The organism is Chitinophaga sp. G7 BAM 1005, assembly GCF_057126945.1.
In genome coordinates, this window is record NZ_CP181478.1 from 5,071,749 (window position 1) to 5,187,091 (window position 115,343).

The following is a 115,343-nucleotide window of genomic DNA, read 5'->3' on the forward strand; positions in this document are numbered from 1 at the left end:
TTAAATAGGGGTAATCAATCCTGTTTAGCGATTAACTGCAGTAAAATATCTTCCTGTTTGCCGGTAACGTCCGCACCTAATGTAGCGGTGGCGATATAGCCAACCTGGTCGCTGCCTATTACTTTGGCAGTACTGAAATCGTCGCCCTGCAACAAGCTTACCCTTAATTTATAACCGTTGTCGTCCTCATACTTCCTTACCCTGAAAGAAATATCCAGCACTCTTTTATCAAAATTTGTTAATGGTTCACCGGGCTTATAATCGTTTTGAACGAGGTAATAATCCGGTTGCGGCAGTTCATTGCTGTTTTGCCGGAGGGGCTTTGTTAACACAGGCAGTTCATCGGCGGTGGCGGCCCACATCTGGTAGATGTAAGTAATAAAATAAATGCCGGTCATTTCTATCCTTATCCAGATTTTTCCGCCATCAGGGTCATAGGCTACCTTTTTCATGATATACAGATTAGGACCTAAAAATAGATATTTAAAATTTATAACTATATCCAGAAATATTTCCTGTCTTTCTTTTCCGCTGCTGACATAGGGCTGTCATGCCCGCCTGCTACTTTTACATCAGACAATAAAAATTTCATCCTAAAACAATCCATATGAGCAACACAAACATTTTAAGAGGATTCGCCACACTGACCATTTACGCAGCAGACCATGAAGCCGCAAAAAAATGGTACACGACGTTAACCGGTATTCCTCCTTACTTTGAAAAGCCGGGCTATGCAGAATTCCGCCTGGGCGACTATCAGAACGAACTGGGTATTATCGACAGCAAATATGCGCCAAAATCAGCTGGCAGCGGGCCTGGCGGCGCTGTTATTTACTGGCATGTAGATGATATCCGGGCCGGGTTGGAAGATAGGCCCGCAGCAGCTATTGCTGTAATGCAATCACAGCGCTGTCTTTCGTAAAGCGGGTGTCTTTTACAGCGCCGGTGCCATTGAACCGGTACTGCACACCAACAATACCGGAAGGCGGATTGGAGATAGTAAGCGCAGCGGCGGCACTGTCGTTCACAAAAAACTGCATATGCCTGTCTTTTGCCACCACGCGGAGTTTTACCCATTTTGTCAGGTCGGCGCCAAATTTTGAGAGGTCGGCATTCCGGCTGTTGAGGACAGCGCCGGCGGCAAACAGGGAGAGATCCCCTACACATCCGGGGGCGCACAGCGGGATGGAGATCAGGTCATTTTTGCACAGGATCAGCAGCTGTACCCGCTGACAGGCAGCGGTGCCCTGCTGAAAATCGCTTTTCAGCGTAGTTTCAAAAGTAAAGTGATCCGTTTTTATATCGCCGAGGGGTTGTACATTATAGAAGCGCAACGCGGGAGGAACGGGTTGCAGCGGAACATGATACGCCGACAACAATGCTTCATTCACTTCTATTCCGTTCCCTTTTGCTACTTCGCTTTTCCGGAAATACAGCGGCGTACCCGGCTCCTGTTCTATCATGGCGAGCCAGCCACCGGAGCCGATCATCAGGTCGTGTTCTTTTACGATCTGTTTATCCACCATTAATTTAGCCTTGAAATAACCCGGCTCATAATAAATAGCCGTGTATGTTTTTTCTTTTGCAGATACCGGTATTTTCCTGCGGATATCCCAGGTTTGCGCAATGAAAACCGAATCGTTCCCTGCTGCGGCGGCGTCATAGCTGAAAATAACAGAATTGGGTACGCCGTCTGCTATTACTTTATTGGAGCTGAAGGAAAAAGCAGCTGTATCAAGCGGTTTTCCCGGTTTGGTATTGGATAACAGTAAGGCGGCATATACGAGGATTCCCAGCGGTATCAGGGCCAGCAACCAGTAAGTCCATTTACTACGTTTCCGCGGCGTTGCGGCGGGCAAATGGACGGCGCCGCCGTTGCCTGTTGTATTACCTGATACTACCTGCCCGGTGGATATGATATCGTCAACTGGTAAAGACCCGGTCGTTTCATCACCAGCTGCCACAGAAGTAATTTCCCTCTCCTCCGGCAACAAGGTAACGAGGCGTTTGAACTCCCGCCAGTCGGCATACCCGGCAAACTGCGCCAGGGTGTTCAGCGTGGTGGTGGCGGGCATATTGGTGTACTTCAGTTTTCCCCACAGCCGTTTCAGGGTGGTAACACTCAATATTACCCCGGTGGCATCTTCTATGGCCGCACTTAGTTTTTCAAAATCATAGCTGGTCCATTCGCTGGCGTCGCCCCGGTTTAACCGGGCTTCTGCCAGCTCAAGGCACTTTCGTATGTAATTAATCTCAAAACTATTATTCATTCCCTGGTAGTCTATTACAAGCTTGCACGGATTTGCACACACTTGATGCGCCAATGATTAGCCCTGAAATTAGTTATTATTCAGATTTGCTGCAGCATTTAAAATTAAAAATACTGGTCATGACAAAAATCCGCACTGTGTGCTTATTCCTATTGCTTCCATTATGCGTTGCAGCACAAAAAAAGAAACCCAGCCAACAGGATGTTATCAAGGTACCGTTAGAAGCCGGGCACTGGGCATTTCAACCCGGCACCGTGGAGTTTATCACCTATAAATCGGCGCCGGCCATGAAGCTGTTGAACCGCAACGACACCGTGGTGCTGAAAGATCTCGACTTTACCAACGGCACCATTGAATACGATGTACAAGCCACCTCTCCTTTTACATCCTTCTATTTCAGGCGTATGAGCCGGAAAGAGAATGAATGTTTCTATTTCCGTATGCCCTCTTCCGGAAAAGGAGACGCCGTACAGTATGCGCCGCACATCGATGGTATTAACCTCTGGGATATGCTGGATCAGTACCAGTCGGCGGCCTGGTTTTCCAAAGACGACTGGAACCACGTAAAGCTGGTTATTTCCGGCAAACAAATGCGCGTGTATGTAAACGATACCTCCCGGCCGGTGCTGGAGGTACCGCAACTGGAAGGCAACACCTGGCATGGCGGCCTGGCATTCGACGGACAGGCGATCATCGCCAACCTGGTGGTAAAACCGGATCAAACGGAGGGTTTGCCTCCCGGTGAAGGTATCGACATCACCAACAATGATGCCTCCTACCTCCGCACCTGGCAAATTTCCCAGCCAATGAAAACCCCGGAGAAAATTGATTTCAGTATGGCGTGGATCCCCGGAAAAGATACCCCCTGGGAAACCATCCGGGCAGAAAGACGGGGGCTGATCAATGTAACCCGCAAATTTGGCGGCGTTGAAAACCGCGCCCGTCGCATCGTGTGGCTGAAAACAAATATCCGTTCCGCCGTAGCACAAACCCGGCAGCTACACCTGGGCTTCAGCGATGAAGTATGGGTGTTTGTGAACGATAAATTTGTGTACGTAGACAAAAACCTCTACTCCTATCCCCTGATGAAGCAACCGGATGGCCGTTGCTCCGTGGATAATGCGTCCTTCCCCCTCCCGTTGGTAGCCGGCGACAATGAAATATTGATTGCCCTGGCCAACGATTTTTATGGCTGGGGAATAATGGCTAAACTGGATAAGTTCGAAAATATGACCTTCGGCAAATAACCACTCCTTCCGCCAGGCAGCCCCCGTGCGGGCTGCCTGGATTTACCGGGATTACCGCGTTCCCCATCTCCCCCGGAAAAAAATACCCGGAAAACACCGCTCTAAAAATATCATGCAGAAATAAGTACTTAAATAGTGGAAGTTTATTTTGTTTCCAATAACTTTAGGTACCATGAAACAGACATTGGCAGATACTGAGCTGACCGGGCCGGTACAGCAAATGAAATATGCTACCACAGACCCCGATGGCAAATATTACGGGTATGAACTCTCCTTTTTTGATGAAAAAGGATTATTGCTCAAATGGGAAGATTATACCGCAGGCCATCAACTGGATAAAACCCTCGCTTATACTTTTGATGACCAGGGAAACCTGCTGGAAAAAGCATTGACCTCCGCAGCCAAGGGACCTATCTACAAAAACAGTTATTTTGAAAACGGCGCACTGAAAGAATGCATCGAATACTATGGGGAAGATACCTTCTACACCCGGTATGATGAAGCAGGTAATGTGCTGGAGCAACTGGAAAACAACGATCCCCTGCCAGTGGAAGAAGACCCCTACAACGAGCAATGGGAAACCAATACCAGCACGGATGACGATGGTTGCCGGATAGAAATTACCCGCTACTATTCTTTTGATGCGTTGATGGAAATCACCAAAAGCAGGTATAACAGCCGGCAACAATTACTGGAAGAATACAAATTCCAGGACGCCGACGGTTTGGCCGGTAACCATGCAGTAGAAACCACCATTTGCCAGTACAATGAACACGGACATCTGACCGCGAAAATATCCGACAGGAATACTGCCACCGGTACCGTGGAAAGAACGGTGCACCGGTATGAATTTACCTACGACCTTCATCATAACTGGATAGAAAAAGTAGAAATCATGAACAACAGGGTAACGGATTATAAAGACAAAGTCCGTTTTATCCGCCGGAGAGAGATTTTATACGCTCCATAAAATTTGCGCACATGCTATCTAACCGTCACCAGATCTTTATGGAAGTGGCCCATCAGAAAAGCTTTTCAAAGGCCAGCCAGGCATTGTTTATTTCACAACCGGCAGTAAGCACACATATCAAAGGGTTGGAAGAACAGTATAAAACCAAATTATTTGAAAGAAAAGGTTTGCAGATAGAACTGACAGAAGCCGGTCAGCTGCTGTATAGCCGCCTGCTTACGGTACGCCATATACAACAGGAAACCGAGTTCGATATTTCCGTGATCCACGACCAGCAGCAGGCCACCGGCATGCTTAACCTGGGCGCCAGCACCACCGCAGCGCTATATATATTACCCAAAGTAATGTCGGCCTTTCACCGCGAATACCCGCTGGTAGATATCTCCCTGCTTAACCGGAACAGTGAAATTGTATTGCAGGCACTGCTCGACAAAGAAATTAATATAGGCGTTACCGAAGAAAAAGGACAACTGAGCAATATTACCTACCAGCCTTTCCTGAAAGACCAGATAGTTGCCGTATGCAGCCACGACAACCCCCTGGCCCGCAAAAAGAACTACCCGCTGAAAGAAATCCTGCAAATGCCGGTAGCCATCCGGGAACGCGGCAGCGGCACCCTCGAGGCGCTCAAAAAAGGGCTGCAGAAAAGTAAGATCCGGCTCAACGACCTGAAAATAAAAGTTCGCCTGGGAGGCACTGAAGCCCTGAAAAACTTCCTACTGGAATCCGGCTGCGTAGGATTCCTGTCTACCCGCTCCATCGCTAAAGAGCTGCAACACGGCGAATTAACCATCCTTTCCTTCGAAGGCCTGCGGATAGAACGTAGTTTTTATTTCATTCAACGCAAAGGTGAAACCAGCGATCTCAACAAACGCTTCATCAAAATGGCCAGATCCATTTATAATTATTAATTATAGGTCATAATATTTTCATATAGCCAGGATTATAAGCTATGGGCTACATTTGAGCCGTACAAAATAACCTGTTGATATGAACATGCTTTTTTATTACGACGAACTGTACAAAGCGGCTGTAGAAAGAATCAACAAGCTGGTAGATATTTCTGTTACCCAGAAGAATGCGTTAATCCAGCGGCTGAAAAGCCAGGCGCCATTTCTCGCCACCACCACCGAAGATATAGACCTGGTTGCCCAAAGAATGATGAATTCCCTGGGAATGGTATTATGTCCGGATGCTGCGGCAGATTTTGCAGGAGGCAGCAAGCTCCTCGAAATGGAGATGCTGAATAACGGTGAATAACCTCCTGCCTCCCGAACGAAATATTACTGTACCGGCGGAAAAGGCTCCGCCATTCCCCGCTCAAAAGGTGTGAACGGTTCTCCTGCGGCCACACGTGCCGGCCAGTTTGGATTGGCGAGTGCTGCCTTTCCAAGCGAAATAAGATCCGCATGTCCTTCCGTTAATGCCCTTCCGGCCACGGTCAGTTCTTCCATGCCGCCGTTGGCAATCACCGGCCGTTGAACAATGCGTTTAGCCATGCCCGTAAGTGTTTCCCCATGTGCATAGGCGCCCAGTTTTTCCCAGGTGCTGCCTTCCCCTGAAATATGGATATAATCCGGCGATACCTTTCTTACTTCTTCCAGTAGTGCTGCTGCCGTAACAGCACCATCCGGCCAGCGATAGGTGAAGTTGTTCACTTTGCCTTCCGAAAGGCGCAGCCCGATAATAAAATGCGGAGGCACTGCCTGCCTGATGGCAGTGATGATTTCTGCGATAATACGGAAGCGGTTCCCCACAGATCCACCGTATTCGTCCTCCCGCAGATTGGTGTACTCCGTTAAAAACTGGTCGGGCAAGTAGCCATTGGCGGCATGCACTTCTATGCCATCAAATCCGGCGGCCACGGCATTGGCAGCAGCCGCGGCATATCCTGCCACTGCGGTGGTAATGTCAGCGGGCGTCATTGCAGCGGGAACAGGAAAGGGGCCGTCGCCGCCGCCGTAGGAGCGCAGCTTACGACCCAGCGGCGTTACCACGGAAGGCGCCAGCGTATGCGATAAATGCTGCGATAACGCGCCGGCATGCATCAGCTGCGCAATGAATAAGCTGCCGCGTGCTTTTACTTGCGCTCCCAGCTCCCGCCAGCCGGCTACCTGATGTGGCGTTACCAACCCCGGCTGATGCGGATACGCCTGGCTGGCTACCGCATCAGTATATAATCCTTCGGTGATGATGATTCCAAAACCGCCGGAGGCAAAACGTTCGTAATAAGCATGCATAGCTGCAGTAGGAATGCCCTGCAATGTAGCGCTGGCACGACTCATAGGCGCCAGCACCACCCTGTTCTTTACAGATTGCTGCGCCAGCGTAACGGGCGCCAATACCGGGTGTGTAATCATATATAAAACTTTAGCGCAAAGTTGTGCACTCTGCCCCTCCAAAACAATAACAAATGGTAAGAAATCTATAACGGCTCCTTTGCTATTTTACCACGTAAACGGCTCAGTGATTCGGGGGTAATACCCAGGTACGCCGCCACCTGGTGCTGGGGCAGGCGTGTTTCAAGAAAAGGATACCGGCTCACAAACCCGCGGTACCGCTCTATGGCCGGCTTCTGCAGCGACAGGATACGTCGTTGCAACGCTATGTAACCCCGCTGGGAAATAATGCGGTAATACCGTTCCACTGCCGGAACATCGTTAAACAGCTGCTCCAGTTGCTGCCGGGTGATACGCAGCACCTCCCCTCCCTCCAGCACGTCAATATTAAACAGGGATGGCTGACCGGACAGCAGGCTGTCCAGATCCGTGATCCACCAGCCTTCCACGCTGAACTGCAGCACATTTTCCTTCCCAGTGGCATCTTTCTCATACTGGCGGCAACAACCTTTCAGGATAAAAAATTCGTAGCGGCAAACATCGCCCTCCCGCAGCAGGAACTGGCGGCGGCGGATGCGCACGGATTCAAAATGGCCTGGAATACGTTTAATATCAGCATCGCGCAGCGGTACATGTTGGAGAATACTATCTGTCAGCAATTTCATGCCCCTGAAAATAATAGTTATTCTTCAAAGATAGCCCTATGCAGGAACCCTTCAAAGATTAATCTTTTTGCGGTCCCATCTTCCCGAAAAAATACTGGAAACTGATCATTACATAACGTTGTAAAGCATTTACCTGTTTTGTTTCTGTATAAGTAGCCGTTGTGATGTTAGAGATACTGGTGTTATTATTAAAAAGATCATTCACCCTGCACTTCAGTTTCATCTGTTCTTTCCTGCCAAAGCTATAGGCCACCGCGCTGTTACAAACAAAGTAACGGCGTTGGTCCGGCGCCGTTACCTGCGAATTATAATGGTATGCCATGTCGCCGGACAGCTCCAGCCGTTTAACGGGGATCAGCTCCCACTGCATGTTAAAGCGTTGCGTGTTATAATTAACATTATCAATGCCGGGCAGGGAATAAACGGTGTTATTCATATCTATATTTACAGCAGGCGATATGGTCAGCCACTCTTTATAAGCAATGGAAAAATAAACACCGGCGCCCGCAGTCCACCCGTTGGAGATATTTTCCTCACCGCCCACCAGGCCAATGCTTCTGTTTCTATCCATGCTGATATTAAGACCATTGTTAAATGTCCAGTCGTTGATTTTTTTCCGGAGATTGATACTTCCATGTACCATCATTCTCCACGTACCATTCACATTCTGAAAGGTACTGGTTTGCCTGCCCAGGGAATCATAACGCTGATCCACCACAATTTCATTACGGGCAAGGGACCCATTGCCACTAAGATTGAAACTAAACCCTGTAACCGGCTGATAAACGAAAAACATCAGCGACAGATTTTGAGTGAAAGTACCTTTCAGCAAAGGGTTGCCGACCTTCATGAACAAGGGGTTGGTGTTATCCACTACGGGCGACAACTGCTCTGCCGAAGGGGCGGAAGAAGAAATAGAATAGTTGGTGAACAACCGTCCGTATTTACTGACGGAATAATTTAGCTGCAGGTTGGGCGCAAATTGCTGCTGATGGATCTTAATCACAGAGTCAAGCCACAGCAGCCGGTTTTCCTGTTGCAGGATCCGCATACCGGTGTTCAGCGCTATACTAAGACGATCGCTTTTCCAGGCCAGCTGCACAGAAGGCGTATGGGTAAAACTCGAATTTTTATTACTGCTGGATAACGCGCTATCCCGCATACCATATTTACCGGACACGGGATCTTCTTCCAATACTTCCCGGAGCTGTTTGTTGTAAGTGGTACCCAGCGTGTAGTCCAGTGCCAGCACAAAGCCATGCCCGATAGCCGCCGACAGGTTAAATGTAAAATTATTATTAAAGCTGTTTTCCCTGGAGCTGATATACTGGTTTACAGAATCGCGTTGACTGATGCTATTGTTGGTATAAAAATTATTGACTACATTATTATATTCAGTTTCTTTTTTACTACCGGCATCAAACCTCCAGGTGGTGTTGAGGTTGAGCCTGCGGTTACGGCTGGTTTTGTTGAAGTTTATTTCACTGCCGCCGTTGCGCGTATGTGCTTCACCGTTATTCCGTGAAGAGAGCGTATTCAGCAGGTCACCGGTAGGCGTTTCCGATAAGGAATGCGTTTGCAATGTGTTGCTGTTTTTCCCGATAGCCGCGTTGGTCCTGAATGTCCAGGTGGTCAGCGAATCCTTTTCATAAACAAAACTGGTATACAGCTGATGCTGGCTATTCCTGCTTATTTCTTCATTGGTACTTTGGTTGCGGAAACTGTTATCCGGCAATAAATTGAGCCGGTCGGTGGTGGCTGTTTTTATATTTTTGGTATTATTATAGCTGTAGTTGCCGTCCAATGTGAGCTTTCTACCGGGTTTTGTGTTGATGTTGATGCTGCTGTTTTTGTATTCCGGCAAGCCTCCTTCTCCGCCACCACCCGTGCCAGCGACAGGTATCGCTGTTATACCGCCCGGTTGATCAGCAACATTCTTTGCAGCCGCCATCACACTGATGCTTGTAGGATTACGCATAGAGCTGATCATACCATCTGCAAGATAACGGTCACGACTACCCGCACCGGCAGTTATGTTTCCTACGATGCCGGTGTTTTTATCTTTTTTAAGTACGAGATTTACGGTCACGTCTTCCGCCGGGGCTTTCACTGCAAGGGAGCGTTGGGAGGCGAGGTCTTTGGTAGTGGTTACTTCTATCTTATCAATAATTTCCGCGGGCAGGTATTTGGTAGCGGCCTCTTTATTATCTCCAAAAAACTCCCTGCCATCTACTTTTATTCTTGTGACTGATTTTCCGTTTACGGTAATACTGCCATCATTGCCTATCACTACGCCGGGGAGTTTTTTCAGCAGCTGCAATACGCTGGCATTTGCAGCCAGTTTTATGGCCGAAGCATCAAATTCCAGGGTGTCGTTGCGAAGCGTAAAAGGCGGTTTGGCAACGGTTACCTCTACTGTTTTGAGTCCTATAATTTTGGGGCGCGTGGTATCGGCAGATGATACCGGCAGGCTGTCCGTAGTCCGCCCCTGCGCAAATGCGCAGGGAACGGTTACGAAACATCCGGCAAGGAAAAATGCGATCCCTGCGGCGTATAATGTTTTCACGTTTGTTTAGTTACTTTCCGGTACCAGTATGGCGCGGATATAATTAGCATTGTTAAAATATTTCACGGCGGTTTCCTGTAAAGTTTCCGGCGTAATTTTCTGTAGCCGGTTCTTAATATCCGGCTGTTGTAAAGGTTCCTGGTTCAGGAACGTGGAAGCGATATAATTCAGCCAGAATCCGTTTTCTTTAAACGCCCGTTCCACGCTGCTTTTATAGCCGGCCTTATATTTCACCACATCATCTTCTGCCACGCCTGTTGTTTTCAGTTTCATGATTTCACTGTTAACGCTGAGGATCAGGGTTTCCACATTGCGCGGATCGCAGATAAAATTAATGCCAAACATATATTCACCGGAAGGTACTTTGCGGGTATTGGCATTTACATTAACGCTGTATACGCCTGCTTCCTGTTCACGGAGCCGTTCTGTAAGACGGATATTAAGCACCCCTGCCAGTGCTTTCATCTGGTCGCTGGTAGTCATATCATATGGAAATGAACCGCTGAAAGCAAGGGTAACAATTGCCTGCGGCTCTTTACCGGCTACTACTTTTTTCACTACCCTGCCCTGCGGATAATTCAGCTGAAGATCCTTTACATCTTCCTGCTTATGTAGAGCCGGCAATGATCCAAGGTATTTGACCAGTAATGGCTTGATGCTATCCGTGTTAAAGTTCCCTACAAAGGTGAAGGTAAAGCCGGCGGCATCTGCAAACCGGTTTTTATAAATGGCCAGCGCCTGATCTGCATCGAGCAGGTTCAGTTGTTGCTCCGGCAGCTGCATTTTACGGAAGTGGTAATTTGCCATTACAGCGTTGAGGGTGTCGCTGTATAGTTGTCGCGGCGCCTTGTTGGCATTGGCATACGACAACCGCGCCTGTTCAATCATATTGCTGAACATCACCGGGTCTTTACGCGGACTGGTGAAGTACAGGTATACCAGTTGCAGTGCGGTTTCCAGGTCTTCATCGGCAGCACCGCCGGTGATGCCTTCTGATGTTTCGCTGATGAATGGCGATACCGACACATTCTTCCCGGTGAGTAATTTGCGTAATTCCGCCTGGGTCATATCTGATACGCCGCTGGCGCTAACGAGTGAAGCAGCGATGCTGGCGTTATAAAAATCCGCGTCACTAACCTGTGACAAGCCTCCGCGACTGAAACCATTAAATAAGATTTCATCTTTTTTAAAGGTGGTTGGTTTCAGCAGCACTTTAAGCCCATTGCTGAGTTCCAGTGAAGTAATACCCAGGTCTTTGATCACTTTCTCACTGGTGATAGTACCGGGTTGCGGCGCGCTGTCGAGCAACGTGGTGCGCAATACTTTTTTATCTTCATAGGGAGCGATGGGCGCGGCGGCAGCTTCGTTCATCCATTGCAGCACCGTGGCTTCCGAAGGAAGGGAGTCTTTCTGTTTGTCGTTGGCTACGAGGATAAGATCACGGTCGGTATCCTTAAAGTAGGATTGTGTAACGGCATTAAAACCTTTCAACGTGAGTGTGTCGGTAATGTCCTTGTACAAGGCAGTTTCATATGCGCTGCCCGGACTGGCTTCCCCCTCCAGGAAGTGTTTTACATATTCCCTTACGTATGATTCCGAAGGGGTTTTATCCCGCTCCCTGTAGCTCAGGGAAACGTTGCTGAGGAATGATGTTTTTGCCCGTTGCAATTCTCCTTCGGTGAAGCCATATTTCTTTACCCGTTGCAGTTCTGTCCACCAGGCTTTGATGCCTTTCTCTGTTTCGCCGGGTTTAAGCACTACCCTGCCGCTAAGGCCGCCGAGATTGGCCATCATTTTGCCGAATCCTGCGCCGCCACTGAGGAAGGGCGCATTCTTCTGGCGGGCCACTTCATTCATGCGATCGCTGACCATGCTGTTAAACAGGGATTGGATGAGGGTATTGCTGAAATCTGTTTTTGTTTTAATGGTGGTTCCCGGCTGTTTGATGGCGAGTTCCAGGCGGGTGGTGGCTATTTCCGGATCTGTTACTGCCAGGAACTGGTTTTTGCCGGTGAGCGCGATGGTGGTGTATTTACGTTCTTTCGGCTGTGCGGGTGAGCGCAGGTCGGCAAACATGCTGCGGATAGACTTCTCTATCTGCGCCACATTTACATCGCCCACTACGATCAGTGCCTGCAGGTCGGGCCGGTACCAGTCTTTATAAAAAGTACGGATCTGTTCATGCTTAAAGTTTTTCAGTACTTCTTCCGTGCCTATCGGCAAACGGGAGGCGTACAACGACTGGTTCACCGACAATGGCATTACTTTGTCCTGTATGCGTTGCGCTGAGCCGAGGCGTTGTCTTTTCTCTTCCAGTATTACACCTCTTTCATTATCTATTTCTTCATCACTGAGGGTAAGTTCCTGCGCCCAGTCGCGCATGATTTGCATAGCATTACGGAAAACGGTTTTATCTTCCACAGATACCGGCAGCTGGTATACTGTTTCATCGAAACCGGTGTAAGCGTTAAGGTCGGCGCCAAAGCGTACCCCTGATTTCTGGAGATAATTTACCAGTTCATTTTTGGGATAGTGGGTAGTGCCGTTAAACGCCATGTGCTCCAGGAAGTGCGCCAGGCCGCGTTGTTCGTTTGTTTCCAGGATAGACCCGGCTTTGTTCACCAGGTACATTACCGCTCTTTTTTCCGGCGTAGTATTTTTCCGGATATAATAGGTAAACCCGTTGGGGAGTTTACCTATCGTTACTTCCGGGTCCATTGGAACTGTTTCACCGGTTTGTTGTGCATGGGCTATGCTGCCGGTAAAGGCAGACAATAGCATCCCCCACGCTGCAATTTTGCAACAAAATTTTATCATGATAACCGTTATTTTTAAAAGATGATTATGGCATCCACCAGATTTTGCTGGTGAAGATGTCGATAGGACCCTGCGCCAGCAGGTTCTCCTTATTCTGTACCATTTCTGATACCGGGTAAGGACACCGGATAGGCATGGAATTACCTACCCTGGCCGGGTCGTAAGACAATGGAATTTCCGGAAACCTGCCATTGCGGCGATAGTCTACCCATGCTTCAAAAGGTTCAATACCGTTAAAGGCCATGTATTTCTGGAACATCAGCAGTTTGTATTTATCCGGTGCGGCAGCCCAGCTTACCTTTGGATTGGCGGCAGCTGTTTCTGCATTATACCAGGTATTGAAAGCATCATCCGACAGGGAAGGCACCGTGGTGTTGCCGCCTACATTGAGCCAGCGGAATGATTCCTTTACGGCATCTGTATAGGCTGTTTCGGGATCACCGGGCAACCATCCGCGCTGAATGGCTTCTGCCTGGAGGAACATGCTTTCGATGCTGGTGATGATCCAGCAGGGCATGTCATAGCCTTTTATGATACCGGTTGACAAAGGCGATACGGGTGTACGGAAAGTGCGTACGCCGCCTACCTGCGAAACGTATTCTGTGCGGTTGTAAGGGAACTGTTGTTCATCTACCGGCAAACCGAATTTATTACCCCTGTATTCCTGCGGACCGGGTTGTATAAATGGTTCCGGCGCATTGGCAGGCAATGGCACGCGGGCAGGTGAGTAAAAGAAACCAAGACGGGGGTCATGATTTTCTTTCAGCATATTCATGGCCGTTACATTTGCGGAAGCGATCTGCCAGTTAGGTACCATTTTTTCACCGGCTGCGGTATAATAGCGGGCATATACATCATACTGTGAATATTTTGCATAATAATTGGATGGCTTCTGATCGGTAAAACCGGGATTCATATCCGCATTTTCTCCACTGTTTAAAAAGCCGGAACCTTGTGCTACAATCTTCGCTATTTCTCCTTTGATATAATTCTCTCTTCCGGCTTTATTAGCCTGGTGTACCAGCAAGCGCAGCTTCAGGGTGTTGATAAACTTAAACCACTTTTGTTTGTCGCCATGAAACATAATATCCGCAATGGATATACGGAGCGCCTTATCCTGCGGAGCGTCCCTGATCAGGATAACAGAGCTGTCCAGTTGTGTCATCAGGTCTTCATAAATAAACTCTCCGCTGTCATACTTTGGCTTGCGGATGCTGGTATTATTGGCCTCGCTGTAAGGCATACTGTTACTGTTATCCACCGCGCGGCTCCATTGCAATGCCCTGATCACTTTGGCGATACCGATGTAATAGGGTTGGTTATGCAACCTGGCATTGGCTTCCCAGAGCAGGATAGCCGGGTCGGGGGAGCTGGTGCCAAAAAAATTATCGCTCAGCTGGTAATAGGTAAGCACGGTGGCTCCGGAAGAATATTCCGCGAATGTCCAGTATCCCATCCACTGTGCTTCTATTTCATTGTCTACACCGGACATACTTTTGTACAACATATCCGGCAGCATCAGATCCGGTGTGGCATTATTTTCTGTGAGCTGCATCGGGTTGTAGTTAATGTCGATCCAGCCCTTCTTACATCCGGCGATGAGTGTGGCGGCAGTTAGTAAGGCTCCCGCTAAAATGTGATATCGTTTGCGCATCAGTTTAATTTTTTTGTTGTTAGAAACTCACAGTAGTAATCACCCCATATTGTGCAACACCCGGAACGGTAGAAACACCGGAAGCAGATCCCGAAAGGTTGTCGGGGATAGTCCGGTAGCCTCTGTCGCCAGGACCTTTGATCAGCTGCGGATCACCTGATTTATTTGCTTTTGCATAGAAGTTGAACACATTTCGGCCGTATACACTTAAGTTGAGTTTCTTGATAGTTTTTGTTTTAAAGAAGCGTTCGTAACCTATCACCACTTCCCTTATTTTGAAGAAGCTGGCTTTGGTGAGATAGTTGGCGGAGGCATTGGTAAAGTGGCTGTATAATTCCTGATTAGCATTCTTCGTATATACACTGGTGTTAGCCACATACTTACCGGTTCCATCATCATAAGATGAGTTTGGATAAATAAAAGGCTTCCGGTCGTTATACGTAGTAAGTACGCTGAATCCGTACTGCACATCATATTCCATCAGTTCAGAGTAGTGCATGGCGCCGGTATTGAATTCTCCCATTACCGCTAAGTTGAATCCCTTAAAGCCGAAGTTCAAACTCATTCCACCGGAATACTTCGGTAAGGTACGACCACCGTAAATGGGTTTGTTCACATCCACATCCGGCATACCGGTTTCTTTATCTACGATCACCCTGCCTTCTGCATCTCTTTTTAAATCATACACCTGGTATTCAAAGGCGCGTTGGCCGGTGCGGGCTACTACACCGTACATGCTGCCATAGTAGGGTGTTTTCAGTGGGAACAATCCATCATAGGCATCGCTGATGGAGATGACCTTATTATCGTTCATGGCTATACGTACATCAGCACTGAGGGTAAAGCCGCTTCTTGTTTTAATGATGGGATCAAATTTCAGATCTGTTTCCCAGCCGTAGTTGCGCATCACGCCCAGGTTATCTACGGTGCTGCCGCCACTTAACCAGGGGATCTTTACTTTCATGATCACCCCGTTATTACGTTGTGTGTACCAGGTAAAATCTGCTGATACGCGGTTTTTCCATAAGCTTATACCAACGCCATATTCCTGGCTAAGGATCTTTTCCGGTTTCAGGTATGGGTTAGGATTACCGTCCATGTATTCATAGGCAATGATGCCTTCATCTGAAGTGCCCGGATAAGGAAAACTATTAGAATAAGCCATCTGTAATGTCCTTTCAGACTGATAAGGCTCAATATTCATATTGGCCGTGGTATTGACCGCTGCGCGTACCTGCAAACGGGATAGCCAGGTATAATTTTTCAGGGAGGAAATTACTTCATTCAGGATCACCGAAGTATTACCGCCTATATACAGATCTTTACCCCTACCTACTTTTGCACGTTTGGAATCCCAGTCATTACGCGCCATCAGCTCCACAAATACTTTGTCTTTATAACCAATACCAGCAGTACCAAAGAAGGAGTAATTGCGGGTGAGCAACGATGCTTCGCTCCCGAAAGGCTGGTCGCGGGAAAAGGCCAGGTTAAATACCGGTATGATGGGATTACCGGTACCCATTAATTTCTTGTAATAATTTTCTTTTACAGAACTTCCTAATGTGGTACGGAAGTTAAAATCGCCGGCACGGTTTAAGGCTGTTATCAGCAGGTCGTTGTTAAGGGTAGTAATAACGCGGGATTCCTCGCTCATTTGTGTAAGCCGGTCGCGGAAGCGGTTATAGCCACCATTTATTTTTGCAAAGTCAGAAAAGTTCTGCGGCTGTAAGACGGATCTTTCATAAAATCCGTTATATACAATACTCGGTTTATCCGTTACCGTTAGCCAGGGCAATACTTTTCCTGTCAGGACCAAACCCGCTACCACCGCATTATCTGTCCCTTTCTTCCTGCGGTCTGCTGCAGCCTGGTAGGGGCTCATCACATCATTGTCATTCCAGTAATGGTTGATGTCTGACCACTTATCATTTTCATAATCCTTATAACTAAGGATAGGGATAAAAGTGGGTGTGCTCAGCATATCAGTGAACTCAGGTCCTTTATCGGTATTGGTGCGGGAGTAGTTCAGGTTCAACTGTACATTCAGTTTGCCCAGTTTACGTCCGGCGCTGAAGAAAAGGTTGACAGCATCCTGTTTATCGCCTGGTACCATACCCGTTTGATTCACGGCACTCAGGCCGAGATAAAAATCGGAGATGGCATCTGATTGCGAAATAGACAGGTTATTTTGTACGGTACGGCCTACATGGAAGAAGCGTCTTGCGTCTTTTTTATCAGAGTAGGTCACCATCTGGTAGTCGCCGTTTTCATCGGCTCTTCCGATCGGTACCAGGCGGCCATCGTAGGCGGGCCCCCAGCCGTTTTTATCCAGGCTGCTGTAAATACCGTTTCCTTTGTCATCTACCAGTCCGCTGCCGGTGCCGAAGCGTCGTTGTTTACTCTTATCGTTCCGGAAATCGAGGCGGGAAAAGTTTACGCTGTTGCGGAAGTTAATAGCCGGTTTACCCTTTTGTCCTTTTTTGGTGGTGATGACGATCACGCCATTCACCCCTTCCGGTCCGTACAAGGCCGTACCATTGGCGCCTTTCAGCACGGTTACGTTTTCAATATCAGCAGGGTTGATGTTATTGATAAAGTCCATGATCATGGCGGCGGAGCCGTTGTCGGAGCCAAAAGATAAGGGGGTACCATTCAGGATAAACAGCGGCTGGTTATTACTGGTGGTACTAAAAGAGCGGATGCCGCGGATCAGTACCCGCATCTGCGGGTTCATGTCGGCACTCTGTATAGCAATATTTAAACCGGACACTTTACCAGCCAATCCCTGGAGCAGGTTGCCGGAATTGGCGCGGTTGATATCTGCCCCGCTCACTTTGGCTACACTATAACCTACTTCTTTGGAACTTTTTTCTATCCCAAAAGCCGTTACTACGGTTTCATCCAGTTTAGATACTGCCGGATTCATCAGTACCGTGAGGACGGGCTGATTAGGGATGATCTTTATTTCCTGTGTTTCATATTGCAGGGAGGTGATGATCAGCACATTGCCGGGTTCTGCATTCAGTACAAAGTTGCCCTGCGGATCTGTAATAGCGCCCCTGTTTTTTCCTTTTATTTTTACAGATGCCGATGCAATGGGCTCTTTATTCACCGCATTCAGTACGGTTCCCCTCACTTCTATAAAAGCACTTACCACAAAAGGTAATTTGCCTTCCAGTGGCGGCGGTTTTACCGCGAGCGTGATCACTTTATCCGTGATAGTATAATTCAATGGCTGGTCTTTAAAGGCCGTTGCCAGGAAAGCCGCCAATGGCATCTCTTCTGCCGCTACCGTTACCGGTTTTGCCGTTTTCAGCAATTCGCTGTTGTAGAAAACTACATAGCCTGTTTGCTGCTCGATAGCAGTAAAAATTTTCTTCAGGGAAAGATCCTTTCCCGAAAGTGTAACACTTTGTGAAAAAGTTGACGCATGCACACTTAGAAAAGTAATGGTCAGCAGTAAAAAGGTAAGCCTCATTACGAAGAAGATTTTGGTAATGTAACGATGCCTCCACCATGACAGGTGGCCACAATAAGCATTTTTTTGCATAAATTGCATTTGGTTTGGTTGATAATAGATTCTCTTACGGAAAATTTAAAACGACTGAACTACCAACCGGAAGTGGGTCCAAGCACTTCCGGTTTTCGTTTTTTATGATTGGTTTATTTAGGTTGTATGATGAGTTTTCCTCCAGGCTCCAGCCTGAAGTGAATGCCGGCATCAGTCAATATCTTGAGTAATTGCGTCAGGCTTACGTTCCGTACTATTTTACCACCGAACACCACATCCGGTACTTCCTGGTCGTACACTACCTCGATGTTATACCACCTGGCCAGTTGCCGCATTACCTCCCGCAGGTGTTGTCCTTCAAAATTAAACAGGCCGCTGCGCCAGGCCATTACCGCGCTGGTATCCACTCCGTTCACCACCTGCGGCGTTTGCGTACCTGCCGCTAAAACAGCCTGCTGTCCTGGCTGCAATACCACCGCCTGCGCCGCGCTGAAGCGGATACGCCCTTCCAGCAAGGTAGAGCGGATGGCCCCTTCATCGGGGTAGGCGTTTATGTTAAAGTGAGTGCCCAGTACATCAATATAGCTTTCCTGTTTGCTGATCTTTACCCGGAAGGGTTTGTGCGGGTCCTTCGCTACTTCAAAGTAGGCTTCCCCGCTCACTTCCACCAGTCGTTCCCGGCTGGTAAAAGCAGTAGGATAGCTGAGCGAAGAGGCGGCGTTCAGCCATACTTTGGTACCATCGGGCAGTACTACCTGGAACTGGCCGCCACGTGGCGTTGTAAGTACGTTGATACCGGCGGCCTCCCCGTTGGAGGAAGGCGCATAATTCAGCTGGCCGTTTACCTGCTGGGCGGTGGTATTGCCCAGCTGTATTTGCCGTTTGGCAACGCTGTCGAGTGCAATTACGGAGCCATCGGCCAGTTTCAGTACAGCTTTACTGCTGCCTGGCGCCACGTCGTATTTCGCGGCCAGTTGCTGTTTGCCGGTTTGCTGCTGCCAGCGGAAAATACCGGTGCCAATGAGTAGCAGCAGGGATGCCGCTGCTGCCCACCAGGCATACTGCCGGGGAATCAGGCGGCGCGGTGGTTTATCTGTTGCTTTTGATGGAGTGGCTTGTATAATATGCGCGTACATTTCCGGCAGGGGCGCGTCCTGTCCGAATGCCGAGTGGTCAGTGTCGGCAAGCGCCGCCAGCAGGCTTTCCAGCCGGGCAGTGTTGCGCTCATCCAGGAGCATTACCCGCCATTGCCGGAACTCTTCCGGTGTCATGGTATCGTCCGTATACTTGCGGAACAGTTCATCAAATTCCTTGTCGGCAGGTTGCATGCATTTAAATAATAATGGTTGATGTTGTTATTACCCTTTGCTACTATTAGACGTAAATACATCCGGTGGGTAATGCATACTTTCTTAAAAAAAAGCAGAAAATAATGGCGTCAGGTACAAAAGAGCCACCAGTACTATTTCCGGGAAGTTTTCTTCCAGGTATTTACGGATAATGGCCAATGCCCGCACCAGATGACTTTTGGAGGTAATGGGTGAAATATTCATGCGTTGTGCAATTTCCGTATGGGTTAATCCCTGGAAACGACTCAGCATAAAAGCGGTTTTTAATTGAGGGGAAAGTTGGTCTACTGCCTGTAAAATGGCTCCTTCCAGTTGTTTCAGCGCCAGTTGTTCTTCTACGGAAGGCGCTGTATCTGTAAAAAAGCTGGTCAGGTATGCTTCATTTTCCGGAGCCGCTACTTTTTTCCGCAGGTAATCCATTGCCAGATTGCGGGTAATGGCGTTGAGCCAGGGTCTGAATTGCTGTACAGTAAGCAGTTGTGTTCTTTTCACCCATATTTTTACAAAAACTTCCTGGGTAAGGTCCTGTGCTATCTCCGGTGATTTCATCAGGCGCAGGGCAAGGCCGTACACATGCCTGGCATAATGTTCATAAAGTATACTGAATGCCTCCTGATCGGCGTCGGCTACCCGCTGGAGCAATTCCTTCTCATCTTCTAACTGGTGCATTCCATAAAAATCTAGGCGCGGAGAGATCGGTGTTTTGATTGATATCGTAAAAATAGAAAAAAGCCGTCATTCGTTCTTCTTTTTATTTACAGATATCTTTTCTCAGCGCTTCTCCGTCTTTCACACCGTGTGTATTGAACTCAATAGTTTCCACGCGTGTGCCACCCGGATAATGGAGGCGGATTTCATAGTCGGTATCTTTTTCCAGTGTCAGGTTAATTTCCCTGCCGGCCTCCCCGATAAAGCACCAGCCGATTTGCCGTTGTTTGTTATAGATATAAATACATGCGGCTGTTAATGACGGGCACACGGTACCGGTGAATGGGATCACGAGTCCCGGCGGTAATTGGGTAAGCGTATAGGTGGAGGGTGTGGTAATGGAATAAATATCATCACTTCCTTTGCCACCCGTGCGGTTGGAGGCAAAGTAGGTATTTCCATTGGCAGCGGCTACAAAATAAAAATCGTCGCCCGCGGAATTGGTGGGATAGCGGAGGTTTTCCGGTGTGCTCCATTGGGTTTTGCTACCAGCGGTATGGAAAATGTCGAAACCGCCCATGCCGGTCCATCCTTTACTGGAAAAGTACAGGCCGCCATCGGGGGCTATGGTTGGAAACTCCTCTTCTTCTAAAGTATTAATACCCGCACCGCAATTTACCGGTGCGCCCCATTTGCCATCGCCTTGTTTTTCGCTGTACCAGATGTCTGTAGCTCCCTGTCCGCCTGGCATGTTGGCCGCAAAATAAAGGGTGTTGCCATCATTGCTGAGGGCGGCATGTCCCAGGGAATATTCATCGGGTTTATTATAGGGGAATGCAGTTAGTTCGCCCCATTTACCATTTGCATCTTTTTGCGCGGAGAATAATTCCAGGCGGCGGTAGCCGTACTTTACTTTATCTTCCTTTACGGCAGGAATGCGGCGGTCCGCGTTTGTCATGGTTACATAGGCCGTGCGGTAATCTTTATCAAAAACGGCGGGGCCTACATGGTATTTCGACCAGTTAAATGCCGGGGAAAAATCTTTGACGTATACATTGCCATAGTTGGCGGTATCTCCTATATAAAGGCCCTGAAAATCGGTGCGGGTGCGGCCATATACATTCCTGTTAAAATGGCTGCCATTTTCGAGCTGGTTGCGGTATAGCGAGTCGGACACGAATACGATACCGCCGGGATAATAAGTAGCGCCCCAGTCGGAACCAATGGTATTAAGCCGTTCCACATTACGGATGGCAACAGGCGTGGGTGTTTGTATCCATTCCTGTGCGGCATCGCAGCCGGCGATCCGGTTTTTCACCTGTTCGGGGCTACCGGTTTGTGCATATTGTGTGTAGGCTGCTTTTGCTTCATTGTATTTACCTAAACTTTTGAGCATATCGCCGTAGTATAAACGGGCATCAGCGGGGGCATCGGGGCGGGTCAGCAATTTGGCGTACCAATCGGCGGCGGCGGCATATTCATTGATATGCCGGTAGGAATCTGCCAGGCGTTCCAACACAAGGTTTTTTGTTTTGTCTTTTTTCTTTGCGGCAATCCTTTCATACAGGGAAGCTGCTTTTGCGTAATCGTATTTGGCGTAGTAAACAGCAGCCTGTTGGTCGAGCGGCAATTGTTCCTGTGCCTGTAAAAACTGTACCGATAAGATGAGTAGAATTATACCAGCATATTTTTTCATAGTGTATATTTAAATGAATACCCTGCATTAGAAATATCTCGGACTGATCACCCTGGCTTTCTTGCCGGGGAATAAAAAGCCAATGGATATTTCATGTGATCCGCTCTGGAAAGAAGACATTTTGCTAACGGTAAGATCATACGCATATCCCAACCTGAATTGATTGGTGATATTAAACTGTACCAGTGCGCTGGCGGCGTCCAGTTGCTCCAGGTTCTTATCCAGTGCGGGTTTACTCCAGATCTTCACCCCGGTGCGGTAAGAGCCGCCAACCCAAAGGCGGTCGGCTATAAAGAATAAAGCAGTGAGGTCTACATTGGTAGGTCCTTTAAAGTCTTCTTTTACGAGGATAGATGGTTTGAACTTTACGGTTTCAGACAGGTCGAACATCATGCCGGCGTTTACATACAGGTGTTGTGTTTTACGGATGGTTTTATACTGGTATCCTTTCCAGTAATAACGGGAGGCATCTGTATAAAGGGAAAAGAGATCCATTACGGAGGCGCCTGCGTAAAATTTCGAGGTGAAGTAATAGATTCCGAACCGTGCATCGGGTACCCAGGTGGATGCCCTGCCCATAGGAATGGTAGGATCATTATCATCGTTGTACACAAGGGCGTTACCGTCGATAGCATATTGCGTAATCCCTGCTCCTACTCCCAGGCATAAACGTTTATCGCCGTCTTCATTCAGCGGAATACGGTAGGAGTACATTCCATAAATGGAGGTAGCGTCCTGGGGGCCGAGTTTATCATACATTACCTGCAGCCCTAATCCTACGCGGTTATCGCGGGAGGCGTTCAGGGCGCCGTCTACAGATACGCCGCCGGTTTGGGGACCACCGGGGAAATTAACCCATTGCTTTCTGTAAATGGCATTTGCAAACAGATCTTCTTTGTAACCTGCGTAGGCCGGGTTTACACTCAACATATTAAAAACATATTGGCTGAACTGTAGATTCTGCTGCGCCTGTACTGATAGCGGCTTATACAGCAACCCGGAAAACGTTAACAACAGCATTAACTTTGATTTCATGTTTATGCTCATACGAGATCCTTTAAGATGTCAATAAGTAATGATTACCGAAGTAATTTGACCTCCCCGTTAAATCCCTGTCCAGTTTGTGCTGTACATCATTTCAGTATGTAGAAGTAAATACTTTTATTGAGGTCCTATCACGAAACAATCGTTTTACCATTTCTGTCCGGGTACAATAAACTCGATGATCTGATTCACATTGCGTGGTGGTAGCAGGATACAGTGCAGCCAAAGGATATGTCAATGTTAGAACCGAACAGACAAAAGGGGTTGGACGTGCAACGGGCACGCTTTTTCCCATAGAATATGAGCTACAAATCAGTTTTTGAAAACGGTTGTGAAGGATACCCTCCATTATCTACATACATCAATAGCAACCAGAAGGGTATCTCCCAGCCTCTATCAACAATAAAAATGGTAAAAGGTTTACTGAATTTTATCATTTGCAGCAGAATAACATATGTGACAACATAGGAATCCTATCTACACGGGGTTACAGCAGGTACAACAGCATCGCTGTAATAGCGCCAAACAAGGTATTGCCGAAGTTCACCGTATCATTACCGATGATGTGTTTGCGTTCCAGTGTGGCGCCCAGCAGGGAGTCTGCCAGGTTACCGGCAATACCGGCAATGGCCACAAACCATACGGTTTCGTCCATACCAAAGCAGATACCGTAAAGTAAAGCGAGGATGCCTGCGCCCGCTGCGCCCAGCAGGGTGCCTTCCAGGCTAACCACCCCATCCAGCCCCCTGGCCTCTTTTTTAAAAGTGAGGATATTATAAAAGTTGCGGCCGTATACCATGCCCAGTTCGGACGACAGCGTATCGGCAGTAGCCGCGGCCAGGCTGGCGGCCAGCATCATCCGGTACATATCGTCGATATCAGGGTTTATGAGCGCCAGCAACGCCATGATAGCGGCAACGCCGCCATTGGCAAACACCTGACCGGCCGTGCGCTGTTCAGGGGGGTTTTCTCCCGGAAAAACTTTCAGGTACTTCTTATGTGAGGTAGCGGTTATGCCCATGATAAAAAATGCGCCGAGCAATAACAGTCCGCCGTAGCCGGTTCCTGCGGCTACCAGCAGGGCTACTGCCGCTGCCATCACGCCACCGCCCGGGGTGAGCTTACGTTTTTTCACACACAGTACCGCGATGGCGATAATCGCCACCAGTATAATAATCAGTTCGAAGAAAGAAGATAGTTGCATAACAAGCCGCAAAACTATACAAATATCCCGTTCCTGATTTTTTAAATGTAAAGGGCGGTCTTTTCTTTTATAAAGGCATGATGTGCGCTCCAGCTATCCCATACCGCCTGTGCCCATTTTTTCATGGCGGCGTATAGTTCCTCCTCGGTAGTGGCTTTGAGTACATCCTGTACGGTGAGGGCGCCGGTGGTGGCGGGCGGCTCCAGCTTCTCCCAGGATTGCTTCGGGATGATACTGTGCACATGCTGTACCTGCCGCCCGGTATAATTCTTTTCCAGTGCAAGATACAACCCCATCAACGCGTAGGCGGTGATGATATTGCGGCTCACGCCACCGGCATGCTGGGCGCCGTAGGCATCTACAGACAGCTGATGATGGAAATCCGGATGTTGAAAAGCAAAGGTACGGTCGGCGAGCTGATTGAAGAGATCCAGGCATTCTCCGGATGCATTATATCTTTCGGAGGGGGCTAATTGCTGGTACGCAAGATGTAGTTTACAGCCCGGGCAAATGATATTGTTTTCTGTCATGTGCTGCTGAAATTAAATGCTGGTGTAAATACTAAAAATAAGGATTTTACACCAGCATTCTTTCAGTGGTTGTTATTTCGCATACCAATCGCGCAGTCGTACTTCTATTCCTTTATTACCCGCGTCTACCAGGCTTTTGAACTTATTCACATCGGCGAGTCCGCCTTTACCGCGGTAGTGATAAGGGTATACTATTTTGGGTGCAAAGGCCAGTACGGCATCTGCCGCTTCGGTTACATCCATTGTGTATGGCAGGTTCATGCAAACAAAGGCTACATCAATATTTTTCAGCGCCCTCATTTCCGGAATTCCCTGGGTATCGCCGGAGATATAGACAGATTTACCCCCTACTTTCAGCACATATCCGTTACCTCTTCCTTTGGTATGCATAGCGGTGGCGCTTTCCGGGAGGTTGTACATGGGAATGGCGTTGACGGAAATCCCTTCCACGGTTTTGGATTCCCCGTTTTTCAGGGTGATAACCTGGCTGGCTGGGATCCCTTCCAGTTTCGCTGTTACAACTGCCGGGGCAATAATAATTGTATGGGCCGTTTTAACAGTATTGATGGTAGCCGGATCAAAGTGATCGCCATGAATATCGGTTACCAGGATGATATCCGGCGCCGCCAGTCCTTTGTGTGGCTCCGCACCACCGGCAGGGTCCACATAAATGGTTTTGCCTGCCACCGACAACAGGAGGTCGGCATGGTTAATGGGCTGGATAGTAAGATTGCCTTTGGAGGTGGAGATCACATCCGGTGTAACTCTCTGCGCAATGGCATTGCCGGCGGCCAAAAGTACCAGGAGTGCAAGGAAACAGTTTCTCATAATTGCTGATTAATGTGATCGTAAAGTTAAACAATTCCTGCGCTGCGTCCTTTTAAAAATACTACTTTCGTGCTCTTTGCAAAGCACTTAAACAGATGGGATTCCGGCTTATATTTCTTTTACTGGTTATTTTCTCCCCCCGCATACAGGCACAACCGGACAGCAGCCTGCCCGTTGTGGCAGACAGCAGCCGTCCGGCTATTAAAGCCAGCGATACCTTAATACGGTACCGTATAAACGGTGTTTACCTGGGCAGTATCTGGCAGGACCTGAAATATACGGTAGCGCGGCCGGCCCACTGGGGAAAAAGAGATTACATCCGGCTGGGCGTGGTAACCGGCGTAACCGGCATCCTGCTGGGAGGGGACTATGGCGTGAAACAGTTTTTTGTACGCCACCAGTCGAATTTTGTTACCAGCGTAACAGACCAGATAGAACCCTTTGGCAATGCCTATTCCCCGTATCTTGTAGCCGGCATGTATGTAGTGGGAGTAATTGCAAAAGACCGCAACCTGGAACATGGCGGACTAATGGCTGCCAAATCGCTGATCATTTCCACCGCCATTTACGCCACCCTTAAAAGTATTGTGAGACGCGGGCGCCCTACCTATTACGATTCCCCGTTTAGCTTCAATGCTCCCTTCAGCAAAGATAAACAGCATACCTCATTCCCATCAGGACATAGCCTCACCGTGATGACAGTAGCCACCGCTTTTGCGGAACTCTACGGAAAAGATCATCCCTGGGTGCCGTGGGTATCCTATGGCATTGCCGGCCTTACCGGCGCCACCCGCCTGTATGAAAACCGGCACTGGAGCAGCGATGTATGGGTAGGCCTGGCCCTGGGACATTTTGTAACCAAAAGCGTTTTCCGGCATCACCGGGAACTGGAGCATAAAAAGGCCATGCAGCTCATGATGGCGCCCTGATCTGAAACCTGCAGGAATTAGAAATAAATAACTAATTTAGCAGCGCCTATAACACTATGTCATATATGAGTATTCCCTGCTTCCGGCTCGCTGCGCGGATTTGTATTGTTTGCCTTTCCTGTTTTATTTATTTCACCCCTGCTGTGAGCGCACAGTTAAACGTATTCAGTCCCGCAAGTCCGGACGAACGCCTGCTAACCAGCCTGGAACAACAGTTTGAAGCCGGTTACAAAGCGAGGCTGGCCGCCTTCCCATCCAAATACAAAAAAGAATTCCAGGCTGTTTACGACCAGCGCTGGGAAAATATCAAATCCAAATTCGACAAAAAAGAGATCTATACGGCCACCGGCGCCAAACAATATCTTGATAAGTTATTACAGGAAATTGTACAGGCAAACCCGTTATTACAACATCAAAAAATACACTGCTACTTTTCAAGATCGGCTGTTCCCAATGCCAGCTATATCGGCGAAGGCATTATCCTGTTTAACATGGGCCTGTTTAAGCAACTGGAAAATGAGAGCCAGGCAGCTTTTGTACTGTGTCATGAACTGGCGCATTACTACCTGCAGCATAGTGAAAACAGCATTGCCCGTTATGTAAATACCATGAACGGGAAAGATATGCAACAGCAGCTGCGTAAGATCAAAGCCACCGAATACGGCAAGCGGGAGCAACTGGAAAAACTGATCAAGGGGGTTACGTTTAACAGCCGCCGGCACAGCCGGGATCATGAATCCCAGGCCGATTCTATGGGGCTGGCATTCCTGCAACGCACCCGCTTCAGCGTGAATGGCGCCTTAACCGTAATGGCCCTGCTGGATACGGTAGACGTAGATACGATGAATACTGCCGCCAGGTTACAGCAGCTGTTCAACGCCAAAGCGTATCCCTTCCGCAAAAGATGGACAGCCAAACGGGAAGGACTACTTGGCGGACATGCGCAATTGGAAAAAGACCGGGAGATGGAAGATTCTCTTAAAACACATCCTGATTGCAAACAACGCATAAAGCTGCTTGAAGCAATGGCAGGCGCTGGTCAAAGGAACAATACTGCGCCGAATATTATTGACAAAGCCACTTTTGATTCCCTGCAGCATGCTTTTAAATATGAAGTGATCAGTTATGCATTTGAAAATGACCAGTATTCGAGAAGCTTATATTATGCGATTTCCCTGTTACAGGAATATCCCGATGATCCTTTCCTGGTAACACATATCGGTAAGGTGCTGAACAGTTGCTATGATGCACAGAAAGCGCATACCCTGGGAAAACTCACCGACCTGCCGTCGCCCGTTTACACCGATAATTACAATGTGCTGCTGCAGATGATCCAAAACCTGCACCTGGATGAATACCCGGCCGTCAGCTTTTATTACCTGGAAGCATATCAGCCGAAACTGAATACCTATACCGCTTTTATGCGGGAGTTTAATAAATCGCGTCAGTTAATCCAATAATAAAAATTAACGCCCTAATACCTAAACATCATGTACAAAAAAATGTTCGCAGTTGTACTGCTCTTTCTCTCTGGCTGGTCTGCATTGCAGGCGCAGGGTAAGCTTTCTATCGACAATGTGTATTCCGCTTATTTGCGTAACAGCGGTACCATTATGGAGAAGCAACAGATCAAAGGATACTTCTTTTTTTATCTGAGTGATAAAGTAGATAGAAAAACAAATGAATATACTTTGCAGATCCTGGACGAGAATCTCAATAAAGTAAAGGATATCAAGTTCGAGGATAACAAAAAGGTGAATCTCCTGGAAGCCGCATACAATGGTAACAGTCTCTCTTTTCTTTTCCAGGATGAAAAGGAAAGAAAACTCACGATGAAGATATATTCTATGCAAGGTAAGCTGCTCCGTACTTATATCAATGAATACAGCCGCAAAACAGAGGAGTTCATGAAGATGTATAACAAAGACCGCGCAGATAATGAAGCTACCAACCGGCATGTATTTGATGTGGGAGAAAAAGGGTTTGTGTCTGTAATGCCTGTGAAAGACGGAAAAGATTATACCTATGAAATGGATTTCTACGGATCTCAGAAAAAAGCTTACTGGAAATACATCCCGGATGACAAGAACCGGTATGCCCAGGCAGAATACCTGGGTAATACCGATAGTCTCATTATCCTGCAGGTACTGAGCAGAAGACGCCTGATCGGTAATGCCGTGACAGCGCACCTGGTAGGTATCAACTTTATTACTAAAAAAGTGGCATTTGATCTTGAGGGAGAGGAAGATGAATACCGCATACTCCCTTCCAGCATCAAACGTAAAAGCGATGGCACCTTCCTGGTAATGGGGCCTTATTGCGACAAGGGCGAAAACCCGGTAAAAGCTGCCAGTAAAGGGCTTGCTGTTTATGAAATGAATACAGCAGGAAAAATTCTCTCCAGAAAATACAACAGCTGGGAAACTGATTTTGCCAAATACCTTCACACTTCCGGGAAAGGAAAAATAGATGAAATAGGTTATCTCTGTATTCATAACCTCATTCTTTCAGCGGATGGTAAACTAACGGTAGTAGGTGAAGGCTATAAAAGGCAGGTTAGCGCCGGCGGCACAGCTCTGAAGGCATTAAGCATTGCAGCGGGAGTTGATGCATTTAATGCCACAAAAATCACCATCACCGATATGGTGGTCATGACATTTGATGAACATTTTAATGTAACCGGCGCCCAGATATTTAATAAAACAAATAATGCCGCCACTACCCCGCCAGGTATAGATTATGTAAGTCAGCATATGATTGCACTGGCGCTCAAAAGCACAGGCGCTTTTGATTATGATTTTACTACCGGTGATGAAGATAACGAAGCGTTCTCCATCTGTTACAGTGATTATGAAAGAACCGGTGAATACAAAGGACAAACTTTCAATACCATCCACTATAACGGCAGTAAATTCACGCAGGATAAGATCAAGTTAAAATCCAAAGCCAGCCAGCTGAAAATATTCCCGGCAAAGCCTGGCTCTGTGATGATCCTGGAATATTTCAAGAAAGAAAAGCGTATTGATGTGCACCTGGAAAAGATCAGTTAATAATACATTCATCTTAATAAAAAAGCAGCAAAGAAAACCTTCGCTGCTTTTTTATTTTTAGCAAGATCCATTTCGCTGAATTGTTTGGCAAATACCGGCACCTGCTTTATCTTCCTGTAAATTTTTAGTTCTCATGAAAAAAATTGCAGCAGTTCTTCTATCAGTATTTGCTTACAGCGTTTGTTTTGCCCAGGAAGATGGAACATGGATTGAGCCCAGCAAAGAAAGCCAGGCTTATCACGAATACCGCCTCAAAATAAGCAGGCCTCCGGATGGGTTGGAAAAAGTGCTGGCCCTGATTGCCAAGGCCGGTCATGATGAAGACGAGAACACTCCTCTGTCCCAAAAAGATTACATGGCGTTATCCATGCGGGAAAAGCTTACTTATCACCTGATCCATGCAGAATCGTATAGCCAGAACTGTGATGCCATGCCACCGGTTCCGGATGAGCATAAAAAGATTTTCGCGCAATTGCCGGACGCTTTCGGGGAATACAGCTGGAGCCAGCGTCAGCAGAATTTCATGACGGCTAACCGCGATTCCGCCATCGCGTTAATGAGCGCTTCCATCCAGCGCAGCAGCCGGATTGGCGTTAATTATAAAAAGGCGATCATTGACATCAATGGCCGGGAAATGATTCCTTTGCTGATCAGCACCTATAACAGGGATCATAAAGATCATGATATACTCACCCTGCTGATGGTATTGATGAAGAATAATGAATATGCGCCGTTCCTCTCCTCTGTTTCCTACAAAAAGCTGTACGCCAATGAAGGAACCAGTTACCAGGCATTCTTAAATTTCAATACTGCCAATGAAGCGTTGATCATTGAGCGGGCTACTGCATTTTACAATGGGCTTCCTAAAAAAAGTTAGTACCGCGTTGCTGGTGCTGAGTGGCTATGTCTGCTGCGCGCAAACGCCGGGGGTGTACATACCGGTACCCGCCGGCACTTACCGTATAGGTGGGCAGCAACATGCGCTTAACCCGGAAAGACAAGTGAGGGTAGATAGTTTTAATATAGCAGTATATGAAACCACTAACCGGCAGTTTGCTGCGTTTGTGGCGGCCACCGGTTATATAACTGATGCAGAGCAACGGCACGATGCGCTGGTATTTGTACCCGGATTGCGGGAGTTTGAATGGAACAATGATTCCACCGCCTGCTGGCGTTTCCCCAACGGCGTAAGTGCCGGTGGTATTGAAAATAAAATGGGGCACCCGGTTACCTGCATCAGTTATAAAGATGCGCAGGCTTATTGCCACTGGGCAGGCGTAAGGCTTCCCACGCTGGAAGAATGGGAAATTGCTTCCCGTGCCGGCGCCCGCAGCACTTATTTTTTTGGAGAAAAAAAAGCGCTCATCGGCCGCTATGCCAATATCTGGCATGGGAAAGACCACCTGCAGGCCGATAGTTCCGACGGATATATGTATACGGCGCCTGTTGGTAGTTTTCAACCCAATGCCTGGGGGTTGTATGATATGTATGGCAACGTTTTTGAATTCTGTTCCGGCCACATAAAGCCCGGTGAAAGCCCTACCCTGGCGCATGCCCGCGGCGGCTCATGGTGGTGCAGCCAGCGCTCCTGCTCCTTCTTCAATTCCGTGGATATTGGCCGTGTTCACCAGCGGGCTTCCTTCAGCAACCAGGGTTTCCGGACGGTAAAATAATTATGGTGCTACCTGCAGATCTGTTTTGATGGCTTTGGCCGTCATGCTTTGCAGCAACACTGCCGGTTTAAAAGGCACCTGCCATTCATTGCTATTCAGTTTTACGCCTTCGCAGCCGGTAAGCCGGAAAGCAGGCCGTGGTGCGCCCTGTGGCAAATAGCCTTTCATCCAGGAAATACGGTTACGGGTAAACGATAAGTTGCCCGTGCTCCGGGCTGTTAACACCGGGTAATCGTAAATCCTGAATTCATTATCTTCTATGCGGATGTTATGATGCACCATAAAGCCTTTCAGCAGCTGATGGTTTTCGGTCGCTATGGCGATCACATAATTATTATCGGGCGCCAGGTTATACCCGCAGCCTTCAAAGATATTACCGGTGATCAGCACATCCTGTACCGGGCCGGACTCAAACCAGCTGGCGGCATCATCGGCAATAAGGATGGCGTGCATACCGATTCTGTAGAACCGGTTATGTTCTATCACTACTTTTTTACGGGTGGTTACCAGCAATCCTCTTGTATTCACGGCTTCAAACAGGCAATTCCGTATCGTCAGCGACGGTGTCCAGGTGATGTTTTCCAGGCAGTCGCCGGCAACGATCCCATCCGGCAAATCCGTGCTGAGCGTCACTTCCATTTCCCTTTCGCTGAGCATGCGCGCGGAGAAGATCCGGCTGTTTGCATATCCCTGTAACGTGGCAGCATGTACGAAACTGATACTGTCGCCCGCAAAGAAAGCCTGGAATCCATATGTCTGATGATGCATAAACCGCAGTTTCAGTACCCGTGGCGCCACTTTCTCCGTAATTACCAGGTGAGTGCCGTGTACATTCACCGGGTCGTCGTGCAGGCCCTTGAAATGCGAATCCGTAATTATGATGTTTCCTTTGCAGCCGGAGAAGTGCATGCCATCTGCAAACGTGGCCATTACACGACCACTCTTTTCGTCCGGCATGATCTGTATATGGCTGTAGTGAAGATCTTCGGAGAACTGTGATACAATCCCGAGGCCATGCATGTAACGCATGTTGATATGATCCAGCTGCACATTGCGGCAATGCTGAATGAATGCGCCTACCTGGTCGCGGATCCCATCCCTTACGGTAAGCACGTTGCCTGGCTGGCCTTTGAAGCCGGAGAAATCACCGGTAAACTGTACGGTATTGGGAGCAATAGTGGTTGCCATGCTTTTCTGAAATGGCGTCCAGGAAGAATAAGTGTATATGCCCCTGGCGGTATCTGCCAGCACTGCATGGAATATTTTCATGCCCCATTTAGGACCATACCATTCGAGGTGCTGATCAATAATAGTATACTTTGAACCGGGATGTACCGCCGCAACTACCATTTGCGGCGTAACCGTTTTCAGTGTCATTTCCGACATTGAGGGGCGTTCCATATCCACGGTCACATGGCGCATGGTGATGTTTTCACACCGGTCAAAAACCCAGGTGGTCATCTTTCCATGAAAAACAAACTCCGCTCCATTCCCTTCAATGGTAAGGTCTTTGAAGTTTTCGAAAAACAACCCGATGGTTTTTGTTTTCTCCGGCACTTCCGTTTCGCTGGAAGTGTTGGAAATAAAATATACCTTCTTCACGGCGCTGTCGGGGTAAAAATCGTAGCGACCCGGCGCAAATTCCAATATAGCGCCGGGTTTGTCCTTACAGGCTGCAATTGCCTGCTGTACCCGCGTGGTGGCATCTGTGAAGGTATTGGGTGCAAGACCAAAACTATTTACGTGTATCCGTTCCTGTGCGGCAACCGTGAAAGAAAAAGCGATCCCGATGCCGGTAAATATCTTTCTTAAAATATTCATTTGTTGATGATGATAAAAATTCTTTACGTGGAAAAATGATGATGAAAGATTGATACTGTTTTGCTGCAAACGCATATTATTTTCAAGGCGTTTCCTGCGCTGCTGCAGGCAACAGGAAAGCTACTAAATATGCCGGTTATAAGGCAAAAAATTTTCTGCGGCTCCAAACAAAAACGGCGGAACGGTGTTCATAAAGAAAAGTTATTATCATGAAAAAAGTATTGCTGTTTCTTTACTGCCTGCCTCCTTTGCTGATAAATGCACAGCAACAGGTGTTAATTAATAATGTGCAGTTGTTCAACGGGAAGGATAATAAAACCGAAACTGTTAATGTGCTGATCACCGGCAATGTGATCAGCCGCATCTCCAAAGACCCTGTTGCTACCAATAAAAGCATGATGGTGACCATTATCGACGGGCAACAGCGGTTTCTGATGCCGGGTATGATAGATGCCCACTGGCATAGCTTCATGTGTGCCAACACCATGATGGATATGATGATGGGCGAACAGAGCTTCCTTTTTATCCGGGCAGCCAAAGAATCGGAACAAACCCTGCAGAGAGGCTTTACCGCTGTGAGGGATCTGGCCGGGCCGGTATTTGGCATTAAGCGCGCTATTGACCAGGGCCTGCAGCCTGGTCCCCGGATCTATGCCAGCGGCGCCATGATTTCCCAGACTGCGGGACATGGCGATTTCCGTTTACCTACAGATCCTCCCCGTATGTCGGCCAGGGAAATAGCCCGGCCGGAAGTGCTGGGCGTAGGCATTATTGCCGACGGCAGTGATGAAGTGCTGGTAGCCACCCGTGAACAGCTGCGGCATGGCGCATCACAAATAAAACTCGCAGCAGGCGGCGGAGTAGCTTCTCTTTATGATCCGCTGGAAGCGACCCAGTACTCCGTGGAGGAAATGAAAGCGGCGGTGGAGGCGGCGGCCGACTGGGGCACCTATGTTACCGTGCACGCCTATACGACAGCAGCCATTAAGCGCGCCGTTGCTGCCGGCGTGAAGTGTATTGACCACGGGCACCTGATGGATGAGGAATGTGTAAAACTCCTGGCCGATAAAGGCATCTGGCTCAGCATGCAGCCCTTTGGTGGTCCCAACAGCAATACCTATACTGATCCCAAACAGGCGGCAGACAGTAAAATGGTAGGAGAAGGTACGGATAACATCTACCGGTGGGCAAAAAAATATAAAGTAAAGCTGGCCTGGGGAACAGACATGCTTTTTAACCCGGCGGCAACAAAAAACCAGAACCAGCAGGTAATCCGTATGAAAAACTGGTTCAGCAATTTTGAAATCCTTAAAATGATCACCAGTGATAATGCACAATTGCTGGCATTGTCCGGTCCGCGGAATCCTTATCCCGGTAAGCTCGGCGTACTGGAAGAAGGCGCGCTGGCAGATATGTTGCTGGTAGACGGCGACGTATTGAAAAACCTGGAGCTATTGGGCGACCCGGAGAAAAACCTCCTGCTTATCATTAAAGACGGGAAAATATTTAAGAACACCATGCCCCATCCATGATATCAGAACAGGAACCAGATCATAGCCACTGCTGCGGCAGTCATCAGTAATAGTGTAAGTCCGCCGAGCGTATTGGACAGCTTTGAATTGGTATACTCTTTCATAATCTTTTTATTGTTGCCGATATGCATGATCATCACAATCATTACCGGCGCCGTAAGGCCATAGGCAATGGCGGTGTATAACAACGCTTTTATGGGACTTACCCCGAAGAAATTGAGTGATAAGCCTACGATCAGTGAAAAGATAATAGATACATAAAACGGTTTGGCCTGGGAAAACTTCTTATCCAGCCCCGCCTGCCACCCGAGCGTTTCCGCGAGCATATACGACTGCGAACCTGCCAGCACCGGGATGGCCAGCAACCCCGTTCCTAATACACCCGTGGCAAAAATCAGGTAGGTAAGTTTTCCTGCCAGCGGTTCCAGCGCTTTGGCGGCCTGATCTACCGTATCTATCTCTCTCACACCGGCGGGAAATAATACGCTGCCAGTAGTGAGGATGATAAAGAACATCACGATATTGGAGAACAACATCCCCGTGTTTACATCTGTCTTCATTTCACTCAACACCCTTTTATCCACCACAATCCCTTTGCCGTTATGTGCCTGGCCTTCCGCTTCCATAGTCGTTTGCCAGAAAAAGAGATACGGTGAAATAGTAGTACCCAATATCGCAACGATGATAGAGAAGAAATCTTTGTTGTACTGAATGGTGGGGATGAAAGTATGTTTTGCTATATCGCCCCAGTTTTGTTTTATCATAAAGGGCACCACTATATACAGCAGCAGCGACATACAAAGCCACTTCAGGATCATAGCAATTTTTCTGTAGGAAAACCGGATGATCACAAACATCATCAGGGCAGTGATTCCTACACAAAAAACGGATACAGGTACCGCCGGGAAGATCATATGACACACTGCTCCCATGCCCTGAATATCCGCGCCTATGTTCAGCGTAATGGCCGGAAAACTGAATAACAGCATGATGTAAAGTACCGGCCTGGGATAATTCCTTTTCAAGGTAACCGTTAAGCCTTCGCAGGTAACGAGCCCGATGCGGGCGCACATGCCCTGGATAGCCGCCATCAGCGGAAAAGTGAGCAATGATGTCCACAAAGTGGCCAGCCCGAACTGTGCTCCTGCCTGCGAATAGGTAGCAATACCAGACGGATCATCATCACTGGCGCCGGTAATTAAACCTGGACCCAGCTTTTTAAAAAACGAGATGGGTTTATTGGGGGAATCCTGTTTATCCATGAACCTTGTCATTAATGGGTATGTGGTAAGTTAATGGAAATCCGGGATATATAGCGTCCGGCGCCAATACTGTTGCCAGCAGCGGCGTGGTGCTGGCGAACTACCCGTGGATCCTGTTGATGGTATTTAGTCCTGCAAGATCCGCCCCATCTATTTCAGGGACCCCGACGGCAACCTGCTGGAGGTAAGTAATTATATTTCAAAATAAACATCCAGGGGAATATTGTTTTTATGCGAAAAACAATATATTTTTATGCTGCTAATGAGAATCAACCTGTTTTGTTTCAGCTTTGACCCGCTGTAACCGGACATGGACCCTATAACCAAAATTTGAACATGCTATAATTGACTTGTTTTTGCTAATCACGAAGCTTAATTATTTTATCTAAATCTGTACTGTAGGCCCAACGACTGTAGCGTAGCCAACTACATACTGGTTTTTATTAACCTTTTACACAGCAGATGCGATGGATCCCGGTCCGTCCAAAGGTGGTGTTTCTATCAACAACAAAATCTTTAATAATGTTATAAGCCTTTATGGGCTTATCTATTCTGTATATATACTTTAAACCAAAATCTGTATAACTATGAATAAAGCGGGCGTCTGCGCCTTTCAAGACCCGATTACTTATTAGACCAAAATCTGACGCGTAGTCGCCTGCCCGCAACATTTTCTTATATATCTAAACCAAATTGAAACCGTATGAAAAAAGGTTTACTACTATGGCTTTTGCTAGCCATTGGTGTGGTGCATTCCTATGCCCAGACCCGAACAGTTACAGGCAGGGTTACAGATGCCATTGACGGACAAAATCTACCCGGCGTTTCTGTGATTATCAGAGGCACCAAAACAGGCTCTGTATCCGGTGCAGATGGTAAATTCACTATCCAGGTAGATCAGGGAGCCGTATTACTTTTTTCGTTTGTAGGTTATGAAACAAAAGAAGAAAAGACCGGTAACCGCGCCAACATCAATGTTTCCCTAAGCAGTAGTAATAAAGTATTGAGTGAAATACTGGTAACAGGCTATGGAGAACTGAAGAGAAAAGATGTGACTTCTTCTGTGAGTCACGTATCTGCAGCACTGATTAACAACCGCCCTTCTACCAGCTTTGACCAGGCTTTAACCGGCAGGGCTGCCGGTGTGAACATCAGCACTTCTTCCGGTTTGCTGGGAGATGCAGTAGCCATCAGGATCAGGGGTGTGAACTCCATTTCCAACAGCAGTCAGCCGCTGATAATTGTAGATGGTATTCCGTTAAACAGCAATAACAACTTAAACGTATTTAATGGTGGTAACGGTACCCGTTATAATCCAATGGCGGACGTTAACCCCAATGATATCGAATCTATAGACATCTTAAAAGATGCTGCTGCCAGCGCATTATATGGTTCGAGGGCTGCCGGCGGTGTAATCATCATTACCACGAAAAGAGGCAAGAATGGTACCGTAAATGTTAACTACAACACCTATGTAGGCTGGAGTAAAGCCGCCAAGTTACCTAAACTGCTGAATGGCGACGACTTTACAGTTATCCAGAATGAAAAGGCAAAGAATGGTACCAAAACAGGTGGCGTTGTTCCCATACTCGCAAAAGATATTGATGTTGATGGAGATGGTAAAGCCGACAGAACAAACTGGCTGGATGAAGTATTTCAGACCGGCTTAATCCAGAACCACCTGTTGTCACTCTCCGGTGGAACAGAAAAAGTAAAATTCTATGGTTCCGGTGAATATGCTGATCAGAAAGGTATTGTGCTCGCTAACCGCCTGCGCAGAGGTGGTATCCGCATGAACCTGGACGTAACACCAATGAAATGGCTGAAAGCAGGTCTCTCTTTATACAGCTCCAAAGTGTTGAACAACGGCGTATTGTCTGATGGCTACCTCGCAGGATCCACTTTTTCTTCCTATAACGCCATGCCTAACGTTCCGGTGTATGATAAAAACGGAAACCTGTATATAAAATCGAGCAACGGTGACCTGGCAGATGGCAATAATATTACCACCAATAAGCTGAACCGCTTTTTTCATCCGCTTTCCAATTTACAACTTGGAAGAAACGACAATACCACCAACCGTACCTTATCTAATGTGTACCTGGAAGTAGAGCCGGTTCCCGGGTTAAAGTTAACCTCCCGTTTTGGAGTGGATTTCATGCAAAACTTCGAAGACCAGTACAGCGGACCATTGCAGGCTGGTTTAGGATTAGGCAACAATGGACTGGTACAGGAAAACCTGCTAAGGCAAACACTGTGGAACTGGTCTAACTACGCCACCTATACGAAAGCGATCAATAATACGCATTTCATCAATGCAACGATTGGCCAGGAATCGCAGCATATGGACCGAAAAGAATTATACACCGGACAGGGTAACCTCGCTGACTCTTACTTTAAAGAAATCTACGACGGTTTGTTTGCCGGTTCTGACAACAGTTATACCGGTGGCGCCAGAATCGCCAATTCATTCGACTCCTATTTTGGTAAAGTAGGTTACAACTACGGATCGAAATATTACTTTGATGCAACCCTGAGAGCAGACGCTTACTCTGATTTCGGTCTCAATAAACGTCGTGGTTACTTCCCCGGTGCATCTGTTGGATGGAGAATTTCTGATGAAAACTTCTTCAAAGAAAATGTGGGTGTTATCAGCGACCTGAAATTCAGGGCCAGCTATGGCATGGTGGGTAACTCCAATATCAGGGCCTATGCTTTCCGCTCTCTATATGGTGGTGGCCAGTACGGCGATCTGAATGGTTTTGGTGTATCACAGATCGGTGACCCTAACCTGCAATGGGAGAAATCCAAAAAACTGGATATCGGTATAGATGTTACTCTCCTGAAAAACAGGATTACCTTTGTAGCCGATTATTTCAGCTCCAACATCGATCACCTGATATTGAATGCACCCATTCTTAATACCGTGGGGATTCCCTGGGGAACTCCGGTAGGTTCCATTCTTACTACCAATGTCGGTACCATGTGGAACAAAGGACTGGAGCTAACGATCAATACCCAGAACATTACTACCAAAGACTTTACCTGGACTTCCAGCCTGAACTTCACTACTATTAAAAACAGGGTGACCCAAACAGCAGATGGCACCGATATCGTATCAGGTAATAACAGGGTGAGTGTAGGCAAAACCATCGGTGTTTTCCGCCTGATCAAATGGGGCGGCGTAAATCCGGACAATGGTAACCCGATGTATTATAATGCCGCAGGAGAATTGGTGATGTACAATCCCGATCCCAACGTAGCTACCGCTAACAAATGGACTTCTCCTGATGGCAGCAAAAAAATGAGTCCCGTAACATCTACTGATGCGGTATATCTTGATAAATCCGGTATCCCTTCCTGGTATGGCGGTTTCACCAACAACTTCTTCTATAAAGGCTTTGAGGCTACTATTGCACTCCAGTACAGCGGAGGAAGTTATGTATACAATGCTACCAGGGCCGCATTGATGAGCAATTATTTTGGTAACAACCTGGAGGAAATCAAAAACAGGTGGACGCCGGAGAACAAGAATTCCGATGTACCACGACTCGTACTGTCCGATGCACCTACCAACCAGGCCTCTACCCGCTGGCTGGAAAAAAGTGATTTCTTAAGAGCGCGTGAAATCAGCATAGGTTATACATTCCCTGGTGTGAGAGAAAAACTTGGCTTAAGCAACCTTCGTTTGTATGGTCTCGTTCAAAATGCATTTATCATCACCGGCTATAAAGGCGCGGATCCTGAAATTACCACCAACCGTGATGGCAATATCAACCTCGGCACAGATAACCGCGGTGTGCCTATCCCCCGGATATTTATGCTGGGCTTAAATGTTGGATTCTAATTGTTGGCAATTAAAAAAATGAATTATGGACTTTAGATATAAAAAGAACTTCCGGAACAACATCCACAGCGGTTTAGTCATGAGCGTTGTTGCCATCGCTACTTCCCTGCTGTTTTCCTGCTCCAAGGTAGATGACCAGATCCCTTTTTCCAAGCTTACGCCTAAAGAGGCTTTCAGTACGCCGGAAAGGGTGGAAAAATCAGCTATCGGTATGTATGATGCCCTCCAGAATGCTGAATTCCTCGGAGGCCGTGTATTGATCTATTCTGATGTCAGAGGAAATGATGTGGATATCTCCTCTTACTTTGGTCAGGTGCCTACTTTTAACATGCTTTCCAATAATGTATATGCTTTTAACTGCTGGGCCGGCGGCTACAGAACGATTTTCGAAAGCAATTACTTTACCCTCAATCTGCAGGAGAATGAAGCGGTAGTTGGCGCTGAAGCTGCTGCCAGTTATTATGCAGAAGCAAAATTCATCCGCGCCCTTTCTTACTTTTACCTGGTAAATACATACGCGCAAACTTATACTTCCGATCCGGCAGCCGGTCAAATGGGCGTACCGCTGGTATTGATTGCTGCAAAAGACGGCGGTGAAGCGATGGATCCTAAAAATAAGATTCCACGCAACACCGTAAAAGAAGTGTATGACCAGATGATCAAAGACCTGAGCGAGGCTTCAGCCGCACTTCCCGTTAGCACCGGCGATGCCTACTATGATCATGCCAGGGCTACCAAAGGAGCTGCACACGCGCTGCTGTCACGTATATACCTGTACCAGGGCAACTGGGCCAAAGCCAGGGATTACGCAGACAGCGTATTGCTGTCGTCCTACGGCTATGAGCTGGATCCTACTCCCGCTACCGTATTTGCACCAGATAATTACCAGTCATCAACAGAACGTATTTTCTCTGTTGCCATGACTTCCGGTGACAACCCCAATACCAACAACGCGATGGGGCAACATTACGGCAGCAGTGGCAGAGGCGATATCGTTATCAGCAAATCCTACTTAACGCTGCCGGGCTTCGACCGGTTCACTGATCTCAGGGGTAAACCATTATTCACCTTTGTAAAAGGCACTCCGGACTCCATATGGTACACCAAGAAATTCTTTGGTAACAGCACCGTGGATGCATGGGTACCTGTAATCCGTCTCGCCGAAGTGATGCTGATCAAAGCTGAGGCGCTGGCAAGATTAAATACCGCCACCGCTGATCCGGGCGCTATTACCCTCCTGAATGCAATCAGAACCAGGGCTAATGCCGCTCCACTGGCGCCTGCCACACAAGCCGCGCTGATCACCAACATTCTCACAGAGCGCAGAATTGAGCTGGCTTTTGAAGGACATGGCGAATATGACTTCCTGAGAACCCACCGCAATATTCCTGCCCGTGGAAATGTAGATGAACAGGAATGGAACAGCAGTTACGTGATTTTCCCCCTGCCTGCTACGGAAGTGGAACGTAATCCTAATATGAAACAAAACCCCGACTACTAAGCCGCAACGCTTATTCATAAAAGAGGGCTGGCCAGTGATCTGGTCAGCCCTCTTTTCTTCTTTTCTAAAAAAACTATTGTAAGATAATTTTCCTCACTGCTTTTCCAAAACGTTCTACTACATAAATATTTCCTTCTTTATCCACACAAATACCATTAATACTGTTATAGGTAGCCTGGTTCAACGTTCCATCATCATTGCCTGCAACCGGATTGCTACCACCTTTCCAGCCGGTGATCCGCGTTACCTGGTCGTTGGCTATTAACCGGATGGCATTATTATCTGCCACATACATTTCGCCGGTTACCGCATTGCGGGCCAGGCCGGTAATGCCACTGAACTGCGCACCGGTAAGCGATCCATCACTATAGCCATACTGATTACCGGCATACAGCTTTTTAACGCCGCCTGCAATTTTAGAAACAAACGGATTGTCCCAGTCGCCACCGTAGAACAGCGTTCCACTGTTATCGATTACCATTGTGCCCGGCGCGCTCTGGTATACATTTGGCGCCAGCGAACTGGCATTGCCCGCACCATCGAGCCGGTATACGCCTGAATATTGTGCGCCTATGTAAACCGTACCATTTTTATCAATACCTAACCCGATAGGCGTAAATGCTACACGCGCTAATGTTGTTACATTCCCGGCCGGCGTAATTTTGCGGATGCTTCTGTTATTCTGATCACATACGTAGAGATTATCCTGCGCGTCCACCACGCAAGCCACCGGGTAATTGAATGCCGCAGCAGTTCCGTTGCCATCTGCATTTCCTGTAGAACCATCGGTTTTCCCTGCAAAAACGCTCACCGTTCCGCTTGCCGTTACTTTCTTTATCACATTCAGATCAAGCACGAATATATTGCCGCGGGAATCCACTGCCACGCCTTTCGGCTCGTCAAAAACAGTTTGCGACGGTCCCCCCACAATGGTGATCACGCCTGCCCTGCGGAATACAGGACCAGTGGCATCCAGTGTGCCCACTTTTACTTTCAGCGCGCCGGTGCTTACCCCAACGGGTACCACTACACGAAGCGTACTGTCGGTGGCCGCTGTTACCGGTACTACCAGGCCATTAAAGCTAACGGTGTTCTCTGCCGCATTGGCGCTGAAGCCGAGTCCTCTTACGATCACCTCCGTACCCGCGAGGCCGTTATCGGGTATCAGCTGCAAAATGCCCAGCGACTGCTCTTTAAACAACGGACCTTCTGTTTGCTGCCCGTTTACAGTGAGCTGCATTTTCCCGGCGCCTGCTCCGGCAGGTACTTTTACGCTTATACTCTTATCCGCGGCCGCAGTAACAACAGCAGTGTGCCCATTGAAAGACACCGCTACCTCGTCGGTGAGAGCGCTGAAGTAATCGCCTGCGATATCCACCGTAGCGCCGGCCGGCGCGCTGAGCGGTGTTACCGTTCTGATCACCGGTTTGGGAACCACGGTAAATACCTGGCCAATCGTTTTCTGTCCGTTGATGCTTACTGCTACCGGACCAGTAGCCACGCCTTCCGGCGCTGTTACCACCAGCTTACCGGCAGCGGCGCTTATTACTGTAGCTGCTTTACCATTAAAGGTTACGTTATTTCCGGCGGCCAGGGTATTAAAGCCTTCCCCGTTAATGGTTACCGCCGTACCGCTACCCCCCTTCAGCGGCTTGATGCTGCGGATAAACTGGAAGGAAAATTCGGGGCCGCTTACTTCTTTTCCATCTACCATTACTACTACCTTGCCGGTACCTGCACCTTCCGGTACTGCTGCTACCAGCAACGTATCAGCTGCACCCGTGATCAGCGCTTCTTTTCCATTGATGGTTACCTTTGCCGGCGCTTCCATACTGCTGAAGCCGGCGCCGCGGATAGAAATATTCGTACCTGCGGGACCGTTAGCCGGACTGATACCATGCAAACTCAAAGCCTGGTAAGTGTAGGCGCCCAGTTCCATTTTACGGTCGCCGGATTTTACGGAGAGCGGACCAGTACTGCCATTTTCCGGCGCCAGTACTATCAGCACGGAATCGCGCGCATCCAGTACCCTGGCTTCTATACCGTTAAAGCTTACCAGTACGTCTTTAGTGAGTCCCTGTCCCTGCAGGGTAACAATTGTACCTGCATTTCCGCTATTGGGCCAGAACGTTTTTACATTCATGGCCACGGCGTTATGATCCCGATCTTTCTTGCAGCCTGCTGCCAGTAACAACACTACCAACAGCAGGTATAAAGCATATTTCATTGTCAGATGATTAACATTGATTAAAAAGAATACCGTAATCCCAGCTGCACCTGTGCCCTGGAGTTGAGGAAATCAACTGAGTAAGGCGTGCCCGGGTTTTCGAAGGTATACACCGGGTATCCGCCCGGGTTTTGCCCTGCCGGGAATACCGGTGTTAAGCCGGTGCTGGCAGTGGAGTTAAATGTATTGGGAGAGAAATATACCTTGCCCCAGTTGCTGTTGACCAGGTGCGTTAGATTTACTACATCTACCGTAAAAGTAATGAACTGCTTTCCGCCAAAATGATACTCCTGTGCAAAGTGCAGATCCGCCTGTACATTCCACGGCGTGCGGCCGGCATTGCGCTCTGTGAACTGCCCGCGGCGGCTGCGCAGGTATTTATCGCCATCTATATAAGCATTAAAAGCGGCGGCCTGTTGTTCCGCAGAAATGCCTTTATCACGGAAGTAGTTGATAGCCTCATCCACATACGGAATGTATAATAAACTCACCTGCTGCGGTAATCCCTGGATGCTGTTGTTCACCACACCATAGGTAAACGGGCTGCCGGATTGCGCAGTGGCGAATATCGTAATGGTACTCACCCAGCTGTTGCTCCACGCTTTATGATAAGTAACGTTACCGACTATACGGTGACGTACATCAAAGTTGGACCATGCCAATCCCGGGTTGTTGGGACTCAGCGCCTGGTTCAGCTGCCAGTTACTTTCCATAGAGTTACGGATACCGTTGGAGATATCTTTGGAGCCTCCGTAGGTATAAGCCAGTGACGCCTGGATACCTGAAGGGAAGCTACGGTTTACGCTACCGGTAAAGCTGTAGCGGTAGCCTTTCTTCGTATTGCTTAACAGGTAAGCGTTGGAAAAATGCGGATCTGTGGTGCCGCTGTAAATGGGTTGCTGCCGGTCTTTATCATAAGCGTAATACTTCGGATCATCTTTGATATTCACCTGCTGAAACAGTACATCTTTCAACGTTTTGGTGTACATCGCTTCCACGGTGTATTTAAATCCTGCCGGGCTCACATAATCCAATCCTACACTACTGCGCCATACCTGTGGCATCACAAAGTTATTGTCAATCACATCTACCTGTGTTTTACCTGCGTTCCGGTTATTCATCTGTGCGCCGTTTTGCTCAATGAATTGTGCAATACCGTTGGGATTTGGTTGCAACGGATCGCTGCCGGGCACAAATACTTTTGTATCTGCCTTCTGATCAAAGGAACCGTAGTTGATGCCGTTGTTATAGTATGCGTAGGCGATCCAGGCAAAAGGAATGCGGCCGGTGAACAGGCCGGTACCCCCGCGGAGGATGAGGCTCTGATCGTTTTTCCAGTCGTAGCGGAAGCCAATCCGTGGCGACAGCTGCACTTTACCCAGGTAGCCGTTGTTGATACGGTTAAGCGGCGTATAGGCGTAGGTGTTACCAAAGGAGCCATCGGTGTATGCGTTCTGTGTTTTATCGCTCAGTACAGGTTTTTCCGGCAGCCAGGTATAATCGGCGCGTATACCGGGGATCACTTTCAGTTTGTCTGTTACCTGTATTTCATCCTGTGCGTATACGCTGTGCATGTTTACATTAAACTGTGCTTCCGGGTGTGCGAGGATATATTCGCGGTTGTTGTTGGTATAGTTGTAACTACCACGAACGCGGTAAGGATTGTTGTTCAGATAATCTTCAATGCTGAGGTAATCCACTCTCCCGTTCCAGCTGTTCACGAAGCCGTAGTCTATATGATACAGTTCATTGTGCGTACCGAGTAACACGGTATGTTTTCCTTTTCTGAAGGTAAGGTTATCAGAGATTTCGATGGTACGTTGTTTCATATCAAAGATGCTCGCCTCACGATCGGTACCGAGGTAGATAGTGGTACCGGGTGTACGGCCGGCGATCTGCACCTGTGGCAGCGATGGATCTGCATCCGGGTTACGCTTGTCGTGTACTACGCTGAAACCCGCGATGAAGCTGTTGGACCAGCGGTTGTTGAACCTCGACTTTATTTCCATCACGGTAGAACTCTGGTTATTTACCTGTTGATAGGCCATGCTGCTGAACCGGAAATCCTGCTGATCCCGATCCATGTTCATGGCTTTTGACAGAATGGTATTATTGCGGAAGGAGAGCTGGTGTTTATCGTTGATGTTCCAGTCGATGCGGTTAAAGAATTTCTGTGAGCGGGAGTAAGCCGTATAATTACCGGCGGTACCGGGATCAAACCCTTTGCCATAGCGATTCAGCGTAGCATTGCGGATATCGTCCGCGTCTTTTACGCTGAGGATCTGCGCGGTTTCAGGTTGACCGGCCAGCAGCTGCGCAGGGTCCTGGCGGGAAGTTATTTCTTCGTTGGTAAAAAAGAACAGTTTATTTTTTATGATGGGAAATCCGATCCGGACGCCTGCCTGGTAATCATAGAAGTCGCTGTTCATTTTGCCGTTGGGGCCTTTACCGGTGAGCGCAGCGTTGCGGCCAAAGCCATACACCGAGCCTGTTACCGCATTGGTACCGCTGCGTGTAACGGCATTGATACTACCGCCGGTGAAGTTCCCGATCTTTACATCGAAGGGGGCGAGGTATACCTGCATGTCTTCAATAGCATCCAGCGATACTGCGTTGGTGCGGGTACTGGAGCCGGGCATACCGGAGCTGCCGGTGATGCCTCCTGCGGACGGACTGAAGCCAATAGCGTCGTTGTTGATAGCGCCATCGATGGTCACGTTGTTGTAGCGGAAGTTGGTACCGGCAAAGGAGTTATCGCGGCTGCTCTGCGGAACCATTTTGGTCATGTCCTGCAGGCTGCGGGAGATGGTGGGCATATTTGCCAATTGTGTGCGGCTGATGTTTTGCCCTGCGCCGGTGGTGTTGGCGGAAGCAGCTTTCCTTGCGCCTTTGATGGTTACCGCAGCAAGATCTTTACCGGCAACGGCCATTACCACGTTGATTTGTACAGGTTCACCGAGGCGGACGTTGAGCTGTTCTCTTTTCTGCGGCTGCATGCCCATCATGGTAATGCTTACTGAGTAAGGGCCGCCGATACGCAGGCCCGGCAAATAGTAGCGGCCATCGGCGGTGGTGATTACGCCGTACTTTGTACCTGACGGTTCATGTATGGCCAGTACGGTAACACCGATGAGCGGTTCATTTTTATCGTTGGTGATTTTCCCGCTCAGCGTACCGTTTGTTTCCTGCGCATGTGCCAGGTGGCTGGTTGCCAGCAGTACGGTGAACAAATAAGCTATGTATAAAATTTTCTTCATCACTACTGATTTTCTTTTAATACCTGGTCTATGATGTGGAGTACCCCGTTGCCGGCCATAACGTTGGCTTTCTTCACCTGTGCGGCCGCGGCATTACCGGGGCCGGCGATGCTGATACCTGTGTATTTCACACCGGATTTCAGCAGGCTGATTTTCACGTTGTTGCCGTTGAGCATGGCCTGTTCTGTTTGATCGGATTCACCGGTGGTGAGGATATAATCGTATATGAATTTCCTGCCGGAGAACAGATGATATTGCAATAACTCCCGCAGTATGGCGGGATCTGTTGCGCTGATACTATCTGCAGCAAAAAAACCTGCGCTGCGGAAAGCTGTGTTGGAAGGTGCAAAAAAAGTGTAGGTGTTACCGGTAGTAAGCAGCTGTTTCATCCCTGCCTGTTGCAGTGCTACGTTCAGGAAGGTGAGCGAGGTATCTGAAGAGATGGCGTCCGACAATGTTTTATGTACCAATGGCTGCAGCACATTATCCAGCACCTGTATTACGCCGTTGCTGGCGGGCAGGTTGTAGGCGAGTAATGGCGTACCGTTGATGGTGAGCAGCGTATCTGTTCCTTTTACCCAGTGGGTAACGAACATCTTCGCGCCCGTGATAGCGGTAATTTCCTGGTTGAACTTAAACGGTAGTTTGTTCAGTTCCCATACCCCGTTTACGACGTGATAAGAGACCAGGTTGTTAAGAATGGCGCCGTCTTCTACCAACACCGACTGATCAGTGGGATAGCCTGCTTTTAAAAAGGCGTTGTTATCCGGTATCATCACTGTATATGGACCGGGGCCGGCCAGTGTGGTGCGGTAACCGGTTCTGCCCAGGGCAGTGTTGAAAGCAGAGAAGTTAAATTTGTTATCGTCGATGACGTAGGTGAGGCGGTTGTTTTCGTCCGTACCGGCCACCTTATCATCGTCTTTTGTACAGGCCGACAGTAACATTAACAACACGCCGGTATACTTCAATATTTTCATGGGTACGTTTGTTTAGTTGGGCAATTTGAACAGATCATCTACTTCGTGGATCACGCCGTTGAGCACACGGATATCTTTCTTTTTAAGACCGGTGTATGGTGTGTTTACGCCACGTCTTTTTACGCCGGGTTGTCCGTTGTTGCTGATAAAATCAAGGCTAATGTATACCGGCGGGCCGCTATATACCTGTCCTTTCTGGATCATCATTCCGCTGAGCCCCTGCGCGTTATCGGCGAGATCGTTGGAGAAGTACACTGGTCCTATCCTTGCGTCTCCGGTCAGCTGCAAGGCAGCGTATATTTCCAAACCGTGTGCAAAAAGAATAGAATCGATTGCTATCACCGGCTGCTGGTAGTACATATTTTCATCATAATCAGCGGGCGGCAGTGGCCATGAGCGCAGGCAATAGTTCAGAATATCATCTGCATTATGAAACCCATTCTTTATAAACGCATCGTTGTTGGGTGCGTACAGGGTAAGCTGTGCCACCGCTTCTGACGATTGCAGTACGGTCATTACGCCCAGGTTCATCCAAACGGAGTTATAGAGGCTATCGCAGACGAGCAATGCATCCCTGTAGAGGCTGAAGCGGGGCTCTGTGCTGATGTACTCCCACATCGTTTGCTGTGGTTTGGCGATGCAATGTTCCAGCGGGTAAATGAGGCCGTTGGTAGCTTCCCGGGATTGGCCCCATTTTGCCTGGGCAATGCCGTTTACCAGGAGGCTGTCGCCGTGTTTGCCGAGGAACAGGAAATCGATATAGTTTTTGCTGTACCAGTTGTCCCGGCCCGCCATTGAGCGCTCCGACAGGGTGGCGCCGGGCGTGTTGCCGGGTACTGCCGCAATGCTTTCCGGTGTGAGGCGGGCAGGCATCACATATATGGTGAGCAGTTCATCCAGTTCTTCTTTAGTGGCGGCCTTTATTTTTGCGGCGGTCCATCCGGCTTCATCAAAAGCTCTATCTGTGGGTACCAGCACCGTGTGAAAACCCGATCCGGATTGCCTTACCTTTTCATCCATACCGGATAATTGCCATGCCTCACGGAAACGGGTATACGGAGAAGTGGCCAGCAGTTGTTGCCAGGTTTTATCCGGGCCGGCTTCATGGGGCACGGGGTCGCCCACCGGCTCCGGTTCAATATCCTGTTTGCGGCAACCGGCCACCACCAGTAACAGTAATAAGAGTACGTGTATCTGTAATTTCATCTGATTCATTTTATTGCTTCATTAAATCCGGGTTAAACACCAGGTCGTCTATCACATGCACAATACCGTTGCTGCACAGGTGATCGGCATTTGTGAGCCCGCCTTTATATTGTACTATGGCAGGTCCTTCTTCGTTTGATCCCCAGTTTACGCCCACTCTTTTGCCGATGTAGACCGCCGACTCCTCTGTGCCGAGGTAGTTATTCCGCATATAACCGGGGGTGATACCATAGGTATCGTTGAAGTAGATAGTATTGGCGCCATATACATTGGTGCCGGACAGGATATAGCCATCCGTGGAAAAAATATGCATGGGCCGCATCATGAGGGCATAGATGCCGAAGGTGAGCGGTTTATAATCCGCGGATTTCAGGGTGGCAATTTTTTCCGCTGTTAAGCCGTACTTCAGGAAAGCGTTGTTATCCGGTACGAATAAGGTAAGCGGATCTTTTGTTTTCAGATCATCCCAGAGATTGAACTGTTTCATGACGGCGGCGAAGAGGGCAAGACTGGTATCTTTGGAGATATAGTCCTGTACCGTTTCTTTTTTATACTGCAATGGTTTGGCGAGGATGTGGATTACCCCGTTGGCCAATGCGATATTACGTTTGGCGCCGGTCATGATGTAGGCGCCATTCACAAATGTGAAGATGTCGTCTTTAATAAATTGTTCCTGTTTATCCACAGACACATAGAGCGCATCGCCGGTGAGGGAGAGATATTTATTATCCATCTGTTTCGGGAAGGTGGTAATAAAATACCGGTTGCGGATCATGTGATACCGCAGCATAAACCGCAGGCTGTCCACGTCCATACGGTCTATTTCTGCGGGTGTGCTGATACCTATCCTGTTAAAGGCCGCGTTATCCGTCGCAAAGAGCGTGATGGCTCCCGGCTGGTTTAATGAATCCAGCAAACCGGTTTTTTTGAGGGCGGCGCTTAACAGGCTCAGGTCGTAGTTATTTTCAATGAACACGCCCATGTTGCGGGGTATCGTGGTTTTATCTACCGGGGGGATGAGGTCATCTTTACTGCACCCTGCCATCAGCAACACTAACAGCAGTCCCATCATCTCCCTAAATCTATTAAAAGTTATATTCAGCATATTCATACAATAAGATGTTAATAAACAGGCGGCGCAAACTTCCGCTGGATGGTGGTTACATAAAATTTGCGGTTGATGTATTCAATGGTATTTACCGTAGCAAAAGAGCGTGGGTTGGTGGTACCGGAATGAATACTGACGATGAGTCCTGTGCGCAGGTCTGTTCTTATTTTGAAAGGCAGGTAAGATGTTTTGCCGGCATCGCCGTAATCGCCGAGGATAAGCGCTGAGTAGGCGCCTACCGGCAGGAAGTCGGGATAGCCGAGGTTTTCCGGGGAAAAGCCTGCTCCAAAAAATCCGAACTGCTGGCTCATGTTACCTGTAAAAATTTTATTGCCGCTGGTATCTGCAAACAGCGGGAAGCTGTAATACGGCGCCACACGCGGTTCCAGGGAATGTATGATTTGCCCCATCGGCACGCCCCTGTAACCCGGTAAAGGGGTGAGAATGGCATCCTTTCTTTTATTCAGTGAATAATACACCTGCATGGTATCCTGCAGCTTGGTACTCACCAGGTATTGGTTGGTGATTTCATTGGGCGACAGCCGGTACCAGTTTTTAGAACTGAGGTTGTAAAAATTCACGTACACCATTGAATCCGCAAACGGTTGTTTGGTAAAGGTTTCCTGGCGCAGGTACATAAACGGCTGCTGGCTTGTATATTCCGCAATAAGTGCGTGCATGGTATATACTTCGCCCGCGGTGAGATCGATGGTGGTATCGATCAGTGTAACGCCTCTTTCCAGTTTATCCAGTTCGAAGTAAGGCGTGTTGTTCAGTGGCCGGGTACGGAAAACGATGTGATGTTTTCCTGACGGTACCTGCGCCCAGCTGGACAGATCATATCCATTTAAGATAGGACCAGCCAGTACTCTTTTGGTGCCTGGATATTCCTTTTGCCAGATCACGTTGCTGGCGGCATCGGGGTAAGGCATGGCCCATTCGCTGCGGCGATCCAGGAAATCGCCGGTGATAGCGGCGCTGACCGGCACGCCTGCATCATCCATTACGGGATCTACGAGGAACACGAGGAAAGGCACCGGCACATCTTTATTATCGAGCGTGGCGTTGTACTCCAGGCAGTTGAACACGCGGAGATACGCCGGGCTGTTCAAGGTGGCATAATCCGTTTTGCGGCAGCTGTTAAAGAGCAGGGCGGTTGCACATAAAAGCAGCAAAAAATATTTCGACTTCATACTTAACTCAGTTGTTATGTTTCACAATAATCATCCGGGCTTTTTCTGTAGCATTGGCGGATGTGCTGCCTATGAGCGCTACCGTATAGATGCCGGGTTCACTTTGCGGCAGCTCCGGTGTTTTATAGAGTTCCGGGCGGGCAATAAACTGACGGCTGTTCAGCGGGGTGATGGTACGGATCCAGTTGCCGGGAAGGATGCCGGGCGCCGATGCGTACGCCAGGATCCTTTGCGGGAAATTGACATACATCATCACATAAGGATTGTCTGTTACCGGAGTTCCCAGCGCGATATGCTGCGCCGCCCGATTAGGGATACCCGTGAGATTGGGGAAAGACTGCCCATCGTCTGTTGTGAAGGTCACCTCTTCCAGGTCGGGGCAGCAATTCATGAAGCGGATCCAGAAGGGGTAGCTGTCTTTGAACATACCGTAGGTACCGTTATCGGTAGCCGTGCCGCCATAGAATTTCCCGCTCAGGTTATTGGCAGAGAAGGTGATAGCAGCTGTGCCATCTTTACGCTGATAGTACCAGAGCGTAAGGTTATCGCCCGGCTGCAGGGGTAAGGAACGTTCTGCCAGCACCTGTCCTTTTTCGTCTATTGCTTTTACTATATGCGTGCCCGTTATATACCGGCTATAGGTGGTTTGTTGGGTGTAATCCAGTGTGGCCCCCATCGGTTGACCATCTACCTGCCAGGATATTTTCCTGCCGGCAGCTACATTGATGCCCTGCATGCGGGCGTAGGTCATATTCACCGGTTCGGATATATCTGCGATGATGCGGAAAGAATTATTTTCTGTAGTGATAGTTTCCCCGTTGGGGTTACCGGTAGGCACTTTGGTATCGTAGTTACATCCTACCACGATGGTATAGATACCGCCGGGCTGGAATGTTTTTAGTGGTGCATACGTGAGCCAGGTGTCTTTACCGCCGCCGATGCCGGGCGTTCCCTGCAGATCCATTAATGTGCCCGTGGCAGGGTTGAGTAAGTTATACCCTCCGCTTGCCGGTACTTCTTTTCCTTCGCTGTTGAGTACTTTAAACTGATAGGTACCGTAGGGCAGTTCCACATAATCAGAATAAGCGCCGGGCATGATGCTGGACAGACCGGGTATGGCAGTACCATCTCCCAGCGTGAGCGTCATTGGTCCGTGGCGGAAAAGACCCGGCAGGGAATTGCTGCCCGGTAAGGAACTGAGATTAAGCAGGCGCACTTTGAAGCCGGCCGGATCTGATGCCGGTGAAACAGCGCGGGGAATACGGAACAGCGAATCCGTGAAACCGGCCGCATTGGGACGGAAGCGCACGAAGTAATAATCCGACGGGTTGTTCACCTCTTCCTGTACACTAAAAGGACGCGGTGATGGTACTGATAGTTTTGGAGACAAGCTGCTGAACAGGATGCTATCTGCCAGGCCATTTTTCAGCAGTTCCGCAGGAATGGTGAATGTAGTACCGAGGCGGCCATTTTCCGGAAACCAGCGGGTAGCCCGGGTTTCGTTGGGACCATAATTGCCTTCATAATCCGGCGCAATAAAGCTGGTGAGCTGCTGCCCACCGATAGTCAGTTCCGTAGCGCCTACGAGGTTCACCAGGCGAACGGTGGACGCGGTGACCGGTTGCTGGATAAAGCGGTTATCGTAAGTGTAGTCCAATTTCTTACTGCAGGCGCTGAACAAGAGCGCAGCAGCCATCCCTATGTATGTAATTTTCATTTTCATCATTCAGGTTTTACAGGTTGTAAGTCAGGCCCAGCATAAATTCTGTTCCCCGGTAAAAACTTCTGCGTACATACTTTTTGCCGTAGAACATACCACCGGTGCCGGGGTTCGCGTATACTTCCTCCACGGGCCTGTCGAGGATATTTTTGGCGAAGCCTTTTAAGGTGAGACGTTTCAGTAATTTTTGCGAGCCCACGAAATCCAGTACCGGGTTTGGCCGGGAGTAGAGATCCGGCGTACCATCGAGGTTTACCTGGATAAGCCGCTCTCCTACCATGTTAAAAGTGGCCGTGAAATCGGTGCCTGATTTAGTATTGTTGTAGTTAACGAATACATTCACGGAATACGGCGCCTGTTCAAACAGCGGGCTGTTGGCCGGTGCGCGGCGATCGATGGCGCGGGAAGATTCCAATCTCTCTTTCGTTTTCTTAATTTCACTTTGTGCCAGCAGCAGGTTGGATCCCAGGAAGAAATTTTTCATGGGCGCCCACAGCAGGCCGAGGTTTTTTACTACTTCCAGTTCTATTCCATACACCCGTCCTTTGTTGGGATCGTTCTGAAACTCTATTGCAGGGAATTCGGGGAACCGTGCTTCCAGTCCGGATGAATTTTGTTTAAACACCTTTGTTAACTGGTTATCTATCTCCTTATAAAAAACCGAAGCAGACAATACCTCACCTGGTGCGGGGAACCATTCCCAGCGAAAATCGTAGTTGGTGGTTTGTTGATTTTTCAGGTTAGGATTACCTACCACCAGTGCAAACTGGAAAGGATCAAAATCAAATACATTGGTGAGTTCCCTCAGCTCCGGCCGCGCCAACGTAGTGTTGTAGCCCAGGCGGAAGTTCATATTTTTATTCAGCGTATAGGTAAGGTTAGCAGAGTAGTAAGGTTCGTAGTCGGTTTTGTAGACAGAATTTGGTTCCGTGTACACCAGGTTCACTTTATTGCCGGAAGCATCGGTAGTAGTAATACTGGGATCGAGGAAAACATTGGCTGTATCCACAGACGCCTGGATGTCGGTCATTTCAAAACGCACGCCACCGGTGAGGCGCAGCTGCTCCGTGAGATGCAGATCGAGCATACCGTAGAAGGCGCGTGTTTCGTAGTAGCCTTTGTAGTTGTTGGGCGACTTCTGGATATTGTACAGATAGCCACCATTGCGGGGAGCGCCTTCCTCATTATACGACGACTGCGGGCGGATACCGATACGGTCGTAACCGATGAGCTGATCGAGATTGCCGCTTACTTCATATAAAGGCAGCGCGCCGTTGGTGGAGTAATTTGACCCCGGGAGATAGAGCACATTTTCATTGAAGCTTCTCCTGCGGTGCAGGTAGTTGACCCCGGTTTTAAATTCCTGCTTTTTGTTAAGCACTTTAAAAGGCAGGGTGAGATCTGCCTTATAGTTGTAATTATTTTCGTTGAGATGACGGAAGCGGCGGCCGTTGGGATCGGCCTGGATAATGCCATAGGGGCCATATCCGTTTACATACCCTGACACCAGTGAATACAGACTGGGCGAGTAGAGGTTTGGTGGCGTACCGCCTGGTTTATCCGGTACGCCGGGGTAGCTGGTACCGCCATTAATGCGATAATCTGCCAGGTTTACAAAGCGATAATCCGGATCGTCCTGTGCCGACGAAGAGGTAGCGAGGTTGTAGCTCAGCTTTGGCGCGTATTCTTTTTTTGTGAACTTATGCTCGCCCTGCAGGTTGAAGGTGTTGAGTGTGCGATAGCTTTGACGTAAGGAATACACGAGGTTATACACCTTGCCTGGCAGGCCGGTATATTCGTAGGCGCCGTGCAGGTTGCTGGCACGTGTTTCCGCACCACGGCTGCCCAGGTACTGCATACTTATTTCGTGCTGAGGGCTGAAGCGGTATGTGAGTCCACCCAAAAATCCATAGTTGAGTGTTTGTGTGCCGGTGTTTTCCTTATAATTTAAATACTTCCCAAGATTGATGTTGTTGGGGGTAATGTAGTTAGGGATTACACGGGGACTGTACAATACGCTGTTGCCTGTTAACACGCCCTGGTATACGCTGTACTGGGTGAGCTGGCCGTCGTAAATATCGTTGGTGCGGTTATAATAATTGGCGCCGGCTATTAATCCTACCTGGTGTTTCTTAAATACCGTATAACTGTTACCGTAAGTAACCGCATAGATCTGGTTCAGCGGCGCCGATTTATACTTTGTGGTGAGCACGGGATCGAAGCCGTGCATGATACCGCTGATGCGGTTGGCTTCCGCCAGCAGGGCCGGATCGTTGCGGCTGTTGGCGATTTTGCGCTGGATATCGCCCAGGCCGTTCGGGTACTGTTTGGACAGTTCCCGGAATTCCGGCGATAATCCTTTTGATTTTACCTTTTGCCCCAGAAAGCCCATGTCGCTGTTATAGAAGCTGTTCACTTTGCTGCCGGTTTGTGAGTTCATGCCCGTTTGCACGGTGATGGTGAGCATTTCCCGGTCGGGCACCGACTTTGTTTTGAGCTCCACGATACCGGCAGCGGCATCGGCAGGTTTATCGGAGGTAGTGGTTTTGTAGATGGTGATATTGTCCAGCAGGCCGGCGGGCACCAGATCGAGCGGGATGGCGCTCCTGTCGGGATCGGAAGAGGCCAGGCGGATGCCGTTGAGCTGGCCAATCACGGAGCGGTCGCCGAGGCCGCGGATGGCTACATACTTATCGTCGGTAACCGTTACGCCTGATACGCGTTGCAGGGCCTGGGTGGTGGTAATGCTGGCTGTTTTTTCGATGTTCTGGGCGGAGATCCCGTCGGAGATCATGGCGGAGTTTTTACGGTCGTTCAGCAGCATTACTTCCGTGTTGGAGCGCCGGCGGGCATCTACCGTTACGCCGCTCAGCGTTTTGCTGTCGGGTTTCAGTTGTACCGATAATACCGGCGCGCTGCCGGCTTTGATCATTTTGGTGGCATAGCCTACATAATAGATCACCAGCACATCCGAAGTATCTTTTACCTCCACTGAGAAGCGGCCGGATTCATCGGCCATCACTACACTGCCGGTACTTTGCGCCATGATTTCCGCGCGGGCGATGGGGCTGTTTTTAGTGGCGTCTGTCACCATCCCGCTGATGGTACGTTTCCGGGGCGCTGTTGATTGTTTGATAATGATTTTGCGTACCACTACTTTCCTGCCATCCACTGCTTCAAATTCCAACCCGGTATTTTGTAATAACCAGGTGATCACTTCCGCTACAGTTTTATTATTGAGATCGGCCGTATATTTTTTATCTACCGCCTTCATATCGGCAGGATTGTAGAAGAAGGTAATGCCGCCCTTCTGTTGCACTGTCATGAAACATTTTGCGATGGGCTCATTCCTGAAACTGATGCTGATCTTTTTCTGCAGGAAGCTTTCCTGTGCCATTGCCGGCAAAGTAAAGCATAGCAGGACCCACATACATCCGTGTAAAATTTTTTCCTTCATTCGTTTGTGATTTAAAAAAAGAAGATCCGTTACCAGCAGCTGTACGCCGATGGTTGTTAGCATTTCCGTTATGTTTGATGCTACTTAATTACGATGATGCCGTTTTTGTTTTTGTGAATAGTTAGCCGGTACGACAGGGATATCACTTTCAGGATATCGTTCATGGTGTCGGTTTCCTCGAATGCGCCGGTGAATTTCAGGTCGCTGATAGCCGGGGCAGTTTTTATTTTTACTCCATACAGCATCTCTATTTCCCTGAAAACATCGTTCAGCGATGATTCATTGAACAACAGCTTTTTGCTGGTCCACCCGGTGTTTACTTCCGTTTGTTTATAGATATAGATGGTTTCCTTGTCATATACCAGCTCCTCATTTTCCGTGAGCTGCTGCACCGCCGCACCGGCGGTAACCGCTACCCTACCCGTTTTCACGCTTACCTTTGGTTTTTCGATACCACTACTATCGGCCACCACGAAACTGGTGCCCAATACCTTCACGCTTAAATGCGGGCCGGTGATGATAAAAGGCGCCGTTTGCGGGGTGACCTCGAAGAATGCTTCCCCGTTCACCGTGATGTTCCTTTGTTTGCCGCGGAAGTATTGGGGATAAATAAGCGTGGTACCTCCATTGAGAATAGCTACCGAGCTATCCGGCAGGATTACCTTTTTTACCTGGTACTTCAATGCCGTAATGCTTTGCATGGGAACAGGATCCAGCCAGTTCTGCAACGCCAGCCGGTAGGTATAGGTAGCCCCGGTGGTTATGAGAATTAAGGCCGTAGCCGCATACCGCCATACCCTGATGCGTGGCGGCGCGATTTCCCTTTTCAGGTTATTCCACACCTCAAGGCGCTGCTCTTCCACATCGGCGGGCACCTGTTTTTCCTCCCAGGCTTTATCGAGGTAGGTGTTCAGCAGCGTAGCTTCCCTGTGGGTGGCATTGCCCGACAGGTAATTACTGACCAATCTTTTAAACTGTGCGATATTCATCCGGAACATTCTTCTATAGATATGTTCCTTTGGAGGAGGTGTTTGTCCCGAAGAAGTACGTTAAGGAATTATTAACTCATTACTTCCGCAAGGATCAGGGCAGCTGCGATATGGTGTCTTAAAGCCTTCAATGCTATGTGCAGCTGGTTTCTTACTGTTTTTTCGGAGAGATTTAATTTCCCGGCGATTTCCGCAATAGATAAATGATGCCGGCGACTCAGCAGGAATATTTCCCGCGTTTTTTCCGGTAAGGTGGTTAACTGGTTATCTATTTCTTTAAATACATCGGCCGTTTCCATCTTTTCCCAGATATCGTTTAACACCGGCATGATATACTCCTGCACGCGGTCCAGCTCCTCCGGCCGGTTCATGATTTCCTTTAGCTTTTTGATAGACTGGAAGCGGACGGCCTGGTGGAGATAGTTTTCGAGGGGGCCGCTCAGATTCAGCTTTTCTTTCCGCGACCACAAGGAGATGTATACCCCCTGCACTACGTCTTTTGCATCGTCTTTATTGCCAAGGATTTTGAGGGCGAAGGCGTAGAGCGCCGGCCAGTGTTGATTGAAACACCTTTCGAATGCTTTTGTGTCACCGGTACGGATAAGCGCTATATCATCATGAGCATGCAGCATGGCATTGTTTTGAGCAACGAGGCGAAATTAGGGGATTTTGTTGGGGGGGAGGTTTAAGGTATTGTTATGTTTTTTTGTGGAAATGGGGAGAAATTGCGAGATAATTGCAGCGGGAATCAGTAATTTAAAGTATGGAATTCAAAAAGTTTTAAAACATTAGAGATTATTCACCTGTAAGGTCAAACTTTCCATGAAAAGACAATTCATATGTATAAAGAAATCCGAAAATAATAGCCCTCTTTAGATAAGAAAATCGATACCTCAGCTTGTACTATCATTTGAAAAAATAAAGGAGAAGATAAATTCCTCAACAGAAATGATCAAGATCCAGTAACTAATACAAATACTTTAGCAAAAGCAATTACAATTTTCCAACTTTCCAAAATGAAAAAAAATGAAAAAAGCAAAAATCATGCTAACGACCATCACATTTTTCGCATTAATAGGTGGTAGTTTGGCTTATAAAAGTAACAGAGCTGGTTCCAGTTTTTTTATAAATGGAACTAATGGGAATTGCACACTCCCAACCGTGATGAATTATACCGTTGACTTCAATGGGACCAGTATTACACATGCCTCTACGCAAAGCTCAAACACAGCCTGTCAACAAATAACTGTGCGGCCATACTTGTAAACAATGAAAGGTATACTCCATAAATCTACAATTCTGCTAATAGCATTATAGAGTAATAAACACGATAGGAACTGAATAAAAACTAATTGCACCACTCACGGGAATAGGGACCTCAAATGTCATCGTAGAACAACCTCGTAATAAACATCAAAATTATGAACAAAGTAAAATTAGCAATAACAGCCATTGTTGTGCTAAGCGTAATCGGCGGGGCATTTGCATACAAAATCAATCGAATCGGCCTTAGATTCTTCTATCAGGCACCCGGCATGATTGATTGCATAGCACCAACAACACTGATTTATATCCCAGACTATGCAGGAACATATATAACATACTTATCTACCACAACTATCACGGGAAACTGTCCACAAATTAGATTGAGAATCCGTCTATAATTTTTCTCTACTCGACGGAAAATAGTTATAAGAATAAACGAACTAGTTATCAAAACGATAACGTATCACATATTTTAAATCGAAAAAACAAGCTAAAAGGGATTTACTTGGTGCCCAATCAAATAAGTGTTAACTTTAGCTACTACTTAACCAACAAAAAATCCCTGTACTGTCAGATCAAGTAGTAGCTATTACAAATAAGTCTCAAATATATTCAAACAAACAGGTCAATTTATCACTTTCATTAATTTCGATAAATTTTCAATCACTTTCTCCAATAAATATGAATTTTAAGGAGATTTTAATAGTCCAGCACCTGGTGTTACTATGGAGTCGTCCAATTCCAATTCATTATACGACATCCCATATCTTCTAGTGACGCTTCGTGTCATCCATTTAGGTGCTGGATTATTTTGTAAATAATGATCAAAAAATTGCTTCATTCTCACACTAAAATCTACTGCATCTCTCCCTAATACTGAATGATTACCCTCATATACTAACATCCAAGATTTTTTTCCCAATCGACGGAGAGAAACAAAAAATTCAATAATATTTTCCAATGGGCAAATATCATCGTTAATAGTATGCATCAACAATAACGGAGTACTTACATCCTTCGTATTAAATATGGCAGAATTCTTAATATAAATATCAGATTTATCCCATAACGTCCCTCCCATTCGCAATTGGCCAAACTCATACATCCCCTGCATGCTTTCACCAGAGCCTACTAAACTCCCATAGCTACTTATCCAATTTCCAATACCTGAGGCGGAACAAGCTGCGGCAAATATCTTAGTATGCGTCACCAAATAATTAGTCTGTATACCTCCCCAACTACATCCTTGGAGCCCCATTCTTTTGGCATCAACGTAGGATAGATCAGCAAGATAGCTTGCAGCCGAAATTATAGAATTATAAGCCCCCTGCATTGGATCTCCAATTCTATAATCAATATCAGGAGAAAAAATCAAATAGTCATTACTCACATAATATGGTATATTAATGGCACATCCAACACTTAAAATTTCAGGAGTTAAAAAAGCGTTCAGTCCATCAGATTTTTTCTCATAAAAATATAAAATAACAGGATACTTTCTCTGTGGATTAAAATTCTCTGGCTTATACAAAATACCCTGTATCGGAGTCTTATCTGGTGATAGCCAGGTATGCAATTCGGAAGTATACCAATTATAGTTTTTTTCAGGAAAAAAATCGCTCAACTGTCTGAAATTTTTAAAATTACATGTCGAAAAAAAATTCGGCGATTCAGTGGCACTCATTCTTCGCACAAGAAATATTCTACCATCAGCTGTTCCAACGGGTGGAAAATTCGAGTCAGGTGGTAAATAAGGATTCTCCTCGATGTCAAAAATATAAGGGGCCATTATTAATGAATCTAGCTTACCATCTCCGTTCGATTTCTTTTTATAAAATCCGTTATCCTTTGAATCAAGATTAAACGCCGATAAAATAAGCAGCTCATTTTTATGTATACCCCTAAAACCATAATCAGCCAATGCAAGAAAAAAAATTACATTATGCTTTTTACCATATCCTTCTGTTAAATTCAGTGGCGCTCTTCTTCCAGATGGATCAACTCGCCAAATATCTCGTTCTCCATAAATAAATACAGACTCGTCATCAGTCTCCCATCCTGCTACGCCCCTGCCATAACTTCCCTGGTAAACATTCTTTTCCCACTTTTCATTAATTCCGCTAGTGATACAACGACTATTCCCTGTCCCACTATTGTAAACAAAATATTGTTGTTGAGATGCATCAAAATAAATCGCATACTTACCAAAAGACGATAATTCAACTTTACGGTTACCTATACAACTGTCCATTTGAATTCTACATCCACTTCTAACTGAAACCAAAGTCCAGATATATTCCCCCTTCGTATTCCAATTCATTTCAGTTCCGGATACAATACTGGATTGATGACGAATTAACACTACAGAATCCTGTAGCTTTGGAAGAAAAACCCAATCATCAAAATCACCTAATTTAAAAAATCTATTGTCAGAAATCCGAAAGACCGCGGAATAACACTTATCATTCGACCTTCGCCTTTGTTGCGACTGCAACTCACTATCCATATAACTCCATATATTAACAATAGGCATTCGATTATCATCACCTCTGTGTCTTTCCGTCTTACGTATCATATTTAAGATTAGTTGATCTCCTTGCATAGTAAAACGCTCGATATTTTGTATCTCTAACTTACAACTATCAGGTATACTCAAAGGTCTCGCCTGCCTCATTCCTTTACGAAAATACCATACCGCATGCTCCCCAGAATCTGAGACAAATGCCACTTGATTTCGTATTCTATCCATCACTAAACTGCGAAATCCTTTACCTTTCCAGATAACTATCTTTGGAACACCAGCCCTACCCAACATGGTCAAAATTTGCTCATTATCTTTATTAGATTGCAATATTATCACCGTTTGTCCATTTTCTTTTTTAAACCATTGATTTACCGAAAGGAATTTATTGATTTTACCCGTTTTAATATTTATAGCTAAGAGATCGTCAGTCGATAGTTTAGATCGATAGAAAACCTCAAGTCCAATCAACTCAAATAAGGACACATTGGGAACGAAAGACCATTCAGTGGATTGTAAGTCTCCAATGCATAGGCTGTCGTGGGAATTTAGACAAACAACGAAGCGGCTATCGTTTGTAAATACGTACCATCCATTAATCAGGGTTTCCATTCTAAAACTCCCAACGGAATCAACAAGTATCAACCTCCCAATATTTGATTCACCTATTTTAACGACATATCCAATATATCTACCATTTCTACTAAGTCTAGGTTGACTAAGGGTCGGCCATTTGGCAAAAATCGAAGTATCAATGCGAGTCTTAATATGATTATAACTATTATAATTCGGCGCTTGCGCCCTGCAAAAAGTAAAGGTCATTAAATGCAGAAAAAGTAAATAAATGAACTTCATAGCTTAATTTTTTCTTACTGCTTAGTTAAGACTGCTTCTTACTGCCTGGTTAAGACTGGAATGCAACAAATAATTCTAGTCGATCGGATTAAACAAGTCATGGGGCATAAGACATATACACTCCTAAAAAGGATAAACAATATGATTACAGAATAGCAGATGTCTATCAATGCGTTTTACAATTAAGATATAAAAGGAAAAAAAATCAAAAAAAGCCATCTCTAAGCCATAAAAACTTAGAGACAGCTTTATTATCTAAATTATACGCGACAAACCCATAAATAAAACATGAAATTATAAGCTATGAATTCGTCACAACTGTTAAAAATTGATTAGTTCTGCAATCTTAATGTAATTGCTGGACAAGGTCCTGTAACAGGAGCAATTGACAGATTGGTTTTATATGTACCCTGAGCATCAACTACATAAGGAAAGGTAGTAGATGCAGTACAATCCGTCTGACCTGCAGTTACATAATACAATTTGGTTTGAGCTCCATTAGCCTTGAATGCCAATGCTCCACCGATAACTGCCAAAACAGCTACTACTGATAATGCGATTTTTGCACTTTTCATAATGATAGATGCTTTTATAAATCAAAAAGCTAAACTTTGTTTTTAAAGATGTGCCTACTCATTTTTAATGGCTTTCGGCTTCCCCATTTCGACTGATCCCGCTAGCAGGTTATAAATCAGTCCTTATTGCGCAATAAATTATTAATTTATATGTTCTACTAATTGCTCATATCTGATTCTCCCTGTAAACGCTGCATTTAGCTGTAATTTGTCATTATAAACCGCCGTATATGGTACCTTTTGCGTATGAAAATAGGTGCCAAACGCGAATTTATAGTCAACGCCAACAGTCACATTTGGGAAACGATCCAACCTAAAATATTGGTAAAACCATTTCATCTCGCTGTAAGGGTTAGTAGTGATTAGATAAAATTCAACCTTATGCAAGGTGTTCATCTTTTGAATAATTTCCTCCATCTGAGCATGGCAGAATGGGCAATTTGTACCGAAATAAAATAAAACTACAGGGTTTCCTTTTTTAACATTCCTGACATTAAAATAAGTCAAACTGTCTGGAAGAAGGATTTCAATTGACGGTAGAGATTCTCCTTCATGACCAGTCTTCAATGGAATATTAAACTGTAACCTCTTCTCAGTACTACTTAAAAGAGGGTATCCCATCAATCTACATACGCCTATATATAAAAACACGCCAGACACGATAATTATAGCAATTGCAATAAGTTCACCGCGCTTCATAATATACAGTTTAGCAAATCAAGATAATTAATGAACCTACTTAAGATGGAATACTTTCAATGCTTGTTATCGTTGTAACTATTTCGCCATCATTATGCTTATGGATAGATGTATCATTGGATGCTTTAATAAGGTATTCAATCAATAAGAAAGCAAATGATAGAGAAACAAGAATTGGGAATAACTGAAATCTAAGAGCTATTGATGAGGCAAAAACACTAAATCCAAAATTAACACACCATAGCGTACCGACTAATACTAGCCCTTTTGTTAGTAATGGAAACTTTGTATATCCACGCAATAACATAAAACTGATAATACCTAATATCAAAACCACGTTCATCATACCCACTAAAACAGGGAAATAGTTAAGTGTATTAACTTTGAAATCCTTAACCCGTGTCTTTAACTTATTGCCGTCATAATCGAACCATACTTGAGCCAATAAATTGACACTATCAACCCCAGTACTATAATGATCAAGAAACTCTACCGGAGGAGCATAGTATTTAATAGCATTTGGCAACAAAAAAAATTTTGCAAATTCCTTGGGATAACTGCGAATCAGAAAAGAGCCATAATCTCCCATCATAGGTGCAACTGTAGCCCACTTTTTCAAAGGAGAAGCTGCAGAATCCTTCTTGAACTGATTTAGCATATAAATAGTTAGTGGAGAATTTTCAGCCCACATATAAGTAGTTCCTGCCATGATCAACTCATATGGATATTTTTTAATATCTCTAGTAGAATCAAAATAACTACGCACTAGCCCGTCAATTTCCTGAAATCTCCTGGGCACCTTCTTAATTTTGCCTTTATCAATAAATCTATATGCATAAAGAGCATTATTGGCAAGCTGCCAACCACTAAAAGGAGTAAACTGCTTATAACCGCTTAGTTTCTCATACTTCAAACTCGTTATCTGCATAAAAGCACCTATTAGAACTATGCTGATAACAAAACCTAAAATATTCATTAATACTTTTCTCCTTGCCAGTAATACCGCTACAACACTAATAATGGGATAGAAGAGAGCGTTATACCTAACTGTGAATGCAATAAAAAGCAACAACGCATTTATAACGACCAAGCGCCTAGTAGGGTAATTCATTATCCATATCAGTAAGGTAAACCAAGTCATACTAATTGAAAGAAAGAGGGCATCGCTCGAAATATAATTTGCCAAATATAAGTATACAGGATTCAAGATAGCTCCCAACCAGAGTAATACCCTGGTCAACTTCAAAGGGGTATAAAAATAAAAAAGCGTAAAAACAAAATACAATGAACTCATTTGCAATAACAGGTATTGTATTGCAACCACCATCGTATCAGAATGAGTGAAAACGCTTATTAATCTTAGAAATTTTGAATATCCAATGGGATAAGTATTTATAAACAAGTTATGATAAGCCGTATCTAAATAGACAAATGAATCTCCATTGATAAACCCAGCAAATGGATAAAAATATTTAAAAAAAATAAACTGAAGAAGAATAATTGGAATTGTAAGCATTACAAACCATCTATTCTGTGAATTATTGAAAACAAAATCCTTAAATCCCATATTAAACATTAGTTTATTTTCAAAATAAATTGAAAAATAGGTTATCCAATTGGCATCCATTTATCAACAACCATTATAATCACAACATACGCTAATAGAATACTCATAAATATCTCATAAATATCTCATATTGGCCTACTAATCACCAACTCCTATACTTTAATTATAAAGCAAGCTAGCCTATAATTCGCTGCACAATACTACTTAAATTAGCTTGAGTTAAGTATACTATTAACTATGACGACAAGGGTATTAGCCCAATGAATGATGATCATTTACTGTATGTAGGTCATTTATGAATTACCACATTTAAATTCACTCATTATCATAGTAAATAATCGCATAAAATGGAATACAATTGAAAATTGATAACAGATATGATCAGTCAAAAAAGAGGTGCTCCAGAACTATGGCAAAGGTTAGCACTGAAATCACAGAAAGAAGAACTGTCAATGACATGGCTTAAGTTATTTGAGGGTCTTATAATTAATAGAGACTCGATTCGCGAGACAAGCGAAATATTCGTCCATCTATCTATCGCTAATTGAATTTCTATTCTTATAAAATCAAAATTACTTTTATTCACTGCAATGTCCACACAGCAAGTATTTTTTTAAATAAAAACTTAAAGACTCATAAAGCGCACCTTGTCTTATAAAACTGCAATACGGTTGCACTCAAATAATTGAATTTAGCATTATTGGCAATCCCTCATTATGAAACAATTAGCATTGTTTTTTATCATAACATTGTTTGCACTTCCGACCTTGTCGCAATCAACCCATAGAGTTCAAGTAAATGGCCGTGTTTCTGACAAGGAGACGACTAATTGGTTATCATTAGCAACAGTATCTTGCCTAAACGCGAAAGATTCATCCACTATCGAAATCACATTAACTGATGAGAGTGGAAGATTCAAAATAGACAGTCTATTAACTGGCAACTATATTCTCACAATATCATTCATTGGATACAACTCTCTGCGTTATCCTGTAACAACTACTGCTAGCCAAACTTCCATCAACCTTGGGAATATATCTATACAAAAGACAGGCTTGACACTAACCCAGATCAATATCGTCCAATCAATTAGTCCAGCAAAAATTAAAAAAGATACAATTGAATTTAATGCGAGCTATTTTAAACCTAAAGACTATGATTTAGTTGAAGATCTATTAAAAAAAATACCAGGAATCCAAATAGACAATAGTGGCATTATTAGTATTAATGGAGAAATAATTAAAACAATAATGGTTGATGGACGACGTATCTTTGGGAGTGAAGATCTAAGATCTGTGAGTCAAAATCTCCTAGCTAGTATAATAGATAAGGTACAACTAATAGAGCAAAAAAAAGACAAGGCAACCTCAATAGTAGCTGATGGTCCCAAAATCGAAAAAGTGATTAACATTACAACTAAGAAAAATATTCAAGACTTAATAAATGGACAACTAACCACGGCAATTGGCACATCCGAAAGATTCGGAGCTAAAACCAACTTAAACCAATTTAATAAAAATCAACAAATTATACTCATTGCCAACGGAAATAATATAAATGGACTACTTGACAATAAGAATATGGGAAACAATGGTATCGAAAAAAAATGGGAAATGGGAATTAACTATAACAAGGACATCAACACTAAACTTACACTTAGTACCAATTATATAATGCAGTTAGGAGAAAATACATATGAACGAAGGAGTTCCAAGCGGACGATCAACAATGATGCAGAATACTACTATAATCAACAATCCGTGAATAAAACAAAAAGCTTATCGCATAGAATCTATGCGCAACTAGAATATAAGATTGATACGCTAAACAGAATAATAATCACTAATCAATTAGGAATTACTAATATAAAGAACCTTCTCGAAAATCAGTATGAGTCACTAAGTACGAATTCAATTATCCTTAATAATGGACTCTCCCATGAGAAAAATAGGACTACGGCAAAATCTGCATCTACTAATATTTCTTTCGAAAAAAAATACAAGAAAGTAGGTCGTTCAACGAATATGGTGATTGGATATGCTCAAAATAATCATACTAAGAATGAAAATAATGAATCTAGTAGTTTTTACAATAACAATACCGGAGAATCTGTACGGGACACCATAAACACCAATGCGAAACAGTCTGGAAACGTCAACCAATTATTCCTTAGCCTGGCTCATACAGAGCCGATTTCAAGAAAACAATTTCTATTATTTGCATATGGCGAGGACTATATGAATAGGCCGCTTATTAAATCTGCATTCAATTACAACTACTTAACTCATTCCTACAACATTCCAAATGACAGTCTAAGCAGCAACTTAAAATACACATCTTTTCAACGATTTGGGAAAATTGGCATTGCTAATCAAACAGGCAAAATAGAATATACTATCTCACTTGCTGGTATAATTTCAGGTATGCGTAATTTAAATAGACTCTCCACTGAAAGTATAAAAATGTGGTCATCTAATTTTCTTCCTAACTTGTTTTTAAATTACAACCTCACAAGCAGTAAAGCTTTAAAATTCGTCTACTATCGAAACATCCGATATCCTGAGATGAACGAACTCCAGTCCATTGTCGACAATAGTGATCCAATGTATATAAAAAAGGGGAATCCAGAATTAAAACCAAGTTCAATCGAATCACTTGAATTATCTTTTAGTAATTTCAATCAAAGTAACTTAAGTTTATTCGCAATATCATTTTTCGGAGAGTATATAAAAAATCAAATTGTTACAGGCATTTGGTTTGACTCACTAGGCAGGCAGACTCTTCAGCCATTAAATTTAAGTGGGGCTTCCAAGGTTGGAATAAATGTAAATAGCAGCACCTCTTTGAAGAACTCAATGGGAACTATTAGATCTAACACTACCATCAATTATAATAATGACTTAAACTCTTTGAATAGTGCAGTTAGCAACTATAAAACCATAAGTATAAATCAGATGATAGTGTACAATTATAACACGAAAAATATATTTGACCTATACATATCCGGAAACATCATCTACAATCATGCTCAATATGACTCAGATTATCTAAAAAAAAACACTACAATTAGATACAATTGGGGCTTAGACGCTACTCTAAATCTTCTTGCGGGCATCTCTATAAATAGCACGATTAATTATGAGTGGTTAGATGGAAATATAACAAATTACAATATAAAAAAAATAATGTTAAATGCTAATATTTCCAAAGTATTATTTCGAAAAAAACAGGGATTAATTAAGTTACAAGCATTTGATATACTAAAGCAAAACATACAAGTTAGCAGAAACATTGGAGTCAATTACATTGAGGACACCCAAACAAATGTATTGCATCGTTTCTTTCTACTTAGATTCATGTATTTGATTGGTAAAAAATAGCATCATAAAATGTAAATCTCAATACTTAACAGTTGTCAAAATGAAAAGGGAACAATTCAGGTACTTCCTTTAACTGTAATAGTTAGTAGTTGATCCGACAGTTGAGGATTTTGTTTTTAATTTTCAAACGTATTTAAATTGAAGAATTAAGCAGCAGGTGACGTTTGACCAAGCTGCTTTTCTTTAGCCAAGATAAGGGATTCTATGAACGTTTCCATTGGCGTTTTACCGAAGCAATACCGGCCGCTATGAGGACGCTCTTGGTTATAGTATAGTAACCATTCGTCAAGATCTGCTTGAAGCGCTTCCAGGTTCAGGTAGAGTTTTCTGCGGAAGGTCACAGCATAGAACTCTTCTTGCATCGTCCGATGTAATCGTTCGCAGATCCCATTGCTTTGCGGATGACGGACCTTAGTCTTACTATGGTCAATGTCCTCAAGCTGCAAATAGAGTTCGTATTCATGGTTCTCCGGTCTGCCATTGAACTCGGTTCCCCGATCTGTCAACATTCTTAAAATGGGAATTTCGTGCTGCTCAAAGAATGGTATTACGCGGTCATTGAGTACATCTGCTGAAGTAATCGCATGCTTACTAGTATAGAGCTTCGCAAAAGCCACACGGGTATAAGTATCTATGACTGTTTGCTGGTAAATGCGGCCTACGCTGGATATTACGGTTAAAGTGTACCAGTATTTCACCGCAAAGTGTACCACATTTAAAGACTCGTGGTAGCTGATGTAATTTAGTTGTTTTTCTTCTTTCTTAAGGATTCACCTTTCAGTTCCACTTTATGGGCGTTTGCTGTCAGCCTGTCACAGATTGCATCAGCCAGTGTAGGTTCATTGATATATTCATACCACTTATTGACAGGTAATTGAGAGGTAATAATGGTCGCGCCTTTAGCGAAGCGATCTTCCAGGATTTGGAGTAGGGTTAATTTCATATCATTACTCAATGGCATCAACCCAAAGTCATCGATTATTAACAATGGTGTTTTAGCAATCATATTTAGCCACCGTATGTAAGTTCCATCAAGCCTTGCAGCCGCCAGTGCTTCAACGAACCTGTTCATCGAGTAATACAAAGTTCTATGGCCAAGTAGACAAGCATTCCTTCCCATAGCGCAGGCCAGATAACTTTTACCACATCCGGTCGCCCCTGTGATCAATAGATTTTCTGATTTTTCAATGAACATGCCATCAGATAACGTGATCAGCACTTCTTTGGTTATTCCCCTTGCCGGGGTGCAATTAATTTCTTCAGGTGTTGCATTGTAACGGAGTTTGGCAAGCCGTAGGTAAAGTTGGGTTCTCTGATGTACCCGGTAACCAGCTTCCGCTTCTGCCAGCGAAGCGATCAACATATGTGGTTCTGGTTGTTGATGCACGGGCTGCATTAAAATGGCTGCATACCTTTTTGCCATACCTGATAGTTTGAGTTCCTGTAATTGATCTAGTGTGCTTTGCTGATTCATGTGGTGATTATTTAGTTAATTATTGAAGATATTTATTGATAGGTTCCTGCCCCACGGAGGTTTTCATGGTCCGGAAGCTTGAACAGATCCGGAGGTTCTGTGATATCTAACTGATCCAGGTTGTTGATCAGGATATTTTGCAAGGTTCTGTAATTAAAAGTGATGCCGTTCAAAGCACGGCTGCAAGCTGCTTGTAACCTTATCGGTCCATATTCATGGTTTAACCGCAGGATGCCCCGACAGGCGTTATAGGTTTGTTCTGTATAGGCCTTGCTTTTTAATACCTCATCCACGTAAGACTGGACTGAGGGGCCGATGGCTATTGCCCGTTTTAAAAAGTACGAGGGCGTCCATCCTTGTTGCTGTGCATAGTTCTGATGGCCAGCTGGCATATGTATTCCTGTTGTCGTGAACCCATGTTTCTTATAACTCCGGATGTGCATGGCAATGCGCTGATGCTGATAATAGATCTCTACCACATCAGTGTCGTAAACGGCACTCACTTTCTTTCCAATGAACTGATATGGAACGCTGTAATGATGATAGTTCTCCCCCAGGGTAATATGATAGTTCTTCTGGACCTTAGCCAGCACCCGGTGCTTTATTACAAAGACATCTGTTGGTAGCTGCTGCAGCAAATCTTTTTCCTGGATGGCGTATAATTGAACCCGGCTGTGATCTTTTAACTGGAATAGCTTCTGGTTATGGATCTCCAACTGCACTGCAATGGCGGTATTCATCTCATTGATATGGAAGAATGTTTGATCTCTTAGGGGTGCATAGATGCGCTGGTAGGCAATCTTTACAAGGTTCTCTACCGCCGCTTTGTCTTTGGGCTTCACGGGCCTGGTTGCCAACAACGTGATGTTGTAATGAAGTGCCCATTGTTGCAAGGCCTCACTAAAAAGGGGTTCATATCGGGATGGCTTGGTGACCACCTGTTTCATGTTATCTGTTTTCAGGCTTAACGGAACCCCATCATAATATTGAAGACAGGCATTCAAAGCTTTGATTACCTGGGGAATGGTTGCATTAGGCAATGCCATAGCAAATGAATAATTACTAAACGGTAGCACAGCTACCAGGACTGGGCAATCAACAATCTCACCGGTAGATTTATCAATATAGCTCATTTTGTCTCCGGCAAAATCAACCATCACCATCTCTCCGGGTTTATGCACCAGGTGCATAGTAGCCTGCGAGATCTTACTGGATTCTTTCAGCAGAATACAAAATTGGGTATACCGATAATGGGATGCAAATTCCTTACTGTATTCTTCCCACAGCAATAAGCGGGTAACTCCCGTGCGCTTAAGTTCCGCTTGAAAATAAGGTATCTGTTTATTGAACTCCAGCCTTCGAACATTATCGTCAAAGTCAGCTGGTCCCTCTACCGGGTAAACAATTTTGGCCAACTCCGCATCCGGCAACTGTCGAAGAGATTCAAAGGCAGTGGTGGCATTCTTAAGCCTGATACTATATAGGGTTACAGCCTGTCGGGATAATTTTAATTGAGCAGTGATAGACCTTAAAGAGTATCCCTTCTCAATCAACTGCATGAGCGCACGAATATGTTGCATTTGAATCACTTTATTGGCCATGCTTTTATTACAAAGAAAGGCCGTGAAAAAATGCTATCAACAAGTCTTTGAGAAGTGGTACACTTTGCGCCGTAATGTCAGTTTATTCCCTAGTCGAGTGGTACACTTTGCACTGAAATACCATAATTAGAACAGTTAAAACTGGTACACTTTGCACTGAAATCGCTGGTAAACTTTGGACTGAAACGAGTGGTACACTATAGGCCGTAATATCCACCTACGCCTTTAATTGTTCCGACGTAGTAAGTATCCTGGGCAACCAGGTAACCAGGATGTTCTGTTTCTATCTCTCCATGGGCTTCCTGCTTTTCTCTCTTCCGCTCCATGGCAATGACCTGGGCTTCGGTCAGAATAAGGCCTTCCTGGGCTACCCGATCTTCCAGTGCCTTCAGTCGCTTTTCAAAAATCTCCAGATTATGGCGCTGCCAGACACAACGAACACCAGCTGGAGAGATAAAAATACCCTTCTTTCTCAACTCGTTACAAGCTCGGGATTGGCCATAAGCCGGGTAATCTAAAGCCATCTTTACAACAGCCTCCTCTATTTCTGGTTCAACCCGGTTCTTCGGAATCGGTTTACGGCGGCTCACCTCCCGTAAGGCTTCCTCTCCGCCAGTGTTATAGAGTTCTTTAATACGGTAGAAGCTGTCCCGGCTCGTACCCATTAGCTTACAGGCACGAGTTACGTTATTCAATTGTTCAGCTAAATTGAGGAGACCAACGCGAGATTTGATTAACTTAGTTTCTGAGTTCATGATCTGACATTTTGGGTTTTTAAAATAAGTGTGGTTACTTAAATTTAATCCCAATTGTCAGATCAACTCTTAACTTCTACACTTTAACCGACCTATGAGTGCAATATCTCTATTACCTTCCGGATACTTCTGCAGTACCTCTGACTTGCATATATCACGGACTATCAATCCACTATCCTTAATATAGGTTTACGGTCCTTCCAAATTAACCCAGTATCAAAAATGCATCATCTAGGTATCGCGCAATAGACATAATAATCAAGACAATATTGGCCCTAATCTTTCAATAAGCCTTTCCCAGGAGTTGAAATACTATCATCGAGCTCCAAACCTGTATCAACGCCCTTCATTTTGGCAGGCACCCCTCGAGTCATCCAATTAGGTGCAGGTAAATCCTTTAAATAATGATCGAAGAACTGTCTCATTCGAATATTGAAATCTGCAGCCGAATTTCCGTATATAGTGTGACTCCCCTCTGTATACTCCAACATCCAAACCTTTTTTCCTAATCTCCTTAATGCCGTAAAAAAAGCTGTGGCTTGCGAAAAAGACGATATTGGATCCTTGGTAGTATGCATAAGTAGGAGTGGAGTTTTAACCTTATCAGCATTAAAAATGGCAGAGCTCTTGATATAGGCATCGGGAAACAGTGAAAGTGGTCCTAGCATGCGACCCTGTCCTCCATTTTCAAAATAACTTTGCAAGCTTGAAGCGTTATCAAACAAATTTCCATAAGAGCTTACAAAATCTGACATGGAACTCGATGAATATGCAGCTCTAAAAATATCTGTATGGGTAATCAGATAATTAGTCTGGCTTCCACCAAAACTACATCCACCGATACCCAGCCTATCCTTATTTACAAATGGAAACTTTGATAAATAATTGACGGAAGAAACAACCGAATTAAAGGTTCCCTGCATTGGATCTCCAATAACATAGTTAATGTCTGGTGCAAAAATCAAATAGCCGTTACTCACATATGTAGCAATATTTATATCACAACCTCCAGAAATATTCTCGGGTGCAATATATAAGTTTAGTCCATATGACATCTTATCATAATAGTGAATTACTAAAGGATACTTCCTAGTTGAATCAAAATTTGATGGTTTATAGAGAATCCCCTGATGCGAAGTTCCATTTTGCTCTTGCCACACACATAGCTCTGAAGTAAACCAATTATACTCTCTTTCTGGATAGATTTCGCTTAATGGTAGGAATCTGGTGAAGTCAGTTGTATAGAAATAGTTAGGAGATTCAGTCGCGCTCATTCGTTTAACCACATAACTATTGCTCCCCATTGATTTAATAGGGTACCAACCAGAATTAGGCACATATGGATTATCAATCAAATTATAAATATAATTTCCCATACTTAACTTTATGGGATCCTTTTGCTTTACCAATCCAGCTTTGAAAAAACCATTTTGCTTCGTACTCATGCTCAAGCCGTTTAGAATCAAATCATCTTTCTCATTAAAAATTGACTTATCTTTTTCCTGAAGTCCTAAATAAAAGACGATCTGATTCCGAGTACCGTAGCCATTAGTCAGATTTACTGGATTCCCCCCCCCCCCAAGATCAATCCTCCAAACATCAAAACGATCATAAATTAGAACAGATGAATCATTCCTCATCCATCCTCCAATACCTCTTGCTCTGGGTAGCTCATCCTCCCAATAGATACTTATAAAATTAACACCAAGTCCGTCTGTCAAATTACGCCTGCGTCCAGTTGAGATCTCATAGCTGAAAAAAGCATTCAATTTACTATCAAAATATACAAAATATTTCCCCCCAGGTGACAAAAAACCAAGTTCCCTAGCTGATATATCCAAACATATTCTCTTATTCTCATTGAGCGATGTGATATAATAGGTACTTTGAGAGTAGTTGTTCCAGTACTCACCAATCTCTCCATCACCAGTATGTGAAATCAAAAAAATGTTCTTCTCATAATTTGCTATATTTATGAAGTCATTATCATAACTCACCCGTATAAATCGATGATTAACAAGATTGACTGCCGCAATATACTCAGGAACATTGCTAGCTTCCCTTCTTTGAACAGACTGAAGTTTAGCATCAAGGTAACTCCAAATATTTACTGTAGCATTAATTAATTTGCTGTCTACTTTCTCTTTATGTAGTTTTTTTATTGAAAAAAAAAGATAATCTTCTCCTTTGAATACATATAAATCGCCTATTCGAAATAAATCATTAATATCATCCGATTTATTATCGATTAGCCGAGTAGTGTTCTTCGACAAACTATTATACAACCAAATTTGCTTATTATCCTCCATCCTATCAGAAACTAAAAAAGCCAATTTGCTTTCACTTTCATTAAGCATCATTCTCTTAATCCCCTTGCCTTCATATACGCTATTAGATTTCATATTCTCAAGCTCAATCCAATCTATTGAATGCAAATCACTGTTGTTATCTTTATTAGACTCTAGAATTAACACCTCCTTTCTATTGCCAAATAAAAAGCTTCTAACTGATGGATAGGACTTACTTTCTTTGGTTAAAAGGTTCTCTAACGTCAAAGTATCCCCTATCAAACTTTTAAATATAATCCAATCATTTTTCCTTCCTTTGGCGAGAGTGAAAGATTTTGCTTTCGAAATTCTCTCCACATTAGAGTTCCCTAATTTCACTGCTGACAAGACATTATTTTGATCGATAAACAATGCTTTCTTACTGTCTGAAGTAAATTTAACCTCTCTAACACCAGCTAATTTTTGCTCCCACTTTCCATCTATATTTTTTAAGACTAATGTGCAGCTACCAACTGGCATATTGTCAATAATAAATGAAACGTACTTTGAATTGTTAGTAATAGAAATATTTTCTGCAGAACACCATTTCCTATAGGCATTGGAATCTATCAATGTCTTGTTCTGTGCATTCTGGCAAATAACTTGACAAGAAGTACTAATAGGAAGTATAAATATGGACAGTAATAAAATAAAACACCTCATAATCAGTTTCATATTTAAATATACAAATACATTAAATAAAATACGTATAGATAAAAATAACGCAACTCACTGCTAAACTTCATCAGTTCAAGTGACTAATTACACAAAGTTGAATCGTATGATACCAAGTTAGTTGAAATAAATTCCATAGTATTTTATAAATAATTGTTTATCAAATACAAATACAGTTAATATAATACATAATTGACTGAAGAAAGTTGACTACGGAACATAAAACCTGCTAATATTTCGCACTCAAACTAAGTTCACCGTCTAACGTAGATCAATACCTCAATCTCCACTATATACTAACGACAAAAAGTATAAAACGAATTACTATATCAAAACATGGTACTTTATACTTCCCATTAGTGTAAATATATCATATCAACCAAAGAATCGCTTTTCAATATCAATAACCTCTAACAAAAGCAATATGAAAAGGATAAAGAATTCATTAGGAAATCGAAGATTTCACTCTTATGTAGTATTACTAATGTTATGTAGCATAGTTCTTTATTCTCAATCCTTAGGTAGCTCTAAGAGGCAAAATCAAAAAATCACAATCTCAGCGACGAACATTCCTCTAACTAATGTTTTTAAGAAGATCAATCAACAAACAGGGTATTCAATTAACAACAATCCACATGAAACCAAATTAGATAACTCTAAAAAAGTCACAGTGAATTTTGTTCAAACAGATATTGTTGAAGTAATGGCATTCTTATTAAATGACTATCAAGAGTTAACCTATTATATCAGAGACAAGAATATAAAGATTTATCCCATTGAATCTAAGTACAATAAAACCTCCAAAGAAATCAATCGATCTGATTCAATACTTTCTTCATTTCCTGTTTCTGGCAAAGTACTGGATATGGCTGGCAACCCGATTCCGGGCGCAACATTAATCGTTAAAGATACCAAATATGGAGCAATTAGTAATACGGATGGCAGCTTTAGCTTACCGGATATCGAAAAAGGCACAGTAATTACAATAAGCTCCATTGGATTTGAGTCAGTTGAAGTAGTTGCCAACAATCAAAATATTCTAGTCCGGTTGAAACCCCAAACAAACAATTTGGATGAAAGAGTCATAATTGCCTATGGAAGTACTACAAAGCGGTTAAATACGGGAAACATTGGTAGTATTAAAGCACGAGATATAGAGCGACAACCGGTAAGCAACGCGCTTTTATCCCTACAAGGGCGCGTCCCAGGTGTTGTAATTCAGCAGTCAACGGGATTACCTAACTCAGGAGTCACTGTACATATACAGGGATTAAATAGTCTTCGAAGTGGTAATGATCCATTCTTTGTCATCGATGGCGTACCATATATTTCCCAGCTACTACCTATATATAATGGCAGCTCAGGGTCATCTGCAAATTCGGGAATTGCCGGAAACCCCTTAAATTTCCTTAATCCGGGTGACATTGAAAGCATTGAGGTATTAAAAGATGCTGATGCAACGGCAATATATGGCTCTAGAGCTGCAAATGGTGCAGTTTTGATTACAACTAAAAAAGGGAAACCGGGTGAAACCAGAGCCGATGTAACAGTACAGACCGGTTGGGGAAAGGTCGGACATATGCTGGATCTATTAAATACAAAAGAATATTTAGCCATGAGGCACGAAGCATTAAAAAATGATGGAATTACTGCTCCATCTGATTTCGACTTTGATCTAAATGGAGCCTGGGATACAACACGTGACGTAAATTGGCAAAAAAGGCTAATCGGGAATTCCTCAAATTTTACAAATGCTCAAGCAAACGTCTCTGGAGGTAATACACTAACACAATATTTAATTGGAGCTGGATACAATAAGCAAACAACTGTCTTCCCAGGAGATTTTTCCGATACAAAAGGATCTCTTCATTTTAATCTAAATAATACGTCAGCAAACCAAAAATTCAAAATACGGCTATCTGCTTCTTACATGTATGATGAATACAATGCTCCAATGTCGGATATAACAACAAGTGCGATTCAACTATCACCGGTTGCGCCGGAACCCAATAATCTGGATGGTAGTATTAATTGGCAACCTTCAACATTAGGATCCACATTTTATATAAACCCTGTCGCCCCTTTACTCGTTAATAACACAAATAAAACCAACAATTTAACAAGCAACTTGATAGTTAGCTATGAGATAGCTCCTGGCCTAGAAATCAAAAGCAGCATGGGATACAATAATTTAACAACTAATGAAACATCAATTCAACCATTAGAAAGAATGCCTCCTGAAGACGCAATATACTCTTTCAGATCAAGTGTGTTTATAAATAATAGGATTGCTTCCTGGGTTGCGGAACCGCAAATTGAATACAAACGGAATATTAGTAAAGGCACATTTGGTTTTTTATTAGGTAGCACTATCTCGCAGAAAAATAGTGATCAATCATGGATTGGCGCAAGCGGATTCAATAACGACCTTGTGATGCAGGATCTGGCATCCGCCACAAGAATCAACGGAACTACCATCAATACTGTGTATAAGTATAACGCCTTATACAGTAGAATGACTTATAACTGGCTAGATAAATACATTCTTAGCCTAAATGCAAGAAGGGATGGTAGTTCCCGCTTTGGCCCCAAAAATCAATTCCATAATTTTGGTTCAATAGCAGGGGCATGGATCTTCTCGCAAGAGGCATTCGTGCAAAATACACTCCCTTTCTTAAGCTTTGGAAAAATAAGAGGCAGTTACGGAACTACTGGTAACGACCAAATTCAAGATTATCTTTTCCTTGATTTGTATCAACCAAATACAGTACTCGGCCCTCTTTATCAAAATTCCTTAGGATTGTCTGTTAGTAGATTAACAAATCCTTATTTGCAATGGGAAGAAACTAAAAAACTTCAATTCGGGCTTGAATTGGGCTTCTGTCAGGATCGAATACTTTTTACAACAAATTACAATCAAAACCGCTCTTCAAATCAGCTATTAGCCTATCAACTACCTGTAATCACTGGATTCAAAAGTATAACCAGAAATTTCCCTGCCGTAATTCAAAATACTGGATGGGAATTCACCTTAAATACCAACAATATTAAATCAAAATCCTTTAATTGGACATCGAGCGTAAACCTGACCATCCCCCAAAATAAATTCCTCTCCTTTGCTGGGGCAGACAGTTATTCTGCAATACTAGTTGGTCAGTCAATCACGATGCAAAAACTTTTCAAATATGCCGGACTAAATGACACCACAGGACTTTACGAATTTATAGATAACAAAGGTAATATTACGACTACTCCTTCAGACCCTGTTGATAGAACAACTATAGTTAGTCCTGATCCAAAATTCTATGGAGGGTTTCAAAATAGTTTTAGTTATAAGGGAATTACACTAGACTTCCTCTTTACGTTTTGTAAACAGGAAGCTTCCAATAATATTACATATGGCTTAAATGATTTTTATCCAGGTCAGTTCAATTTCGGGAGAAGTAACCAATCTAAAGCAGTGTTAGACAGATGGCAAAAGAGTGGAGATAATACATCGCATCAGCAATACAGCTCAAACTACAGCAAAGATTTATCAATACTATCTCTTAGTGATGCTATTTGGTCAGATGCTTCATATATTAAGCTAAAAAATATCTCTATTTCCTGGCAGTTGCCGGAAATATGGAACAAAACAATAAGACTGCAAAGTTCAAGAATATTCATTAATGCACAAAACGTCTTTACTATTACAAAGTATAAGGGTTTTGATCCAGAAAGTCCTGGACTGGGTCTTCCTCCTTTAAGAGTAATCACCTTTGGAGTACAGATTAATTTATGATATTTTCTTACATCTTAAAACAGCACCAAATGAAGCGGAAAATAAGAAAAATAATATATTTTAGATTCGTCTGCTTGAGTATTTTAATGCCTCTATTTCATACTAGTTGTAAAAAGCTTGTCGAGGTCAATAGCCCTACTACTAATATTACAGGGGATAACGTCTTCACAAATAATGGAGCTGCTGCTGCTGTTTTAACTGGAATCTATACTCAAATGAGCAGCGCATCAGTTGTAAGTGATGACTTAGTCGCCATTGGATTTTTAACTGGACTAGTTGGAGATGAACTATCGTTACATGTTCTAGCCAACAACAGATTCTTAAACAACTTCTATGTAAATAGGCTAACTGCTAATATGCCTTATAATGCATGGAACAACATTTACCCAAAACTATTCGTGATAAATTCCGCGATCGAAAAGATACCTAACTCGCAATCATTATCAGCCGGAGTAAAAAAACAACTTTTAGGAGAGGCAAAATTCATGCGAGCTTTTTTCTATTTCTATTTAATCAATCTATACGGAGATGTCCCCCTAGTAACCACAACTGATTATACAGTAAACAGCACACTGCCACGTGCTCCCAGCTCCGATGTTTGGGCGCAAATTATTACGGACCTAACTGACGCGAAAGAACTTCTGAATCCTAACTATGTAGATGGCACTTTGCTCAATGCAACTGCCGAAAGATTAAGACCAACGAAATGGGCAGCAATTGCTCTGCTGGCGAGAGTATACTTATATATCAAAGATTGGAAAAATGCCGAAATTCAATCGACAGTAGTAATTAACAATACTCAACTATATCATATTGATTCTTTAGATAATGTATTTCAAAAGAACAATATGGAAGCTATTTGGCAACTACAACCAGTAAATTATGGATCAAATACAGAAGAGGCAAAAACATATATTATTCACTCTACAGGTTTTTCACCGTCAAAACCCGTCTACATCAATTCACAATTAATCAAAAGTTTTGAAAAAAATGATCAACGTAAGAATAAATGGACGGATTCAATAACACTCAGTGGAGAGGTATACAATTTCGTAAGCAAGTATAAATCAGACAGTTTGAATGCACCAGTCACTGAATACAATACAGTTTTACGTTTAAGCGAGCAATTCCTTATCCGAGCAGAAGCAAGAGTACAGCAAAACAATATAAATGAGGCATTAAACGATTTAAACGTTATTAGAGAAAGAGCTTGGCTAAAAAAATCGCAAATCAACGATAAAGCACTTCTCTTATCTGCCATATATCATGAACGACAAGTAGAGTTATTTACCGAATGGGGACACAGATGGATGGATTTAAAGCGAACTCAAACTATCAATGCCGTCATGAACGTAGTAACGCCCATAAAGGGAGGTATTTGGAGTCCCGACTGGCAATTATATCCAATTCCGTCTAGTGAAATAATTGCCGATGGTAACTTGACACAAAATAATGGATACTAAATTCTCCATCCTATAAAAAGCATATAATTCAATTATACCATGCCTTTAAAACATAACAAATGAATTTGAATGTACGAGGTGTTTTTCTACTAACACTAATTTCATTAAATTGCTTTTCTCAGATAGATACTTCTAAACGAGATCACTCTAAGTCCCTTATAGGGTATAAGATGAAACCCACATTACTACAGACCCGTTGGGCAAAAGACGTAAGCCCTGATAATACTCTAAATGAATATCCCAGACCATTATTACAACGCGAAAACTGGGTTAACCTTAACGGACTATGGGAATATTCAATTACGGATTCATCTATAATAAATATACCTTCATTTGAAGACAGTATTCTAGTTCCTTATCCAATTGAATCAGCACTATCAGGTGTCCAGAAAGTCCTTACGCCAGATAAGTGTTTATGGTACCGAAAAGTCATTCAGCTTAAGTCACTTTCTGCCAACGAACATATTATTCTAAATTTTGGAGCTGTCGACTGGCAAGCAACAATCTTTGTCAATCGAAATAAAGTTGGAATTCATACCGGAGGTTATCAGAAATTTTCCTTTGACATCACCAAGTACCTAACTTCAGGCGACAACGAAATCATCGTTAAGGTATATGACCCAACCGATCAAGGCCTTAATCCTCATGGAAAACAAATCCTAAATCCCGCCAACATATACTATACTCCTTCTAGCGGCATATGGCAAACCGTTTGGTTAGAAAAGGTTGGCGACCTACGCATTGAGAACATAAAGGCCTCTCCCAATATAGACAAAGGTATATTGGACTTAGAGATAAGCATTCTTGGCATAGATGGAAACACCATGCTAGAAGTGATAGCAACTGCAAATGGAAAAACTATTACCACTCAAAAAAAACACATTAAACTATCAAACAATTTATCAAATCCGTCCATAACAAAACTAACTTTGAGTATTCCTAATCCAAAATTGTGGTCTCCAGATGATCCATTCTTATATGATCTTTCAATTAAGATAACCAAAGGAGCTAAAACAATCGACAAAGTAATTAGTTACTTTGGCATGCGAAAAATAGATATCCAAAAAGATGAAAAAGGGACAGACCGTATTTTCCTAAACAATAAATACACCTATAATCTAGGAACTCTAGATCAAGGATTCTGGCCTGATGGATTATACACAGCCCCAACAGACGAAGCACTAGCATTCGACATAAAAACAATAAAATCACTGGGCTTCAATACTATAAGGAAACACATAAAAATTGAACCTGAAAGATGGTACTACCATGCAGATAAAATTGGTGTATTGATATGGCAAGATTTTGTCAATCCTACACATGGTCTTCCAGAGGGGTCTAGATCAATCTTTGAAAAAGAAATGATTGAAACAATAGATCAACTATATGGTCACCCAAGCATTGTCACTTGGGTACTATTCAATGAACGCTGGGGAGCATATGATCAAGAAAGACTAACCCAATTAGTAAAAAAACACGATCCTAGCAGAATTGTAAACGGCCACTCTGGTGAGCTATTGTATGTCGACAATCAGCTGCGAGAGCCTTCAAAAAACCCTTGGAGTGGAAGTGATATGACAGACATACATTCCTACCCTGCCCCCCGAAATGTCCCCGGCCTTCCTAATAAAGCAAAAGTAATCGGGGAGTTTGGCGGTATAGGAGTATCCGTTCCAGGGCACGAATGGAACGATATGCAAGGATGGGGGTATGTGCAGGTTGACGCACGTGAATTGAAAAGGCAATACTTGAATATGACAGAGGAACTTAAAAAACAAGAGATTACTGGCTTAAGTGGCTCCATCTATACTCAACCTTTTGATGTGGAAGGTGAGGAAAATGGTTTACTAACCTATGACAGAGAACTTATAAAAATTCCGGTAAATGAGATAAGATCAATCAACCGCACCTTGGTTAAGCAAACGAGTGGCTTTACGCTTGATTCTAATTTCTATATCGCCGCGGACATAGATCCCGATGATAATGACAGTAGATATGACGAATTTTTAAAAGAATACCAGAGGAACAAAAGGGATTCTGCTTTTCTTAGAAGACTTACACTAATTGCCCTCCGTAAAAAAGACCAAGAAAATGCCACTCGAATTAGCAATGATTATTTTAGCAGTTTGACACAGCCCTTTTCAAAAGACAATCTAAATTTCATTCTAAAAAACTCTAGAACCAGCCGAGATACTGGATTCAAAATTTCTCTTACCCAACCTGAAAGGGTAGATTCCGTACTAGGTGCTAATACTTCTTTACACATGCTAAAAAAAGTGATAGATGCTGAAGAAATTGCTCCCTATTATTATAAAAGCCCTAACTGGGAGACCATTCAAAAAAGCATAGTCACCAAATATGGAGCTATGGGGGAAGAGTATGTATTGGGTAGACAAATGATATACTATGGCTTTGAAAAAATGGATTGGAAAAATTATGGAAAGTACTATATGCTTTATTATGAAAAGTCATTAAAACAAAGTCCAGAGTATATTATTAATACTATCACTTGGATACTATATGAGCATGTCGATGACCCTGAAGTGTTACGCTTTGCCGTTGACGTAATGAAATATACTATTGAGAATAAATTAGATGAATCTCCCGAAGCATATGATACATATGCCAATCTGCTTCATAGAACAAACAAATCAAATGAAGCCATAAAGTGGGAAGAAAAGGCTGTTAAGCTAATGAAAGGTAGACAGGAGGAAAAAGCATACGCCGAAACCCTTCAAAAAATGAAAGCCGGCCTCCCTACCTGGCCACAAAATAATTAAACTCTACGCGGTGTAAGTGGGTGGATGGTTTACACCCCTTACGCACTCATGTGTCGGTCGCTAATATTCCTATTGGTGACCCATTTTTTCTCAAAATCACACTCAAAATGTCAAATAAATTATTTTTTCATATCAATAGTACGTAGGCAAATTTGCATGTGTACTATATATGATTAACCTTAAAAAAAGACAAAAGCAAAATTTTAAGATCCAAAACTGAATAGGCCAGATTGAAATAGTTTGTTGCTATCCTATAAAAACACTTCAGTCAGCCCGGTCAGCAGGCAAAACAATAACAGACATTTTTACACCACTTTCAAAAAAATAATGTTATGAAAGCGCCCAGCAACTTACCCCGTATACCTTTAAGAATCGATGAAGATGACCAGGATTTCATCTCTATTGACAGTTTACCCCCGGAATACCAGCACCTGGCTATGCCGGCAGCAAAAATCTCTTTCAGAAGCGATGATTATGTGGATATCATCAGTCAGACCATCAAATTTGGCAGGTTTACACTCCGTACACATGAAGTGTATAATAAGGAACACGCCATTATGCTGGTGCCTTATACAAAGATCGAGCTGCTGGCCCTCCATTTTATGGCTGGTGGCGAAGTAGTAGCAGAGATCACGGACAATGGGCCGTATATGATGCCCAAAAGGGAAATGACCTTATTCAAACTGGAGCCCAGCGCACATAAAGCGCCCATGAAACCGTGGGAGACTATGTTCAGCTTCCATATCAATATTACACCGGAAGACCTGGCGATGCTGGCACTGGAATATCCTGAACTGGCAGCAATAGCGAAGAAAACAAGCCAGAAAGGAAGCGCGCCTGTGAATGCAGAGCCGTATCACATCAACCTGGCGTGTACAGAGCTTATTGATGCTATCTGCAACTGCAAGTTTGTAGGTAAACAGGCAGAAGTATTTATGCACCGGTGTTGCCTGGAACTATACTTCAATTTTGCGGCGCAGGATAAACTGGAGGACGAACCCATGCGGGTGTTCCCATTATATGTATCCGAAAAACTAGAGGCCTCCATCAAATACCTGGTTAACGTTACCAACGAAAAGTTTTCGATGGCGAAAATGGCAGTGCTGCTGGACCTGGGTACCCAGGAGTTAAGAGAAGCCTTTATAGATAGCTTTTTTATGACGCCGGAGCACTTTCACTTCCAACGCCAGATGATCCAGGCATATGGCACCGTAACTACATCTGCAGAACCCCTTGAAAAAGTTTGTACTTCCATAGCAATGAACAATGTAGACGAATTCACTACCCTGTTTGAATCCTATTTCAACTGTTCCATCGCTATCATTCGAAATAGTCAATGAAGAGATTGAATATCCCCATTTTGATTTTTTAGGTTGTTTATATGCCGGATCAATCCTGATCCGGCCATTCACTTATCCCTCAAAATAACCCTTGCTTTTTGCCGTCAGAGAAAGATTCCTTAAATTCCTTTTTCTTTCTCACCGCTAAAAGCAAGGGTTATGTCATTTCAGCAACGTACCATCTTCATTACCGGCGCAAGCCGCGGCATAGGTAAAGCCATTGCGCTGCGCCTCGCCAGCCGGGGAGCCAATATTATCATTGCCGCCAAAAGCGTGGAAGAAGATCCAAGACTGGGAGGAACCATTTATTCCGCCGCCGCAGAAGTAGAAGCCGCCGGTGGTAAAGCCCTCGCTGTACAGGTAGATATCCGGGAAGAAGCACAGATAGCCGCCGCCGTGCAACAGGGAGCGGAGAAATTTGGTGGGATTGATGTAGTGATCAACAACGCATCCGCCATTCAACTCACCAATACAGAAGAAACCCCTGCCAAACGTTTCGACCTCATGTATAATATCAACGTACGCGGCACCTTTCTCGTAACACAACATTGCCTTCCTTATCTGAAAAAAGGAAATAATCCGCATATCCTTACGCTGTCACCACCAATAAACCTCGATCCAAGATGGTTTGGACCACACGTAGCGTACACCATCAGCAAATACAATATGAGCATGCTGGCAATGGGCTGGGCAAATGAGCTGGAGAAATACAACATTGCCTCCAACGCACTGTGGCCGGCCACAACTATCGCCACCGCCGCGGTAAAAAACCTGCTGGGAGGTGATTCGCTGATCAACAAAAGCCGCACCCCGGAAATTATTGCCGACGCAGTGGAATATATCCTCCAACAACCTGCGTCGTACTCGGGAAATACACTGATTGATGAAGAGGTGTTGAAAGCAGCGGGTATTACCAACTTTGATAAATATGCAGTGGTGCCGGGCGGCAAACTGCAGCGGGATTTGTTCCTGTCATAAAAAAATTGCCCGGTAATAAATTTTACCGGGCTTTTCCCCTCCCTACCCTGGGAATATGCGCGGCATATCCCTGAAAATAAATTGTTTGTATAGTTGATCTGCAACAGGATAAATATCATTGGGGATCATCGCCGTTTCCCCATACTCCGATGTTTTGTACAATGCGCACCGGATGGCGCGCCAGCAATCAGACGTTTTATCGTATAACAGCGCTTCCATAGCAGCCTGCTGGCCCTGTATAATAGTATCCTGGAACAGCAGGCTATAATCGCTCCAGGAAGCTTTCACCATTTCATCGTCGGAGAACTTCAGCCAGTGACGTACGTGCGGTGCTACTTCGTTCCATTCTCTTATACGGATCAATATGGCCACTAATGTGTGTACATAATCTGTTACATGCGGCTCCAGTTCTACGGCACGACGGGAGAACTTCGTAGCCAGGTCTAACCGCGTATTCAGTTTATACAGGCACCGGGCCACCCGGTTCAAATCGTCGGGCGACAAGCGGAGATAGTTGGAATTAAGTTGTTGTTCCATAAACAACAACAGGGACAATGCGGTGGATGTTTCTCCCTGATCTACCAGGAAACGCAGATAGGAAATTTTTGCATACAGCAAATCGTAGCTACTCCCCTTCTGATCTACGGCTTGCTGGTACCAGGTATGCGCCAACCGGTAATCCGTAAGACTTTCTGCATACAGTTCCGCCAGGGCACACATAGGCAGGCACTGATCATTGTAGGGAGCGGCCATAGCGGCTTTATACAACTTTTCTGCCTCCGCATATTCTCCTGTTTTTTTATAACAATGCCCCACCAGCAGTTGTAAGAAAGATACCCCCTGCACAGATGCCGGCGCATGTTTAAACACAGCAATAGCCGCCTCATAACGATGCAGGTCCGACAATGTTTTAATCAGCAGCTGACTGGTGGTTACGCAATCAGGAACATTTTGCAGGTGCTGCTTCCAGAGAGCGGCAGCAGTATGATAATCTTTTGCCTGGTAGTAGATAGCAGCCAGCTCCCTGTGTGTATTAAATTTGATGAACTCAAATTTCTCGGCCCACTCCAAACCGTTACTCAGCAAAGAAAGATCGCCCGTTTGTGCGGCCACGGTATGTAAAGCATCGAGGTAAGCTTTTGCCAACAGGACTCCCTGCGGAAAATAGTCGTCGGACAAGGTAAATGCCTGTTCAAAATAATGAATGGCCATCCGTAACTCGTCGATCGCATAATTACTGTATGCCAGTATCAGGTATAAAGAAATTTGTTCCTGCTGCTGCCGCCTGTTGCCTTGCAATGTTTCAAGGTAAGCGATATCCGTTTTTTCCAGCATGCCCACCGGCCGGTGAGCGTGATGCTTTTCGTTCAGCTGCTGCAGAAATGCCGGTAAATCCTTTTGAATTACATGGAGTAGTGCTTCATTCATAACGATTGGTTGGGGGTTAGTATCCTTGCCGCGCCACACGTGCAAATAATAATACACCCCAATCAGGCGGAAGGTACCATAGCTTACCTGCCGGCATAACTCCCCGCCGATGACGTTACCGGCCGCCGGTTCACCACATGCAGCAGGTATTCACCGGAACCGGTTTCCATAATATACCGGCCTTCTTTGTATCCCTTTTCTATGGCCACCGCTACTCCATTTACGGTAACATCTGAAGTGGATTCCGCAGGAAGATAAATAGTAGCATGAGTGTTGGCAGGTATATGTACCCGCAGTGTAAACGTGTTGTCTTCTTTCTTCCAGTCGCTCACAATTTCACCATAGGGAGAAAGATAGCTGGCTTTGGCGGCGGTAACATCGCCAACAGGTTCCGGCCGGATCACGATATCGCGGAAGGCGATACTGCCGGGCGCTGGTCGTATACCGGCAAGACCGCTGTAAAACCATTCCATCAGGTGGCCCAGCATAAAGTGATTGTTGGATGCATCGCGGTAGCCCTGCCAGGATTCGGTGAGCGCAGTGGCGCCTTTGGCCAGTTGCAGTCCATAGCCGGGAACATCGCTGCGGCTGTTCATATCAAAGATTACATCCGAACGGCCTTCGTCGTCCAGTACGCGGAGCAGGTAGCGGTAACCGATATCGCCGGCAGTGAGACTGTTGTTATGCTGACGGATATCTGCCACCATGTTTTCCACGATGTCGGTTTTGTAACGGGGATCTGCCAACTGCATGTATACCGACATCGCGTTGGCGGTTTGACTACCCGTAGCATATTGTTTGGTGCTGTCGTTAAAGAAGGTACGGTTATAAGCTTGCTTTACGGCTTCACTTTGCGATAAAAACTTTTGCGCATCTGCTGTTTTTCCTAATACCGTAGCTACTTTCGACAGGATGCTGAGATCATAATAATATATAGCCGTAGCCGTTATACCCTTTGGGGTGAGCTGCGATTCGCCGGGGAATTCAGGACCAATATCGTACCAGTCGCCCAGGCCGTGGGAAAGAATATGATGATTTGATTTTTGCGAAAGATAGTTCACGTAGCGGGTCATCATCGGGTAACTTTCTTCCAGTACAGATTTATCGCCGTACCACTGGTACATGTACCAGGGCAGGATGATGCCATTGCTGCCCCATTCCGGTGAATCGCGGAAGCCGCCATCAAAATGCACATACTCCGGCGCGATGTCGGGGATCAGGCCATCTGCGGTTTGTGCATGAATCATATCGCGCACTACTTTCCTGCAAAGTGCGGCGATGTCGTAATTGTAACGGATAGAGCTGCCCACCAGGTGCGCTTCTTCCAGCCATCCCAATTTTTCGCGGTGCGGGCAATCGGTAAACACGCTCGCCGTGTTACTGCGGATGGCCCAGTCGATCAGCTTAAAAGTCCGGTTGAATAATTCATTGGAGCAGGTAAACTGCCCGATGGTGGCGGCAGCATTGCGCGTATGCAGGCTATACAGTGTTTGTATTTCCGGCAACCCCGAAGGATTGCTGCTGCCGGCGGGCACCGCGCCATCAATTTGTATATACCGGAAGCCATAGTACATAAACTGCGGCTGCCAGGATTCTGTATCCTGTCCCTTTAAAGTATAATTAAAAAATACCGGGCTGCCTACGGCAGATTGATCTGCCAGACCCTTGCCGGTGATCAGTTCCGCCGGCGTAATACGTACCACCATTCCTTTTTTCCCTTTCAGGGAGATGGCAGGAATAGCAGACGCATTTTGCCCCATATCGTATACCCAGGTGTTAGTACCGGTTTGTGTTACTTTAAGCGGCGTAAAGCGGTCGAATATTTTCAGCGGCGTCGCGGTTTGCGCATCCAGTTGCGGCGGACCGGTTACCGCTACTGCGGGTTGCCAGGAGGCATCATCAAAGGAGGACGTGTCCCATCCTGGTTGTTCCAGGGTAGCATTGTAATCCTCTCCGCCGTAGATGCTGGAAAAAGTAACGGGGCCGGGTGCTGCTTTCCAGCTGGTGTCGCTGATAATATTTTCGGTAGTACCATCGCTGTATTGCAGATACAGCCGGCAAATGAGCTGTGGATAACCAAAGGCGCCGGTGAGTTTACGGTATCTTTCTCCGGGCACATAAAAGAAGCCGTTGCCCAGCATCACGCCGAGCGCATTGGTACCGGTGTGTAGTTGGGACGTTACATCAAAAGTAACATAGAGGGCATGCTGATCATATTTTGTCCAGCCGGGATCAAGAAAATGATCGCCTGTTTTTTTCCCGTTGAGATGAAGATCAAACTGACCCAGTCCGCTGATATAAACCGTGGCCCTTTGCAGTGGTTTGGTGATATTAAATTCTTTTCTCAGCAGCGGTAGTATATCCTTCCGGTTACGGTATTTTTTGTCGCTGTCGTTGGTGATGGCAGGAACGATGCGTGCTGTATCCGGCATTTTCTCATAGCCGATCCATTGCGCCTGCTGCCAGTCGCGCGGAGAAAACAGGCCGGTATGCCACTGTGCCGTTTCACTCCACGCGGAGGGTTTTCCCTGCTGATCCCATACCATTACTTTCCAGTAGTAGGTGGTGGCGGGCAATAGTGGCTTACCGTTGTAAAGCACCTGCACCGACTGATCCGACGATACTTTTTTTGAATCCCAGATACGCCCGCGGTTTTTCTCCAGCGCAGCGGGATTGTCGGCCACCAGGATGCGGTAGGCAGTTTGCCGGATGTTTGTTCCTTTGCTTTCCAGTTGCCAGCTGAGAGCGGGGCGTGTGGCATCGATACCAATGGGATTGTGCTGGTATTCACATAGCAGCTGTTGCAATGAAACAGATTGTGCAACAACGGTATTGGTAATACCAAACACTAGCAACAAGAACCATGATTTCATCATCATCAGCTGTTTTGAGGATCAAATATCTATGATCGCCTTTATCACTTCATTACGGGGATCCAGCCAGGAAGCAAAGGTAGTTTTCACTTCCCCGAATTTCACCCGGTGTGTAATATATTTATCAGGATGCGCCGTTCCTTCTTTGATGCAGCGGATCACCTGTTCAAAATCCTCGCGGGTGGCGTTGCGGCTGCTCATCAGCGTGGTTTCCCTTTTGTGGAATTCGGGATGGGGAAACTGCAGCAATTCTTTCTGCAATCCGATAAGCACATACCGGCCGCCGTGCGCCAGGTAATAGATGCCGTTGTTTATGGCTTTCTGGTTACCGGTGGCGTCGATCACTACTACCGGCATATCGCCGCCGGTGATGGTGCGCAGCTGCCCGGCTACGTCGGTGGCGGCATTAATGGTAAAAGGAATGCCCAGTGTTTCCCGTGCAAATTCCAGGCGTTTATCCTGGATATCGGTGGCAATTACCTGTGCGCCGGCAATGCGGGCAAATTCCATTGCTGCCAGCCCGATGGGGCCCGCGCCTATTACCAGTACAAACTCACCGGGTTGAACGGCTGCGCGACGGATGCCATGCGCGCTTACCGACAGGGGTTCCACCAGTGCCAGCTGCTCGGCAGTGAGGCCATTGCCATGCACCAGCAGCCGCTCCGGCACCGAGATGAACTCCGCCATGCCGCCGTCTTTATGCACACCCAATACTGCGATGTTTTCGCAGCAGTTGGGTTTGCCGTTACGGCAGGCAATACAAACGCCGCAATTTTCGTAGGGGATAATGGTTACCAGCTCTCCAACACTGAAACCAGTGGTTTCCACGGCGTCCAGCGCTACAATTTCGCCAGCCAGCTCATGTCCCAGGATGCGGGGGTAGTTAAAATAAGGTTGTGTACCTTCAAAAGCGTGCAGATCGGTGCCACAAACGCCTATTTTCCGGATACGGATAATAGCATGACCCGCCTGCAGCGCGGGCATTGCCTGCAGACCATATTCAAAATTGCCGGGAGTAGTACAAATGAGTGTTTTCACTATAATTAATTTAGAAAAAAAAATCCGTACCCGGATGTTTTATTTTCACATACGGCAGGACGAATGATATTCAAAGAAACAGGTTTAAGGAAGATATTTATCATAGTATATTATCATCTCTGTAAGATATATTGCCTTTTTTCGGCGAAAAACCCTTAAATAACAAGTTATCTGTCATTAGGACACTTAATATTTGCGCTTTGGCATTTTTGTATAATTTGGGTATTTTTACTTTTATGCGCGACGATATCCCCGAATTGCAAAGCAGAATATACAGCGGTGATACACAGGCATTTAAGGAATTATACGATTACTTCTGCGCCCCATTACTCCAGTTAGCCCTGGCCATTGTTCATTCCAGGGAAATGGCGGAAGAAATAGTAGCAGATGTGTTTATTGCCGTATGGAGAAAAAAGGAAAGCCTGCACCAGGTAAGCAACCTGAAATGGTATCTCTATGCAGCCACCCGCAACATTGCGCTGAACTATCTCCGTAAATATACCTCTAAAAAAACGCTGCATCTCGATGAAGCCTGTTTACCGGAATACGAAATAAATCCCGAAGCGCAACTCATCAGCAATGAAATGATGCGGCATATTAATATGGCTATCAGCGAGCTGCCACCGCAGTGCCGGCTGATCTTTAAACTGGTGAAAGAAGATGAGCTCAAATACAGGGAGGTGGCCGTATTGCTTAACATCTCCATAAAAACAGTAGAAAACCAGGTAGGTATCGCGCTGAAAAAACTCACTAAAATGAGAGCACTCCTCACTACGCCGCTGCCTGGCGATCAGTAAACCCCTTCTCAAAAAAAACTTTTTCCCTCTTTGGGGGTATTCTCTCCTTCCGGTTGTCTTATACCCCGAAGCGCGCGTTCATTCAACCATTTTCAATCGTACTATGAGCAACGACCGTATATGGATATTACTCGGTAAACAGTTCAGCGGTGATATTTCACCTGAAGAACTGTCTGAACTGGAAACATTGCTGAAAGATGATCCGGAGGCAGCTGCTTCGCGGGAACTTGCTGCGGCCATCTGGCAGGCGCCTATGCAGGAAGTACCCCCTGCTCATGACAGTAAAGAACGTATATGGGAGGCAGTGAGTCCGCAACTTCAGCCATCCCCGCGCCGCAGTATTGTACGCAGGCTGGTAGCAATGGCGGCGGCAGCAGCGGTATTAACGGCAACAGCGGTACTATGGCGTTCAACAATGCCTGCAGTGCAACAACTCAGCTCCGCTCCCGGTGGAAAGTCAAGGGTAGTACTTCCCGACGGCTCCACCGTATGGCTCAACAGCAACACACAACTCTGTTACGAAAAAACCGGCTTTGGCAAACAACACCGCGAAATTACGCTCACCGGTGAAGCATTTTTTGATATCGCAAAAAGTGAAGGCATTCCTTTTACTATCCATGCGGGAAAAGTAAACATCCGCGTACTCGGCACCGCGTTTAACGTGAAAGCCTATACGGGCGACAGCGCCGTTTCTACTACGCTGGTGCGTGGAAAAATTGCGGTATCGTTTGGCGGAAAAACCGTGGTGCTGCAACCCGAAGAAAAACTAATGGTTCCGGCAACCCGCCTGGCGCCTGTCTTTCAGCAAAAACACCTGGAAAAAGACAGCAGCGGGCAACTCCGGGAAATATCCTGGCTCAATAATAAGCTGGCATTTGACAACGAAACCTTTGGCGATCTGGCGGTGAAAATGAAACAGTGGTACGGCGTTACTTTCTATTTCGAATCTGCCAGCCTGCAACAACTCCGGTTTTCCGGCATCATCGATACAGAGTCAATAGAGCAGGCACTGAAAATGCTGCAGCTATCGCGCCATTTTAATTTCCGGATCAACGGGAAGGAAGTCCACATCAGTAACTGATACCGCATTCCTCATCTTCAAAAATAAAAGCTATGACATAAAAACATTACAAAGCATTCAATTTACTTTACTTTCCTTCACCCTCTTACATTCCATGTTATGAAAATAATGTTCCTATGGACTTTTAATAAAAGTCTGCATGGCGGGCTGCCGGGCATACTCATCCTGGCTTTGCTGCTAACCGGCATTACACCCGCATACGCCACCTCTGCCACCCAGGAAAAGATCAGCATCTCCCTGGAAAAAGTCAGCATTAAAACAGTGCTGAAAGCTATTCAACAAAAAAGCCGCTGCCGGCTCATCTACAACGACGATATTTTACCGGAAGAACCGCCGGTATCCATTCACGCGGAAAATGCCACGGTAGAACAACTGCTCACGAAAACCTTTACCGGCACCACACTGCGCTACACAGTACTAAACGACAACGCGATTGTGATAGCCTCCGGAAACATAAGGGCCGCCAAAATAAGCGGCATCGTAAAAAATGAACATGGCGATCCACTCATTGGCGTATCCGTAAAAGTAAAAGGCACCAATATTGGCGCCATGACCAATGAACACGGTCGTTTTGAACTGCAGGCCGCTGCCGGCGTTACACTGGTGTTCAGCTATGTGGGTTATGAACAAACCGAAGTTATAAGCACCGCCGATCCCATCAACATTATCCTGAAAGAAAGCGCCAGCGGCTTAAATGAAGTAGTGGTGGTTGGTTACGGTACACAGAAAAAAACTTCCTCCACGGCAGCTGTAGCAGCGGTGCAGGGAAAGGAACTGGCGAAATCGCCGGTAACCAACATCTCCAATTCGCTGGCAGGAAATGTTTCCGGCATCAGCATGCGTCCCAATGGCGGTCAGCCTGGCAGAGACAATCCCGATATACACATCAGGGGTATTGCCACCACCGGCAACAACTCACCACTGATAGTAGTGGATGGTATCATCCGCAATAACATCAACGAAATTGCGCCCAGCTCCATCGCCTCCGTTACCGTATTGAAAGATGCTGCTGCTGTAGCCCCCTATGGATTGGGCGGCGCCAACGGCGTAATTCTCATTACCACCAAACGCGGACAAACAGGTATGCCTTCGCTGTCGCTCAACGCCTACTATGGTTGGCAAACGCCCACCTATTACCCAAAGATGCTGAACGCACCCGACTACATGCGCCTGCGTAATGAAGCCTATATGAATGAAAATCCCGGTGGCGCCCAACAGCCCTTCTCCGAAGAGCTTATTAATACCTATGCAGACCTGAACGCTAAAGATCCCGACAAATATCCCATCAGCAATACCAAAGACCTGGTACGCATGCGTGCGCCCATTCAAAATTATAACCTGCAGCTCAGCGGCGGCACTAAAGTAATAAGGTATTATGCCGGTCTCGGTTTTCTTAAACAGGATGGGATGTTTGACCCAATAAATTACAAACGTTACGATTATAACGTGAACATGGAAGTAAGCGCCACCTCCACCACCACGGTATCGCTGTCGCTCATTGGCGCCATCGAAAACACCAACAGTGTGGATGCCGCTACCACGCCGGGGCAACTGTTCCGCAGCGCATACAAACTGATCCCCATTACCAACATGTACTACAGTAATGGCCTCTGGGGCGAGTTTGCGGGCAATACGCCGGTAGGGATCCTGAAAGCAGGTTATTCCCACCGCAATGCCACTTCCCTGCTCACTACCCTTGCAGTGGAACAACAACTGCCTTTCATTAAAGGACTGAGTATTAAAGGAACCTTCAGCTACGATCCTAATGACTTTACCGTTAAGGGATGGCATACGCCGTTTTACTTTTATTCGCAGAACACGTCCACTAACCCTTACAGCTATACGAAACAGATATCCACATCGGAAGGAAGTGCTGCGCCCTACACCTGGCTGAACCAGGAGTACTCAAAAAACCAGTACTTCACCTACCAGGGATTCCTGAACTATCATAACACCTTTGGCAAACACGACTTCACCGGGCTGCTGGTAGCAGAAGCCCGCAAGAACGACTCCACCGGCTTCTCCGCCCGGCGTAATAATTTTGCGGTAAACATCGACGAGCTGGGTATGGGCAGCTCCAACAAAAATGATTTTGATAACAACGGCTCCACTATTACCGGTAGTCAGCTTGGATTTGTATACCGCTTAGGCTACATCTACGATCATAAATATCTTTTTGAAGCCGCCGGCCGGTATGACGGTCATTACTACTTTGCTCCCGGCAAACGCTGGGGTTATTTCCCCGCCTTCTCCGCTGGATGGATCATCTCTGAAGAAAACTTTATGAAAGACCATCCCTCCCCGCTGACCTATCTCAAACTAAGGGGTTCCTGGGGAAAATCGGGTAACCTGGCCGGCGCGGCATTCCAGTACCTGAATGGCTATAACTTATACGGTAACGCCTATGCTTATGGCAACGGCAATATGGTACAGGGTTCCAACATCACCCGGGAAGCCAATCCCAACATCACCTGGGAAATATCCACTAAAACAGACATCGGCATAGACGCCACTTTATGGAAAGGTTTGCTCACCCTGGAAGTAGATTATTTTCATGAAAGAAGAACGGGTATGCTGCTGCCCCCGGCGGTAACGGTGCCGGTAGAATATGGGCTGAACCTCTCCGACGAAAACCAGGGCATTATGGAAAACCGCGGTATAGATATTTCCGCAGGTACCAGCCATCGTTTCTCCAATGGCCTGCAGCTCAACCTGAACGGCAATTTCAGCTATGCTAAAAATAAAATGATCCAGGTGTTTGAAACTTCCGCCACACGCAATAATCCCAACCGAAGCAGAACAGGCCGGCCCACCGGCACGCAGTTCGGCTATCATGCACTGGGATTGTTTTCCCTGGAAGATGATAAAAACAACGATGGCATCATCAACACCGAAGATGGATATAACGTTACCCAGTTTGGCGTACTGCATCCCGGCGACATCCGCTATGCCGATATAGGCGGCCCTGATGGTAAACCCGATGGTAGAATTGACTCCTACGATGAAACGGTGATCGGGAATCCCGTATATCCTTTCATCACTTATGGGTTCACCCCCGGCGCCTCCTGGAAAGGATTTGACCTCAGCCTGTTTTTCCAGGGCTCTGCACTGGCCGGCCTGAACATCCGTGGTTTTCAGACAGTGCCTTTTAACAACAACAATAGTAATTCTGCCTATGAATACTATAACAACCACTGGACACCCAACACACCCAATGCAAAGTACCCGCGTGCAAACCAGTCGCCTTACGCCAATAACACGCAGAATTCTGATTTCTGGATGATGAAAACAGGTTATCTCCGTTTAAAAACTGCCGTGCTGGGATACACGCTTCCTGCCAATATTTCCAAAGCTATGAAGATGCAGAGCGTCCGTGCTTATTTCTCCGGGCAAAACCTGCTCACCTTCAGCAAAATGAAATTCATGGACCCGGAAGTAGGCTACACCGACCTGGAAACAGCCTATCCCAACCAGAAAGTATTTGTGTTTGGGCTCAATGTCACTTTTTAGATTCATCCTGTTAAATCAAAATATTATGATCCGCTTCATACATTTGTTGTCCGCCGTCATACTGTTACTCAGTATCCTGTCGTGCAAAAAGGAATTCCTGGAAAATACCGACAAGTCGAAACTCACCGATGAAACCCAGTGGGGAACAGAAGGGAATGCTGATCTTTTCCTCAACGATATCTACAGCGCATTACCCAACTACTGGAATCAGCCGGAAAACCTGGATAACTTCACCGACGACAACGACGCCGGCTTTTATTACACGTCCTACAACTGGAAACAAGGCATTGTGGAGCCGTCTTCCAACGACTATACCATTTGGGGAGGCATCACCGGTTCCGGCGATCTGACCAACTGGACCACTATCTTCACCAATATCCGCAAATGCAACACCTTCATCACAGAAGTGCGCAATAACGCTGCTAACTTTTCGCCGGAGTGGCTGAACAAACGGCTCGATGAAGCCCGGTTTATCCGTGCCTTTTTCTACAGCGAATTGTGGATGCACATCGGCGGACTGCCCATTATCACCATCCCTGCAGACAGGCGCACAATGGACAGCGCTGCCATCTATACGCCCAGGAACACCTTTGCGGAAACAGTGGACTTCATCACCACGCAACTCGATTCCATCGCCAAAGATGGTTACCTGCCGGCTAAATACAACAAGGGCGATGCAGATGCCGGTCGTGCTACCCTCGGCGCTGCGCTGGCCTTAAAAGGATGGGTAGAGCTATATGCCGCCAGCCCTGCATTCAACGCTGCACAACCCGCCGCCGGCAATGATCCGCACAAAATAGCCGGTTACAATAACTACGACGCACAACGCTGGGCAAAGGCCGCCGCTACCTTCAAACAATTCATTGATCTTTATGGCAACGGCAAAGCGTACGAACTGTTTCCCGATCCTTCCGCCATCTGGTATGAAGCCAATGAATACCATTCAGAAGTGGTGTGGGACCGGCAGGTAGTAGCCAATACGATGGGATCTTCCTTTGAGCAATACGGCGGCCCCGTGTGGATTAACGGCGCTTATTATACCTGGGGCAACTACAACCCCACGCAGGAACTGGTAGACCAGTTCAACATGGCCAATGGCAAGCCTATCACCGATCCCACCTCCGGCTACGATCCGCAGCATCCTTATGTAGGCCGCGAGAGACGCTTCTACGACTGGATCGTATATGACGGCGCCCCCTATAAAATGACCTGGATGGACAAAGCCGACGTCATATACACCCGCATCGATAAAGTACATCCATCCAAAAACCAGATTGACTTTGGTACCGATGACGTAAGCAACACCGGCTATTATTTTAAGAAGCGGCTCAACCCACTGGTACGCCCCGGCGGTGGTGCAGTAAGCGGCGCCAACTTTATTTATTACCGCTACGCAGAAGTGCTGCTGGGATATGCAGAAGCGCAAAATGAAGCCGCAGGGCCGGATGGCACCGTATATAACGCCATTAACCAGGTCCGCAAAAGAGCAGGTTTACCCAACCTGGCGCCGGGATTATCCCAGGCAGATATGCGGTCCGCTATTTATCACGAAAGACGCGTGGAACTCTGCTTTGAGAACAAACGCTTTTATGATATCATCCGCTGGAAAACGGTGAGTACCGTGATGAATGTAGATAAACACGCCATGAAAATCACCAATACTTCTCCAAACGATAATGCGGGCGTATGGAAATACGAAATTGTACCACTGAATCATCCGCATGTGTTCACCCCAAAAATGTACCTGAACCCGGTACCACAGGACGTGATAGACCGTAACCCGAAGATTGTACAGAACCCGGGATACTAAGTATTAAAAAGTTGCAGGCATGTCCTGCAACTTTTTTGTTTTATCTTGTTCCTGCTAAACCCGGTAAAACATATGGTACCAGTCAGGAATAGTTGGGTGGATAATCTGCGTTCGTTCATTACTCTTTTAGTGGTAGCTCATCATTCATCGCTGGCATATACCACGTTTGCCTCTTTTAATAAAAGCGCCTATATCCTCTCCTCCAACCCCGTAGTGGATACTGCGAGGTGGAAAGGACTGGATCTCTTTGAAGATTTTAATGATATCTTTTTTATGTCGCTGATGTTCCTGATCAGCGGCATTTTTGTGATGAGCAGTCTGCGTAACAAAAGCACCCGGAAGTTTATCCGGGACCGGTTTTACCGGTTGTTTATTCCTTTTATGATTGCCGTTACCCTCCTGATGCTCATTGCCTATTACCCTTCCTTCCTATTGGCTACAGGGCAACACAACATAAAGGCTTATGTAATAGATTTTTTTACGGTAGAAGCGTGGCCGGTAGGACCGCCCTGGTTCATTTGGGTATTATTTGTGTTTAATCTCGTTTTTGCCTTGTGCTACCCGCTGGTAAAAAACGGCGTCATCAAAGCAGGTAACTGGCTGGCGATGCAAAAGCAACGCCCGGCAAAATTATTTCTTTCCTGGTACGTCTATACTTTATTGCTCTATATCCCTGTTATCCAATTTGTGTCTCCCTATGCATGGACGGGCATCGGTCCTTTCGATTTCCAGATCAGCAGGGTGTTCCTGTACGCCGGTTATTTCCTGCTTGGAGCTGTGATCGGCACGCCAGGATTAGCCAACGGCATATTTGCAGATGGATCTGCCTTTGTAAAAAAATGGCCACTGTGGGTGATCAGTTGTTTGGTGATATACGCCGGGCTGAAACTCAGCGAAGCCCCCATCATCCGGATGATCGGCAGCCACCAGCTGAGCGAATTACAGGCCACGCTTATCTACAGATCGGTATGGATATTATCCTGTACAATGAGTTGTATTGCTTTTTTAACCCTGTTTAAAAGCATCCTCAACAAAACAAACCAGTGGTGGGAATCACTTTCCGCTAATGCCTATGGTATTTACCTGGTGCATTACATTTTTATTGTTTGGTGCCAGTACAGTTTGTTGAATGCGCCATTACACGCATTCGTGAAGTTCCTGATCACATTTGTGGTGACGGTAGCGCTGAGTTGGGGAGTGGTATATTTGGTGCGGAAGAATGGGGGGGTTAAAAGGTATTTGTAACTTATATTTTTGCAATGGTTTTATGCACATTTTTCTTCTCTTTCTTTCGTAACTCCTTATTTGTGCTGATATTATAGGCTTTGCCTTTTTCCGCCAGCAAAAACCAGCTGAGTGCGGATATGGCATTGTTTGAGTGAAGTTCCAGCCTGATAAAGAGTTCATCATTCGGGAATTCCTTATTGTGGATAATGTGGCTTAAACGGGTTTTATCAATGCTGATTTCTGCGGCAAATTCCTTTTGCTTTTTTTGTACTGCCCGGATGTAGGCGGAAAGGAAATAGCCGAAATGCAATGAGCCCTGGTACTCCAGTGATTCAATAACGCTTTCCATCTGGTACTTGACTTGTAACAGGTCTGCGCGGAGGTGATCTGCTTTGGTCATCTTTTTCAGTAGCTCCATCCGATGTGCAACCAACACTTTGTCCCCGGCCTCTTTTTCTTCTTTGGAAAGTCCGTGAGGATAGATATTGTCTATTGTAAGTTCTTCTTCGCAATTTTTCTTTCTTTTCATGATTAATCGTTTTCCGGATATTCTATAAAGAAATCTATACACGATTATCATAAAATCAGTACTATCAAATAGTAAATTCATCACGTTAATGATGTCTGTAATTTTGTTAATAAACAACATTTAACTTGTGGTAAGAGGAAGGCATTTGAAGAAAAATGAATTTCGTATTGTTATCCTATTAGTACACACAGAACAACATTTGGCATTTACTCTCTAAAATGCTGTATATTTGTTCTTAACTTATATATTAAGTTGAAAGTTCTTTTTAAAAAAATGCTGCTTCATTCCAGTAAAATAGTTGATTTTTACACAGTTATATTTGGAAAGAATGAATTAACTGAATTTGAATTATTCGATAAAAAGGATTTCTCTCAGCACTTGATTGAATTACAACTAATTTATAACGTGCTTGCAGAGATAAAAATAAGAGGAGCAAAACATTATTATTTTAAGCACGAAGGTCCTGCAAATGCTTTACCCAGGGTCAGGCAAGAAATGATCAATGACAATAAAAATGACTTCGGTTTAAGACTATACTGTATCAGGCTAACAGATCATTTGTTGATACTTTTGAATGGAGACATCAAAACAAAACATTTACCACAGGATTGCGAAAATGTTAGTATTCATTTCAAACGAGCCATAAAAATCGCCAATCAACTAGATGCTGCAAATCTTAATAACGAGATTGATTTCTCAGATTTTGAATGTTTAACTGATTTTGAAATTGATATATGAAACTTGACAAATTTCAATCTATTATTGAACAAACTCCTGCAGATGTTCAGAAACATGTGAAGCTGTCTATGGATATACTGGATAGAATTCATGAACTGCTAGAACAAAAATTTGAAGGAAAACAAAAGCTTCTGGCAGAGAAGATGAATAAAAGCGAGGCTGAAATATCCAGGTGGCTATCCGGCGTACAAAACTTTACAACGAAAACGCTTATCAAACTGGAGGTTGCTTTTGGCGAACCAATAATAAAAGTCTGTGGCAATGAGGGAAATATCATTTTTCAAGAGATAAAAGCACCCAGGAAAATTGCACACACAAAACTAGTAATCAATAAAAATGAACCCATTAATAATAGAGCTATTCTCTATGAGAAGGTCCAGCCGATTTCTATAAAAAATAATATCCGAAGTAATTTACCTGTATGAGCAATACCGAAATTTTCAATACAGATCTCATAAGAATTGATGAGATAATTATTAACAGTGCTAATATTGTTAATAATTCCAATCTCTCTCATGTGGACGTTGAAAATCATTATTTTGATTTGACTTACTCTTTTTCAAATAGCGTAAACATCTCTCAAAAGAAATTCAAAACGATGTTTTCCTGTGAAATAAATACATTTAATAAGTCCGATGAAAAAATAGCCCTAAGCGGAAAATTTGATTTAGTATTTGTGTTCCATATTGAAAATATTGAGAATCTGACAATTCATCATGAACATATGCTGATTAATTCTGAGCTCATAGTAGCACTTGCCAACATCGCTTACGCCACTTCAAGAGGCATTATCTATACGAGATGTCAGGGAACCATGCTGGACAAAGCTATCCTACCTATTCTCTCCACACAGCAACTAATTGACCTTTTACAGCCATTTGATGAATCGTCAGATACTTAATATCGCGGGCACTTTATATAATTACGTCTGAAATGTATCTCCACCTCACTCCACCATCTCCCTCAACCCCTCCGTCATCCACACCCTTACCCCTCCCTTCGAATCGAGGTACACCAAATACACATCCATATCTTTCCGCTGCTCCAGGAACCGTTTCGTACCCTCCACGCCCATCACCATAAAAGCGGTGTCGTACCCGTCTGCGGTGATCGCATCTTCGGAAAACACGGTAACGCTTAACAGCGAATCCGGTGTGGAGTACCCTGTTTTAGGATGAATGATATGCCCGGATATGGCGCCGTTCTGCTCATAATGATCGCGGTAATTGCCTGCTGTGGTAGCGGATTTGTTGTGCAACCGTACAGTAGCCAGCTGCTGATCAGGATGCAATGGGTTATCGATGCCAACAGTCCAAGATACACCGTTTTTAAGCCCTTTACAGCGCACTTCTCCTCCTATCTCCACCATGTAGTCGCTGATGCCGTTGCGGTCCAGTAACGCCGCTAAAACATCCACGCTATAGCCCTGCGCAATACCGTCGAAATCCAGGCTCACGCCTTCCTTTAATTTGCGCACGCCGGTTTCATCAAAACAGATATACGAAAAGCCTACGTATTGCAACAGGGAATCGGCCTTTTCCCACCACGGGGTATGTGTTCTTTTGCCCTGGCGGTAGGCGGCGGTGAGGGGCATTACGGTGGGGTCGAAGGCGCCGGCGGTGGCGGCATATATCTCGGCGGATTTTTTTAATACCGGGTAAAAATAGGACAGCTGGAATTCAAGGGAAGAGGCGCGGTTGAATAAAGAGATTTCGGAGTCTTTCCGGTAAATGGACAGGCACTGGTCGATGTCCTGTAAGATTTGGGTGATCTCCGGCGTAAAATCCCGCTGCTGCGCATCCGCGTATTGGATATGCCAGGTGGTGCCCTGCGCGCTGCCTTCCAGGCGTATCATGGAAGGAGCAACGGCGGTATGAAGCAGCAGCAGGATATAAACGGCGTACATTTTTAATTTTTGATCAGGTTCATAAGCTCGGGGAGGTGATCGGTGTATACACTTCTCGGGCTGCCGTGGTATTTATTGGCTACATAAGCGGCGAAGCCTACTACTTCTCCCATCATACCACAGGTGCGCATTACGCGGGTGCTGCCAAAGGCTACGTGCGTGGTGCTGATGTTCCGTCCTGCCATAAACAGGTTGCTGATGTTTTTAGAATACAAACAACGGTATGGAATAGTATACGGCGCTACCCGGATATGTTTGGTGCCGGCAAAAAACTCCTGTCCTTCAAAATATTTTTTGTTGGCAGGGTCGGGGAAATGCAGGTCGATGGTCCAGGTGGCGGTTACTGTGCCATCGGGATACATTTTGCCTTCCTGGATATCCATCTGGGTAAGCACATGATCACCGATGATCCTCCGGGATTCGCGCTTACCACCAATATAGGCTACCCATGCCAGTTGTTGTTTGCTATATTTTTCCGGCTTGCTGTTTTTGAGATACGACCAGTTACCATAAATGGCACGCAGGTTATGATCGCGGAGCTTTTCGGCCTCCGTGATGGTATTGAAATTACCAAAGCCGGTTTCCCATTCCCAGTCGGCTTTGGATGCATCGATATGATATTCGTCTGAAAACTGCAACGCCCACGGTGTGGCGGGGAAGGAGGTAACACTGTCTGTTGGCAGGGACGCCCATAAATTGGAGGTACCCAATGTAAAGCTATCCGGCTTTTCAGCGGCGAGCGATTCGCCTGTTTCTGCCTTGCTTTCCCGGCCCATTCTGAAGGCGGCGCCGGCAAGATAGCCTACTGTTCCATCGCCGGTACAATCGGAGAAATACGTGCCGGCAAAACGTGTTTCCTGGTTGGTCGCAATATCACGACCAGTAACCGCTACGATGCGGTCGTTCTCTTTTTCTACTTTGAATACGTAGGTATTGAGGAACAGGGTGAGATTTTTTTCTGCTTTAACGATTTCAATTTTACGGGCATCACCATATTCATTTGCATCGGGGTTACCATTACCGGGATCGCCGTTATCCATTTCCCTTACAATGCGGCCCAGCTTAGGATAGTAATTTTTGTCGATATCTCCCTTCAGGTGCACCCGTATTTCTGAGCTGTTATTACCACCGAGTACGGGTCTGTCCTGGATTAACGCTACCTTCAAACCCATGCGGGCAGCGGAGATAGCGGCACAGGTGCCAGCGATGCCACCACCCACTACCACGAGATCAAAAGAGCCCGCTGCTTTTGGTGTGGCCGACAAATGCAACAGGTTACGCCGTAATGCGCTTAGTGCAGCGGCATCATCCGGCGGCGTGAACTTGCCGGTGGTGAATAGCAGCGCATCACAACGGCCATTAAAACCCGTGAGGTCGCGCAGGGCGATTTTTGCGGCGCCGGCTGGAACGGTGATCTCGCCGCCATCGTACCATTTCCATTTGTCGTTGCCACTTTCGCCAAACACTGTTTTCACCGGCGCATCATTTACCACTACCTGGAATTTCCCCGGTCCTTTCGGGAAGGGGGCCCAGTCTTTGGTGCGTACCCATACATGCCAGGTGCCTTTCTCCGGAAAATTGACGGTAGTCACGGCATCTTTTACCGGGCGGCCCATGCCGTGCGCCATCAGGTAAGAGGAGCCCATTACGGGAAACGACTGCTGGTCAATTACCCAGCCACCTTTCTCTGCAAAGGACTCTGTTTCCACAAATACCCGCTGCTGCGCCTGCAGCCATTGTGTACTTATACACAACAACAGGATGATCTGCCAGCTATTTTTCAGTTGGATGAAGCGTTTGTTCATATTCATGCATCTTAGTTTTTACGGAATGATTCACCGGCTGCCGCTGCAACAGCAACGCATGGATAGCGGCTGCGCGCGTGGCATCGGTGTTTTTTAACTGATCTGCCAGCTGCTGTATCACCGCCTCCGGCAAACCAGGAGTGGCCTGCAATGCAGCCAGTATTAGATGGAACTGTTCTTCGTTGGCGCTGCTGCTGGCGGTGGTGAGTTGTTTTACCATTGCAGCACTCAACGGCACGGTGGCCAGTTTGCGCAGTATTGTTAATTGCAGGGGATAGCCGCTTTTTGTATAGGTATCCCACAACCACGATTGTGCTTTAGCGCCGGTAATAAAACCGGGATGCACCTGTTGTAAGGTATAGCGTGCAATAAAAATGTTTTTGCCATTGATCAATGTACGGATATCTATCTCAAAGCCCGGCGCTATCCTTCCATTTTTATCCATTATCTGTTCAAGTGCCTTATACTGGTAAGTATGATTTTGGGAAGATAGAAAACGGTGCAGCAGTGCGGGATTGAGATACGTATCGGTAATGCGGGCCATTTCATCTGTTACCGGTCCGTGTGCAATATGCCACAACGTATAGCAGGTATATACCGCGCCGGAGATCACTTCATTTTTAATGGTTTTGAGTGTAGCGCCGGTGCGGGCATCTACCGAATCGCTGAGATTTTCCGTTCCAGGTACAATGAGATCGGTGATAGCCAGATCCGCGAGCAGTGAATTAGGACGCGCCAGTATGTCGTGCAGCTTTTCATAATCATCCGGCTTAAATTCCCGGTGATCCAGTTTTGTTAATACTTCCTTTGCGGGCAGGTCATAACGGATATAATTGCCTAGTAAATCCCAGTAAAGGTTGATGTATACCGGTTTACATTCTCCTGTATAACAAACGGGCGTAAAAATATTCCGGTAATAATACAGTGGCCTGTTATCGGCATCCAGCGCCAGTTGCAGCTCGTAAGTAGCCGTGTCGCTGATCCGGTATGTTTTATACGTGGCAGCAACAGGCAACAACGAGCGGTTACCCAGCACGTCTTTCAAGGTATCAGCGGGATTCATCCCGTTTGTTACCTGGCAACACCATATCAGTAAACAGACCACTGTATATTTCATATTCGCCGCTTATTTATATTCCAGCCACGCGGTAGCGTGGCAGTTTTTATTGGTGGTGAAACGGATCCACCGTGCCTCGAAGCCACCGGGGAATTGCCAGTTCAGCGTTTCACCCGGCGCAACGGTAACGGTTTTATAATTCATCCAGGCGCCATTGCCCACGGGATCAATGTCTACGGTAAATTCAACGGGCGCGGTGGCATCATGTGATAACTGCAACTGACGCTGTGAATAAAAACCCACCAGGTAAGGGTCTGATGGTTTGCCTGCTTCCACTTCTGCATCTTTCCACGGACCGCCACGGCCCACCGGCCGGCCCAGTTGCCAGAGATCATCAATCGCGCCCGCCCACACCATTGCTTTTTTATCGGCCGATACAATGATGTGCTCTCCGGCTTTGGTGTCGGGAGCAATGCCCGTCATTACCAGCAAACCGCGGTAAGCGGCGTAGTCGTTGATCCGGAAAGGATGCGACGCTACCGGTCTTATTTTCGCATAGCCGTCGGCGTTTTCGGCGGGCAATTCATAGAAGGTGCCCATACAATTAAACAGGTCCCTTTCTGTTGATACCTCGCGGCAAATGCGCAAAGCGGCCTTCCCGGTGAGCCCGGCAAAGGCTTCATTACCCAGTGGCAACCGCCATCTGCGTCCTTTGTCGTCCACTATCAATACAGACCCGGCTTCAATGGTCACTGCCTGTTGCGGGATGGCGAATTTCTGCCGGATAAAGTCCGCTGTTTTGGGATCGTCTTTTTTTACCAGGTCCATGTTGGCATCCAGCTCGTAATAGCCTTCCGCGGTAGCATCCCCGTTTTTATACGACTGTGCGAGTATACCGAGTGCGCGGCGGTCGTCGCCCAGGCCATATAATAACCCGCCATTGGAAACGGCGTCCGTTACTTTGCTTAGTCCGTTGAAAAGTGCTGCCGGCGCTGTTTTGCGGGCGTCATTGGCGGCATAAAAAAAATGCGCCGTAGCCACTACCGGTTGCGCGGCGGTAATACGGATCCATTCTCCGGGCATGTTTTCCGGGAAAATAATGTCGCCGGTTTTACCGGGTGCTACGGTTACTTTTTGTGCAATGCTCCAGTTGCCGTCGCCCTTATCTGTTTCCAGCATGAACTCCACCGGACGTTTGCCGTTGTGGGTAATCCGTGCGCTGCGGTGAGGCCATCCTGCAAAGAGGAAAGGTTCGGAAGACTGCGATGGCGTTACCGCTTCATTCAGCCATACGGCGCCTTCGGCGGTGTTAGGCCCCAGCTCATCGGGTTGTTGCAGGGAAGTAAACCAGAGATTGGAATTGGATTGTCCCGGTCCTTCGATATTTCCTTTGGCGGTGCGCTTGTTGAGAAATTCTTTTTGTGCAGCGTCGTCACAACCAAATACCAGCTGATCCTGCCAGCGGGCAAAGTCGCCGATCACTTTCAGGTACGCACTACGTGGACGGATACCCGCAGTATGCCCGGTAGAAAACTGTCCGGGGAAACGCCAGAACAGGCCGTGCATCGTCATGAGGTAATCCGGTTTGTTTTCTGTGCCAATGTTGCGGATACGCGGCCACTCGGTGTTCCAGCCATGTGCGCCATCGTAACTATGGCTGGCCTTTGGCAACCGGAAAAAGGTCCATTTGCCCTGGTCGCGCAATCCGAGTAATACAGATTTATGATCCCAGCCTGTAGCCCATATGGGATCGGTGGCCGGATTTTTATTTCCGGAGATGCCACCCGGACCGGTGATTTCCGTGAACTGGTTCCGACGCACTACTTTCCAGTCTTTCCCGTTCCATTCCGATAACGACCCGGCTTCAATATCAAACTGGGTGAGCGCTTTGGGTCCGGGTTCCCCGTTGTTGGAATAAATCATTACGCCTTGCCCGGAATACAAACCTTTACCATGCGCTCCCGGCAATAAGGCGGAAGGTGTATTGGCGGTAGTGTCTGCGCCTTTTTTGCTTTTTACATTTCCATCTTCATATAATAAAACAGGTTGAAGGGTTTTTACATCTACTTCGTAAAAACCTTCTTCCATCGTACCATAATAAATTTTACCGGCAGGATCTGTAAGATGCCTCGCGTTACCGGTATGCCGCCCTGGCATGGCGGTGTAGGGTATTACGCGCACCTGGCCATTTTCACCGATGGCATACGGCCCTATAAACAACTGGTGACTTTCCGGGTGAATCATCCGGTTGGCCGGTGTACCGCCAATGCTTTCGCTGCGCACCACCTGTTTCAGATCCGGCGTTATTTCATACAGTTTATCGGACGAGCCAAAAGGCAGGTGCGGACCATAAGTAATTACCCACAACTTCCCCGCCCACGGCACTACTGCACCGGTGCCACACTCTCCTTCCTTGTTATACATGGCCAGCTGCGGATAAATACCGCTGAACGATCGCGGGGCAGCGGCTTTTTCACTTTTACACGCAGCGCCCGATATGCCGATGGCAACTATTACTGCGGCCAGTCTATTTCTTTGTTTCATACAATAGCTCAATAGTTTGGATTCTGGGTTAGGTGACTGGTCAATACTTCTGTAGATGGAATAGGCCAAAGGTACTGGCGCGTGGCATCAAACTTACGCACGGTGATCTGTTTTACCAGGCCGGCGTTATACATCGCGGTAAAATCAGGCACTCCATCTTCATCAATAGCAGGCGTTTGCGGGAAGAACCATAACCCCGGCTGCACTATTTTTGTACGTAGCTCTGCGGGTTCCAGCAAACCATAGTTTGCTTTGTTCAGCACTTTTTCCGCCAGCTTCCAGCGGATAAGATCCATATACCGGATGCCTTCCAGCGCAAACTCCATTCTTCTTTCCGTACGGATAATTTTACGCAGGGTAGTCTGATCTGCGGCAGTAACCGCAGGATATGCGCTGGTATTGGTGTATACGGTACCATAGGCGCGCGCCCTTACTTTATTAATGGCATCGCGTACCAGCTGATCAGTTTCTCCCAGTTCTGTTTTTGCTTCTGCGAAGATGAGCAGTACATCTGCAAAACGGATCACGATATTATCAGGCTCCGACTTCCAGGAGTTGAGGAGCCAGTCGCCGTCGATGCCTTTCTTCCACAGCAACCCGTTGAAGGAAGCGTATTGCGCAATAGAACGGGTGTCTTTATTTTCCACGTATTTATTATCTGATACGGATCTCACTTTCAGGGAATCCGGATGCGGCTGGAAAATGTATCCCAGGTGCGGGGTCTGGAATTCCACGATGGTGGCGGCACAACGCGGATCACGGTTATCAAACGGGCGGCGGGGGTTAAATAAAGGCGATTCATCTACCGGTAATCCATCTTTACATAGAAAACTGCAAAAGAGGTCCCAGGACGGATCTTTGGCAGCCCAGCCACCGGCATTGCGCGACACATAATTCTGGCAGTCGTCGAAAGTAACTTTTAGCGTAACAGATCTTGGCATGCCAAAAACAGTTTCCGTAGAATTCTTTGTTTTCGACAGGAAGAGGTTTCCAAAATTATCGTGCAGTTTATATACATCCAGGTCGATACAGGCTTTAGCGGCATCGCGTGCAACGGCCCAGTCGCCCATATACAGGGCGATGCGGGCTTTCATAGCCAGGGCAGCGCCTTTGGTGGCACGCCTGAGTTCCGATGCGCCATAGGTAGTTTTCAACGTAGCGGCGGCGAAATCAAAATCTTCATAGATCTTTTTGAGTACCGTGGTTTTATCCATTTGCTTCAGTTGTAACGCCTGATCGATATCGAGCATGGAATCGGTGTAAATGATATTGCCGTAGTGCGATAACAAACCGGAATACATACATGCTCTTACAAAACGGGCTTCCGCGGTGTAACTGGCAATCTGGTCGGCGGACAATACTTTATCTGCGCGGGAAATGCTTTGCAGGATGTTGTTGGCACGGGCTACGGCTTTGTAGGTATTCGTCCACGACTTCTTTACAAAATCTGTTTCCCCATTGATAGTAGCGCCGGTAACAGGAGTAGTAACATCGCGGTAGATCCAGTCGTCGGTCCAGTCGTCGCTATCCTTCTGCCAGAAATCAATTTTATATAATCCGTTGAGCGACATTTCTATTTCTTCCGCATTGGAATTCCAGGTTTCGCTGGAGCCATCGGACAATGGGTTAAGATCCAGGCTGCCGCAGGCGCTGAAGAAAATACTGGTGATGCCGGCTATGAGAATAAGTTGCTTCATGTTCGTGGAATTTAGAATTTAACAGATGCGCCAATAACATAACTGGTGGTAATAGGATAACCCAATGAAGGTTGTTCAGGATCCCATCCCCTCGGAAAATTATTCACAGAAAACAGGTCGCTAACGCTGCCGTATATACGAACGCCTTGTATACGGATCTTCTTTACCCAGTCGTTAGGCATAGAATACCCTACGCTGATATTTTTCAGGCGGAAATAAGCGCCGTTGATCAGCCAGAAGTCGGACATGGCGTAGTTGTTACCTGCGGAAGTATTGGTATAGCGTGGATACCTGGCAGCTTTATTCTGTTCCGGCGTATTGTATTTACTCCAGGAATTGCCATCCAGGATAGCGGGGAAATTGCCGAAATTTTCAACGAGGGGCCGTACCATATCAACCGTAAGCCGTGAGTTTTGTTTACCTACGCCCTGGAATACGATGCCGAGATCCCAGTTACGGAATCCGCCCTGTAAATTAATACCGTATTGGTAACGGGGCAGCGAACCACCCAGCAGTACGCGGTCGTATTCAGGGGATATTTTACCATCGGGTACGCCGTTCGGACCGCTCACATCACGGTAGCGGATATCGCCTGGTTTCACGTTGGCGTTGAGCTTCGCTGATTTATCCACTTCGTCCTGTGTTTGGTAAATACCATCTGATATATAGCCATACCATTCGTTGAATTCACTGCCTTGTCTTTTTATAGAATCCCCTACGAACTGTGTGCCACCGAGGTCGCCCATTTTGGACACAAAGTCGGCTACGTTCACGGATATACTATAATTAAAATCACCGATACGATCACTCCAGCCCAGTTGTGCTTCCCAGCCGGTAGTAAACATTTTACCGGTGTTCTGGTAAGGATTGTCGAAACCAATATAATCAGGGATTTCCAGCTCCAGCAGGATATCTTCGGTTGTCTTCTTAAAATAATCACCTGTAAAGCGTAACCTGTTATTGAGGAAGTTTACATCAGCACCCAGATCCCATGAGTGCGTGGTTTCCCAGGAAATATCACGGATCGCATATTGCCACTGTGCAGCAGATTGCGCGGATACAACGTTGCTGCCTTTATAGAACAGGGAATTATTTTCAAAGCGTAGCAGCGCCTGGTAAGGATAGTTACCGATGCGTTCATTACCCAGCGAACCCCAGGAAGCACGGAACTTTGCAAAGGATAACCACGGTGCGGTGGACTTCATAAATTTCTCTTCTGATATCACCCAGCCGGCAGAGAAAGAGGGGAAAGAGCCCCAGCGGTAGCCCGCAGCAAAACGGGAAGACGCATCATAACGGATATTTCCCTGGAACAGGTATTTGTCTTTGTAGCTATAGGTAACTCTTCCAAACCAGGAGCGGTATGCGTTTTCATAAGCGCCGCCGCTGTTGTCGCGGAACTCCAGCGGTCCCAGGTTGAGGTAAGGATAGTTACTGAGATTATATTGTCCGCGGGATGCACCCAGATCTTCATTGAACGCCTTATAAAACTCATATCCACCCATGAGGCTGAAGCTGTGGTCTTTGATCTGCTTATTATAATTGGCAATAAACTGGGTGGTGTAGCGGTAGCTATCGTTGCGTACTTCTTCCAGTTTGGTTTCCGTAGCGCCTTCAATATATCCTGAAATGACGCCTGGATTGTTGAAAGCAGTGTAGGGTACTTTGCGGGTAAATTTCTTTCCTTTATCGAAGTTGATAAAGGGAGATACGATACCGGAAATTTTCAATCCTTCTATCGGCGTAAAATCGATGCCTACCTTTCCGCCAAGTTGATTAAACCAGTTGTTGTTAAAGCCGCCGTATTTTGTTTGCACGTATATGTTCGCGCCGTCTTTTCCTGCGCCGATGCGGCCGTCGGACCACATGGCCGCATAAATAGGCGGCATGATACCCATCTTGTACATCGGGTCAACAATGGGTTGTTTAACGATGGTACGTTTGTAATTCACGTCCACGCTGGCGGTGAGGTATTTATTGATGATGATGTCGTTATTGATGCGCGTGGTGAGGCGGTCGTAAGATCGGTCGTCGTACAGCGCGCCGATTTTATCATACACCAGCGATACCCTTGAGCGCAGGGATTTCCCGGCGCCGGCAATACTCAGTGCATGGCTTTCGCGGGGAGCGCTGTTGTTGAGGATCAGGCCTCTAAAGTCGGTATCCGGGTATTGATCAGGATTTTGCGCATGCAGTGTTGCGTAGTTATCCACAATATCTTTGGTATAGGTAGGGTATTCGTTGGCGTTATTGCCGTTATCATTCCACCGCAGCTCATTGGTGAGTCGCATATAGTCTACAGCGTTTACATAACCAGGCAGTTTGGTGGGCTTTTCCACGCCGTATTCATAACTGTAGTTCAGATCCAGCTGACCGTTCTTTGCGCGTTTGGTAGTGACCAGGATTACGCCGGCGGCGGCCCTGGAGCCGTAAATAGAAGCAGAAGCAGCATCTTTCAGTACGGAGATATTATCAATATCATTTGGGTTGATGGAGTTGATATCATCAATGGGTACGCCATCGAGGATGATGAGCGGCGAGGCGCCGGCGTCAGAAATAGTAGTGATTCCCCTTACGCGGATCTGCGCTACGGAACCCGGCGCATTGTTGGTACGGGTAACCATTACGCCCGGCACAGCGCCCTGGAGCGCCTGTGATACCTGTGTGGTTTTGCGGGAGGCGATGGCATCGCCTTTCACGGTGGACACGGCGCCGGTGAGGTCGCTTTTCTTCATGGTACCATAACCAATTACCACCAGCTCATCGAGGGCGGTGTTGGCGGCTTTGGTGAGGCGGATGTCCAGCTTATACTGGCCATTCACGGTGATCTCTTCTTTATTAAAGCCGATATAGGAAAAAACGATCACGGCGCCGTCGCTGACGTTGGTGAGCCGGTATTCGCCGGTTTCATTGGTGATGACGGCGTTGCTGGTTCCTTTCTGCAATACCGTAACGCCTGGCAACGGTGTATTGGAGTCGTCCGTAACACGGCCGGTGATGGTCATCTGCGGGGCCATTAACATCAGGAAAGGCGGAAACGTGAGCGGCGGCCGTTGCTTTCTGACGGAGATGGTTCTGTCCAGGATGGTAAAAGTCATCCCCTGATCTTTAAGGGCAGCATTCAGCAATACCGCCAGCGGTGCGTTTTCCACGGAGATAGTCACGGGCTTGCTGTTTTTCAGCAGCAGGTTGTCGTAGAACACTACGTATCCCGTTTGTTTTTTGATAGCGGCAAACACTGATTTGAGTGATACCGACTTACCGGAAAAGCTGACCGTTTGCGAAAGGCCGGTGGCACTTACGTTCAGGAGCAATAACGTGAACAGAATCGTTAACTTCATAGCTAACAGCATTTTGGTTGAGCATAGCGTGCGATGCCGGGAAACCCTGCTGCCTGTCCGGGAAATAACGCTCCGGGTAATAGCAACAGCTGTCCGGCTGCAAAGAGCGATACAATTAATTTGCATACATTTGCATTGTTTGGTTGAATGAATAAAGAGTCTTCGCCGACTGTTTTGTTTGTGTTATCCAGACGCCGCCGGAAATGTTATCAGCGTTTCCGGCTTTATTGTGCATAACAGGTTAGAATACATAAACTACAGGAGCCTATGCAGTGGAATTTGTGTTTCTTAGTTTTAGCAATAAATCAGTAACGTGGTTTTTTATTTCAAAACAATAATATTTTTTCCTTCTATCTTAAATTTCACACCGTTTTCTTCCAATATTCCCAGCACTTCCGTTAAGGGCAAAGAGCGTTGCATGCCGCCGCCAAAGCTCCTTTCAGGAATAGCTCCTTCATAAGATACTTTGACGTCGTACCACTTTTCAATTTGCCGCATTACCGCAGGCATATCTGCATCGGTAAACTGGAAGAACCCGTTTTTCCAGGCGATGGTTTCATCGGTGTCTATATTTTCAGTAACGTGTAATAGTTCATCTTTTCCTACCCTCGCCTGCATACGCGGGCGGAGTACGGTGCTGTTTTTACCGGCAGCCACGCTTACGGCGCCATCTACCAGCGTAGTGCGGATAGCCGGTTCCTCCGTATAGGCATTTACGTTAAAACGTGTACCCAGTACCGTTATTTCCGTATTGCCGGCCGCCACCCGGAAAGGCATGTTGGCATTGGCAGTGACTTCGAAATAAGCTTCTCCTTTCACCGTTACTTTTCTTTCGTTACCGGTAAAGGCGGCAGGGTAAGTAATGGCAGAAGCGGCGTTGAGCCATACTTGTGTGCCATCGGGCAGGGTAAGGTGGTATTGGCCGCCGCGGGGGGTGGTCATAGTATTATACATGGCTTCCCCGGCGCCATTACCCACATAGGCCAGTTCGCCGTTGGCCTGTTTGATGATTTTTACGGCGCCCTGTTGCCCGAGAACTCCGTTGCCGGCACTATCCAGCGCAATAACGCTGCCATCGGCCAGGGTGAGCATGGCGCGGTTGCTACCGGGCATCACTTCATTTTTATACCGCTGTTGTTTGCTTTCCGCTACCGGCGCTGGCGCCGACTGACGCTGCCATGCCCATACGCCTATGCCACCAAGTAAAAGAAGCCCTGCCGCCCCCCACCATATTTTACGGTAGCTGCGCAGTGTGATTACTTTTGCTCCGGGTACATGCTGTGTTGCAACCGTTCCCAATGTGTGGCCAAACATGGCTTTCACGATGCGATCCGACATTTCACCGGGCATCGTGATCGGCGGCACATGCGATTCCCAGGCTTCACCCAATACGGCTTCCAGCACGGCATCATCCGTTTGCTGGTCGATCCATGCCGCCAGCTCCAGCTTTTCTGCCGGGGTACAGGTATTATCAAAATAGCGTGCTGCGAGGTAGCTGATCCTTGCTGAAATCATGCGGTGCTTTTACATTAATGTGGAATCTGTCTTACAATAGACACTTGAGCGGAAAAATATGACTAGTGTATCTGAAAAATTTTTTCAGAGGAAGCCATCGATGATCACAAGCAGGCAGGAAGCGCCGGTAATGGAATGCAGGTGTGGCCCCAGTTGCCGGCGGATGGTACGCAGGGCGGCAATCATATGATTATTAACGGTAGACGGGGAGATATTGAGCTGCCGGGCAATTTCATCGTGTTTCAGCCCTTGTTCCCGGCTAAGGGTATATACCAGTTTTTGTTTTGGAGGAAGATGATCCAGCGCGTATTGTAACTTTTCCCTCACCTCGCGGACACTCAGGTTATCCGCAGCATCGGCAGGTGCGGCTTCGTTAGTCGCCCTGGTGAGTTCGGCCAGGATCAGGGTTTCTTTCGCCATCCGCCGGAACGCATTCAGCGCCTGGTGTTGCGCCATCCGGTAAATATATCCGCCAAACTGTTCGATGTTCACCAGGTTTTCGCGGTCTTTCCACAACTTCAGGAATACGTCCTGTATCACATCTTCCGTCATCTCGGGAGATTCCGTCAGGCGCAGCAGGAAGCTGTACAACTTATGCCTGTACAGGAAAAAGAGTTGGGTAAACGACTCCTCATGGCCTGCAGCAGCCCTTAGCAACAATTTCTTTTCAATGTTTACATGCTCCATGAAACAGGATAAAGTGGAATAGTTTTACATAACGTCGTGGTATTAAAAGTAAAGAAAATGATGGAACAGGGAGAAAAAAATAAAAAAGGGCGGTCGTTGCCGACAGCCCTCTCCTGTAAATTCTTTTTTGTTACTACAATTCTCTTACCCAGATATTCCGGAAGCTCAGCGGTTCGCTCTTATCGCCATGTGCCTGCAGCTTGATAGGGCTGGGGCCATGCGCCTGGCGGTAGGCTGCCTGACCGATGTATTGGGTGGGTCCTTTCAGCTCGTAGCCATTCTGTACTACTACCCCGTTAAAGGTTACGGTTACTTTTGCGGGAGATGTCAACGCGCCATCTGCACCAAATACGGGCGCTGTCCAGATCACATCATACGTATTCCACTCCCCTGGTTTCAGGGTAGGGTTAGCCAGTGGCACGGACTGCTTGTAGATGCTGCCGGCCTGTCCATTGGTATACGTTTTATTGCCGTAGGAATCCAGTACCTGCAATTCATAACCGGCATCCCCTTTACCGATGGAAGCCAGGAAAACACCGCTGTTGCCCCTGCCCTGACCGGTACCGGTGATATTGGCGGGAACGCGCCACTCGATGTGTAACTGGTAGTTCTTAAAGGATTTCTTTGTTTCAA

At 45.8% G+C, this 115,343-nt stretch carries 74 protein-coding genes and 2 pseudogenes (1 of these 76 only partly in view); 27 read left to right on the forward strand and 49 right to left on the reverse strand.

Features of this window, described 5'->3' with window-relative positions:
- Positions 1-14 precede the first annotated feature (14 nt).
- The gene (locus ACMXI2_RS20185; protein ID WP_483777873.1) at positions 15-452 is read right to left on the reverse strand and encodes a hypothetical protein; all 438 of its coding nucleotides are present in this window, start codon (positions 450-452) and stop codon (positions 15-17) included.
- Positions 453-607: 155 nt separating this feature from the next.
- On the opposite strand from ACMXI2_RS20185, the gene ACMXI2_RS20190 reads away from it, so the two are divergent.
- The gene (locus tag ACMXI2_RS20190; RefSeq protein WP_483777874.1) at positions 608-922 is read left to right on the forward strand and encodes a VOC family protein; all 315 of its coding nucleotides are present in this window, start codon (positions 608-610) and stop codon (positions 920-922) included.
- On the opposite strand, the gene ACMXI2_RS20195 is transcribed toward ACMXI2_RS20190, so the two are convergent.
- Positions 885-2,270 carry a hypothetical protein gene (locus ACMXI2_RS20195; RefSeq protein ID WP_483777875.1) on the reverse strand — a complete coding sequence of 462 codons (1,386 nt, stop codon included), beginning with the start codon at positions 2,268-2,270 and terminating at the stop codon, positions 885-887. The two genes, ACMXI2_RS20190 and ACMXI2_RS20195, sit on opposite strands and share 38 nt — an antisense overlap.
- Before the next feature lie 119 nt (positions 2,271-2,389).
- Here ACMXI2_RS20195 and ACMXI2_RS20200 point away from each other — a divergent pair, with 119 nt between their 5' ends.
- The 4 genes from ACMXI2_RS20200 (at position 2,390) to ACMXI2_RS20215 (ending at position 5,747) form a co-directional block, all read left to right on the forward strand.
- Positions 2,390-3,517, forward strand: a complete 1,128-nt coding sequence (locus ACMXI2_RS20200; protein WP_483777876.1) for a hypothetical protein — start codon at positions 2,390-2,392, stop codon at positions 3,515-3,517.
- Positions 3,518-3,689: 172 nt separating this feature from the next.
- Complete coding sequence (locus tag ACMXI2_RS20205) at positions 3,690-4,487, forward strand: hypothetical protein (protein WP_483777877.1); 798 nt, start codon at positions 3,690-3,692, stop codon at positions 4,485-4,487.
- A gap of 11 nt (positions 4,488-4,498) precedes the next feature.
- Entirely contained in the window at positions 4,499-5,398 is a 900-nt protein-coding gene (locus ACMXI2_RS20210) for a LysR substrate-binding domain-containing protein (RefSeq protein ID WP_483777878.1), read from the forward strand.
- A 79-nt stretch (positions 5,399-5,477) separates the two neighbouring features.
- A complete protein-coding gene (locus tag ACMXI2_RS20215) occupies positions 5,478-5,747 on the forward strand; it encodes a hypothetical protein (RefSeq protein ID WP_079470098.1) in 270 nt (89 codons plus the stop codon).
- Positions 5,748-5,770: 23 nt separating this feature from the next.
- On the opposite strand, the gene ACMXI2_RS20220 is transcribed toward ACMXI2_RS20215, so the two are convergent.
- The 13 genes from ACMXI2_RS20220 to ACMXI2_RS20280 form a co-directional block, all read right to left on the reverse strand.
- Complete coding sequence (locus ACMXI2_RS20220; RefSeq protein ID WP_483777879.1) at positions 5,771-6,847, reverse strand: oxidoreductase; 1,077 nt, start codon at positions 6,845-6,847, stop codon at positions 5,771-5,773.
- A 65-nt stretch (positions 6,848-6,912) separates the two neighbouring features.
- Entirely contained in the window at positions 6,913-7,491 is a 579-nt protein-coding gene (locus ACMXI2_RS20225) for a Crp/Fnr family transcriptional regulator (protein WP_483777880.1), read from the reverse strand.
- 58 nt (positions 7,492-7,549) lie between these two features.
- Positions 7,550-10,057 (reverse strand): outer membrane beta-barrel protein, encoded by a 2,508-nt coding sequence (locus ACMXI2_RS20230; RefSeq protein WP_483777881.1) that lies wholly within the window; start codon positions 10,055-10,057, stop codon positions 7,550-7,552.
- 6 nt (positions 10,058-10,063) lie between these two features.
- Entirely contained in the window at positions 10,064-12,874 is a 2,811-nt protein-coding gene (locus ACMXI2_RS20235) for a M16 family metallopeptidase (protein ID WP_483777882.1), read from the reverse strand.
- 25 nt (positions 12,875-12,899) lie between these two features.
- Positions 12,900-14,528 (reverse strand): SusD/RagB family nutrient-binding outer membrane lipoprotein, encoded by a 1,629-nt coding sequence (locus ACMXI2_RS20240; RefSeq protein ID WP_483777883.1) that lies wholly within the window; start codon positions 14,526-14,528, stop codon positions 12,900-12,902.
- Positions 14,529-14,547: 19 nt separating this feature from the next.
- A complete protein-coding gene (locus ACMXI2_RS20245) occupies positions 14,548-18,078 on the reverse strand; it encodes a SusC/RagA family TonB-linked outer membrane protein (RefSeq protein WP_483777884.1) in 3,531 nt (1,176 codons plus the stop codon).
- Positions 18,079-18,191: 113 nt separating this feature from the next.
- Positions 18,192-19,367, reverse strand: a complete 1,176-nt coding sequence (locus tag ACMXI2_RS20250) for a FecR family protein (protein WP_483777885.1) — start codon at positions 19,365-19,367, stop codon at positions 18,192-18,194.
- A gap of 84 nt (positions 19,368-19,451) precedes the next feature.
- Positions 19,452-20,057, reverse strand: a complete 606-nt coding sequence (locus ACMXI2_RS20255; protein WP_483777886.1) for an RNA polymerase sigma factor — start codon at positions 20,055-20,057, stop codon at positions 19,452-19,454.
- A gap of 82 nt (positions 20,058-20,139) precedes the next feature.
- Positions 20,140-21,732: a hypothetical protein gene (locus ACMXI2_RS20260; protein ID WP_483777887.1), complete on the reverse strand. Its 1,593-nt coding sequence runs from the start codon at positions 21,730-21,732 to the stop codon at positions 20,140-20,142.
- Positions 21,733-21,759: 27 nt separating this feature from the next.
- Positions 21,760-22,767: a PorP/SprF family type IX secretion system membrane protein gene (locus tag ACMXI2_RS20265; RefSeq protein ID WP_483777888.1), complete on the reverse strand. Its 1,008-nt coding sequence runs from the start codon at positions 22,765-22,767 to the stop codon at positions 21,760-21,762.
- A 496-nt stretch (positions 22,768-23,263) separates the two neighbouring features.
- A complete protein-coding gene (locus ACMXI2_RS20270; protein WP_483777889.1) occupies positions 23,264-23,980 on the reverse strand; it encodes a DUF92 domain-containing protein in 717 nt (238 codons plus the stop codon).
- 41 nt (positions 23,981-24,021) lie between these two features.
- The gene (locus ACMXI2_RS20275; RefSeq protein ID WP_483777890.1) at positions 24,022-24,510 is read right to left on the reverse strand and encodes a DUF5946 family protein; all 489 of its coding nucleotides are present in this window, start codon (positions 24,508-24,510) and stop codon (positions 24,022-24,024) included.
- A 72-nt stretch (positions 24,511-24,582) separates the two neighbouring features.
- The gene (locus tag ACMXI2_RS20280) at positions 24,583-25,338 is read right to left on the reverse strand and encodes an MBL fold metallo-hydrolase (RefSeq protein ID WP_483777891.1); all 756 of its coding nucleotides are present in this window, start codon (positions 25,336-25,338) and stop codon (positions 24,583-24,585) included.
- Positions 25,339-25,433: 95 nt separating this feature from the next.
- On the opposite strand from ACMXI2_RS20280, the gene ACMXI2_RS20285 reads away from it, so the two are divergent.
- The 5 genes from ACMXI2_RS20285 (at position 25,434) to ACMXI2_RS20305 (ending at position 30,990) form a co-directional block, all read left to right on the forward strand.
- Positions 25,434-26,267 carry a phosphatase PAP2 family protein gene (locus ACMXI2_RS20285; RefSeq protein WP_483777892.1) on the forward strand — a complete coding sequence of 278 codons (834 nt, stop codon included), beginning with the start codon at positions 25,434-25,436 and terminating at the stop codon, positions 26,265-26,267.
- A 65-nt stretch (positions 26,268-26,332) separates the two neighbouring features.
- Positions 26,333-27,727 carry a M48 family metallopeptidase gene (locus ACMXI2_RS20290; protein WP_483777893.1) on the forward strand — a complete coding sequence of 465 codons (1,395 nt, stop codon included), beginning with the start codon at positions 26,333-26,335 and terminating at the stop codon, positions 27,725-27,727.
- Between the two features lie 42 nt (positions 27,728-27,769).
- Positions 27,770-29,317 (forward strand): DUF6770 family protein, encoded by a 1,548-nt coding sequence (locus ACMXI2_RS20295; RefSeq protein WP_483777894.1) that lies wholly within the window; start codon positions 27,770-27,772, stop codon positions 29,315-29,317.
- 133 nt (positions 29,318-29,450) lie between these two features.
- Positions 29,451-30,194, forward strand: coding sequence for a hypothetical protein (locus tag ACMXI2_RS20300; RefSeq protein WP_483777895.1), 744 nt, complete (start codon positions 29,451-29,453; stop codon positions 30,192-30,194).
- Complete coding sequence (locus ACMXI2_RS20305; RefSeq protein ID WP_483777896.1) at positions 30,172-30,990, forward strand: SUMF1/EgtB/PvdO family nonheme iron enzyme; 819 nt, start codon at positions 30,172-30,174, stop codon at positions 30,988-30,990. The genes ACMXI2_RS20300 and ACMXI2_RS20305 overlap by 23 nt, the downstream gene beginning before the upstream one ends.
- On the opposite strand, the gene ACMXI2_RS20310 is transcribed toward ACMXI2_RS20305, so the two are convergent.
- Positions 30,991-32,811 (reverse strand): alpha-1,3-galactosidase-related protein, encoded by a 1,821-nt coding sequence (locus ACMXI2_RS20310; RefSeq protein WP_483777897.1) that lies wholly within the window; start codon positions 32,809-32,811, stop codon positions 30,991-30,993.
- A 209-nt stretch (positions 32,812-33,020) separates the two neighbouring features.
- Between ACMXI2_RS20310 and ACMXI2_RS20315 the strand changes: the two genes are divergently transcribed.
- Positions 33,021-34,343 (forward strand): metal-dependent hydrolase family protein, encoded by a 1,323-nt coding sequence (locus ACMXI2_RS20315; protein WP_483777898.1) that lies wholly within the window; start codon positions 33,021-33,023, stop codon positions 34,341-34,343.
- Positions 34,344-34,345: 2 nt separating this feature from the next.
- Here ACMXI2_RS20315 and ACMXI2_RS20320 read toward each other — a convergent pair whose 3' ends face one another.
- The gene (locus ACMXI2_RS20320) at positions 34,346-35,605 is read right to left on the reverse strand and encodes an NRAMP family divalent metal transporter (RefSeq protein WP_483777899.1); all 1,260 of its coding nucleotides are present in this window, start codon (positions 35,603-35,605) and stop codon (positions 34,346-34,348) included.
- Positions 35,606-36,308: 703 nt separating this feature from the next.
- Between ACMXI2_RS20320 and ACMXI2_RS20325 the strand changes: the two genes are divergently transcribed.
- Both ACMXI2_RS20325 and ACMXI2_RS20330 read left to right on the forward strand, forming a co-directional pair.
- Positions 36,309-39,452 (forward strand): SusC/RagA family TonB-linked outer membrane protein, encoded by a 3,144-nt coding sequence (locus tag ACMXI2_RS20325; protein WP_483777900.1) that lies wholly within the window; start codon positions 36,309-36,311, stop codon positions 39,450-39,452.
- Positions 39,453-39,477: 25 nt separating this feature from the next.
- Positions 39,478-40,953, forward strand: coding sequence for a RagB/SusD family nutrient uptake outer membrane protein (locus tag ACMXI2_RS20330; RefSeq protein WP_483777901.1), 1,476 nt, complete (start codon positions 39,478-39,480; stop codon positions 40,951-40,953).
- Between the two features lie 73 nt (positions 40,954-41,026).
- Here the strand turns inward: ACMXI2_RS20330 and ACMXI2_RS20335 are convergent, their stop codons facing one another.
- The 14 genes from ACMXI2_RS20335 to ACMXI2_RS20400 all read right to left on the reverse strand — a co-directional run bounded on the left by ACMXI2_RS20335 (position 41,027) and on the right by ACMXI2_RS20400 (position 64,573).
- Positions 41,027-43,180: an IPT/TIG domain-containing protein gene (locus ACMXI2_RS20335; RefSeq protein ID WP_483777902.1), complete on the reverse strand. Its 2,154-nt coding sequence runs from the start codon at positions 43,178-43,180 to the stop codon at positions 41,027-41,029.
- Positions 43,181-43,200: 20 nt separating this feature from the next.
- The gene (locus ACMXI2_RS20340; RefSeq protein ID WP_483777903.1) at positions 43,201-46,437 is read right to left on the reverse strand and encodes a TonB-dependent receptor; all 3,237 of its coding nucleotides are present in this window, start codon (positions 46,435-46,437) and stop codon (positions 43,201-43,203) included.
- Between the two features lie 2 nt (positions 46,438-46,439).
- Positions 46,440-47,417, reverse strand: coding sequence for a fasciclin domain-containing protein (locus ACMXI2_RS20345; protein WP_483777904.1), 978 nt, complete (start codon positions 47,415-47,417; stop codon positions 46,440-46,442).
- 12 nt (positions 47,418-47,429) lie between these two features.
- Positions 47,430-48,623, reverse strand: a complete 1,194-nt coding sequence (locus ACMXI2_RS20350; RefSeq protein ID WP_483777905.1) for a fasciclin domain-containing protein — start codon at positions 48,621-48,623, stop codon at positions 47,430-47,432.
- A gap of 10 nt (positions 48,624-48,633) precedes the next feature.
- A complete protein-coding gene (locus ACMXI2_RS20355; protein ID WP_483777906.1) occupies positions 48,634-49,695 on the reverse strand; it encodes a fasciclin domain-containing protein in 1,062 nt (353 codons plus the stop codon).
- A gap of 50 nt (positions 49,696-49,745) precedes the next feature.
- Positions 49,746-50,924, reverse strand: coding sequence for a hypothetical protein (locus ACMXI2_RS20360; RefSeq protein WP_483777907.1), 1,179 nt, complete (start codon positions 50,922-50,924; stop codon positions 49,746-49,748).
- Between the two features lie 7 nt (positions 50,925-50,931).
- The gene (locus ACMXI2_RS20365; RefSeq protein ID WP_483777908.1) at positions 50,932-52,641 is read right to left on the reverse strand and encodes a hypothetical protein; all 1,710 of its coding nucleotides are present in this window, start codon (positions 52,639-52,641) and stop codon (positions 50,932-50,934) included.
- A gap of 16 nt (positions 52,642-52,657) precedes the next feature.
- Positions 52,658-56,164: a TonB-dependent receptor domain-containing protein gene (locus ACMXI2_RS20370; protein ID WP_483777909.1), complete on the reverse strand. Its 3,507-nt coding sequence runs from the start codon at positions 56,162-56,164 to the stop codon at positions 52,658-52,660.
- 17 nt (positions 56,165-56,181) lie between these two features.
- Positions 56,182-57,090, reverse strand: coding sequence for a FecR family protein (locus ACMXI2_RS20375; RefSeq protein WP_483777910.1), 909 nt, complete (start codon positions 57,088-57,090; stop codon positions 56,182-56,184).
- 71 nt (positions 57,091-57,161) lie between these two features.
- Entirely contained in the window at positions 57,162-57,722 is a 561-nt protein-coding gene (locus ACMXI2_RS20380) for an RNA polymerase sigma factor (protein ID WP_483777911.1), read from the reverse strand.
- 1,322 nt (positions 57,723-59,044) lie between these two features.
- Complete coding sequence (locus ACMXI2_RS20385; protein WP_483777912.1) at positions 59,045-61,732, reverse strand: alpha/beta hydrolase family protein; 2,688 nt, start codon at positions 61,730-61,732, stop codon at positions 59,045-59,047.
- 332 nt (positions 61,733-62,064) lie between these two features.
- Entirely contained in the window at positions 62,065-62,307 is a 243-nt protein-coding gene (locus ACMXI2_RS20390; RefSeq protein WP_483777913.1) for a hypothetical protein, read from the reverse strand.
- Between the two features lie 141 nt (positions 62,308-62,448).
- Positions 62,449-63,006 (reverse strand): TlpA family protein disulfide reductase, encoded by a 558-nt coding sequence (locus ACMXI2_RS20395; RefSeq protein WP_483777914.1) that lies wholly within the window; start codon positions 63,004-63,006, stop codon positions 62,449-62,451.
- A gap of 40 nt (positions 63,007-63,046) precedes the next feature.
- Positions 63,047-64,573 (reverse strand): hypothetical protein, encoded by a 1,527-nt coding sequence (locus ACMXI2_RS20400; RefSeq protein WP_483777915.1) that lies wholly within the window; start codon positions 64,571-64,573, stop codon positions 63,047-63,049.
- 716 nt (positions 64,574-65,289) lie between these two features.
- On the opposite strand from ACMXI2_RS20400, the gene ACMXI2_RS20405 reads away from it, so the two are divergent.
- On the forward strand, positions 65,290-67,953 hold the full coding sequence (locus tag ACMXI2_RS20405) for an outer membrane beta-barrel protein (protein WP_483777916.1): 2,664 nt from the start codon (positions 65,290-65,292) through the stop codon (positions 67,951-67,953).
- A 146-nt stretch (positions 67,954-68,099) separates the two neighbouring features.
- On the opposite strand, the pseudogene ACMXI2_RS20410 reads toward ACMXI2_RS20405, so the two are convergent.
- From ACMXI2_RS20410 to ACMXI2_RS20430, 5 genes and pseudogenes are all read right to left on the reverse strand, one after another.
- Positions 68,100-68,624 (reverse strand): annotated as a pseudogene (locus ACMXI2_RS20410) (integrase core domain-containing protein); the annotation flags it as partial.
- Between the two features lie 71 nt (positions 68,625-68,695).
- Positions 68,696-69,427 carry an IS21-like element helper ATPase IstB gene (gene istB, locus ACMXI2_RS20415; RefSeq protein ID WP_483777917.1) on the reverse strand — a complete coding sequence of 244 codons (732 nt, stop codon included), beginning with the start codon at positions 69,425-69,427 and terminating at the stop codon, positions 68,696-68,698.
- Positions 69,428-69,459: 32 nt separating this feature from the next.
- Positions 69,460-71,007 carry an IS21 family transposase gene (gene istA, locus ACMXI2_RS20420; protein WP_483777918.1) on the reverse strand — a complete coding sequence of 516 codons (1,548 nt, stop codon included), beginning with the start codon at positions 71,005-71,007 and terminating at the stop codon, positions 69,460-69,462.
- Positions 71,008-71,234: 227 nt separating this feature from the next.
- Positions 71,235-71,783, reverse strand: a pseudogene (locus ACMXI2_RS20425) (helix-turn-helix domain-containing protein); the annotation flags it as partial.
- 275 nt (positions 71,784-72,058) lie between these two features.
- Positions 72,059-74,785, reverse strand: a complete 2,727-nt coding sequence (locus ACMXI2_RS20430; protein ID WP_483777919.1) for an alpha/beta hydrolase family protein — start codon at positions 74,783-74,785, stop codon at positions 72,059-72,061.
- Positions 74,786-75,209: 424 nt separating this feature from the next.
- On the opposite strand from ACMXI2_RS20430, the gene ACMXI2_RS20435 reads away from it, so the two are divergent.
- The 5 genes from ACMXI2_RS20435 to ACMXI2_RS20455 all read left to right on the forward strand — a co-directional run bounded on the left by ACMXI2_RS20435 (position 75,210) and on the right by ACMXI2_RS20455 (position 85,127).
- Complete coding sequence (locus ACMXI2_RS20435; RefSeq protein WP_483777920.1) at positions 75,210-78,566, forward strand: SusC/RagA family TonB-linked outer membrane protein; 3,357 nt, start codon at positions 75,210-75,212, stop codon at positions 78,564-78,566.
- A 29-nt stretch (positions 78,567-78,595) separates the two neighbouring features.
- Positions 78,596-80,029, forward strand: coding sequence for a RagB/SusD family nutrient uptake outer membrane protein (locus ACMXI2_RS20440; protein ID WP_483777921.1), 1,434 nt, complete (start codon positions 78,596-78,598; stop codon positions 80,027-80,029).
- A gap of 170 nt (positions 80,030-80,199) precedes the next feature.
- Positions 80,200-82,809, forward strand: coding sequence for a sugar-binding domain-containing protein (locus ACMXI2_RS20445; protein WP_483777922.1), 2,610 nt, complete (start codon positions 80,200-80,202; stop codon positions 82,807-82,809).
- A gap of 332 nt (positions 82,810-83,141) precedes the next feature.
- On the forward strand, positions 83,142-84,149 hold the full coding sequence (locus ACMXI2_RS20450) for a hypothetical protein (protein ID WP_483777923.1): 1,008 nt from the start codon (positions 83,142-83,144) through the stop codon (positions 84,147-84,149).
- 159 nt (positions 84,150-84,308) lie between these two features.
- Complete coding sequence (locus ACMXI2_RS20455) at positions 84,309-85,127, forward strand: SDR family oxidoreductase (protein ID WP_483777924.1); 819 nt, start codon at positions 84,309-84,311, stop codon at positions 85,125-85,127.
- A gap of 42 nt (positions 85,128-85,169) precedes the next feature.
- On the opposite strand, the gene ACMXI2_RS20460 is transcribed toward ACMXI2_RS20455, so the two are convergent.
- The 3 genes from ACMXI2_RS20460 to ACMXI2_RS20470 form a co-directional block, all read right to left on the reverse strand.
- Positions 85,170-86,555 (reverse strand): tetratricopeptide repeat protein, encoded by a 1,386-nt coding sequence (locus ACMXI2_RS20460; protein ID WP_483777925.1) that lies wholly within the window; start codon positions 86,553-86,555, stop codon positions 85,170-85,172.
- A gap of 83 nt (positions 86,556-86,638) precedes the next feature.
- Positions 86,639-89,428 carry a family 78 glycoside hydrolase catalytic domain gene (locus ACMXI2_RS20465; RefSeq protein WP_483777926.1) on the reverse strand — a complete coding sequence of 930 codons (2,790 nt, stop codon included), beginning with the start codon at positions 89,426-89,428 and terminating at the stop codon, positions 86,639-86,641.
- Positions 89,429-89,449: 21 nt separating this feature from the next.
- Positions 89,450-90,466 carry a zinc-binding alcohol dehydrogenase family protein gene (locus ACMXI2_RS20470; RefSeq protein WP_483777927.1) on the reverse strand — a complete coding sequence of 339 codons (1,017 nt, stop codon included), beginning with the start codon at positions 90,464-90,466 and terminating at the stop codon, positions 89,450-89,452.
- A 236-nt stretch (positions 90,467-90,702) separates the two neighbouring features.
- Between ACMXI2_RS20470 and ACMXI2_RS20475 the strand changes: the two genes are divergently transcribed.
- The 5 genes from ACMXI2_RS20475 (at position 90,703) to ACMXI2_RS20495 (ending at position 98,909) form a co-directional block, all read left to right on the forward strand.
- Positions 90,703-91,263: an RNA polymerase sigma-70 factor gene (locus ACMXI2_RS20475; protein WP_483777928.1), complete on the forward strand. Its 561-nt coding sequence runs from the start codon at positions 90,703-90,705 to the stop codon at positions 91,261-91,263.
- A 103-nt stretch (positions 91,264-91,366) separates the two neighbouring features.
- Complete coding sequence (locus ACMXI2_RS20480) at positions 91,367-92,344, forward strand: FecR family protein (RefSeq protein WP_483777929.1); 978 nt, start codon at positions 91,367-91,369, stop codon at positions 92,342-92,344.
- Positions 92,345-92,443: 99 nt separating this feature from the next.
- Positions 92,444-95,854 (forward strand): TonB-dependent receptor, encoded by a 3,411-nt coding sequence (locus ACMXI2_RS20485; RefSeq protein WP_483777930.1) that lies wholly within the window; start codon positions 92,444-92,446, stop codon positions 95,852-95,854.
- A gap of 25 nt (positions 95,855-95,879) precedes the next feature.
- Positions 95,880-97,664, forward strand: a complete 1,785-nt coding sequence (locus ACMXI2_RS20490; protein ID WP_483777931.1) for a RagB/SusD family nutrient uptake outer membrane protein — start codon at positions 95,880-95,882, stop codon at positions 97,662-97,664.
- 72 nt (positions 97,665-97,736) lie between these two features.
- Complete coding sequence (locus tag ACMXI2_RS20495; RefSeq protein WP_483777932.1) at positions 97,737-98,909, forward strand: acyltransferase family protein; 1,173 nt, start codon at positions 97,737-97,739, stop codon at positions 98,907-98,909.
- Position 98,910: 1 nt separating this feature from the next.
- Here the strand turns inward: ACMXI2_RS20495 and ACMXI2_RS20500 are convergent, their stop codons facing one another.
- A complete protein-coding gene (locus ACMXI2_RS20500; protein ID WP_483777933.1) occupies positions 98,911-99,420 on the reverse strand; it encodes a hypothetical protein in 510 nt (169 codons plus the stop codon).
- 252 nt (positions 99,421-99,672) lie between these two features.
- Between ACMXI2_RS20500 and ACMXI2_RS20505 the strand changes: the two genes are divergently transcribed.
- The 3 genes from ACMXI2_RS20505 to ACMXI2_RS20515 are packed head-to-tail and all read left to right on the forward strand — an operon-like array spanning position 99,673 to position 101,059.
- A complete protein-coding gene (locus ACMXI2_RS20505; RefSeq protein WP_483777934.1) occupies positions 99,673-100,158 on the forward strand; it encodes a hypothetical protein in 486 nt (161 codons plus the stop codon).
- Positions 100,155-100,583, forward strand: coding sequence for a helix-turn-helix domain-containing protein (locus tag ACMXI2_RS20510; protein ID WP_483777935.1), 429 nt, complete (start codon positions 100,155-100,157; stop codon positions 100,581-100,583). Before ACMXI2_RS20505 ends, ACMXI2_RS20510 begins: the two co-directional genes overlap by 4 nt.
- Positions 100,580-101,059 carry a hypothetical protein gene (locus tag ACMXI2_RS20515; RefSeq protein ID WP_483777936.1) on the forward strand — a complete coding sequence of 160 codons (480 nt, stop codon included), beginning with the start codon at positions 100,580-100,582 and terminating at the stop codon, positions 101,057-101,059. The genes ACMXI2_RS20510 and ACMXI2_RS20515 overlap by 4 nt, the downstream gene beginning before the upstream one ends.
- Before the next feature lie 45 nt (positions 101,060-101,104).
- Here the strand turns inward: ACMXI2_RS20515 and ACMXI2_RS20520 are convergent, their stop codons facing one another.
- From ACMXI2_RS20520 to ACMXI2_RS20560, 9 genes are all read right to left on the reverse strand, one after another.
- Positions 101,105-102,064 (reverse strand): FAD:protein FMN transferase, encoded by a 960-nt coding sequence (locus ACMXI2_RS20520; protein WP_483777937.1) that lies wholly within the window; start codon positions 102,062-102,064, stop codon positions 101,105-101,107.
- A 2-nt stretch (positions 102,065-102,066) separates the two neighbouring features.
- On the reverse strand, positions 102,067-103,875 hold the full coding sequence (locus ACMXI2_RS20525) for an FAD-dependent oxidoreductase (RefSeq protein ID WP_483777938.1): 1,809 nt from the start codon (positions 103,873-103,875) through the stop codon (positions 102,067-102,069).
- Entirely contained in the window at positions 103,838-104,986 is a 1,149-nt protein-coding gene (locus ACMXI2_RS20530; protein WP_483777939.1) for a hypothetical protein, read from the reverse strand. Before ACMXI2_RS20530 ends, ACMXI2_RS20525 begins: the two co-directional genes overlap by 38 nt.
- A 9-nt stretch (positions 104,987-104,995) precedes the next feature.
- On the reverse strand, positions 104,996-107,470 hold the full coding sequence (locus ACMXI2_RS20535) for a hypothetical protein (RefSeq protein WP_483777940.1): 2,475 nt from the start codon (positions 107,468-107,470) through the stop codon (positions 104,996-104,998).
- Positions 107,471-107,478: 8 nt separating this feature from the next.
- On the reverse strand, positions 107,479-109,167 hold the full coding sequence (locus tag ACMXI2_RS20540) for a RagB/SusD family nutrient uptake outer membrane protein (RefSeq protein ID WP_483777941.1): 1,689 nt from the start codon (positions 109,165-109,167) through the stop codon (positions 107,479-107,481).
- Positions 109,168-109,178: 11 nt separating this feature from the next.
- Entirely contained in the window at positions 109,179-112,508 is a 3,330-nt protein-coding gene (locus tag ACMXI2_RS20545; RefSeq protein ID WP_483777942.1) for a TonB-dependent receptor, read from the reverse strand.
- Between the two features lie 321 nt (positions 112,509-112,829).
- A complete protein-coding gene (locus tag ACMXI2_RS20550; RefSeq protein WP_483777943.1) occupies positions 112,830-114,023 on the reverse strand; it encodes a FecR family protein in 1,194 nt (397 codons plus the stop codon).
- Between the two features lie 84 nt (positions 114,024-114,107).
- Positions 114,108-114,710, reverse strand: coding sequence for an RNA polymerase sigma factor (locus tag ACMXI2_RS20555; protein WP_483777944.1), 603 nt, complete (start codon positions 114,708-114,710; stop codon positions 114,108-114,110).
- A 133-nt stretch (positions 114,711-114,843) separates the two neighbouring features.
- Positions 114,844-115,343: the 3' portion of a 3-keto-disaccharide hydrolase gene (locus ACMXI2_RS20560; RefSeq protein WP_483777945.1), read on the reverse strand. The gene runs 274 nt beyond the window's last position; the window shows 500 of its 774 coding nt (coding positions 275-774); its start codon lies off the right edge, out of view — the gene reads right to left on this strand; the stop codon is at positions 114,844-114,846.

Excerpts from the sequence above, each read along its gene's own strand:
- ACMXI2_RS20185 (WP_483777873.1), bottom strand. The coding sequence starts at position 452 with ATGAAAAAGGTAGCCTATGACCCTGATGGCGGAAAAATCTGGATAAGG.
- ACMXI2_RS20190 (WP_483777874.1), top strand. The coding sequence starts at position 608 with ATGAGCAACACAAACATTTTAAGAGGATTCGCCACACTGACCATTTAC.
- ACMXI2_RS20195 (WP_483777875.1), bottom strand. The coding sequence starts at position 2,270 with ATGAATAATAGTTTTGAGATTAATTACATACGAAAGTGCCTTGAGCTG.
- ACMXI2_RS20200 (WP_483777876.1), top strand. The coding sequence starts at position 2,390 with ATGACAAAAATCCGCACTGTGTGCTTATTCCTATTGCTTCCATTATGC.
- ACMXI2_RS20205 (WP_483777877.1), top strand. The coding sequence starts at position 3,690 with ATGAAACAGACATTGGCAGATACTGAGCTGACCGGGCCGGTACAGCAA.
- ACMXI2_RS20210 (WP_483777878.1), top strand. The coding sequence starts at position 4,499 with ATGCTATCTAACCGTCACCAGATCTTTATGGAAGTGGCCCATCAGAAA.
- ACMXI2_RS20215 (WP_079470098.1), top strand. The coding sequence starts at position 5,478 with ATGAACATGCTTTTTTATTACGACGAACTGTACAAAGCGGCTGTAGAA.
- ACMXI2_RS20220 (WP_483777879.1), bottom strand. The coding sequence starts at position 6,847 with ATGATTACACACCCGGTATTGGCGCCCGTTACGCTGGCGCAGCAATCT.
- ACMXI2_RS20225 (WP_483777880.1), bottom strand. The coding sequence starts at position 7,491 with ATGAAATTGCTGACAGATAGTATTCTCCAACATGTACCGCTGCGCGAT.
- ACMXI2_RS20235 (WP_483777882.1), bottom strand. The coding sequence starts at position 12,874 with ATGATAAAATTTTGTTGCAAAATTGCAGCGTGGGGGATGCTATTGTCT.
- ACMXI2_RS20240 (WP_483777883.1), bottom strand. The coding sequence starts at position 14,528 with ATGCGCAAACGATATCACATTTTAGCGGGAGCCTTACTAACTGCCGCC.
- ACMXI2_RS20245 (WP_483777884.1), bottom strand. The coding sequence starts at position 18,078 with ATGCAAAAAAATGCTTATTGTGGCCACCTGTCATGGTGGAGGCATCGT.
- ACMXI2_RS20250 (WP_483777885.1), bottom strand. The coding sequence starts at position 19,367 with ATGCAACCTGCCGACAAGGAATTTGATGAACTGTTCCGCAAGTATACG.
- ACMXI2_RS20255 (WP_483777886.1), bottom strand. The coding sequence starts at position 20,057 with ATGCACCAGTTAGAAGATGAGAAGGAATTGCTCCAGCGGGTAGCCGAC.
- ACMXI2_RS20260 (WP_483777887.1), bottom strand. The coding sequence starts at position 21,732 with ATGAAAAAATATGCTGGTATAATTCTACTCATCTTATCGGTACAGTTT.
- ACMXI2_RS20265 (WP_483777888.1), bottom strand. The coding sequence starts at position 22,767 with ATGAAATCAAAGTTAATGCTGTTGTTAACGTTTTCCGGGTTGCTGTAT.
- ACMXI2_RS20270 (WP_483777889.1), bottom strand. The coding sequence starts at position 23,980 with ATGCAACTATCTTCTTTCTTCGAACTGATTATTATACTGGTGGCGATT.
- ACMXI2_RS20275 (WP_483777890.1), bottom strand. The coding sequence starts at position 24,510 with ATGACAGAAAACAATATCATTTGCCCGGGCTGTAAACTACATCTTGCG.
- ACMXI2_RS20280 (WP_483777891.1), bottom strand. The coding sequence starts at position 25,338 with ATGAGAAACTGTTTCCTTGCACTCCTGGTACTTTTGGCCGCCGGCAAT.
- ACMXI2_RS20285 (WP_483777892.1), top strand. The coding sequence starts at position 25,434 with ATGGGATTCCGGCTTATATTTCTTTTACTGGTTATTTTCTCCCCCCGC.
- ACMXI2_RS20290 (WP_483777893.1), top strand. The coding sequence starts at position 26,333 with ATGAGTATTCCCTGCTTCCGGCTCGCTGCGCGGATTTGTATTGTTTGC.
- ACMXI2_RS20295 (WP_483777894.1), top strand. The coding sequence starts at position 27,770 with ATGTTCGCAGTTGTACTGCTCTTTCTCTCTGGCTGGTCTGCATTGCAG.
- ACMXI2_RS20300 (WP_483777895.1), top strand. The coding sequence starts at position 29,451 with ATGAAAAAAATTGCAGCAGTTCTTCTATCAGTATTTGCTTACAGCGTT.
- ACMXI2_RS20305 (WP_483777896.1), top strand. The coding sequence starts at position 30,172 with ATGGGCTTCCTAAAAAAAGTTAGTACCGCGTTGCTGGTGCTGAGTGGC.
- ACMXI2_RS20310 (WP_483777897.1), bottom strand. The coding sequence starts at position 32,811 with ATGAATATTTTAAGAAAGATATTTACCGGCATCGGGATCGCTTTTTCT.
- ACMXI2_RS20315 (WP_483777898.1), top strand. The coding sequence starts at position 33,021 with ATGAAAAAAGTATTGCTGTTTCTTTACTGCCTGCCTCCTTTGCTGATA.
- ACMXI2_RS20320 (WP_483777899.1), bottom strand. The coding sequence starts at position 35,605 with ATGGATAAACAGGATTCCCCCAATAAACCCATCTCGTTTTTTAAAAAG.
- ACMXI2_RS20325 (WP_483777900.1), top strand. The coding sequence starts at position 36,309 with ATGAAAAAAGGTTTACTACTATGGCTTTTGCTAGCCATTGGTGTGGTG.
- ACMXI2_RS20330 (WP_483777901.1), top strand. The coding sequence starts at position 39,478 with ATGGACTTTAGATATAAAAAGAACTTCCGGAACAACATCCACAGCGGT.
- ACMXI2_RS20335 (WP_483777902.1), bottom strand. The coding sequence starts at position 43,180 with ATGAAATATGCTTTATACCTGCTGTTGGTAGTGTTGTTACTGGCAGCA.
- ACMXI2_RS20340 (WP_483777903.1), bottom strand. The coding sequence starts at position 46,437 with ATGAAGAAAATTTTATACATAGCTTATTTGTTCACCGTACTGCTGGCA.
- ACMXI2_RS20345 (WP_483777904.1), bottom strand. The coding sequence starts at position 47,417 with ATGAAAATATTGAAGTATACCGGCGTGTTGTTAATGTTACTGTCGGCC.
- ACMXI2_RS20350 (WP_483777905.1), bottom strand. The coding sequence starts at position 48,623 with ATGAAATTACAGATACACGTACTCTTATTACTGTTACTGGTGGTGGCC.
- ACMXI2_RS20355 (WP_483777906.1), bottom strand. The coding sequence starts at position 49,695 with ATGATGGGACTGCTGTTAGTGTTGCTGATGGCAGGGTGCAGTAAAGAT.
- ACMXI2_RS20360 (WP_483777907.1), bottom strand. The coding sequence starts at position 50,924 with ATGAAGTCGAAATATTTTTTGCTGCTTTTATGTGCAACCGCCCTGCTC.
- ACMXI2_RS20365 (WP_483777908.1), bottom strand. The coding sequence starts at position 52,641 with ATGAAAATTACATACATAGGGATGGCTGCTGCGCTCTTGTTCAGCGCC.
- ACMXI2_RS20370 (WP_483777909.1), bottom strand. The coding sequence starts at position 56,164 with ATGCTAACAACCATCGGCGTACAGCTGCTGGTAACGGATCTTCTTTTT.
- ACMXI2_RS20375 (WP_483777910.1), bottom strand. The coding sequence starts at position 57,090 with ATGAATATCGCACAGTTTAAAAGATTGGTCAGTAATTACCTGTCGGGC.
- ACMXI2_RS20380 (WP_483777911.1), bottom strand. The coding sequence starts at position 57,722 with ATGCTGCATGCTCATGATGATATAGCGCTTATCCGTACCGGTGACACA.
- ACMXI2_RS20385 (WP_483777912.1), bottom strand. The coding sequence starts at position 61,732 with ATGAAGTTCATTTATTTACTTTTTCTGCATTTAATGACCTTTACTTTT.
- ACMXI2_RS20390 (WP_483777913.1), bottom strand. The coding sequence starts at position 62,307 with ATGAAAAGTGCAAAAATCGCATTATCAGTAGTAGCTGTTTTGGCAGTT.
- ACMXI2_RS20395 (WP_483777914.1), bottom strand. The coding sequence starts at position 63,006 with ATGAAGCGCGGTGAACTTATTGCAATTGCTATAATTATCGTGTCTGGC.
- ACMXI2_RS20400 (WP_483777915.1), bottom strand. The coding sequence starts at position 64,573 with ATGGGATTTAAGGATTTTGTTTTCAATAATTCACAGAATAGATGGTTT.
- ACMXI2_RS20405 (WP_483777916.1), top strand. The coding sequence starts at position 65,290 with ATGAAACAATTAGCATTGTTTTTTATCATAACATTGTTTGCACTTCCG.
- istB (WP_483777917.1), bottom strand. The coding sequence starts at position 69,427 with ATGAATCAGCAAAGCACACTAGATCAATTACAGGAACTCAAACTATCA.
- istA (WP_483777918.1), bottom strand. The coding sequence starts at position 71,007 with ATGCAACATATTCGTGCGCTCATGCAGTTGATTGAGAAGGGATACTCT.
- ACMXI2_RS20430 (WP_483777919.1), bottom strand. The coding sequence starts at position 74,785 with ATGAAACTGATTATGAGGTGTTTTATTTTATTACTGTCCATATTTATA.
- ACMXI2_RS20435 (WP_483777920.1), top strand. The coding sequence starts at position 75,210 with ATGAAAAGGATAAAGAATTCATTAGGAAATCGAAGATTTCACTCTTAT.
- ACMXI2_RS20440 (WP_483777921.1), top strand. The coding sequence starts at position 78,596 with ATGAAGCGGAAAATAAGAAAAATAATATATTTTAGATTCGTCTGCTTG.
- ACMXI2_RS20445 (WP_483777922.1), top strand. The coding sequence starts at position 80,200 with ATGAAACCCACATTACTACAGACCCGTTGGGCAAAAGACGTAAGCCCT.
- ACMXI2_RS20450 (WP_483777923.1), top strand. The coding sequence starts at position 83,142 with ATGAAAGCGCCCAGCAACTTACCCCGTATACCTTTAAGAATCGATGAA.
- ACMXI2_RS20455 (WP_483777924.1), top strand. The coding sequence starts at position 84,309 with ATGTCATTTCAGCAACGTACCATCTTCATTACCGGCGCAAGCCGCGGC.
- ACMXI2_RS20460 (WP_483777925.1), bottom strand. The coding sequence starts at position 86,555 with ATGAATGAAGCACTACTCCATGTAATTCAAAAGGATTTACCGGCATTT.
- ACMXI2_RS20465 (WP_483777926.1), bottom strand. The coding sequence starts at position 89,428 with ATGAAATCATGGTTCTTGTTGCTAGTGTTTGGTATTACCAATACCGTT.
- ACMXI2_RS20475 (WP_483777928.1), top strand. The coding sequence starts at position 90,703 with ATGCGCGACGATATCCCCGAATTGCAAAGCAGAATATACAGCGGTGAT.
- ACMXI2_RS20480 (WP_483777929.1), top strand. The coding sequence starts at position 91,367 with ATGAGCAACGACCGTATATGGATATTACTCGGTAAACAGTTCAGCGGT.
- ACMXI2_RS20485 (WP_483777930.1), top strand. The coding sequence starts at position 92,444 with ATGAAAATAATGTTCCTATGGACTTTTAATAAAAGTCTGCATGGCGGG.
- ACMXI2_RS20490 (WP_483777931.1), top strand. The coding sequence starts at position 95,880 with ATGATCCGCTTCATACATTTGTTGTCCGCCGTCATACTGTTACTCAGT.
- ACMXI2_RS20495 (WP_483777932.1), top strand. The coding sequence starts at position 97,737 with ATGGTACCAGTCAGGAATAGTTGGGTGGATAATCTGCGTTCGTTCATT.
- ACMXI2_RS20500 (WP_483777933.1), bottom strand. The coding sequence starts at position 99,420 with ATGAAAAGAAAGAAAAATTGCGAAGAAGAACTTACAATAGACAATATC.
- ACMXI2_RS20510 (WP_483777935.1), top strand. The coding sequence starts at position 100,155 with ATGAAACTTGACAAATTTCAATCTATTATTGAACAAACTCCTGCAGAT.
- ACMXI2_RS20515 (WP_483777936.1), top strand. The coding sequence starts at position 100,580 with ATGAGCAATACCGAAATTTTCAATACAGATCTCATAAGAATTGATGAG.
- ACMXI2_RS20520 (WP_483777937.1), bottom strand. The coding sequence starts at position 102,064 with ATGTACGCCGTTTATATCCTGCTGCTGCTTCATACCGCCGTTGCTCCT.
- ACMXI2_RS20525 (WP_483777938.1), bottom strand. The coding sequence starts at position 103,875 with ATGAATATGAACAAACGCTTCATCCAACTGAAAAATAGCTGGCAGATC.
- ACMXI2_RS20530 (WP_483777939.1), bottom strand. The coding sequence starts at position 104,986 with ATGAAATATACAGTGGTCTGTTTACTGATATGGTGTTGCCAGGTAACA.
- ACMXI2_RS20535 (WP_483777940.1), bottom strand. The coding sequence starts at position 107,470 with ATGAAACAAAGAAATAGACTGGCCGCAGTAATAGTTGCCATCGGCATA.
- ACMXI2_RS20540 (WP_483777941.1), bottom strand. The coding sequence starts at position 109,167 with ATGAAGCAACTTATTCTCATAGCCGGCATCACCAGTATTTTCTTCAGC.
- ACMXI2_RS20545 (WP_483777942.1), bottom strand. The coding sequence starts at position 112,508 with ATGAAGTTAACGATTCTGTTCACGTTATTGCTCCTGAACGTAAGTGCC.
- ACMXI2_RS20550 (WP_483777943.1), bottom strand. The coding sequence starts at position 114,023 with ATGATTTCAGCAAGGATCAGCTACCTCGCAGCACGCTATTTTGATAAT.
- ACMXI2_RS20555 (WP_483777944.1), bottom strand. The coding sequence starts at position 114,710 with ATGGAGCATGTAAACATTGAAAAGAAATTGTTGCTAAGGGCTGCTGCA.